The sequence below is a fragment of the Vibrio sp. YYF0003 genome (assembly GCF_036350715.1).
GTDB lineage: Bacteria > Pseudomonadota > Gammaproteobacteria > Enterobacterales > Vibrionaceae > Vibrio > Vibrio natriegens.
Map to the genome: position 1 here is coordinate 375232 of NZ_JAZDWA010000003.1, position 115343 is coordinate 490574.

The window sequence follows — 115343 nt, forward strand, 5'->3', positions numbered from 1 at the left end:
ATTTGTAAAGAAGGAAGTCACCTTGTCCAAGCCAACTTTAGCCGTTGCCTTAATCGTAAAAAATGAAGAGAAGCATTTAAAAGCTTGTCTAGACACAGTAAAAGATTGGGTCGATGAGATTGTCATCCTAGATTCTGGTAGTACTGATAGTACTGAATCCATCGCAAGGCATTACACAAATAAGTTTTATACCAACTTAGATTGGCCAGGGTTTGGACAACAGCGCCAACTTGCACAAACTTATATCGAGTCCGATTTCGTTCTTTGGTTAGATGCCGATGAACGCGTGACTGACGAACTGCGCCAAGACATTCTGAATGCTATTAGTCAGCACAACGACGAAAATGTCTACCAAGTGAATCGCCTAACCACCGCTTTTGCCAAAGAGATTCGTCACTCGGGCTGGTCTCCTGACTGGGTAGTCCGTTTGTATAAAACTTCACAAACTCAATACAACGATGCATTGGTGCACGAAAGCGTGGTGATTCCAGATGGATTTAACATCGTGTCATTAAACGGACGCCTCAAGCACTTTACCTATGAAAGATTGGGTGAATACACACGAAAAACTCAACTGTATATGCAGTCTTGGGCTGACCAGCGAGAAGGAAAGAAATCCGCTTCTCTATCGAGTGCGTTTACACACGGTTTTTTCCGATTCTTTAAGATGTATATCATCAAGCGTGGTTTCTTAGATGGACGACACGGCTTTTTGTTAGCAGTGTTAAGCGCAAACACCACTTTTACCCGTTATGCCGATCTTTGGCTGCGTGACTACGTGAAAAAACACAACAAAGAGCAATAATATGAATATTTGCCATGTGAATTTGGCTTCTGGCTACCATGGAGGAGAAAACCAAACCCTTCAACTCATCCAGCAACAAGTCAAATTGGGTTATAACCTTACGGTAGTCGCTAACCCTAAAAGCCCTTTTGCCGATGCCATCCGTAAACTGAACGTTAAGCTAGTGCTGGCGACTCACTTTACCAAGGCACACTCTAAAGCTGTAACTCAAAATTGTTCACTCATTCATGTTCATGAAGGACGCGCAATTTATTGGGCTCTCATTCAGCACATGCTTTATGGTAAGCCTTATATCGTCACGCGCCGTATAGATAACCCTCTAAAGAAAAAGTGGCTGGCAAATTTAGCCTACACGAAAGCGAGTGCTGTAGTTGGCTTGAGCACAGCCATTGTTCAGAGAGTCAAAGACGCTTACCCAACGTCTACCACTTACAAAATACCAAGCTCCCCAGTGGTATACTCTGTAGATAAACAAGCAGTTAAAGCCCTAAGAGAGCGCTTTGCGGGTAAGTTTTTGGTGATTCATGCCGCAAACATGCTCAAACATAAAGGCTTCAATGTCACTATCGAAGCGGCACGGCTACTAAAAGACATTGCGCCCTCTGTTCACATCTGTTTATTGGGCGATGGTCCAGAGCGACAAACGCTTGAAGCACAAGCAGAAGGTCTAACTAACATTAGCTTTGAAGGTAAACAGAACAACATGGGTGATTGGTTTGCAGCGGCAGACTTACAAGTACACCCATCGTATACCGAAGGGCTTGGCTCTGTCATTTTGGAAGGTATGGGCTCTGGTTTACCTGTTATTGGTACCAACGCAGGAGGCATTCCTGACATCATCGACCACAACTCAAATGGATTACTGGTTGAGCCAGGTAATTCACAAGAACTGGCAGATGCAATAGTGAAGGTTTCCCAAGATGATGAATTGAAGCAACACTTCATCGCTCAGGGGCAAGAGAAATTGAAATTGTTTGATATCAACTACACTGCTAATCAATACGTCGACATTTACGAGACAGTTTTACGATGAAAAAAGTCATATACCCAGGTACTTTCGATCCAATCACAAATGGTCACCTTGATATCATTACTCGTGCTGCAGACATGTTTGACCAAATTATCATCGGAGTCGCGGCAAGCCCTTCTAAAAATACACTTTTTAGCTTAGAAGAACGCGTAAAACTGGTTGAGGAATCAACGGCACATTTAAGTAATGTATCAACGGCAGGTTTTAGTGGGCTACTGGTTGATTTTGCCAGAGAGCAAGAAGCGAATGTGTTGGTGCGCGGCCTTAGAACAACGGTCGACTTTGAATACGAGTTCGGCCTTACCAGCATGTACCGCAAGCTGCTACCTGGAATGGAAAGCGTGTTCCTTACCCCAGCCGATGAATATGCTTTTCTCTCTTCCACCATTGTTCGTGAGGTTGCCATTCATGGCGGAGACGTAAAACAGTTTGTACCTGAATGTGTTTATACCGCTATCAATAAAAAGGTAGCACAATGAGTTTCAGGAAATTTAAGTATTACGCTGCAAATGGTCTGCAAGTCTTAGTTCCTAGCGCCATTAGAAGTAAATCGGCTCGTCATCTTATCGATAAATACCCGATGGATTCCTATATCCAAGAACGAGTTGATTACTACAACAAGGTTAACGAGTCATTTGAACTTCCTGAAAACGAGTCGACACGTGTTGGCGAATACAAAAAGACAGGTGGAACAACATACTACTTCGACCTACACAAAGTGGTTAAGTCATTCCCAGCTCAATACTTTTTCCAGTTTTTGAACGGTGATATTCGTTATGTCCCAGAATATCCATGCTTTCTTAAAAGCCGACCGATTGGTGAGGGGAATGAAAACTCGGTATTACTAAAGCTGAATGAGATTCGCCATTTCTATTTTATAGACGACAAGCTCTCTTTTAGACAAAAAAAAGATATCGCTGTATGGAGAGGCTTGGGGGAAAAACCGCATCGTAAAGTAGTGATTGAGCAATTTTATGATCATCCTAAATGTGATATCGGTCGCACGGCTCCCATCGAAGGGCATCCGAGCGAGAAAGGTTTTCTTTCAATCCAAGAGCAGTTGAAATGTAAGTTTGTTCTGGCTATTGAAGGCAATGACGTTGCAACCAACCTCAAATGGGCGATGTCATCAAACTCGCTGGTGATCATGTCTAAGCCTAGATATGAAACTTGGTTCATGGAGGGTCGCTTGCAAGCAGGTATTCACTATGTAGAGGTGAAAGCTGATTACTCTGACTTGATAGAGAAAATGGAGTACTATATCGATCATCCTGAAGAGGCAGAGACCATCATACAAAACGCACACGAATGGGTGGAACAGTTTAAAAACCCTCAACGAGAAAAATTAATCTCTCTGTTAGTAGCAAAGAAGTACTTTGAAAAATCAGGGCAAATATAATTTGCCCTGATCCATATTTCACTTCTGACACTCATTACAGAAGAAAGTATTGCGCTGACCAATCTTTTGCTCTTGAAGTGGCTTTCCGCATTCAGGGCAAGGTTCACCCGCTTTACCATAAACCAACAGTTCCTGGGCAAAATATCCAGGTTTACCGTCTGCCTGCGCAAAATCCTTGAGCGTAGTACCACCTTGATTTATTGCGATTTCCAGTGTGCCTTTGATGTTGGCAACCAGTAACGCCCATTCTTGCGATGTGACTTTGCCAGCGGGTCTGGTTGGATGGATCCGAGATTTAAACAGGGATTCATTCGCGTAGATATTACCAACGCCGACCACGACTTTGTTGTCCATAATGAACTGCTTTACAGCAACACGCTTGCCTTGCGCTTTTTCTGCCACATATTCAGCATTGAACTCGTCAGTTAACGGCTCTGGCCCCATATGATCAAGTACGGAGTGAGACTCACCTGGCGCGCACCATAACCACGCTCCAAATCGACGCGGGTCGTTATAGCGCAGTACTTTGCCATTAGTCAGCTTCAGATCCACATGATCATGTTTAGCCGGAGGAAAGTCTGCATCCAGCACACGTAGCGAGCCTGACATACCCAGATGAACAATCGCGGTTCCCCTATCCGTCTCAATCAACAGGTACTTGGCACGGCGCCGGATTGCACGAATCACTTGCCCTTCAAGCTGCTTCAGTTCCTGAGGGATATCCCAGCGTAGTTTGGGGGTACGAAACACAAACGCCTGGATCGTTTGATCAAGCATATGCGGCGTGATTCCCATACGGCTGACTTCGACTTCAGGTAATTCAGGCATTGTTGGCTCCGTTCAATTGTCTATTCTTATTAATCAGCTCGGCTAGCATAATCGAAAACACGTGGATAAATACAGGGATGATTCAAGCAGTCATATTACTCAGGAAGGAGATAACCATCATCCACTGAAATCGCAATCCATTTATCTTGCCAGTTCTTGAACAGCCAAAAATCACTTAAACGGTAGAAGGTGATACGCTGTGGTTCATCAAGATCCTGATACCATACTTCGATCGACTCTGGCGCCTTAAGTTGATGTTTCAACGTCTCATATTGCTGCTCAGTAAGCTCCGTGCCCTCTAAAGACTGCCAGCGAGCCACAAGCTCTTCAGAAGGAATACTCACTTTAATATTGGCCTGCCACTCGCCATTCTTAAGTTCTAATTCCCAACCGCTATAGTAAATCGCACTCACCTGATGATCAGATCGTAGTAAATTAGGATATGGATCCACTTCTTCTGATAATAAGTAGGTTTTGATCCACATCGGCGCATTTGAGATCACGATAAAAGCGATAACACCTAGGATAAGGATATTGTTCCATCGGCGACGACGAGCCGGACTAATGCGCATAATCACTCCTAATTTCTGTAAGTCACAGTAAATTAGCAAAGCAGATAAATATTGACTAGAAGATCTGTAAACAGATGTAGAAAGCAGTGAGGAAGAGTAATGGGGATGGGTGCTAGGAACTGGAGGTAATAAAAAACCCAACTCGAAAGTTGGGTTTTTCAATTCGTAAAAGAGTCAGAAACCAATTACTTGATTTTTGCTTCTTTGTACATAACGTGCTGGCGTACAACTGGATCAAATTTCTTGATCTCAAATTTGCCTGGCATGTTACGCTTGTTCTTATCAGTTGTGTAGAAGTGGCCAGTACCTGCAGAAGATACTAGACGGATTTTCTCACGAACGCCTTTCTTTGCCATTGCTTATTTCCTCTTAAACGTTTTCGCCACGTGCACGCATATCAGCAAGAACAGTATCGATACCTTTCTTGTCGATGATGCGCATACCTTTAGCAGATAGACGTAGTTTAACAAAACGTTTTTCGCTCTCTACCCAGAAACGATGAGTTTGTAGGTTCGGCAGAAAACGACGCTTAGTAGCATTTCGTGCGTGTGAACGGTTGTTACCCGTTACTGGACGCTTACCAGTTACTTGGCATACTCGTGACATGAATGTCTTCTCCAAAATCGTTTCAGCTCGATATCAACCTTGGTGGCCGAACCTCTCTATCTCTCAAAAAGAAGTTAGAGGTTAAGAACCGCTATGGAAAATCCATACAAGGCTATCAAAGGTCGCGCATTATACTAACTTGACATGCATTGCTCAAGACCCGAACAGATCCTTTTTACAGGTTTTCGTGATCTTTTTTTAGACAGCAGGTTTTTTCTAGCAGTCCAAGCTGAATTCAGTTTAAAATTTAGTGGCGTGGATGATAGCAGATTTTTTGCAACTAACAACCTAAAAAACGCACAGTTATATCCATCCTCTTTCAGCAAAAGAGACACTTTCTCCATCACCGATGACGAAATGGTCCAAAATGCGAATATCTACCAGTGCTAAAGCGTCGATTAATCGGCGAGTAATTCTTCTGTCAGACTGGCTCGGCTCCGCCACACCAGATGGATGATTATGAGCAAGAATCAAGGCTGCCGCGTTATGATGCAAGGCTCGCTTCACCACTTCTCGCGGATAAACCGACGCCGCATCCAACGTTCCTTCGAATAAGATTTCATCTTTTATAACGCGGTGCTGATTATCGAGAAAAAGAATATAAAAGGCCTCTCTTTGTCGATCTCTCAAAATCGATGAGAGGTACAACTTTGTCTGTTCCGGGCTGGTCAAGGCATCACCACGCTTTAAAGTTTCCGCTAAATAACGCTGAGTCATCTCAAGCACGGCTTGTAGTTGAACATATTTAGCTTGTCCTAGTCCTTTATGTTGGCAAAATTCTTTCTCTGACGCCGAAAACAGCTGCCTGAGCGAGCCAAAATCCTGAATTAGGAAATCCGCCAACTCAATCACATTCATGCCTTGCGTGCCCGTACGCAGAAATATAGCGAGTAATTCAGCATCGGTTAGCGCTTGTGGTCCTCTCTGGAGCAACTTCTCCCGAGGCATCGACTCATTCGGTAAGGATTTGAGTATCATCGACTGTCTCTTTATAGGTAAGAGCCCCTATTCCACAAAACAAAAAGCGAAAGTCGAGCATGACTTTCGCTTTTTTAGTTCCGTTCTGATTTTCTGTGTAATTTAGTGGTTCATCAAAGTTTAAAATTACCAACCAGATCGTTAATCTCAGTTCCGGATTGCGACAGCTTAGTACTGATCGTCTCCGCGTGTTGCAGGGTGTCAGTAATGCTATTTACGATTTGTTGAATCGCGACCAAGTTATGATTGATGTCTTCAGAGACCGCGCTCTGTTCTTCGGCTGCCGACGCAGTCTGAATTCCCATATCCCTGATGGTGCCAATGGATTGATGAACACTCGACAGAGACTGCTGGATAAGCGCTGATTCTTCTGCCGTTTTCACTCCGCGTTCTTGGCTTGCAGACATGGTGGTCACAGCACGTGAAACGCCGCTTCTCAACTGTTTCAACATGTCTCCAATTTCATGGGTGCTGTTTTGCGTACGGCTGGCAAGCGAGCGAACTTCATCGGCCACCACAGCGAAACCTCTCCCTTGCTCTCCCGCTCGCGCTGCTTCTATCGCTGCGTTCAACGCCAGTAAGTTTGTTTGCTCAGCAATCTCTCCGATCACATCCAATACTTTAGTGATTTGATCCGTCTGTTGGCTCAGCGCCAAAATAGCATCCGATGTGCTGTTAATTTCCTCAACTAAATCAGTGATGCCATCAATCGCCTGCTCTACTTCACGCTGAGCTTCTGTCACTTGGCTGTTTGCATCCTCTATTGCCTCTGCCGTTGCACTGGTATTACTGGCGACTTCTTTTGCGGTCATACTCATTTGTGTTACCGCTGTCACCACCTTATCGGTTTCCAGACAATGGCTTTGCATCTGGTCACTCGCTGTGATGGTTTTGTCATTCAGCTCTTTAGAAACACTCTGTACAGTCGATGCAGAACGGTGAATGTCTGTCATTAACGGATGCAGCTTATCCATGAATTCGTTAAATGCTGCAGCCAATTCTCCTACTTCATCTTTGCTTTCTACTTTTAACCGAGCGGTTAAATCACCACCGCCAGCAGCCACATCTTTCAGAGAGTTGACCACATGCTGCAAAGGCTTGATGCCTTTAGAAACCACGATGCTAGTTAAGATACTGGTAAAAATGAGGCCAATGACCGAGATCATCACGGCAAATAAAGTGTTTTGATTCAGCTCCTGGATGCGTAGCTCACGCTGCTTGGCAACCTGATGGTCAATATCATCAATGTAAATGCCAGTACCGAGAACCCAATCCCATTTCGACAAATACTCTGCGTAACCTAACTTGGGTGCTTGTGCGTCGATGGTTGGTTTATGCCAAGAGAAAGACAAAAAACCATCGCCTCTTTTTGAAGAGTCAATTAAGCCAGCAATCACTGCAACGCCATTTTCATCTTTAAGGTTATATAAGTTTTTGCCTTCTAGTGATGGCTTGATGGCATGCAACGTATTCACGCCTTTGGAATCGTAAGCAAAGAAGTAACCATCACTTTCAAAGCGCATCGCCCTTAAAATTTCTTTCGCGGCCTCTTTATTGCTGCCGTTTACGTCAGCGTCATAAAGCGGCTTAATCGCGGTTACCGCCATCATCATGTGAGCAGCCAGCTCTTTCTTGCGAGTCTCGAACAACTCATGCCTATCGCGACCCAACTCATCTTCTAGACTGTTACTACTATTGATGTAATACACCACCGATATCAATGTAGTGATCAACAGTAAGGGAATTAAAGTGATCAGCAACAATTTATTTCGACTTTTTAATATCATGAACTATGACCTTATTTTTCTTTTCAATCATTCAAACTAGGTTCAAATTTGCCGGGAAGTATGCGGAATTTTTATGGCTGCTCAACCGAATACTATTCCGAGTTTGATTTCGATTAGTTTCTGGTGAGAAATACCCCAAAATGACTTCAAATTAAGAGTTCAGAGCGTGGTAACTGAGCGCTATTGCCAAGTAATTCGATATAGGAATGGTGGTTGCGACGGTGTTTTCAGCACGAGCTAAAACCGCTTCTTAAGGTTATTTGGGGTTATACGGGGTGGCAGCAGTTTGAGTTGTGCTAAACTCGTCGCCAGAAAAATTGGAGATCTCACATGCAAACACTAGCAGGAAAGAAAATTCTACTCGGCATCAGTGGCGGTATTGCCGCGTATAAATGTGCGGAGCTAACTCGTCGTTTAATAGAGAGAGGCGCACAAGTGCGCGTCGTGATGACCAAGGCGGCTCAGGAGTTTATTACTCCACTCACCATGCAAGCGGTCTCTGGCCACCCAGTCTCTGACAGCCTATTTGATCCCGCCGCTGAAGCGTCGATGGGGCACATTGAATTAGCAAAATGGGCCGATTTAGTCTTGCTCGCGCCAGCAACGGCTGATTTGATTGCTCGACTGTCGGCAGGGATGGGAAATGACCTCCTGACAACTCTAGTGTTAGCCACTGATTCACCAGTTGCGGTATCTCCGGCAATGAACCAACAGATGTATAGTAATGTGGCAACACAAGAGAACATCGCAACCTTGGCTCGTCGTGGCATGCACATTTGGGGGCCAGGCGCTGGCGAACAAGCATGTGGTGATGTCGGCCCTGGCCGTATGTTAGAGCCAATGCAACTGGTGCATCTGTGTGAGCAGTTTTTTCAGCCTAAAGTGCTCGAAGGAAAATCAGTACTGATCACCGCCGGTCCAACTCGCGAAGCGATCGATCCTGTTCGCTACATCAGCAACCACAGCTCAGGAAAAATGGGCTTTGCACTGGCGAATGCAGCAGCGCAACTTGGTGCTAAGGTTACTCTAATAAGTGGTCCTGTAAGTTTAAGTACCCCAGCGGGCGTGGAACGCATTAACGTCGCAAGCGCTCAGGAAATGTATGATGCTGTAATGTCGCACGCCACCAACCATGACGCGTTTATCAGTTGCGCCGCAGTAGCCGATTACCGACCAGAAGACATCGCGTCTCAAAAATTGAAAAAGACCGCAGACAACGATCAAATGGTCATCAAAATGGTGAAAAACCCTGATATTGTTGCGTCGGTTGCAGCCATGACAGACAAGCGCCCATTCACTGTCGGCTTCGCCGCTGAAACTAACGATGTCGAAACTTATGCTCGTGGTAAGTTAGTGAAGAAAAACCTCAATATGATATGTGCAAATGACGTATCGGTTGAAGGACAAGGCTTCAACAGCAACGACAATGCGATTACTCTTTTCTGGCCAGAAGGTGAACTCGCTCTCGCTTTAGAATCTAAAGAGGCACTGAGTTTTAAAATCCTCGAAAAAATGCACGCATTAATGTAATTAGTGCTCATTTTTGATAAGAAACTGGCGAAAATTTATTACAAACATGACAATTGAGGGTGTTGTAACTCCCAATCCACCCTCAGTAGTCTAGTTTGATCCGACTTAGCGTCTTATAATCCCCTCCGCTCAACTTTGTATTTTGAAAGGAAATAACTAATGGCCGGCAGTAAAAAATCCAATCGTCGTGAAGAGATCTTGCAAGCGTTAGCACAGATGCTTGAATCTACAGAAGGCGCTTCACGTATTACTACGGCAAAACTGGCGAAACAAGTTGGCGTTTCAGAAGCGGCGCTCTACCGCCATTTCCCAAGTAAAGCGCGTATGTTCGAAGGTTTGATCGAATTCATTGAAGAAGCATTAATGACTCGTATTAACCGTATTCTTGACGACGAAAAAGATACCTTGGAGCGTATCCGTATGGTGATGCATCTGATTCTGGTCTTTTCGGAGCGTAACCCTGGTCTGACACGCATTCTGTCAGGTCATGCTCTAATGTTTGAGAATGAACGCCTGCGTGAAAGAATCAATCAGCTATTCGAACGAATTGAAACACAGCTGCGTCAGATCCTACGAGAACGTAAACTTCGTGAAGGGAAATCTTTCCCTGTAGAAGAACGCATTCTTGCGGCACAGATCCTGGGCCAAGTAGAGGGCAGTCTAAACCGCTTTGTTCGTAGTGACTTCAAATATCAACCTACTGCCAACTTTGATGAATATTGGGCATTGCTCAGCGCACAAATTAAGTAGAGATTATGAGTAAAGACAAACAAATGCAGCCAGAGTTTTCTCTTTCCCTTCTCCATCCACGTAACTGGGGGGTATGGATAGGGTTTGGTCTACTGGCGATCATCGTTAATATTCTTCCTTACCGCTTGCTTCTGTCGTTGGGCCAATCGGTGGGTAAGCTCGGCATGCGTTATGGTAAAAAACGAGTACACGTCGCAAAGCGTAACCTTGCGTTGGCTTTTCCGGACAAGTCTCAAGAAGACATCGATCGTATCGTTACCGAAAACTTCAAAAACACCGGCATGGCACTGATCGAAACCGGCATTACCTGGTTCTGGCCAACTTGGCGCTTTAAAACGCTGCTAGTGGAAAAAGATGTTGGTGCTCTGAAAGAAAAGGCGCAAGAAGGAAAAGGCGTCCTACTCTGCTGTGTGCATGCATTGAACCTTGAAATCACCGCACGTGCTTTTGCAGTCATGGGACTGGCTGGTTACGGTGCGTTTCGTCCACACGATAATCCAGCTTATAACTTTATCCAGTACTGGGGCCGCACCCATAACGGCAACAAACTGATTGACCGTAAAGACGTGAAAAAGATGATTCGCGTCTTGCGTAGTGGTGAACGTCTGTTCTACCTACCTGACCACGATTACGGACGCAACAAATCGGTGTATGTACCATTCTTCGCAGTAGAAGATGCGTGTACCACCACAGGTACAAGCATTCTGGCTTATACGTCGAAGTGTGCCATTGTTCCGGGTTCGGGCTTCCGCAATGAGCAGGGCAAGTATGAAATCATTGCAGATAAATGCATTGAAGCCGATTTCCCGCAAAAAGACGAAGTTGCCGCAGCAGCGTACATGAACAAATACGTAGAAGAAGTCATCTTACGCGCTCCTGAACAATGGATGTGGCTGCATAAGCGCTACAAAACCATGCAGGATGAAAACGTGCCAAAAGGCATTCGCTACAGATAAGTGGTAACAAAATAAAAAGGGGCTGATGGATATCCACCAGCCCCTTTTTTTTACGTTTTAAAGCTTCAGAATAGATTAAATGCCGTATTCCGCGCGGTATGCTTTTACAGCATCTAGGTGCTCTGCAGCGTTGCCTTTCTCTTCAAGGTAAGTCACTAGGTCACCCAAACTCACGATAGAGATAACCGCACAGCCGAAGTCGCGCTCAACTTCCTGAATCGCAGACAGCTCACCCTTGCCTTTTTCTTGACGGTCAATAGCAACCAACACGCCAGCTAAGTCAGCACCGTTCGCCTTGATGATTTCCATCGATTCACGAATTGCGGTACCTGCTGTGATCACATCATCAACCAGCATAATGCGACCTTCAAGAGCCGAACCGACCAGGTTGCCACCTTCACCGTGGTCTTTCGCTTCTTTACGGTTAAAGCAGTAAGGCGTGTCGATATCATGGTGGTCCGCAAGTGCTACTGCTGTTGTCGTCGCGATAGGGATACCTTTGTACGCAGGGCCAAATAACACATCGAACTCGATACCTGAGTCTGCCAATGCGGCTGCGTAGAAACGACCAAGACGAGCAAGGTCGCGACCTGTATTGAAAAGACCAGCGTTAAAGAAGTAAGGGCTCTTACGGCCTGATTTCAAAGTAAACTCACCAAACTTAAGAACTTCTTTCTCAAGTGCAAACTCAATAAATTCACGCTGGTATGCTTTCATGGATTTCTCTCAATTTTCAGTGTGTGGATATCAGTATTAAAGTTCTAGGACAAAAGCCCTATAAATACGCAAAAAAATAGCTTCCTTTGCGGGGAAGCTACTTTTAAAAATTAATTTTCTAACGCCGCCTTCTGCGCCGTGACAATTTCGCTAATGCCGATTTTCGCCGACTCCAGCAGTGCCATCAGCTGCTCGTGACTAAACGGTTCGCCTTCTGCAGTACCCTGGATTTCAATCATCTTGCCTTCTTCAGTCATAACAACGTTCATGTCGGTATCCGCGGCTGAATCTTCAACATATTCAAGGTCACACAGTACTTCATCACCTAGCAAACCAACAGAAACCGCCGCTACGTGGCCTTTCATTGGGTTTGCTTTTAGCTTGCCGCTCTCAATTAGGTGCTGGAACGCATCTGCCATCGCAACACTTGCACCACTGATTGAAGCAGTTCTTGTGCCGCCATCCGCTTGAATTACGTCACAGTCAACGGTGATCATGAACTCACCCATCGCTTTTAAATCGACAACAGCACGTAGACTGCGAGCGATAAGGCGTTGGATTTCCATCGTGCGGCCACCCTGCTTACCGTTTGCCGCTTCGCGACGAGTACGAGAGTGTGTTGCACGTGGCAGCATGCCGTATTCTGCAGTTACCCAGCCTTTACCTTGGCCTTTTAGCCAACGCGGTACAGATTCTTCGACGGTCGCATTACACAACACTTTTGTATTACCGAACTCCACTAATACTGAGCCTTCAGCATAAGCGGTGTAGTTACGAGTAATTTTGATTGGGCGAACTTGGTCCGCCTTGCGATCGTTTGGACGCATGGGCATCTACCTTAATATGAGGAGAAGACGATTTGGTTGGGCGAAGATTATAGCGGAATCGATTCCGGATTCCTAGGTCACAAGTAATGCAATCGATGCACATTTCCCTAGTACATCTCGCTACATCCCGCGCACCTATTCTCACTCCGTGATACACTCTCTAGGTAATTTTCAAAAAATTGAAGACAGGAAAATTCGATGATTTACAGTATGACAGCGTATGCGCGCAAAGAAGTGAAAGGCGATTGGGGTTCGGCGGTATGGGAAATTCGCAGTGTAAACCAGCGCTACCTGGAAACTTACTTCCGCATGCCAGAACAATTCCGAGCACTAGAACCCTTGCTACGCGAGCGTTTTCGTAAACGCCTAGCTCGCGGTAAAGTTGAGTGTAACCTTCGTTTTGAAGCGAACCCAGCAGCGAAAGGAGAACTTAGCATCAATGAAACTCTGGCAAACCAAGTGATTAAAGCGGCAGAGCAAGTGATGCATATGACGGGCGAGCTAAGCCGCATCAACCCATTCCAAGTCATGCAATGGCCAGGTGTGATGGAAACGCCAGAGCAAGACATGGATGAAGTAAACAAGGTTTTACTGAGTGCTTTTGATGAAGCTTTAGGTGAGTTTATTGATGCTCGTGGCCGTGAAGGCGACAACATGAAAGCGCTTATCGAACAACGCCTAGATGCTATAACGGCAGAAGTGGTAAAAGTTCGTGCGCGCATGCCAGAAATCCTGGAGTGGCAACGTGAGCGTCTGTTCTCTAAGTTTGAAGATGCCAAAGTGGAACTGGATGCTTCTCGCGTGGAGCAAGAGCTTATCCTTTTGGCGCAAAAATCTGACGTCGCAGAAGAGCTGGATCGTCTCGACTCTCACGTAAAAGAAACGACTAACATTCTGAAAAAAGGGGGCGCTGTCGGTCGTCGTCTGGATTTCATGATGCAAGAATTCAATCGAGAATCGAACACACTAGCGTCCAAATCAATCAGCACGGACATCACGGCATCTGGCGTTGAGCTAAAAGTTCTGATTGAACAGATGCGTGAACAGATCCAGAACATCGAATAATATTTTCTAGGGTATTTATCACTCTCACATATCTAACCCTCTAAAGAAAAAAGGGCGGTACCTAAATTAGGTAACCGCCCTTACATATTACTTTTATTCTACTTACAGTTCTTGCTCTAACAAACGAATGTACGCATTTCTCATACGCTGTTGGTTGGTATTAAAATACGCTGGTGTTAGCCTCGAACGGTTAAGATACTCACGCTCCAGACTGTGTTGCAGTTCAATAGACTGACCAAGGCCAGTACTGAGGTTATTGTGGGACTCGTTGATTCGCGTTTGCACGATTAGCTCATATTCGTCGATACCTCTAACCTGTAAATATCCCGGCTTCATGTCTCGCCAAGGTGTCAACGGTAAAGAGACCCCAAGAGTCAGGAATTCTTCATCTTCACTGTTTAAGTATTTCGCAAAGAATTTAGCATCACCCAACCAGTGCGTGGTCGTGATATCAAAGCCTTTGTCGCCAAACCAATACTCCCCACCTCGTAAACTTAACTGCCAGTTCCAGTCTGGTTTTGAATAGGTATAATTGGCTAAGCGGGTCGCTTTGTCTTCGATTTGACGGCCACGTGAGTCTACATCATCCTTGTAGGTGAATTCGCTAATTTGGAAGCTAACGCCATGGTTCCCTTCAGGTGAATTCCATTGCGTTTCATTCATCCCGCCAAGGTAACCACCATAGATATAACCAGCAGAAAACTGAGTCATGATATCAATAGGTAGACGGAAAGCTTGGTGAATAAGAACACGGTTGATCTCATTATCTAAACTTTGGTTTTCCCACAGACCACCGCTGTCGTAATCATCGCTATCATCAAGTGGCAATACATGTCGGATATCAAACGCAGCGCCTTGCCACAGGGGTGTATACAGATTGGAACTAAGACCGACTGAATAATCAAAAACACCGTATTCCGTGGCAACGTTGTAATTCATAATCGGTGCAAAAATAAGTTGTGAACGACCGATTCCTTCGTTGATACTCTGGTGGATCCATTGAGTCTGTTTTCGGTATTCATTAAGGTGCTTTGAGGAAAACGAGGTCTGCTCGCATAACTCACCTGTCGCCAAAAAGCCCTGATAACAGTCAAGTGTCGTGGAAACTCGCATTACTGGAATATTGTTATTCAGCAACAGCACATTGATCACTGGCGCATCACTGCTACCTACCATATCAGCGAGTGTATTATGACTTAAGTTTGTTGCGATTAAGCCCAAGGCCACACCGACCCCGTCAACTTCATTGTGGTTATAACGTCGGTTTTCTAGGGCAACAACAAATTGGTTAAGGTGAGTGCCCGTTTGAATATTGATAAAGCCTTCATTTTTGAGGGCTTGCTGCAAAGATGTCAGGCTGGTTGATTTACTTTCAGCCAACTCAGAGGCCAGACGCTGCTCAGTCGATTCTTGTTCAGCCAGTTTCAATCGCTTACGGCTATTAATGCTATTGCTGCTATAACCTAATAATGGAATGGCAGTATTAACGCCCCATAACGTCTGATCACTTTTCTCATGGCCGGTGTAAAGTTCAACATGAGCAGAGGTTTGAATGCCATAGGGCAAAAAGCCCTCGGGAGTGAAAACCTTTGCTGTGACATTGAATTCGCTGGCATCGTATTCGCCAACAAGTTGAGTAAAGGACAGAGGCTGCCACTCTACCCCACCAAAAGGCCCGTCCATTATCCCAAGACTAAGGTCGGATTTTCCATAACCAGTACTAAAACGTAACCCATAGTTTTCGAAAGTCTTATCTGCAACGACATACGCCGATCTAAAGTTGCTGGCAGCACCACCAACATCTTGAGCTCCCACGGCTAATCGAATACCGGTGAAGTCATAGATATACGGTACTTGAGCCTTAAATGATGCAGACAAGTCTCGAATTCCACAATCTTCGCGGAGATATTTATTACAATCATAAGTTTGAGTCACGATTCTCCCCCCGGCTTCGACACCAGAAAAAATGCCGGCACCAAAAAACCAGTCATCAAGTTGAGCAATAGCCCCCTGATAAGGTACGCCTTGGCTGAAAGAAACATGAAAATCCCCAGTATCAATCACCTGAGCATTTGGGGTAAATCCCAAGCCGGTGAAACTCTGATATGAAGAGAGGTTTTCGGGTGAAGCAAAACTGGTACAGGGGCCTAAGAGCAAAACAGCTGTTATGCAGCTTTGCAAGGAAAAATTTGGTTTGAACATGCGATACATCCATTGATAAAAAGTCACCCAAAGCGAGCGCTATGGGTGACTAATCTTTTAACGATGATAAGGAAAGTGAAAGTGATTAAGCGCCGCCGCCGCCTTCACTACCACTACCACCTGTACCACCTGTACCACCTGTTGGTGGGCGAGGCGGGATAATCGCAGGTCTAGCTGATTCTATATCATCAGTAATTTTATCAAAGATTGGATCAGTCGAGTCGATATCTTCGTCTTGTTCAGCATCAGCAATTTCGCTGAATACTGCGTCATCTTCCAATGCTTCGGAAAGATCAACATAGATTTCGTCACCATTGTCATTCTCTGGATAGTTTGGATGTTCACTCAGAACAGCCTGACTTACCCTTCTAGCAACATTAGCAAGTTGATCAACAGTTACATCTGCTTTGTCACCTTGAGCAACAAGTGTGTCAGACAGTACAACTGTCGTTACCATGATTTCTGAGTAAACGTCTGGATTAGCTACCTTGATAGCATTTAGTGCTGTTTCTGGGTCAGTGAGTAGCTCAAGAACATCAATTTGTACGCCATCATTGTTCAGTTGGTCAACATCGATACCCAGTTTTATCAAAGTTTCTTTAGCAACTTCTTCAGAATACACGTCATCACCAAGCACTTTGGCAATAATTGTCGTCAATGGCGTTGCCGCTGCTTCTTGACCTGCTTGGAGCAAACCTTTTGGCACACTGTAGCTTACGTTTGACATGTCTTTACCGTTAGATGTATCCACGGCACCGTCAGTTTTAGTGAAGGTTAAAGAACAAGTTTCAGGGCTAGTTGCAAACGTTTCATCTTCAATAGTGCTAAAACCATCGTAGTCAGTCGCACTGATAGTGCCGTTTGAGCCGTCGTCACAATCATACTGACCAGTCATACCTTGAACAGCACCATCGAATGCACGTACATCCTTAGAAAACGATACAGTATCAGTGCTACTATCATTACAGCCGACTAAAATTATGGAGCCAACCGCGATTGCCAATAGTGAAAGTTTCACTTGAATCTCCTTTTTTATGCAAGTGAGGGTATACCAATAAAGAGCCGCAATAATAGTTCTCTATTATCTTTAACCTTGATTAATATATGAATTTTAGAATTTTGGCCATCATATAAGAAATCAATATGAATGTAAAAAACTGTTTGCACAATTTCGACAGATAAATTGCCTAAAATTGACATATCATTCCCACCAATTGGGTAATGACAATTCTAAAAATTAGACTCTGACAAACAATCCCATCAATCACTCGTTTTCTTCCAGCATAGACATTAAACGGTCATCTTAATCTGTTAATTGGAGAGGGACGAGGCAACTATAAGGCAGTAGAAATGTAACACCTGGTAAACAAGAAGATAGTTAGATTATCCAGTGGCATGATTATCGCAACAGCACCGGTGATAAGCTTAATGAGAACAGACCCTTTATTTAACATACATTTAACAAAATCACTTAGGCTTAAAGAATTCGAAAATTAAATAGCCTTAAATAACAAGTCTAAATATTAATAATCTGGTAACACCGGAAGTAACACAAATTAAAAAACATCAAATAACACTGAAATAAGTAACAACTTTAAAAATAAAGTCCAATATTGATTTAAAAAACCGTTTAGACTCTCAGCCAATATATATGGAATATTTCCTCAAAGTCCGAATTTACAAAAAACTTAATTATTTGTGCACTTCATTCTCAAGCGTATATTTCGAGTCAGATCTCAAAATAAGGTTCAAAGGGACAAGATAACTGTAGATCCGACAAGGCAGGGGCTCATTTAAACACTAAAAAAACCAGATAGAAATATCTTAATTAACACCTAAAACGGGCGGACTTAATCTTCAAATCGCGCTTTTTAAGTAAATGGGCATACCCAAACTCATTTAACAGCGCTCTTTCACCTTTACTCTTACTATGAATAAGCACACTTACGCAAACCTATAAACTATAATTATTTATCACAAACCACATACATTGCCGTTAGCAAAGAGAGCCAGCTATAAAACGAGGCCATATTATGATCAATAAATCTCTTGTTTATAGCAGCATACTATTTACTCTGCTTTTTTCTCCGCTTGGCAAAGCAGAGCAAGAACCGGAAGTCGACTTAGAACGCGCAGAAGCGTTGCTGCACTGCTCAATCATGGCCAAACAACTAAAGTGGACTGGCTACTTACCGATGTCATTTGCCTTTGAGGCTTATAAACCGTGTAAACCCCTTAAAGAAATTACCCAGCGTAACCAATGTTCAGCCCCGATACGTTCCCTCGCCCATAAGGCCAAAAGAGAGCAACGCTTTACACAAGCCGACATGGATTATTGTCTTAGCTTGCTCGGGAATGAACAGGAAACCGCAAAAATCAGAGAAGAACTCAATGAGCAGCAGCGGCTTTACTATGAAAAAATGGCTGAATAACAATAGTTCAGCCACTGATTGATTTCACCATTTGGGATAAAGCCTGCTTTACTCGTCTTTTTCCGCCGTGCGGTTATCTACGTACGGCCAGTAATGATGACCGATACGAATTAACAATGTCGCCGCCGCAAGTATCAACGCCGCTAGAGATAGCCAAACAACAGGAACTGCATCCAGCTCTTTCATACCAAGTGTGATGTAACGAGCAATCGCCATCATTGCTATATAGATAGGGTAACGAACCGGAATTTTCCCATTCATCACAAACTGCCGCACCATCGCTAACACTTCGAGATAGATAAACATCAACAAGATGTCTGTTAGCAGTACTCGTTTTTCAATAAAAACATGGATGAACTCTTCTACCATGGCATACAAGGTCGCCAAGGTAATAGCGACCAACAATATCGCCTCAAAGATATGGAAGATTTTTAAGAACGGTCGGCTGAATGATTTAGGTAACTCTGACGCCATAGTCAATTATCCAAATGAAACCAAAGAGATAAAGCTGAGTTTAGCATGCTAGCTGTAAAATCATACATAACAAAAACGCTCCGACTATTTGGCGGAGCGTTTATTGTTTAACCTAGAAGTGGCACAGCTTACGCCACTCGCTGCTTTTTTTCAGCCAAACGCTTTTTCTTCCTGTATTTAGGGTGCGTAATCGGAATAGCAGATAGCAACTTTTTGGTGTATTCGTTCTGAGGATTGGCGTAGATCTCTTTCGCGTTACCCGCTTCTACCACCTTACCAAAGTACATCACTGCGACCTTATCTGAGACATGTTTAACCACCGATAAGTCATGCGAGATAAAGATGATCGCCAGGTTCATTTCTTGCTGTAATTGTAACAGCAGGTTCAGAATCTGAGCCTGAACGGAAACGTCCAGAGCCGAAACAGACTCGTCACAAATCAAGAGTTTTGGTTTTAACGCAATCGCTCGAGCAATACCAATACGTTGACGTTGACCACCAGAAAATTCATGTGGATAACGGTTTACTGCCGTTTCTGGCAAGCCCACTTTAACCAATAACTCTTTCACCCACTGTTTGCGCTCAGCTGGCGTACCAATTTTATGAATAACAAAGGGTTCTTCCAGAATCATGCCGATGGTGTGGCGCTGGTTAAGCGACTCCATCGGGTCCTGAAATACAATCTGCATATCTTTACGCAGAGAGCGCATCTCTTTTACCGACAACTTGGTGATATCTTTGCCTTCGAAAAAGATTTTGCCTTCCGTTGGTTCGTAAAGCTTTAATATAGTTCGACCTAAGGTACTTTTACCACAGCCTGATTCTCCTACCAGACCCAGAGTTTCCCCTTCACCGACAGACAGAGACACACCGTCTACGGCCTTAATCGTGTAGCCTTTCTTAAACAGTCCTTTACCAGATACAAAGTGCTGCTTAAGATTTTCAATTCTTAATACTTCTTTTGCCATAACATCCTCTTTTATGACTCGTTCACTTTGTACTAGTGAGCAAACATACTTGCATCTATTGGTTTGATGTCGATCATCTGCTTAGGTTCATTATCTAAGCTTGGCATCAATCCCATCAAACGCTCGGTGTATGGGTGCTGCGGGTTATCAAACAGTTCAAAAATCTCTGCTTTTTCAACAATGCGCCCGCCATACATCACAGCCACGTCGTCGCACACTTCTGCCACCACACCAAGGTCGTGCGTAATGAAGATCATCGCCATCCCCGTCTCTTCCTGAAGATCATTCATTAGTTCAAGGATAGACGCCTGTACGGTTACATCCAGTGCAGTTGTTGGTTCGTCACAGATCAAAATGTCCGGTTTGCAAGCTAGTGCCATTGCGATCATGACACGCTGACGCATACCGCCAGACAAGTTGTGCGGATACTCGTTAAGACGCTTTTCTGGCATTGGAATTTTTACTTTATCCAACATTTCAATCGCATAGGACTCGCGTGACTTCTTATCCAGTTCTGGACGGTGTAGTTCGAGTACTTCACAAATCTGACGGCCGATGGTGTGAACAGGGTTCAGTGCCGTCATTGGATCCTGGAAGATAATAGAAATGCGGTTACCACGCATGGCATACATTTCATTTGCAGGCAAATCCACCAGATTGGTTCCGCGGTAGTTCACTTCACCCTTAACAATATTGCCGTATGGCTTCGGCAGCAGTCCCATAATAGACATCGAGGTCACACTCTTACCACTGCCCGACTCACCCACTAAGCCAAGCGTGCGTCCGGCTCGAACATCAAAGTTCACACCATGGAGTACTTTTACCGGCCCATCGTCGGTCGTAAATTCTACTTCGAGGTCTTTAACACTTAAAATTACATCGTTTTCCATAACACCTCCTTACAGCTTATAGGTGTCGTCGATTTCAACCACAGGCTCGAATGTCTTACCCGATTTCATCGCTTTTTGAGTTTCTTTTTTCACATCACTGTCGATCCAGTATGTGCCGTCACCAATAACACCATCACTGTAAAGTGCTTCTGTCATACGGTTCATCGGTTTTTCTGGTAGCTTCAGCCAGCGCCAGTGGCCGTAGCGAACGTAAGGCACCATGTAGCCCGAGATGATCACGTGCGCGTCGATAATGTTGCGCTGTATTTCGTGTCCGAGTTTGATTTTCTTATCCATATCTAAACCGAAACGATACTCCATGATTTTTTCATCCAGCTCTGGTGTGCTGTAATTGGTGAAGTTGTTCGTTTGCGGCTTATTGGCATTGACCGAATGGAAGTATTCCCAATAGGTTGGAATTTCAGAAGTACTCATGGTCAGGAAAGCGAGATCGTGCTTTTTCTCACGCACATATTTGAACATCGAAGAACCATCCACCAGTTTCAGTTCAATGTCCAAACCAGCCAACTTAGCCTGCTCTTTTAGATAAGCGATACGCGGAGTGTGGACAGGCGTTCCATAGGTCAACTCGAAACTCAGTCGCTGACCTTCAGAGTTAACGCGAATGCCGTCAGCCCCAATTTGGTCAAAGCCTGCGGCTTCAAATGCTGCAATAGCTTTATCGACATCAAAGGCGGGTGCTTTTACATCCGGCAGCGAGTATTTGCCATGCCCAAAACCGGTTGGATTAGGCTTACGAGAGTAGTCACCGCGCAAGACATTTTCGATCATGCCATCGAAATCCGTCGCGTAGGTGACACCTTTGCGCACATTAAGATCATTCAATAGCGGTTGCGCCGTGTTGATCCAAAGGCCACCAGCCCCTACAGGATATTGGTTGTAGCCCCAGAACTTCTCGATGTAGCCCTTTTGATACGGTTCCGTGTTCGATTTATCATGCCACAAACTTGGTAGTATTAAGCCAAAGGCGTCGAGATTGCCTTTCTCAAAGTGCTTCATCGCAATGTCATTATCACGAATGACAGTGATACGAATCTTGTCGACGTTGTAGCGGTTTTGGTAGTACTTATTGCTATAGCCCCACCAGTCTTTACCAACGTGTTTAAACGTTACGCTTTTGCCTTTCTTGATATCATCCAGGTAATAAGCGCTTGTGGTTGGTTCACTTTTAAAGTTGTAGTAACGAACAAAATCATCATGGATGCCATCGCCGTTTTCATCTTTGCCAGGGTTAGCATAGAAATGCGCTGGGCGTGGGCGTAACGCGCCCATTCTCAACATCAGTTCTTCTTGGTTGAACTCTTTAGCTGCTACAACTGAAAACGTGTGATCATCGAATTTAACGACGTCTGCGACCGTTTTGTTGTAGTAGTCGTTATACCAAGGCTCAAGAATATCTGCGGAACGGTAGAACTTGAGCATGAAGACAAAATCGTCTGCAGTCACTGGCTTGCCATCCGACCATTTCGCTTTCGGGTTTAGTCGGAAGTAAACCGTCTTATTATCACCAGCCAACGCCCATTCATTTGCCAGCTCAGGAATGAATTCCAAAGTATCCGGATGGCGCACCACCAACCCCGGAGTGTCATCTAACAAGAAAGCACGCAGTCCTGCGTTCGCGTCTGGCCCTACGCTACGTAATGTCTGCGGAAAACTCGACATATAAGTGCGATAAGTGCCACCACGCTTAGCTTCTGGAGAGCCATATTGCGGCTCATCCCAGTTTGTTTTCCATTCTAAGTCAGTCGGGAGCGTCGCGGACATCGCACCGAAACTCAGGGCGGTCAACGTAGACGCTAAAAGTAATCTATTCATAAAACTTCCCTTTTTTATGTTTTGTTCACTCGCTTAATTAAACATAGCGTGTGAATTTTTTCGGGTCGAAAGCCGCTCGGATCGCTTCACCAATGAAGGTCACCATCACCAATACCAATACAATTGAAGTCACTACTGAAGACACAATCCATGGCGAGTCTAAATTCGACTTACCTTGTTGCAGTAGCTCACCCCAGCTCGGTGTTGGTGGCATTAGGCCAAGGCCTAAGTAATCTAACGCTGTTAGTGCAGTAATGTTAGCCGCAATAGTAAATGGAGCCAGTGTTACAATCATAACCATCGTATTAGGAAGTATATGATTAAATAGAATACGTCCCGTTGATGCACCCAAAGCACGCGCTGCCATCACGTATTCACGAGCCGACTCTTTATAGGTCATGGTCCTCATGTACCACGTCATCCCCATCCAGGAGAAGAGCACGTTGATGGCGACGAAGAGCGCAAAGGTGGGCTGAACGATTGAAACCAGAATCATAATCACGTACAGGAATGGCACCATCGACCAAATTTCGATCAATCGCTGAACGAACAAATCGAATTTTCCGCCCCAGAAACCCATCGTACAGCCGACTGCGGTACCAATCGCGTACGAGACGATCATGGTTAGCAAAGCAAATCCCATCGCGGTTCTAAAGCCATAAACCAGACGAGCTAAGATATCTCGACCGATAACGTCAGTACCTAAATAGTGCTTGTTCTCAGCGCTCGGTGCTGTTGGTGGGAAATCACCGCTGAAATCCTGCTCATACGGGTTCCAAGGAACGATCGGCAAAATGACAAAATTATCTCCACCTTGCTCTTCAAACACCTTCTGCAGTACACGGTAATCTGCTTCACTTGCGGAGTTTTGGCCGAAATCACTTCCTAAGCGTACATCACTGACCACAGGAAAGTAGAAACTGCCGTCATACTTCACGACGAGAGCTTTACTGTTGATCAACAGCTCTGCAAACAGAGAGAGGATCAGCATGATTGATAACACCACGAATGACCAGTAACCACGTTTGATCTCTTTAAAGTGGCGAATTTTCTTTTGAGTTAATGGACTGACTGTAAACATCTTACGCTCCAAACTTCACACGAGGGTCGACTAAAGCAACACAGACATCTGAAATGATGTTACCGATCAACAACAAGATCGCGTTGATGGCAACAATGCCCATTACTACAGGATAATCACGCTCCATGATGGACTCGTAGCCCAGCAGGCCAATACCATCGATGTTAAAGATAACCTCGATCAGGAATGCACCCGTCATAAAGAAAAGTAAAGAGTTACCGAAATGGCTCGCAATCGGAATTAAACTGTTACGCAAAGCATGTCGGCGAACAGCTTTCTTGAAAGGCAAACCTTTTGCGATTGCAGTACGAATGTAATCTGATGACAGGTTTTCCATCAGGTTGTTTTTCATCGTCATTGTCAGCGTGGCAAAGTCACCAATCAGATAACAAATCAATGGCAACACGGCATGCCACATGATGTCCTTGGCTCGCTCAAAGAAGGTTTCATAGTCATCGAAGTCATCGCCAACAAAGCCTCCCATAGGGAACCACTCGAGGTGATAACTGAACAAGGTAATGAGAAGCACACCCACCACATACCCAGGTAAGGCATAGCCAACAAATATCAATATCGAGGAAGAGGAATCAAACACGGAGCCATGCTTGAGCGCCTTGTAATAACCGAGAGGAATGGAGATGAAGTAACTGATAAAGAACGTCATCCCCCCGTAAAACAGAGAAACAGGCAGTCGTTCTGCAATCATCTCTGATACTGGCTCGTAGTAACGGGTTGATTCACCAAGATCTAAAGTAACCAATCGACTTAACCACTCGACGTACGCTTCCATCACTGGCTTGTCCAAACCATAGAAAGCATTTAACTCTGCGATTTGATCGTCAGAAAGCGCGGTGTTACCACCCGCAGACGTCATAGAGGCGGCGCCATCTCCCTGTGATTGCATTTGAGACAACATACGCTCAACAGGTCCACCCGGTACAAAACGAGTAATGGCGAAAATAAGAATGGTAATTCCGAGAAACGTCGGAATCACTAACGCTAAACGGCGTAAAAAGTACGACAGCATATACAACTTGCTCCTTGTCTACTGTCCAATTTAGACCGGCGTAACAGAAAAAATACCGGCCCCAAATGGTGCATATCTATCTTGCAGAAATTCAAATCACTGAAGCACGTTCCATGTGGGTCAATAACTTGTTTTTTATCACTGCAATAATGTCAGCGTCATATTTAGCTTGAATCCACATTGGCTTCAAGTGTTTAAAAACAAAACATGACGCACTTCGTCCACTATCAAAAAAAACGCAATATTTTGGTAAAAAATGATAAAAAACCACAAAAATAATTCATACAGAATATCAATCTGACTAAATTAGAGCCAAAACCCTACATAAAAATGCAGAAATTAAGAATAATAAGACAATTCCCAACCAAGCATATTGACTCGAAATCACGAGTGAGCCCTTTGGTAGCAACGGGTATCATATTTTGATACCACCCTACGTGCTAGAGCTAACTTGATTAGCTTTACATATAAAACCCATGTCAGAATTATTCACTGGAAAAATACTTTTTTTCAGATTCAATTACCCGCTTAAAAACCATACACAACATAACCCATTAAAGTTTACAAGAAAGACAAAACACGGTGTTTTATCGAGGTTTAATGTCATTTTTTTATAATTGCTTGGTTAATTATTCTGCAATTCACAATCTCTTCAGATTTTTACATCTTTTTTACATTTGACCATCCTAGTTTACTACTGGTTTGACTTCCTTTTTTGACCTCGGTTATACATTGGCCGCACGTTAACGAAACATTAACGTCACATTTGGTCGTTTACGACCAGACACAGGAAATAATAATAAATTGGAGCAACAAGGATGTATAAAAACACAACAGCTTTATCTGTTGCGATCAGCCTTGCTTTGGGTACGGCGACGGCTTTCGCACCTGTAGCAGCTCAGGCAGAAGAGCAGCAAGTTGAAAAACTTCAAAAAATGAAAGTTACTGGTTCGCGCCTTACGCGCGCATCAATGGAAGGAAGCACTCCGATAGCAGTGATCGGTCGTGCGGAGATCGAACGTGCTGGTGACGTATCGATTGCAGACGTTCTACGTAAATCTTCATTCAACTCATTTGGTTCTTACAGTGAAAGCTCTGGTAGCTCATGGCAAAGCCAGGCAACCATGTCTCTGCGTGGTTTAGGCGCTTCACGTACTTTGGTTCTTGTTAACGGTAAACGTCTTCCTGGTTCTGCAACCATGGGTGGCGGCGCAGCAAACATCAACGCTATCCCATCAGCGATTGTTGAGCGTGTTGAAGTAATGGCCGACGGTGGCTCAGCGGTATACGGTTCTGATGCGGTTGCTGGTGTAGTTAACATCATCCTGAAAGAAGAGTTTGATGGCATTAACGTAACGGTTGGTTCAGGCATCCCTAGCCAGGAAGGCGGTGATGAAGGAAACGTTGCGCTTGTGATGGGTACCAGCGGCGAGAAAGGTAACATCATGTTCTCGTTTGAGCATGACAGCAAAGATGAAATCTACCAACGCGATCGCGATTACCTAAGCTCAACGAATACTGACGCAGCGAACTACTTCGATATGTCTGGCGTAAGTATTTACGGACGTAACGTGTACCATGACGGCGAGTTGAAAGCGCTTAACGGTTACAACACTGATGCATCTTGTACATCAAAAGGGTTTGTTGGCCTAACAAACTACCCGGGCCTGGGTGACATCTGTGGTTACGACTACACTGGCGAAGCGGCTCAAACTGCCTCTCTAGAGCGTAACACTGTATTTGTTAACGGTAATATCTTCCTGACTGACGACACTACGTTTAACTCACAGCTACTGTTGAACCGTAACGAAAGTTTTGGCCGTTTTGCACCTGCTGCAGGCTACTTTACCGTTGATCCTACTACTAGTGGCGGTGCTGATTTCTTCACTGAAAATGGTCTTGATCCAACGAAAGGTCCAGCAGCCGTCTACTACCGTTTCAACAACGTTGGTACACGTGATAATACCGTTAAAGACTTCCAGGCTGACTTCAAAGCAGGTTTAGATGGCACGCTTTACACTGACACATTCGGTGACGTGATTTGGGAAGCTGGCTACCATATGAACTACTCCAACGGTAGCGAAACAGGTACTGGTTATGTCTTCGGTTCAGCAGCATCACAACTGGCTGAGTCAGGCCAATTTGTAAACGGTGAGTTCAGCGCAGACGCGACAGATCAGCTTTCTGCAGGTACTGGCCGTGAAACAGAAATGGAAATGCACCAATTCTCTGGCGGTCTTCAGTTTGACCTTGCGCAAGTGGGTGACGTAACGATTCCACTGTACCTTGGTGCCGAGTTCACAACTTACGATTACTCAGACATCTACGATCCACAAAGTGAAGCGGGTAACATCATCGGTAGTGCGGGTAACTCTGCTGCAGGTGATCGCGAAACTTACGCATTCTACGCGGAATCTTTGATCGCATTCACTGATGAGCTAGAAATGAACATCGCGGCTCGTTACGACCACTACAGTGACTTCGGTGATGAAATCTCGCCAAAAGTATCATTCCGTTACCAGCCTCTTGATAACCTGATGTTCCGCGCTGGCGCTGGCATGGGTTTCCGTGCTCCAACACTATCTGACCTTTACGCGGCTGACAGCTACTCGTCAGACTTCGCAAAAGACTACAGCTACTGTTCAGCGAATGGCATTGCATATGCAGACTGTCCAGAAACTCAATACGATGTGACTCGTACTGCCAACGAAGATCTGGAAGCAGAAACATCAGTATCGTTTAACTTTGGTGTGAGCTACTCACCAATCGAAGATCTAGACGTAACAGTGGATTACTACAACATCAGCATTGATGACATGATCACACTGAATACTCTGCAAAGCATGATCGACGAAGAGCGTAGCTCTGGCGTTTCTAACCCGAACATCATCCGTGATGCAAATGGTCGTATCGTAGAAGCAACAGCGGGCCTTCAGAACCTAGGTACACTAGACACTTCTGGTATCGACCTGAAACTGGGCTACCGTTACGACTTCGATTACGCAACCGTTCGTTACGACTTTATGGGTAGCTACGTACTTGACTACAGCACACCTGAATACGTTGGCGGTCCAACAAACAACCAAGTAGGCCGCAACGGCTTGCCTGAGTACCGCTTCAACTCTGGTGTTGGTGTGAGCTTCCTTGAAGATCACGACATCTACCTATCTGCAGATCACATCGCAGACCAGGCGCAAGATGTTGATGACAACTACAAGAAAATTGGCCACATCTCTTCACAAACAACGTGGAACGTGGCGTACAACTACCTGGCTCCATGGGATGCAAAATTCACAGCAGGTGTACGTAACCTGACTGACGAAGATCCAGCATTTGAAGCTGATGGCGTGACTTATGAGTCAGACCTATACAGCATTCAAGGCCGCGTTTACTTCTTGAAATACTCTCAAAACTTTTAATTAAGACCTTTGGCGCAGGAGGATTTCCTGCGCCCTATTCGACTGACTTTATACACTAACAAGGATGCTACTATGACGTTAAAGGAATTTGGCGTAAGTGCGTTGACTGCCGCGATCCTGTCGGTAAGTGGTGCAGCAATGGCTGCTGACTCAGGAACCGTAGTCTCTAATCAAGCACAAACCACTAAGTCTTCACAGGCTTCACAACAAAAAATCGACAACTATGCTGAAAGCACTGAAGGCATGTTGGCTGAATACAAAGGCTTACTTCGTCAAATCGACAGCATGAAAGTCTACAATGAGCAAATAAACCGTATGGTTCAATCTCAACAAGGTGAGTTGGATTCATTAAACAATCAGATTGCTCAAATCGATCAAACGGCAACCGAAGTTGTCCCTCTAACACTAAAAATGATCGATGCACTAGACGAATTCGTGACGCTCGACTTGCCGTTCCAAAAAGAAGAACGTAATAAACGCGTTCAAGAATTACGTCGCCTGATGGATCGTGCAGACGTAACGACTTCAGAGAAATTCCGTAAAGTAATGGAAGCTTACCAAATCGAAGAAGGTTTCTCGCGCTCAATCGAATCTTACAAAGCTAGCCTTGACCGTGGCGGCGAAGTTGTGACTTACGACTTCTTGCGTATTGGTCGTACGGCACTTCTATTCCAATCTCCAGACGGCGGTGAAACGGGTATGTGGAACCAACAAACTCGTCAATGGGAAACATTACCTGAAAGCTACCGTATTGCTGTACAGCAAGGTCTGCGCATCGCTAAGAAGCAAGCGCCACCATCGCTGATCAAACTGCCTGTATTTGCTGGGGAGGAATAAGAGATGAAAGGATTCAAAACTCTAGCCGCTGGTCTATTAGCTAGCTTATTTATGGTTTCTGGCGTTCAAGCAGAAACCCCACAAACTCTTTCCGAACTACTGAAAAACGTAAAATCAGAAAGTATTGTTGAATCGAAAGAAAACAAAGAACGCGAAGCAATCTTCAAGCGCGATCGTGATCAACAAGCCGTGTTGCTACAACAAGCGCGCGATGAGCTTGCCTCACAACAAGCACTGGGTGATCAGCTAAAAGCAACATTCGACGAAAACGACAAACAACTGACTGAACTAACCGAAACACTGCGCGTTCGTTCAGGTACCTTGGGTGAAATGTTTGGTGTAGTTCGTCAATACGCAGGCGAATTTAAAGGTCTGTTTGCCGCTTCGCAAAATGCCGTTCAGTTCCCAGAGCGTGATGCACTGCTGACGAAACTGGCAGAAAGTAAAGAACTACCATCAACTCAAGAGCTGGAAGCATTCTGGCACACTATTCTTCAACAAGTTGTCGTATCTGGTGATACATCAACAACACAAGCAACCGTTGTTTACGGTGAAGGTAAAGAAGCCGTTCGCGACGTAACGCTAGTAGGTGAGTTCAACGCAATTGCAGATGGCAAATACGTTATTTACGTACCTCAAACTGGCAAGTTTGAAGAACTATCACGTCAGCCAAGCAAAAACATCACAAGCCAAGTGGCTGGTTTCGAATCAGCAGAAGGCACATATGAGCCGCTGTTCCTTGACCCGTCTCGTGGCGTAATCCTATCGCTATTGGTACAGAGCCCGACCGTTCAGGAACGTATTGACCAAGGTGGTATCGTTGGTTACGTCATCCTAGCAATGGGTGCTGTCGGTGTCATCATTGCACTGTTCTGCTTCCTACGCCTTCAAGTTATCGGTGGCAAAATGCGTAAACAGGCGAAATCTGACACGGTTATCCCTGGCAACCCACTGGGTGAAGTTATCCAAGCTTACCAAGAGCACAAAGGCGACAACCTTGAAGATCTGGAAGCGAAACTGGACGAAATCATCCTACGCAATGCGCCAAGCATCGAACGCTTTGTTAGCTCAATCAAACTGTTTGCCTCTGTTGCACCGCTACTAGGTCTATTGGGTACAGTAATGGGCATGATCGGTACCTTCCAGGCAATCACGCTATTTGGTACAGGCGATCCGAAACTAATGGCTGGCGGTATTTCTGAAGCATTGGTAACCACCATGCTAGGTCTGGTTGTCGCAATTCCTCTACTGTTCCTTTACACCATCGTACACAGTAAAGGTCGTCGTTTGGTTCAAACTCTTGAAGAACAGAGTGCAGGTTTCATCGCTCGCTATCAGGAAAAACTACATAAAGCCGAAAGCTAAGGAGGCGTTATGTGGTGGTTAGTTGGAGAACTTGAATCAATTAGGCGCTTCTTGGGAATGGGTGGCGATGTACTCGTCGCCATCTTCATCCTCAGCTTCATGTTGTGGGCAGTGCTGCTAGAACGCTGGTTCTACTTTGCCGCCGTCGCTCCGAGAGCCGCGAAAAAAGCCGTGACTCTTTGGAGTGAGCGTTCAGAACATCAAAGCTGGAACGCAAAGATGATCCGACAAGAAATCGTTTCTCGTCAGGATATTGAGAATAAAAAGGGTCTGCCAATCGTGAAAGTATTGATTGCGCTTTGTCCCCTACTCGGTCTGCTCGGCACGGTTGTCGGCATGATCCAGGTATTCGACATCTTAGCGGTAACAGGAACAGGAAGCCCTCGAGCAATGGCCTCGGGGATCTCAAAGGCAACAATCCCAACGTTAGCCGGGATGGTGGCTTCTCTGTCAGGACTGTTCTTTAGTTCACGTCTTGATCATTTAGCCAAAGTCACAACGCAAAAGCTGGAAGATAAGCTTAAGCATATTGCCTGAGTAAATGGAATTAGAGGTATAGGTCATGAAAAGACGCTATAGCAGTGATAGCAGTGATGAAACCGCTATCGATATGACACCGATGCTCGACATCGTATTCATCATGTTGATCTTCTTTATCGTAACAACATCGTTCGTTAAAGAAGCTGGTATTGAAGTAAACCGCCCAACGGCAAGCTCAGCGCAAACCGTGAAGAAAGGTAACATCATGGTTGCCGTTGGTGCAGCTGGTGACGTTTGGGTTGATAAACGACGCATTGAAGTCGACGCCGTTCGCGCCAACATCGAGCGTCTTCGCGCAGAAAGCCCTGATGGTGCAGTTGTTATCCAGGCGGATACAGAAGCCAACGCAGGCGTAGTCGTGAAGGTTATGGACCAGATCAAGATGGCAGGTGTAGAAAGCATCTCCATTGCCGCAACCGGTAAGGATTAAGCTTATGCGGTATCTGGCCTCAATTGCACTGGCGCTCATTGTCTCCCTCGGATTGTTCTGGGGGATGGACAAGCTGGTAAACAAAGAGCGCCACGAGCTAGTGTCGAATGATGATCAGCGTATGGTCGATTTCATTCGCATTAAACCAGACGAAAAAGTACAGGAGAAAAAACGCGAACTCCCGAAACCACCACCACCTAAGCGTCCGCCGCCACCACCAGAAATGAAGGTGACGTCGACCGTGAAACCGGTGATGGATCAAGTTCCAATGAACATGCCTAATCTAGACCTTCCAGTTAACGTAACGGGTGGTTCAGTACTGGGTCACTACACACAAGGTGGTGGTGCTCAGGTCATTGGCGGCGGAGGCCCGGTTCCTCTGGCCACGTTCCAACCGCAGATGCCTCGTAAAGCGGCACGCTCGGGACTTGAGAAAGGTATCGTACTTGTAGAGTTTACCGTTAACGAACGCGGTGGCGTCGAAGATGTAAAAGTCTTAAAAGAAACACCACGTAAGTTAGGCTTGGGTAAAGCAGCGAAAACAACCGTAGCTAAATGGACCTTCAAACCTAAGATGGTCGATGGTAAAGCCGTGAGTTCTCGCCTTTCTCAAGAAATCGAGTTCTCTACCAACTAAGGAGTCGCAATCATGAAATCATACACAAAATTGTTGGCTTCTCTGGTGTTCATTGCAGGCGCGTACGGCGCGCCTGCTTTTTCCAGCACTCCTGAGTTGTCTGACAGAACATTCAGAACCGTCAATAAAGTTCAGGAACTGATCGCAACGGAAAAGTATTCGGAAGCGATTTCGAAACTGAACTCAGCGTTAAGTAGCAGCAAACGTGAATACGACCGCGCCGTGTTATTGCAACAAATGGGCTTCTTGTACTCGTTGCAAGATAACTATCCCAAAGCGGTCAAATACTTTGCTGATGCTTTGAGTTTGAACGCGCTGCCTGTCCCTGTTGCTCAACAGGTTCGCTACAGCGTGGCTCAGCTTTATCTTGCTGAAGGTCAGTTTAAAAAGTCCGTCTCTACTATGAAAGAGTGGTTCAAAATTGCCGAGACAACGGAAGAAAAACCGCAAGCTCATGCCTACATCACGCTGGCGAGTGCTTATATTCAGCTAGAAGATTACAAAAACGCGATTCCACCGACTAAACAGGCCATCGCAATGAGTAAAGACCCTAGCGAATCCTGGTACCAGCTGCTGATGTCTGCGCATTATGAACTCAAACAGTTCAAGAGCGTGGCCGGTGTTCTGAAGATTTTAACCACCAAGTACCCGAAAAATAAGCGTTACTGGACGCAATTGTCTGGTATCTACATGGAGTTAAACCAAGAGCGTAATGCCCTTTCTACTCTGGAGATGGCCTATAAACTAGGTCTTCTGGAAGATGAAAAAGAGTACCTGCGCTTAGTGAACTTCCAGGCTTATCAAGGCGTACCATTCCGAGCAGCAAAAACACTTCAAACGGCCTTTGACGAAGGTCATGTAGAGCGTAACGCGGAGAATCTAGAAAAGCAGGGGGCATTCTGGCAGCAAGCACAGGAGCTTGGACGTGCAATCGACGTCTACCAACAAGCTTATAACTTGGCTCCAAAGGCGAAAACTCAAATCAAAATCGCTCGTCTGATGATTTTAGACAAGCAATATTCAGAAGCGACGAAGTTTACTCAAAACGCCGCTCCTGATGCCAAGCGCGATCAAAAAGGCGAATTAGCCTACATTCGTGGCATGGCATATTTTGAGCTGAACCAGCCAGACAGTGCTCTTAAAGCAATGCAAAGTGCCGCTCAGTCTCCTGACTTGAAAGCCGTTGCGAACCCTTGGATCACTTTCTTAGAAAGCCAGGGCTAAGCTCAGACAAGTCAATAAACTTAAAAAATTAAGTGTGAGTCAGTCGCACGCCTGGGGAAGTGAAAGCTTCCCCTTTTTTCCGTCTATTTAGAAACCGAGTCCGAATAAGTCACATCAGCATAAATTGCTCTTTTATTGGGAGTGAGTACAGATAGAAAGATCAACTGGCAACAATATAGAGATCATGATACTCTTCGCCTCCATTTTTCTGGCGGGATTATCACCAATATCCATCCCTTTGGTGGTTAATTCAACAACGCCAGTGCTATCGTTATAAGACTGTCGCGACTTTCCGTCGGCACTCAATCAATCCAATCAATAGTGGAACAGTACAATGGGCAAAGGTACTCTCTATATCGTATCTGCACCTAGCGGCGCAGGTAAATCTAGCTTGATCTCAGCAATGTTGGAGCGCAATCCGACATACGCAATGAAAGTGTCTGTGTCTCACACCACTCGCGACATGCGCCCTGGTGAAGAAAACGGTATCCACTACCACTTCGTCGCAAAAGAAGAGTTTGAAGCTCTTATTGCGAAAGGTGACTTTTTGGAATACGCCGAAGTATTCGGTAACTACTATGGCACTTCCCGCGTCTGGATTGAAGAAACGCTAAACAAAGGTATCGACGTATTTTTGGATATCGACTGGCAGGGTGCACGACAAATTCGTGAGCAAATGCCTGAAGCAAAAAGCATCTTCATTCTGCCACCATCCAATGGTGAGCTAGAGCGTCGCCTGAACACTCGCGGCCAAGACAGCGATGAAGTCATTGCCAAGCGCATGGCAGAAGCCAAGTCAGAAATCTCGCATTACAACGAGTACGATTACGTGATTGTAAACGACGATTTCGATACAGCGCTGATGGACTTTAAAGCGATTCTTCGAGCTGAAAGATTGAAGGAAGAAAAGCAAGCTGCTAAATATAAAGGTATGCTTGACGCGTTGTTAGCAGAGTAACTTCAATATAAAGTCACGCTGTAAAACATAAAGAATTCTTGCTTCTTTGCTCTTAATTTTCCGTAGCAAAGAGCAGACAATAAAACACCGGAGAAAGCCCGCTTACAGTGGCACGTCTAATTGCTAGTAAATAAAGCAGTTAGACTGTATACTTTCTCGTCATTCTAATATTTTAGTTAACTATTTGGAGTCCTCATGGCACGCGTAACTGTTCAAGACGCTGTTGAAAAAGTTGGCAACCGTTTCGACCTAGTACTGATTGCGGCTCGCCGCGCTCGTCAAATGCAAACTGGCGGTAAAGATGCACTAGTGCCAGAAGAGAACGATAAGCCAACGGTTATCGCACTTCGCGAAATCGAAGAAGGTTTAATCACGAAAGAAGTTCTGGACGCTCGTGAACGTCAAGAACAACAAGAGCAAGAAGCGGCAGAGCTAGCGGCAGTAAGCAGCATCGCTCACAACCGTTAATTCTGACTCGAGAATTCAACAACCTCCCGGGCCTATAATTTGTATCTATTCGATAGCCTCAAAGACGTTGCCCAAGAATACCTAACAGAGCCTCAGATTGAGGCTCTGCGTCAATCTTATGTGGTAGCGCGAGATGCCCATGAAGGGCAAACCCGTTCTAGCGGTGAACCATACATCATCCACCCTGTCGCTGTGTCTCGAATCCTGGCAGAAATGCGTCTGGATATCGAAACCCTCCAAGCTGCTCTATTGCATGACGTCATTGAAGATTGTGATGTCAGTAAAGAAGATCTCGAAGAGCAATTCGGTAATACTGTAGCTGAGCTGGTTGATGGTGTATCTAAACTGGACAAACTCAAATTCCGTGACAGGAAAGAGGCTCAGGCTGAGAACTTTCGTAAGATGGTTCTGGCTATGGTGCAAGACATCCGCGTAATTCTGATCAAACTGGCTGACCGAACGCACAACATGCGCACGCTTGGAGCACTTCGACCAGACAAAAAACGCCGTATCGCTCGTGAAACTCTAGAGATTTATGCGCCACTCGCCCACCGTCTTGGTATTCACAATATCAAAACCGAGCTGGAAGAGTTGGGCTTTGAAGCGCTTTACCCAAACCGTTATCGCGTTCTAAAAGAAGTCGTGAAAACGGCACGTGGTAATCGTAAAGAGATGATCCAACGTATCCACAGCGAGATCGAAGGCCGCCTGCAAGATGTCGGTCTGAGTTCACGCGTTGTTGGACGTGAGAAGAACCTGTTCTCTATCTATAACAAGATGAAAACCAAAGAACAGCGCTTTCACACCATCATGGACATCTACGCTTTCCGAGTGGTTGTTGATACTGCAGATACGTGTTATCGCGTTCTGGGCCAGGTGCACAGCTTATACAAGCCACGCCCAGGCCGCATGAAAGATTACATCGCGGTTCCAAAAGCCAACGGCTACCAATCGCTGCATACTTCGATGGTCGGCCCTCATGGTGTTCCGGTAGAAGTACAGATCCGTACTGAAGATATGGATCAAATGGCGGATAAAGGTGTTGCTGCGCATTGGTCTTACAAAGACAAAGGCGATACCTCTGGCACGACAGCGCAAGTGAAAGCTCAACGCTGGATGCAAAGCCTGCTTGAACTGCAGCAAAGCGCGGGTAACTCGTTCGAATTCATTGAAAACGTAAAATCGGATCTGTTCCCAGACGAAATTTACGTCTTCACACCAAAAGGTCGTATCGTCGAATTGCCACTTGGCGCGACAGCGGTTGACTTCGCCTACGCGGTGCATACTGATGTCGGCAACTCTTGTGTTGGTGCTCGTGTTGATCGTAACCCTTACCCACTGAGTAAGGCACTGAAAAACGGTCAAACGGTCGAGATCATCAGCGCACCTGGTGCACGTCCAAACGCAGCATGGCTGAACTATGTCGTGACTTCACGTGCACGTACCAAGATTCGTCAGGTTCTGAAAACCATGCGTCGTGAAGAGTCAATCACACTTGGTCGCCGCTTGCTGAATCACGCACTTGGTCGCCACTCTATTGACTCTATTTACCCAGATAACGTCCAGGAAGTCCTGACTGACCTTCGTTTGGAAAGTACCGATGACCTGTTGGCTGCAATTGGTTTGGGTGAGTTAATGAGTATCGTCATTGCGCGTCGTCTGCTAGGTGATACCGAAGAGCTGACCACAACCAGTTCGATTCCTGGTGATTCGAAGAAGAAGCTGCCAATTCGTGGCGCGGAAGGTTTATTGCTGACGTTTGCAAACTGTTGTCACCCAATTCCGGATGACCACATTATTGCGCACGTATCACCGGGCCGTGGATTAGTTGTTCACCGCGAAACCTGTCCAAACGTACGTGGTTACCAGAAAGAACCGGATCGCTACATGGCGGTTGCCTGGTCTGACGATTACGATAAAGAGTTCATCGCTGAACTCAAAGTCGACATGCTCAACCATCAGGGTGCGCTCGCTGAGCTAACCAACGTAATTTCGAAGACAGGCTCGAACATCCATGGCTTGTCAACGGAAGAACGTGATGGTCGCCTGTATACCGTCACCGTTCTGCTGACCACCAAAGATCGTGTTCACCTTGCTGGCATCATGAGAAAAATCAAAGCGATGCCACACGCGACTCGAGTCCGACGCAGAAGAAGATAATAACAATTATCGCCACCTACTCCGCTAGGTGGCGATTTTTTATATCCCTATTTATTTACTATGAACCTAGAACGCTACCACCGTATCCACCAAGTCCTGAAAGCACGCCAGACCGACCTAACGTTATGCCTTGAAGAAGTTCACAAGCCGAATAACGTCTCAGCGGTTATCCGCACAGCCGATGCAACTGGCTTACACAAAGTCCACGCCATTTGGCCAAATAAAATGCGTACCCTGAGCCACACATCAGCAGGCGCACGCAACTGGGTAGAAGTGGACACTCACGACTCTATCGAAGACGCCGTGACCGAATTAAAAGCGCAAGGCATGCAGGTGCTGGTGACTAACCTATCGGAAACGGCCGTCGACTTTCGAGACATCGACTACACCAAACCAACCGCCATCATTTTAGGCAGTGAGAAAACAGGCGCTTCAGAACAAGCCAAACAGCTCGCTGACCAAGACATCATCATCCCGATGATTGGCATGGTGCAATCGCTCAATGTTTCTGTTGCAAGTGCGGTGATTTTGTATGAAGCCCAGCGTCAGCGTGAAGCCGCCGGTATGTACGAGCGTGAAGAAAGCGCCCTGCCAGAAGAGACCATTAACCGAATTCTGTTTGAACGCGGCCATCCGGTTCTGGCTAAAGTTGCGAAACGTAAAGGTCTCGCTTATCCGCCACTCGACGATGAGGGTCAAATCATCGCCGACGAGGCGTGGTGGAAAGAGATGCAACAGAAATAATAGCGAGACTAGGATCCTAGTTCCTGATCGCTCCTCTTATTTTTTCCTGTACAAAAACACAGCTCCATGGTTAACATATTGCAATGTTAACCATTTTTTTGAGCCTTCTATGTCTGCCCAACTGCTATCTGCTGTTCCATTAACTTCCCTTTCAGGGGTTGGCGCGAAAGTCGCAGAAAAACTAGCCAAAGTTGGCTTGCATTCGGTTCAGGATTTACTGTTTCACCTGCCACTTCGTTACGAAGATCGTACCCGTATTTATCCTATTGCTAAGCTCCATGCAGGGCTGTGGGCCGCAGTACAAGGCAAGGTGATGGCCGTGGATACTATTTTCGGTAAACGCAAAATGCTCACGGTAAAAATCAGTGATGGTAACGGCACTATTACGCTGCGTTTTTTCAATTTTACCGCGGCGATGAAGAACAACTTTTCTCAAGGTAAGTTAGTACACGCTTACGGGGAAATAAAACGTGGTGGAATGGGTTTGGAAATCGTCCATCCAGATTACAAGTTCTATATCAGCGAACAAAAGCCAGATGTAGAACAAAGCCTGACGCCCGTTTATCCAACCACAGATGGCCTAAGACAGATCACCCTGCGTAACCTGACCGAGCAGGCGTTAGCGTTATTGGATAAAGCCGCCGTACAAGAATTACTGCCAGCGGGTTTATACGATCACCAAATCACCATGTCTCAGGCGCTGCATACCATCCACCGACCGCCCCCAACGATCAACTTAGATGAGTTTGATGAAGGTAAGCATCCGGCACAAATCCGCCTGATCATGGAAGAACTGTTGGCTCAGAACCTCTCTATGTTGGCAGTGCGCAGTAAAGGACAGCAAGATATTGCTTTGCCACTTGCTCCCTGTGAAAAACTGAAGAACCAACTTCTGGCACAACTGCCGTTCTCACCAACAAACGCTCAGGCACGAGTGGTAAAAGAGATTGAAGCCGATCTGGAGAAGCCTCACCCGATGATGCGCCTTGTTCAGGGCGATGTAGGCTCAGGGAAAACCCTCGTCGCGGCACTGGCTGCGGTTCGATCTATCGAGCACGGTTATCAGGTTGCACTAATGGCACCGACTGAGCTGCTAGCCGAACAGCATGCCATCAACTTTGCCAACTGGTTTGAATCTATGGGAATCCAAGTAGGCTGGCTGGCAGGTAAGTTAAAGGGTAAAGCTAAAGAAGCAGAACTCGCACGCATTGCCAGCGGTGAAGCACAAATGGTAGTGGGTACTCACGCCTTGTTTCAGGAACATGTTGAATTCCATCATCTGGCGCTGGTTATTATTGATGAACAGCACCGCTTTGGCGTCCACCAGCGATTAGAGTTACGTGAAAAAGGGGCCAAGCAAGGCGCTTACCCACATCAGCTCATCATGACCGCTACCCCTATCCCACGTACCTTAGCGATGACTGCTTACGCCGATTTGGAAACCTCAGTAATTGACGAATTACCACCGGGCCGAACTCCGATTCAAACCGTCGCGATTCCCGATACAAAACGCGACGACATCGTGGAACGAGTTCGCCATGCCTGTCTCAACGAAGGTAAGCAAGCCTACTGGGTGTGTACACTGATTGATGAATCTGAGGTATTGGAGGCACAAGCTGCCGCTGATACTGCAGAGGACCTGCAGCGCAAGCTGCCTGATGTGAAAATTGGCTTAGTTCATGGCCGCATGAAGCCGGCGGAAAAACAAGCCGTGATGCAGGATTTTAAAGACAACAAGCTGCATCTGCTCGTCGCCACAACCGTGATAGAAGTCGGCGTAGACGTACCAAATTCAAGCCTGATGATCATCGAAAACCCGGAGCGACTCGGTTTAGCGCAGTTACACCAGCTAAGAGGCCGTGTAGGGCGAGGCTCAGTCGCCAGTCACTGTGTTCTACTTTATCACTCACCACTATCAAAAACCGCACAAAAGCGCCTCGGCGTTCTGCGTGAAAGCAACGACGGCTTTGTCATTGCGCAGAAAGATTTGGAGATCCGTGGCCCTGGTGAGTTATTAGGTACCAAGCAAACCGGTCTGGCAGATTTTAAAATTGCGGACTTGGTTCGTGATCAGCGCTTAATACCCGAAGTTCAACGCATAGCACGCCATATTCACGACAATTATCCTACTAATGCCACTGCGATTATCGATCGTTGGTTAGGCGAACGGGATATTTACTCCAAAGCTTAAGATTAAAATAATCCGAATAACTGATTATCAACACCTCATGGCAATCGTTTGCTTTTTAAATAAATCGCTCTATAATCGCGCACAAAATTAGGGTATTTACCCCAACCAATCTGAGTTGACACTGATTAACAGCAATCACAGATCAAAACGTCAGCTCCTCCCAGAGCTCCCATTCAGCGAGCCCTGGGTAATAAATATTGCGACAAGCGAGACAAACCATGACAACTTCAAACCGATCCTCGGAACTGGTCTATCAATTAAATGATCGCCCACCACTGCCACAAACAATTTTCGCCGCCATTCAGCACTTGTTAGCGATGTTCGTTGCGGTTATTACCCCTTCGTTGATCATTTGCCAATCTTTGGGCGTACCAGCCGATCAAACAAACACGATTATCAGCATGTCTCTATTTGCTTCTGGTGTGTCGTCATTTATTCAAATTCGTACCTTTGGCCCGATAGGCTCTGGCCTGTTATCCGTGCAAGGCACCAGCTTTAACTTTTTAGGCCCAATCATTGGTGCTGGCTTGTCATTGAAAGCTGGCGGTGCAGACATCAGCACAATGATGGCAGCTATTTTCGGCACGATTTTGGTCGCTTCCTTCGCGGAAATTCTACTGTCTCGAGTACTTGAGCACGCTCGCCGCATCATCACTCCGCTGGTTTCAGGTATTGTGGTGACTCTGATAGGTCTGACATTGATTCAAGTTGGATTAGTTTCGATGGGTGGTGGCTATGCTGCGATGGGTGACGGCACGTTCGGTAGCCTGGACAAGTTGGCACTGGCTGGCACCGTACTGGGTCTGATCGTTATTTTGAACCGCTCAAACAACCCGTACATTCGCGTTGCTTCGATTGTCATTGCGATGCTAGTTGGCTATATCATGGCCTACTTTATGGGTATGGTTGACACTTCACAGCTAAGTGAGACCAACCTAGTTGCGCTGCCAATTCCGATGCAATACGGCTTAGCGTTTGACTGGTCGCTATTTATTCCGCTAGTACTGATTTTCTTTATTACTGCGCTAGAAGCCATCGGCGATATTACCGCAACTTCTGAAGTGTCCGGTGAGCCAGTAAAAGGTCCGGTTTACATGAAGCGCATCAAAGGTGGCGTGTTGGCTGACGGTTTAAACTCGGCTATCGCTGCAGTCTTTAACAGCTTCCCGAACTCTACTTTCAGCCAAAACAACGGCATTATCATGCTGACTGGTGTCGCAAGCCGTTACGTAGGTTACTTCATCTCCGCTATGCTGGTTTTACTTGGTTTATTCCCTGGTGTGGCGAGCTTTGTTCAGCTGATTCCTGAGCCTGTGCTTGGCGGCGCAACCATCGTGATGTTTGGTACGATTGCCGCGGCAGGTGTGCGTATTATCTCTCGTGTTGATCTCGACCGTCGTGCGATTCTGATCATGGCGCTGTCGTTCTCTATGGGCCTTGGTATTGCTCAGAAGCCTGAAATTCTGCAATTCATGCCAGAGTTTATTAAGAGCATCTTCTCGACGGGTGTTGCTGCGGGCGGTATTACTGCAATCATCTTGAACCTGTTATTGCCAGAGAAACTGGAAGACGAAGAACCAGAAGTTCAAGAGGTCAAAGAATCCTAAACTGATCAATAGGATAATAAAAAAGCCCAACTTAGGCTCTAAGCTGGGCTTTTATTTTGCTCATCGATGACGCTTTAGCTGTTGGGTTACTTAGTCGGGAAGCTGATTTGGGCGATTAAGCCACCTTCACTACGATTACGCATCACAACCGAGCCTGAATGCTGGCTTACAATGCGCTTGACGATCGCCAGACCAAGTCCGGTACCTTCACTGCCTCGCGCCGTATCTCCACGCGTAAACGGTTCAAACAACTTACCGACCTGATCAGGTTCAATGCCGGGGCCGTTATCTTCCACCGTGACCCAAACCAGTTGGTTATCTGCGGTCATACCCGTCGACACTTTGACCCAGCCATTGCCATAGCGAACCGCATTGACCACTAAGTTCGTCACGGCACGTTTTATCGCAATCGAATTACCCAGAGCGGGTTTGATGGACGCTTCAATTTTGGTCTCAATTTCCCGTTCATCACTGCCTTCTGAGCTCGCGACATCGCATACTATGTCGTTCAGAGACACCGCCTCAAACGTCTGGTTATTCACCGGCTTAAGGTAATCCATAAACTGGCTGATGATTTCATTACACTCTTCCGTATCGCTGATGATGCCTTCAGCGAGATAGCTTTCCTCTGGTGACATCATTTCTGTCGCGAGACGAATTCGGGTTAACGGTGTTCGTAAATCGTGGCTGATCCCCGCCATCAATAAGGCGCGGTCTTCTTCCAGCTCCTGAATACCTTTCGACATCTGATTAAAAGCACGGGTCACCGCTCGAATTTCTAACGCGCCTTTCTCTGGTATCGGTGGCGGTATCTCACCACGACCAACCCCCTTGGCTGCTTTTTCTAACGCCAGTAACGGGCGGTTTTGAAAACGAATAAAGAGCCAGCCACCAGCGATAATCAGCAGTGCCATGATCAGGCTGTTACGAAATAGCGGCGCAAAATCCTCTTCTTGCAGCTCTGAAAGCGGGATACGGATAAGCGAGTTGGGTAGCTTGTCGATGTGCATCCATAAGATGTAACTCTCCTCGCCCAACATCAAACGTACTTCAGTCGGAGAATCCAGTTCTTGAGTCATTTCTTCCGACATCAATTCAATCGACATCGCGTGATTAAACTCGTCCGCTCTTTCACTATCAATACTGTGAACCGTTACGCCCAGCCTTTCTAATAACTGACGCCTGATTGGTGCCTCATACTGAAGCTCTCCGTCGGCATCAAGCACCAGATTGAGCTCATGAGCGAGAATTTTATTGAACTGCTGCAGGCTCGGCATCAACGCATAGTTGAAAACGGCGTAATAAGAGAAGACTTGGCTAGCGAGAAGCAAAGAAATGAACAGCAGAATAGATTGAGTGAGAGAGCTTCGGATTCGCATGGACAGTTCCTGGTGATCCTAACAGAGTATTGCTAAAAGAATGTGCCTAATCGCGATTTTCCGCCCCCATACAGGAGATGCAAGAGGACGGAATGTACAGACAACTATCGGAGTGCAGTTACGCGAATTATACTTCTTTGCCGTCTGGGACAAATACGTAGCCCAAGCCCCATACCGTCTGAATGTAACGTGGTTTGCTCGGGTCATCTTCCAACATGCGACGAAGACGAGAAATTTGGACGTCAATAGAACGTTCCATTGCCGAATATTCACGGCCACGGGCCATATTCATCAGTTTGTCTCGCGACATTGGTTCACGCGCGTTGGTGACTAAGGCTTTTAATACGGCAAACTCACCGGATGTTAGCGGCATCGATTCTTCGCCACGGAACATTTCACGCGTTCCGAGGTTTAAACGGAACTCGCCAAATTCCACCACTTTTTCTTCCGTGCTTGGTGCTCCCGGCAGTTCGATGGTTTGACGGCGCAATACCGCTTTAATGCGAGCCAACAACTCACGCGGGTTAAACGGTTTTGGCAGGTAATCGTCTGCCCCGACTTCTAAGCCAACAATACGATCAACTTCGTCCCCTTTTGCGGTCAGCATCAGGATAGGTAACATGTTGTTCGCGTTACGTAAGCGGCGACAGATAGATAAACCGTCTTCACCTGGCAACATCAAATCGAGCACCATTAAGTGAAAGTTTTCACGCGTCAGTAAGCGATCCATTTGTTCGCCATTGGCAACGCTACGAACCTGAAAACCTTGCTCAGAAAGGTAACGCTCCAATAGAGCACGTAAACGAGCATCGTCATCAACCACTAAAATTTTATGATTTTCCTGCATTGAAACATCCTTTCAGAAGCATGTATTGTCGAAAATGTATCACTGTTTTTTCAAACGTGCTTGTGCAAATTGTTACTCTTTTTATCTTAGCCGCTCTTTTGACACATTATTTCGAAGATACAGCGCTAATATTGAGCGAAGTGATGACTCAGATTAGCAAAAATATCGCCTATCAAACGGAGGTTACTGGCTCAGTTCCCACTCTGTTTCACTGCTGGCTTGCAACTTTTCCTTTTGAGTACTTTTTTCAATTTCTGCATGTAATTTCTGGCGTTGCTCCTCTCGAATACACTCACTTTGTACCGAAGCTAACGCACGTTCGAGTCCTTCAATATGCTGCTCTTTACCTTGCACTTTGGCATATTCAAGCTGCTGCTCGACAGCAAACTCCTTTGCATCACACCCTTTTAGTTCTTCTTGGGAAAACGCAGAAAATGAACATCCTACGGTTAATACGGTGCCACTAATCACTGCTCTCATCATTTATGTGCTCCTATAAAAGCGCTCAATGCCTTTTCTTCTCAGGATGAAGAGGATGTCGGTTAAACATGGTCGGAACATTCGCTCACCGACCAGTCACCCTAGCTAAGGTTTGTCGCATCTGGGCTGGATAGGTTGTACTCAATCGAGTTAATGAACCATTCTTTATCGCCATCGGGCGTCCTAACCGTAAACTCTTCATCGACTTGTTTTTTTAGCATCGCGCGTGCCATGGGTGAGTCGATAGAGATATAGCCTTTAGCATCGCCATAGATCTCTTCCGGCCCGACAATACGAAACTTCTTCACGTCACCCGCTTCATTTTCGATCTCGACCCAAGCTCCGAAGAAGACCTTGCCTTCTTGCTGAGGTGAGTAATCCACGATGGTCACTTCAGGTAAAAACTTTCTGAGAAAACGAACGCGACGATCGATTTGACGCAATAATCGTTTATTGAAGGTGTAATCTGCATTTTCAGAGCGATCTCCCAAACTGGCGGCCCAGGTGACTATCTTGGTGATCTCAGGTCGCTTTTCGTTCCAGAGGTAATCGTGCTCTTGTTTGAGTTTGTTATAGCCTTCACGCGTAATCAGCTTAGTTTTCAATTTTTCTCCTTGGGAGACGGGTGATTTTCGTTTGGTTTATGCCCCGGCTCTAATTCTGAGATTATACCAATCACAGTACGTAAAACACGGGGCGAAGTTGGCGTTCAGCCTACAAATTGACTGAGTTTTTACTTTTTGACATCCGATTTTTTCGTCACGATGTAATTGGTGTCACTCGACACCACCACACCATGCTTCAAAAAGTTTTTACCCAAAATCATGCTGTACTTAAAACGTTCTCTGTCCTGAAGGTTGACCTCTATTTTCTTCTCCAGATCGCCCAGTTTCACGTGCATTTTAACCACCGGCCTGACGTTGGTTTTCTCGCCCTTCTTCGCGGTAATGTGCATCACATTGACCACTTCACGAGTCAGCTGTTTTTTCACGCCATAATCGTTTTCATAAGTGAAGCTCACCATGTCTTTGCCGTCTTTCTGAAATTGCTTAATATCAGTAGCGCTGATTGAGCTGACGTCAGCCCCCGTATCCAGTTTCACCGGGAACAACATGCCTTCCACTTCAGCCACTTCAATATGACCAGCCCGGAATAACGGTTTGGCATCCAAGAGGTGATCCGCACGCGTATTCAGCAGCACACCACCTTTTGCCATATCATGGCCAAACACGAAAAACGGTTGAGTTTCTTCGTTCTCCAACACATCAATGGCAAATTCGATGGTCTTCTCTGTGTTCCCAAACACAAAATCCCCTTCAACCACAGGGCGCACCATATCGCCCACTCTTAGCTTTTTCACAACGGGTTTGGTGATTTTTTCCTCTTTGCCCTGTTCATTGGTTAAGTAATAGGTCGCCACTTCATCTTTGCCTTTTTCGCTGAGCTCAAAGCCATGCACGCGAAGAAGCGGAGTTTTGACGGTAAACGTTGGGTAGGCTGGTACTGAGTAGCCATCAATATTGAGAGTCTCCTCAGGAGAAATCACCAGAGGTTTGGTTTTCAGAGCACTCTTAAAGGTCTTTTCAACACCACCAAGCAGGTTTTCTTTATCGGTATCGACCACAAAGTGCTGGCTAACCACATCATTGCCTAAGCGCAGCTGTGAGCTAAAATTGCTGCGATCACGCAAATACACCAACCAGTGCTGAGTTTCGCTTTCCGACACTTTCACAGGTAAATATACCAGTGGTCGCTCACCTTTCGTCGTTTTAAGCATACGAATCAGCGGCAGTGTCATCGGGTGTCGCTTACCGTTTTCGCCCTCTAAGGTGAAGGACACTTGCTTGGCCTTCTTATCTACTTTGATGTCCAGAGCATGCGCATTGGTGTAGCGACTGCTGGTCGAAATACTCACCTTGTAAGGAACGCCTTCTACAGAGACAAGCTCTTGCTTACCAATCATTTTGGCCTTGGGCTGCTGCTGCAGGTAGTCATATCCGGCAAACACCCACGCGTTATCTTTCAGATAGGTTTTTCCAATCAGAATTGGTGCAGAAAACTGCTTACGTGCGGTTAAGTTCACAACGGTATCAACGGTATGACCCGCTATCGTCATCGGCATTTTTACGTTTGGACGCAATATCGGTTTTGTACTGGTACGGCTACGAATCGCACTGATACGTTCCAGATCATCGGTGACTGTGATCTGTTTGCCCGTGTAAGGGTGCTGAATGGTAAAGCTCACTTTGACTTGATACGGCTCGAAAGTCCCATCATCCCACTTGGCTTTGGTTCCACCCAGATCATCGATGATCGCCCAAAGTAACTCGTTATCTTTCAGGTTAGAGAACTCTGGGTTCGAGCTGGTGACGTGAATATTCTCGGCATGCATCGAGGTGGTATCGGCACCCGTATCAATCTTACCCATGAACGGCACGTCACTTAGCTCTGGAATCTCGCTGTAATAGACATTTTCAACCCGGCCTAACACCAGTTTGTCATCGAGTTGGTAAATTGGATCTTGAGTGGTTGCGGAAAGAGATTGCGCCCAGCTAAATGGCGCAACAAGTAAGGCACTGGTAAGCGCCAAAGCCAAAGACATTTTTTTCATCATGATTATCCCTATGAGCTAAGGTATGTACTTTAGTTGATAATCGAGGATATAAGTTCTCAATTTAATTAAAGTTTTGACACAAACCTGACTGATGTCCACCAGCGCCCGGTAAATTTTTGCACTGCTCGCGGAAAACATTGCAAATTCATCGAATGACCCCAATGTTTATACCTAACGAAACTCAACTGAATAAAAAGAGAATACACGGATGAGCCAAGCTATCTGTCGCATGATTGCTCAAGAGCTGAATGTTCGCCCAGAGCAAGTCAACGCTGCTGTCACCCTGATTGATGACGGTAACACCGTTCCTTTTATCGCACGTTACCGTAAAGAGGTGACGGGTGGCCTTGATGACACCCAACTGCGTACGCTGGACAGTCGCCTGTCTTACCTTCGTGAACTGGACGACCGTCGTCAAACCATTCTGAAGTCTATTCAGGATCAAGGTAAGCTGACGCCTGAACTGGAAACAGAAATCACTCAGGCAGACAGTAAAACTCGTCTGGAAGATCTTTACCTGCCATACAAACCAAAGCGTCGTACTAAAGGCCAAATCGCAATTGAAGCAGGTTTAGAGCCACTCGCTGACGCCCTGTGGAATCATCCGCAAACTGAGCCAGAAAGCGAAGCAAGTAAGTACCTTGACGCAGACAAAGGTATCGCGGATACCAAAGCGGCACTGGATGGCGCGCGTGCCATCATCATGGAGCGCATCGCCGAAGACGCCAACCTGTTAGAAAAGATTCGTACGCATATGAACCGTAATGCAGAGCTCGTTGCCCGTGTTGTCGAAGGCAAAGAGAACGAAGGCGAGAAATTTAAAGATTACTTCAGCCACAATGAGCCACTCAGCAAAGTGCCATCTCACCGTGCCCTTGCGATGCTCCGTGGCCGTAACGAGGGTTTCCTAACCTTGGCGATGAATGCCGACCCAGAACAGGAAGAAGGCGTTCGTCAGTCTTACTGTGAAACCATCATTGCAGACCATTATGGCGTGACACTTAGCAATGCACCCGCAGATACGTGGCGTAAACAGGTAATCAGCTGGGCATGGCGCATCAAAGTGTCAATGCACATGGAAACCGAGCTAATGGGAGCGATGAAAGAGCGCGCAGAAATCGAAGCTATTGATGTGTTCGCCACCAACCTGAAAGATCTGTTGATGGCGGCTCCAGCTGGCCCTCGTGCCACGCTGGGCCTCGATCCGGGCCTGCGTACTGGTTCAAAAATCGCAGTCGTCGACTCCACTGGTAAAGTACTGACGACCGAGACCATCTACCCTCATCCACCACAAAAACAATACGATAAATCGGCTCAGATTGTGGACCAACTGGTACGCAAGTTTAACGTTGACTTGATCGCCATTGGTAACGGTACGGCTTCTCGCGAGACAGACAGTTTTGTTGCTGACGTCATCAAACGCGGCAACCTTAAAGTACAAAAAATCATGGTCAGTGAAGCCGGTGCTTCGGTTTACTCAGCTTCTGAACTGGCTGCGAAAGAGTTCCCGAATATGGACGTATCGCTGCGTGGCGCTGTTTCTATTGCCCGTCGTTTGCAAGATCCTCTGGCGGAGCTGGTGAAAATCGATCCTAAATCGATCGGTGTGGGTCAATACCAGCATGATGTCAGCCAATCGATGCTGGCAAAACGTCTCGACGCTGTAGTAGAAGACTGTGTAAACGCCGTAGGTGTGGACGTTAACACTGCATCTGCCGCACTGCTGACTCGCGTGGCTGGCCTCTCCAGTACCATCGCGCAAAACATCGTTGATTTCCGTGATGAAAACGGCCGCTTTGATGCGCGTACGACACTGAAAAAAGTGCCTCGCTTAGGGCCAAAAGCCTTTGAACAGTGTGCCGGTTTCCTGCGTATCATGGATGGAAAAAACCCGCTGGATGCCTCTTCGGTTCACCCAGAAGCCTACCCAGTGGTCAAAAGTATCGCAGCGAAAAACAGCAAAGACGTTAAAGCACTTATCGGCGATACCACTTTCCTGAAAAGCTTGCATGCTGTGGATTACACTGACGACAACTTTGGTGTTCCAACGGTGACAGATATCATCAAAGAACTGGATAAGCCGGGCCGTGACCCTCGCCCTGAGTTTAAAACAGCGACCTTTGCTGATGATGTTAACACCGTGGCAGACTTGGAACCCGGCATGATTCTGGAAGGTGTGGTATCGAACGTCGCAAACTTTGGTGCATTCGTTGATATCGGTGTCCATCAAGACGGATTGGTACACATCTCAGCACTGACGGATCGCTTTGTCTCTGACCCGCGTGAAGTGGTTAAAGCGGGTGACATCGTCAAAGTAAAAGTGATGGAAGTCGATGTTCAGCGTAAACGTATTGCTCTGTCGATGCGTCTTAACGATGAACCGGGCCAAGACAATCGCAGCCAGCGTTCTGATGCGCCGCGTCGTAATGATCAGCAACGTCGTCAACCACGTCGTGATAATTCCTCATCAAATAATGCATTAGGAAATAACGCAATGGGTGGCGCTTTTGCAGCGGCTTTTGCCAAGGCGAAAAAGTAAATTCCGTTAAAAAAGAAACGCTCCAGTCAGTTCGCTCTGACTGGAGCGTTTTTATTTGAGTAGAGTGTTGAGTTATTACAATACTGCTATCACGTCTGACGGCGTATGAGGCGCGACCGAATGACCATAATGAAACTTGATCACTTTCCTGCGCCTTTCCATCAATCCTTGATAGATCGCAGCATCCAGAATGCGCTTAGGTAAGCGAAAGCGTATCGTATAGCCTTTGCCCTGTTCTTCACTGTACGACTTGAGTGCGAGTAATCCGAAAAGCCGTTCTAACGTATCGGCTGGTTCTTCAGAATAACGAGCGTCAACTTCAGGCTCCCTTTCATAACTGGGATGCTCAGAAGGATCCCAAGCAGACTGGCGTCGCCGCTTGTCGTCTCCTTTTACTTTGCGCTCTGCACTAGTTTTAACCAATGCGGTCGTTGGCGTCACAGGCTCCCGGACTTTGTTGTCACGAGCCGCTTGCTCCGTTTGCACATTCACGGACGGGGCGATCAATGGCACACTTACGTTGGTCGGTGACACAATCATTGCGAACCCTCCTCGGAGTCGCCACTCGTCTATGCCGCTAGCAAATACAGCCTAGCTCAAACCTTTATCGACCACTTTTTAAACAACTTGAGTTTTTTGCACCGCGAACCGTTAGCGAACCGCAAATTCTCGAACTTGCGCACAAAACGCGTCATGTTCAGTCATAAACGGCGCATGGGAAGACTGGCTAAAGATGCCATGCTCAGTGTGTGGCAGCTGCTCATTGAGATCGCTGGCGACCTTAATCGGTACCAGTCCGTCTAGTCGTCCATACAAACGTAACATCGGCATGGTCAGCGACGTAAGTGCATCGCGCAGATCAACGTCCGCTAAGATATTTAAACCCACCAGCAGTGAGTCTGGATTCGGCTGAGGGCGAGAGAGCACCGCTTGCTTAAGCAGTTTTACGTCTTTACGCGCTGATGGGCTGCCCATTGCTTGCAGCGCCATAAAACGCTCGATTGTGAGTGAAAAATCTTCCAGCAACTGCTCAGTAAAAGCACTCAGAACCTTAGGCTGAATGCCACGCCATGTTTTCTCTGCCGCAAATTTAGGAGAGCTCGCCACAGTGATGAGTTTATTCACTCGCTCTGGTGCGTTAAGCGCAATATGAGTCGCCACCAAACCGCCTAATGACCAGCCCAGCCAAACCGCTTTTTCTGGCGCGCCTTTCAGCACCATCTGAGCAATCTGAGCTAAATCTTCGCCATGATGTTCAGCGCTGTGGCCGTATCCTGGAAGGTCAACCACGTGCACTCGAAAACTGGACTGAAAGGACTCGATGGTTTGTTGCCAAACCGCGCCATTCATACCCCAGCCATGCAGCAACACTAAATCTGGTCCCTGACCAAACGACTGCCAGTGTAAATTCGTGCTCATGCTCTCAATCTCTCCAACTTAACTTATTCCTTACGCTTACATCCCGGCGTTAGTCTGTGCAAAACCTCTACCTGAATAAGTTGTATGTTATCTCATCACTGGCAAAACATCATGCATCGCGTGCTCGGTAGTCAATGTGGTCTGTGCAGACTGCCACTGAAAAAAGCACAACAGCCTAACGCTCTTCGTTGGTGTAGCCATTGTTTTCAGTATCTTAATCCGATTAGAAGGTGCCAACATTGCGGTTTGGCTATGCAGGAAACAGAAAGGAGCGATACGGTGTGTGGCGAGTGCTTGGCCGAACCACCGCCCTGGCAACGACTCATCACTCTCGGTGACTATGCGTTTCCTCTATCACGCGAGGTTCAACGCTTTAAGGATCATGGCGAGAGTTGGCACATCGACGCGCTGACTCAGTTGCTTGCCACTCATATTGCAGCCCCTGCTCCAATTATCACCAGCGTTCCACTACACTGGCGACGCTATTTATCGCGTGGATTCAATCAAAGTGATGTACTTGCCAGACACTTGGCAGCCCATCTGCATCGCCATTTTGACCCTAAAGTATTTCGTCGTATCCAATACGCAGACTCTCAGAGAGGCCATACTAAAACCCAACGAGAGCAAAACTTGCAAGGTGCATTTATCCTCAATAAAAAGCCGATGTATAAACACGTGGCGATTGTCGATGATGTCGTCACAACGGGCAGTACGGTACGACAATTATGCCAATTACTACTTGAAGTTGGTGTAGAAAGCATCGATATTTACTGCATCTGCAGAACACCTGCTCCTACTTCGCTCTAGACCGATTCACTATGCCTTATCAGCAAAAAAGCTAGACCCATACGTCAACAAGAGTAGAATAGCAGCAGTAACCTACAAATTTACTCGGGTATTGTCGTGTCAAATATTACTATTACAGAAACTGCGCAAACGCATTTCGCTAATCTTCTCGGTCAACAGCCAGAAGGGACTAACATTCGTATTTTCGTTGTAAACCCAGGTACACAAAACGCTGAATGTGGTGTGTCTTACTGCCCACCTGAAGCGGTGGAAGGAACTGACACAGTGCTCCCATACAGCGGCTTTTCAGCATACGTTGATGAGTTGAGCCTGCCATTCCTTGAAGACGCTGAAATCGACTTCGTTACAGACAAAATGGGTTCTCAACTAACGCTAAAAGCGCCAAACGCTAAAATGCGTAAAGTGTCGGATGATGCACCGCTTGTTGAGCGTGTTGAATACGCTATCCAAACTCAGGTGAACCCACAGCTTGCTGGCCACGGTGGTCACGTAAGTCTGGTTGAAATCACTGATGAAGGTGTTGCTATCGTTGCATTTGGTGGCGGCTGTAACGGCTGCTCAATGGTCGACGTAACACTGAAAGAAGGCATCGAAAAAGAACTACTAAACCAGTTCTCTGGTGAACTAACTGCGGTTCGCGATGCTACAGAACACGATCGTGGTGACCACTCTTACTACTAAGGTAAGTACTGTCATTGAAAATGGGAGACTCAGGTCTCCCGTTTTTGTATCTAGCATTCGCCAGAGCGATAAATTCCAGCTAGCAACTCAGGCAGACTTTTCATATATTAAGAATCTTACGCACCTCGTAAAAACCCAACGACACCAAGGAGCCAGCGCTATGTCGAAAAGGACCCCACCAGAGATTCTCTCTTGCCAGACGGTCGCAAAGTCTAAGCTGTTTGCAGTGGAAGCCCTCGACCTTCGCTTTTCTAATGGTGAACATCGCACTTACGAGCGTATGAAACCTAGTGGCCGAGATGCCGTTATGGTTGTTCCTGTTACCGAACAGGGCGATCTCCTGTTGGTACGCGAGTACGCGGCTGGTACAGAACGATATGAGTTGGGTTTTCCCAAAGGTCTAATTGATGCGGGAGAAACGCCACATGAGGCGGCAGACCGCGAGCTGAAAGAAGAAATCGGTTTTGGCTGTAATCAATTAACCGCTTTAAAACAAGTTATCCTCGCACCCTCTTACTTTTCGAGCAAAATGACCCTGTTTTTAGGTCAGGCGTTGTATCCGGAAAAACAAGAAGGCGACGAACCTGAGCCATTAGAAATTGTGCGCTGGCCACTGGCACAGGCTGAAGAGCTCATCACGCACATGGATTTCTGTGAAGCACGCAGCATCACCGCATTGATGTTAGCACTGAAACATTTACGCAATACCACTCGCAACAGTAACCAATAACAACAACAGAGCCAAATCATCGTTGTGAGTAAGGACAATCACCTATGCCAATGACAAAAGATCTATCTCACCTGCTCCCTCAAGTTATTGAGATCGCCCGCAGCGCCGGGCAATTGATCCTCGATATCTATCAAAAAAAGCAATACGAAGAATACACCAAAAGTGATGAAACACCGGTGACCAGCGCTGATATCGCTGCACACAAGTTCATCATTGAACGCCTGGGCGAACTGACTCCGGATATTCCTGTATTGTCTGAAGAAGACGCAGACATCAGCCTGTCAAAACGGGCCCAATGGCAACGCTATTGGCTGGTAGACCCTCTCGATGGTACTCAGGAATTCATTGCACGCAGTGGTGACTTCGCGACGATTATCGCCCTAGTCGACAATAACAAGCCAACACTAGGCGTTGTTTATGGCCCGGTATCCGGTGTCACTTATTATGCCTACAGCGGAAAAGGGGCATGGAAAATTCCCGACATGTCGGAGAGCGTAAGAATCCACACTCATAAGCATGAGCATCCCGGTCAAAATATTGCGATTGCCATCAGCCGTCGTCAGGACATCAACCGCATTACTAACCGCATGAGCAGCGCCTGGAATTACGAACTGATCCCACTGGGCTCTGCTGCGTTAAAAGCGTGTTTAGTTGCTGAAGGTGCGGTGGACTGTTACCTGCGCTTAGGACCAACTGGCGAGTGGGACACGGCCGCAACTCAGTGCATTGTTGAAGAGGCTGGAGGTCGTATCCTGAGCACTCAATTGGAACCTCTCTCTTACAATGAGCGCGAAACGTTGGAAAACCCTAACTTCATCGTATTAGGTGATGAATCATTACCTTGGAATGATATTCTTCAGCGAAAAGATTAACTTTCTCTCCCCCAGCAGAGCGAACTTCTATAAGGCCACGAATCTAATTCGTGGCCTTTCTTTTTATTGCTGTACAGCGATTAGGGTATTTGGCCTACTATGATCCAAAAGCTATACAAGCTACACACAAACTCAAAGATAACTTTAAAATCAATTGGTTATTTAAATTTGTTTGGATGAGGTATTTTCTCGTACAGCAATTTGATGGTTTGGCCTACCATGATCCAAAAACAAAAAGAGCTGCACATTGGCAGCTCTTTTCTTTGTCTGTTTTAGGCTTTTATTTAAAAGCGCCCTTTGTAATCAAACTCATATTGACCTTGTGCGTTTGGCTTACCGAGCCATTGCAGCTGATCTCCCATCGCAGAAGGGAATTCAGCGCCCGGTTTAAACCATGCTGTCGTCGAGTAACGCTGATTCGGCATTAACTCCGCTGAAAACGCCGCAGAGACTTGCGGGCTATTTTGTTCACCGGATGCGGTCAGCACGCTGTCTTTACAGTTCAAATTGGCGACGACCGGACCGAGATCTAAGCGCCCTAATGGACTTTGTATGCCACTCGCACTCCAAACCAGAGTGCCATCTCCTTCGCTACACCAAGGAGAAGCATACGTTGCATGCTGGATATTGAGCTCCAACTGCCCGTCGACACCAACTGGGACTGGTAGGCGCGCCTGCTCAACGACTTTTATCGCAGGTACAGAGGCAACTAAGTCTTTTGCGTAGGCATCACCAAACAAACCATAGCCCACTAGGCCACGTCCTCGCACATCCATATCGCTGCCACGACCAAAGCGCACGGCAAATTCTGCTTTACCAGTAAACAAAGCAGACCATTGGAAATCCCAGTTAACTTCACCCAGATTTTGGCGTTGCCAGCGAACATTAGACGCCTGACCTTGCCATATGGTGCCCTGAACGCCCTGAATATCGAGCCCACTTACCTTTGGACTTTGTTTAACAACCCAGGAAACCGGCAGGCCCATTAATAAACTCACAGAAAAGCAGACAATAAAGATGCCTGCATAAAGTACAACTCGCTTCAATTTATCCTCGCTTAAACTGCAGGCGATTCACCTCGATCATGCCCGCCTGTTCGGTTCGATCAATATCTAAGAACTCCACCTCGATGCCTTGCTGCTCTTTCAAATAGCGTAACCAATCTACCAACTGGTTAAAGGCTAAAGGTTTGATCCACACCTGAACACTCTCGTTGCGGGGTTGTACGCGGATCAGCTCAACCTTATAACGGCGAGCTGAAGAAGACACCAACTGATTAAGAGGCTGATTCGAGTAGGTTACACCACCGCTCTTACGCAGTGCCGTGATGTCGTCTGCTTTTTCTTGCACCCAGGCAAGAAGCTGTCTTTCACTCTGTATTCTTGACTGTGCCAATTCTGCTCGCTGACTCATCGGCTGTAATATGCCCCAGTAAACGAGACCGACAATTACGAGAACCCCACAACCCATCATCATACGCTGTTCACGTTGTGAGATGCCGCTCCACCAAGTTTGAACTTGAGAGATTAAATTCTTCATCATCACCTCACAAACGTTTCAATACAAAACTGCCCATCACAACTTTGTCGTTGCGATTAAGCTGGCCTTGCTCGACATTAAACTTTTCAGCAAGTTTTACTCGAGCTTGTTCGAAAGGCTGAAAGTCAGAGCTGCGAGCGTGAATTCTTACTTCTCCACGCTGACCATCATATTTGAAGCTGGTAATTTCCAAATCCTCAACCTGACTCAGCGCAGAAGGAAGCGCGGCCAGCCAAACCAACATCGCTTCGTCACCAGAACCACCAGACAAGCGACGCTCTTCATCGGTCATTTGGCGTTTAAGGTAACTGACGGTCGGAATGCGATTTTTACCCGGGAAAACCTGGCGGAAAATGCGTTCACTTTCTTCGCGGTACGTCTGAGCCTGAGCTTCATACTTATGTACCATTAGCAACTGTTGGGCGACCAAGACCACGAGCAAAACACCCGCAGCGATAGCGGTTTTTTGCCAAATTTTCCAGTATTTACCCCAAGACGATTTCGGCTTAAATGCTCCGGTGAGTAAGTTGGTTTTGCTTTCAGCCACACCTTTGGCTAACAACGCCATTGTCATTTCTTCTGGCTGAGGTACCCATACTTCACTGACGGCAGACTCCGGAACCGAGCTGTAACAGTCGAGTTTCCAACCTTCATGGTTTTGTAGATAAGATGAGAGATAAAGGTCTAACCATGAAACATCCACCACCGCGCCTTCGGTTTGTGAGTGACGAATCAGCCACTGATCACCCATAAGTGCTGCGCTGCTGTTCTCATTCACTGGTAATGCCAAAACATCTGGCAAAACACGTTTAATTGTCATTCCCTGGCTCAAGAAGCGCTGCAATACGGTTTCCAGCCACAGTCGCTCAACCGCACACACGTGCGCTTTCCCAGATTGCTTGCTCAATACGGTGAAGTGAAGACTGTCGACATCTTGTGCCACTTCGTCTTCCACCAAGTACGGCAGCATGGTGTCGAACTGACGTTCTGCCCCTGCGGGGATATCCACTTGAGTGAGCACGACATCGTTACTTGCCAGTAAAGCAAACACCGGACGCTGGTTAGCGTAAGACACTAACTCATCCAAATGTTCCCACCCGGCGATTTCGCCGCTGGCAATCACTTCCTGCTGCTCTGTCGACCACACCACCCAAGGAATGGTACTTTGTTGTTCGCTACTCAGCCGAACGGTCAGAAACTCGCTCACTGATCCCTCCAAAACGACGGCGTACTACCGTCACTGTGTCTCTGTTTGTACTTTGCAAAAGGCTGCGGATACGCACGCGTGAATCATCCACCAGCACTTGTGCATCTAATTCGAAGAAAGCGCTATCGACGCCTAAATAAGCTTTGGCTTCCTTCGTGATATTTTCATTTAAGCCAGCTAATTCTGACTCGGCTAAAAACGCTTCAATATTGTCCCAGCCATCGAATGGGCGCTTTTCTATCAGCTGTACCGCATCACTGTTGCTCAAACCGGGTGAGAACATCGCGACTAAAATTGGCGCTTGTTCAGCTTCGATAGTATTCACGTTCAGACGCCAGTCATCGCTTGGCAAAGCGCAGACTAACGGCGCTATTTTTTGATAGAACTCGCCACTCACCTGATAGACTGAACGTAACTCCGTTTTATCCGCCATCCAGCTGTTCGGCGGTAAATAAGCCGGGCTCATCGCTTCATAAGTACTGTCTTCGACCCCGGTCGTCGAACGAACCACAGAGTCACTGTCTACGTACTCCCAAGTCGAGTCTGCAATCACTTCAGCTTGATAAGGGTCCACTTCCGACTCCTCCAGTAAGCGTTGCAGGACCTGCACCAAGTAAGGTCTGACCGTTTGCTGGCTGGTCGACTGTACACGGCTCAACACGTTGAGGTTAAAGCACGCTTGTTTATCTACAATCCGTCCGGTCGCCTGACCGTAATCAAGTGGATAAACCTGCTCTTTTATCGCCCACGGCTGGCTCAGGTTAATGGTGTCAGTATCCTCATAGCTTTGTTCAATGCCCACTTTTGCCAGAGCTTCGACGCCTAAACTATACCAATAAGCCTGTTGGAAATTGATTTGGTTACCACCACGCTGAAACTGAGCAAATAGACGCTCAGACATGCTTGCTGCTACCGTCGTCATTATCGCCAGCAACATCAGGACAATGAGTAGAGCGACACCACGCTGACTTTTAGCCATTGTCACTCCCCTCTGACTCACCCAGTTTGCCATCTGGCGTAAGATAAGTGCGCGTGATTTTGCCATAGTCCTTCAGCGTCAGAACCACCGATACGGCTTTAGGCAATGAGTCACTGCTGTCCCAATCACTTTTCCACTGATTACCATCATAAAAGCGAATGTCTAATGCTTCGACTTGCGTCAGCAGAGGCGTCACAATCCCTTCCTGTCCAACAGGTGTATCCGGATAGCGCCACCAGATGCGCTGCAGCGTCTCGCCCTTAATTCGATAACCCACTTTCGTTACCTCACCGCGAGGAAACTGCTGTTGCGGATTGTGCCAACCCAAGCGAGCAAACATCACGCCTTTGGCATCCGAGTCCAATAAGTAGTCTGACCAAAAGATAAGCTGGCTCGCCACCTCCTCTCCATCGGTACGAGTGCGACGCAAGGCCATCTGACGAAAGTCATTGTCCATCATTACCATCGTGCGCTGCAGCTCATTCAAACGCGCCGTGCGTTCCTGAGAAAGCAGGTTGCTGCGCTGTATCTGCGACACCACCTGATAGGCTGCAACACTTAAGCTGGCAAAGATCGCAATCGACACCAACACTTCGATAAGTGTAAAACCTTTTTGCTTGTGGTGCTTAGCCACGTTGTGCCCTCTACTGCGCCACATAGCTTCGTACCGTCACAACTGGGCTTGCGTCTTTTGCTGTCGCGACGCTTACATCAAATGCTTTCAGCAATGGCTGCGTGGTAGCCACTGGCGAAACTTTCCAGTACCACGTGCGTCCAGCCAGATCCTCAGTGCCATTTTTCGCTTTGAGTTCACCGGTGTCTAACATCACATTAGCCATTTGATTATCCACAACCATTGCTGCAAACATTTTTTCTTCTAAGTAGCTGACGGTATTAATGTGTTGGCTTACTGAGCGAATCACACTAATGGCCGCTGTCGCAAAAATCGCCAGAGCAACCAGCACTTCCAACAAGGTCATGCCTCTGTTTCGGCGACCCGTTAAGCTCAGGTGAGTTCGCTTAAAATTGCGCATTCTCATCCTCTTCTGCTTCTTCACCCGGTGCTAATAACAAAATCTGACCGGACTCTTTACCTACCACACGCCAGCCATCATTCAATGCATCGCCATTTTTAGGAAAGAAAGACAACGTAAACGGCGTCAATTCAGCACTGGAAAACACAAACACTTGTGGCGGCTTGCTCTTTACCTTTTTCTCCTGCTCGGCAAACATATCTTCATCAAACAGGGAGCCAGGCTCAAACAAGCGATCATCGTCATCCCAGGCGCCACCGCCTAAGTCCAGTTGCAACGTGATGTCTTCATCCAGCGTGGTTTCACTTGGTATCTGGCGCATGTCTAATGGTTGCCAGCCCTCTTCGCCAAGGCTCAGTAATGCATAGGTCGATTTTACGTCGTCAACTCGAACACCAAAATCTTTGCCGCTCAATACGGCCTCTTCATTGAGTAGTAGTAAGCGCTGAAAAAAGCTTTGGGCGTATTGTTTTGAAAGGTCTTTCTGACTGGTAGGCAATGTCGTAACTACCGCTAAAGCGGTCAGAGATAATAAAACCAGCACCAATAGAATTTCTATTAATGTAAACGCTTGATGTTTTCGCATTTGCTTCCTTGGCGCTGGTTTAACGATCACGGTTATTGGAAATCTTGCATATTCCAGTTGCCGATATCTGCAGCTGGACCTTCACCACCTTCTTGACCATCCGCACCCAAGGTAAAGATATCAATCGTGCCATTGTCACCAGGGCTCAAGTATTGGTATTCATAACCCCAAGGGTCATTAGGAAGACGCTTAATGTAGCCACCATCACGGTAGTTACGTGGCTCAGGGTTTGACGGCTTGTTTACCAATGCATCCAAACCTTGATCGGTCGTTGGGTAAACGTTGTTATCTAATTTGTACATATCCAAAGCATTTTCTAACGCCACAATATCTGTGATCGCTTTTTGTTGGTCTGCCTTTTCTTTGTTACCAAGTAGGTTTGGTACAACAAAACTTGCCAAAATACCTAAAATTACAACCACCACCATTACTTCTAACAGTGTGAAGCCACGTTGTTTACTGCGCTTAAAGTTCATTTTTTTCTCCGAAAGTTAGATCAAAGGAACGCCCTTAGTAGACATCCCTTAACCCGAATATTATCCGCTCATTAAGTTATTCATTTCTAGCATTGGCATCAAGGTCGCCATAACTATGAACAGTACAAGGCCAGCCATTAAGGCAATCAATACCGGGGTGAAAATACCCAATGCGATATTAACGGTTGATTCAAAGTTCTGGTCTTGGTTATCTGCGGCACGAGTGAGCATGCTTTCCAGCTCGCCACTCTGCTCACCACTGGCGATCATGTGCAACATCATTGGCGGGAACAGGCGAGTCTGATCAAGAGCACGACGCAAGCTTGACCCTTCACGAACATTGTCCGCAGCCACCAGCACCTGTTGCTTCACGTAGCGGTTCGACATGACGTCCACCGCGACACGCATCCCGTCTAGAATAGGGATGGCGCTGGAAGTACAAATCGAAAGTGTACGAGCGAATCTCGCTGTGTTGATACCTTTAGAAATCTTACCTAACAGCGGCAAGTTAAGAATTTTTCTATCCCAGGCAAGGCGGAAATCCGGCTTTTGCAATGCCAGCTTTAGACCGTAGAAAAACACCACTAAGACAACAAAGATAATCAACCCCCACTCCTGAACAAACTCACTGGCTGCCAGAAGAACTTGGGTTGATTGAGGCAGTTCTTGTCCCATCTGAATAATAGGATCGATGATTTTCGGCACGACTGTCGCCAGCAAGAAAGAGACGATAGCAACCGCAAAGACGACCAAAACCACAGGGTAAATCATCGCTTGCAGCAATTTAGAACGCATTTTTTGACGATTTTCTACGTAATCTGCCAAACGCTCCAATACCGCATCCAAATGTCCCGATTTTTCTCCCGCCGCAACCATCGAGCGAAACAGTTCATCAAACACATGAGGGTAATCCGCCAGGCTATCTGCCAGAGCGTAGCCTTCAGTCACTTTAGAGCGAACTGCAGCCATCATGGTTCGAATGCGAGGTTTGTCTGCTTGCTCAGAAACGGCGCGCAAACATTCTTCAAGAGGCATGCCTGACTGAACGAGGGTGGAAAGCTGGCGTGTAATCAACGCTAATTCTGCGGTCTTAATACCACGCTTAAAACTGACTGAGCCTGAAGATTTGGCCGCTTTTGCTTTCGCTTCCATCACTTCAATTGGGATCATGCCCTGCTCTTTCAGGCGTTGGCGGACCTGACGTCCATTATCGCCTTCGATGGTGCCTTTCTTTTGTTTCCCTTTGGCATCCAGCGCTTTGTACTCAAATGCCGCCATTACGCTTCCTTCGTCACTCGCATCACTTCTTCAAGTGACGTAATACCACGACGTACTTTGCTCAGCCCATCACTGCGGATACAAGGTGTATGCGCACGAACCGATTTCTCGATTTCCAGTTCACCGGCTTCTTTATGAATCAGTTCTTGCACTTCCTCATCGACCAGTACCAACTCATGAATACCAGTACGGCCACGGTAGCCTTTTTGATTACATAGCTCGCAACCCTTAGCACGATGAAGAACTAACGATTCAGATTCACTCATCCCAAACAGCTTTTTCTGCTCACTGTCTGCTTCATAAGGCTGTTTACAATCCGGGCATAGCGTACGTACAAGGCGCTGAGCCAATACGCCTAGCAGCGAAGAAGAAATCAGAAACGGTTCAATACCCATATCACGCAGACGAGTAATGGCACCCACCGCGGTGTTGGTGTGAAGCGTCGACATCACCAAGTGACCGGTCAAAGACGCTTGCACGGCAATTTGTGCGGTCTCTAAGTCACGGATCTCACCAACCATCACCACATCCGGGTCCTGACGCAAAATTGCGCGTAGGCCGCGGGCAAAGGTCATGTCCACTTTAGTATTGACCTGTGTCTGACCAATGCCATCGATATCAAATTCGATCGGGTCTTCTACCGTCAGAATGTTACGTTCGTTGCTGTTGATTTCTTGCAAACCAGCGTACAAAGTGGTCGATTTACCAGAGCCCGTCGGACCGGTAACCAAGATAATGCCATGAGGGCGCTGGATGAGATGACGAAAATTGTCATGCACCGAGGTCGTCATACCCAAACTGTGCAGGTCAAGACGCGTGGCGTTTTTGTCCAATAGACGCATCACCACACGCTCACCATGTGATGACGGCATGGTCGAAACACGCACATCAACAGCACGACCACCGATACGTAAGGAAATACGTCCATCCTGAGGAACACGTTTTTCTGCAATATCCAGTTTGGCCATGACTTTGACACGGGAAACCAGCAAGGGTGATAGCTTGCGACTTGGCGTGAGAACTTCACGCAGTACACCGTCAACGCGGAAACGAATCGAGAGTTTCTTCTCGAACGTTTCGATGTGAATATCTGAGGCACCTTCTTTGATAGCTTCACCAAGCATCGCATTGATTAGCTTGATGATCGGTGCATCGTCTTCTGACTCTAATAAGTCTTCATCATGCGGCAACTCTTCTGCAAGAGAGAAGAAGTCATCACTGTCTGCACCGATGTCTTCCATCAGCTGACGCGCTTCAGAAGAGTCTCGCTGATACGCTTCGGTCAGCTTCTTATCGAACGTTTCCTGATCGATAGGCTGAGGCACAAAGCTCTGCTTAATCACGCGACGGACTTCAACCAGAGCCGCTGGGTTAAGCGGCTCGACGTAAAACAGAATTGGTGGGCGCTCAGGATGTTCAGTCTCCAGCACCAGTTTAAAGCGATTGGCAAAACTGAATGGCAGACGACGCATGCTTGGCGCAGTGTCTAACATATCTACCATTAGTTCATACTCATCTGATCAAGGAAGGCTTGGATCTCAGCTGGATGCTCACGGTCCTTACCAAACTCAGGCATCAGTGGGATCTTATCATCCGACATCAGCTTCAAACCTTGCTCTGCTTTGTAAAGCTGTTCAGCACGAATAAAGTTGTACTTACGCTGAGTGATGCCATCCGCCGTCATTCCATCACGGATAATCGTTGGTTTGATAAATACCATCAGATTGCGTTTTTGCGTTTCTGTAGTGGTTGATTTGAACAAGTAACCTAAAACGGGAATATCACCCAATAGAGGTACTTTGGCTTCACTTTCCAGTGCTCGCTCATCAACCAAGCCACCCAGCACTAGCATCTGACCATCTTGAACCATAACAGACGTATTTAACTGACGCTTGGCAAAGCGAACGTCCACCGCACCATTAGCACCTAAAACGTTCGATACTTCTTGTTCGATATTCAGTTGAACAGAATCACCTTCGTTAATTTGTGGCACCACTTTCAGTTTGATACCCACTTCTTTACGGTCAACAGTCTGGAATGGGTTGTCGTTGTTTGAGCCAGCAGTCGAGCCAGTAATAACCGGCACTTCTTCACCAACAATAAATGACGCTTCACCGTTATCCATCACCGTAATGCTTGGAGATGACAGGATGTTAGAGTTTGAATCCGTTGCCACTGCGTTAATCAGTGCTGTCCAGTCACCCATCACGATGCTCATAGCCGCGCCGTTTACACCACTTAATGCAGATGCCAATGTTGAGTAATCACCTTCTTCGGTGTACTCACGGGTCTGCCAGCTACTTGAATCGCTATCCCAGTAGCTTTCTGTCTGCGTAGTGTTTTTCGCTTCTTCCAGACCGACCATGACTTCGCCGATTTGCGCGCCAGAACCGTACTGAATAACCGCGCCAGTCTCTAGCGAGCCCCATTGAACGCCAAGGTTAATACCATCACCTTCCGACATTTCAACAATCAGCGCTTCAATCAATACCTGTGCTCGGCGAATATCAAGCTGGGCAATAACGTCTTGCAACGCCATCATGATATCTGGCGGCGCAGTCAATACGAGTGCATTGGTTGCAGGGTGAGCCGCAATAACTACCTCGCCACGCTGCGCGCTTGCTCTTTGGCCTTGACCCGCTTGTTTTTCTGCTTGCAGATTGTCAGAGACACCTTTCAGTACTTCGACTAAATCTTCCGCTTTGGCATTTTTAAGGTAAACCACTCGGTTATTGCCTTTCGTTGCCATCTCTACATCAAGCTGACGGATTAAGCGTTTAAGACGAGCACGTACTTTAGGGTCACCCGAGATAAGAATCGCATTGGTGCGATCATCAGCCACGATTTTAGGCTCTAAGAATTCTGGCGTGCTTTTCTGGTTGGTGCTTTTGTTTAAAGCTTCCACAATACGCACCATCTCTGCTGCAGACGCGTTGCGCAATTCTACCAGCTCAATTTCTTTGTCACCTGCCTGGTCAACACGTTTAATGATTTCTGCCAAACGATTGACCACCGCCGCACGACCTGTAATCAGAATGATGTTGGCTGGGTCATAGTGAACTACGTTACCAGCACCGGCATTGTCGATAAGCTGACGCAACAATGGAGATAATTCACGTACCGATACATTACGCACAGCAACGACTCGGGTGATAACGCTGTCGCCTTGCGCGCTACTATCACCCAAAACGGGGATTGCAGAAGTCTTCGAGTCTTTCGCTTTAATAACTTTCAGTACGCCATTGTCCATTTCTACAACTGCGTAGCCGTACACTTCAAGTACGTTGAGGAAAAAGCTGTAGTATTGCTCTTCATTCAGCACGTCATAACTACGGACGTCGATTTTTCCGCGTACCGATGGATCAACAATGATGGTCTTCTCTAAATTACGACCAACGATGTTAATGAATTCCTGAATATCAGTGCCTTTAAAGCTGGCACTAAATTCATTTGCTATCGCACCAGGGGCACAGAGTAGGCTCCCTGCCAATAACCAAGCACTTTTGCTTAACCAATGTTTCACGTATTTCTCCCTGCACTTACGCTGATAGCCTAAGTATTACAATTGGATATAGATTTCGTACTGCTGGCCTTCACGCTCAACAGTCAGATTCAGCTCTTGCGGATCGTTCATGATTCGCATCAATTCAGCTGAAGAAGAAGGATCACTCAAGTCGATCCCATTAAGTTGTACTGCAATATCACCAGACTCTAAGCCCACATCATTAAATAATGCAGCGTCCCGACCCGGAGCAACTCGGTAACCCACAATGTCATCACCATTCTTAACCGGTGAAATGCTGATGTATTTGAAAACACTTTTCGGATCTTGAGCAATTTCCTCTCGGATTTGCTCCAATTTGTCACCCGCTACGGACTCTGGTTGTGCTGCCTGCGCACGTCTTAATTGAGGCGATTCAGATAGCTTGTTGTATTCAATCCCCTGCATCATCAGGGTTTCGTCACGGCCTTGGTTTTCGATGATCACACGATCCACCAATACGGCTTTCAGTGTCGCACGTGTGCCTTCGATTTCTTCACCGATACCATACGTTGACTGTTTACCTTTATTAGCAATCACCGCTAAGCTGGTTTGCACCTGATTACTGGCCACTGCCCCCACGAGAGTTAAGTTTAGACGAGTTTTAGGTGCATCTTTGACAACTGGTTGTTCGATGATGACAGGTTTTTGTTCAGAGTATTGACCGAATAAGTGAGCATTTTGAAGGGCATTGAAATCAATCGCGTCTTTGTTATTGCCAGCAATAACGTTACCTGCTGAAGGCCGCCATGGGCTGATATCAGCCGTTTGTGGGATCGCTAACCACACTATCTTTCCGAGCAGCCACCCGGCTAGCGCGATAAATAAACAAGTAAACAGCAAACTAAGCTTGGTTTGAATCGCGTAGTTATTGGATTTCATCTGAGCCAGTAGCGGGCTACCAGATAATCCAGCACTCAGCTCTATTCGCTTCACTAAATTGATTCCTTTCTTTCGATGTAGGTCGAACTGGCTATTAAAAAAACATCGACTCTATCTTTCTAAAATGACAGTAAAATTACTAATAAACAAATAGCAGTGAACTATATCACAACAGATATGGCATACCTTTTTCTTCTTCAGTTTTTGCCAACTCCCTTGAAAAAATTAGACCTTGGCTCCATCTGTAGGTGAATAATCCATCACTCACTGCGGTTAATGGCAGTGGTTAGATAGCGTAGTGTTCTATGAGTTCCGTTAATGAAGCCGTTAGGCTAGATAAATGGCTTTGGGCCGCCAGATTTTATAAAACCCGTTCCATCGCTCGTAACATGGTCGATGGCGGTAAAGTCCACTATAATGGCCAACGAAGCAAACCGAGTAAAATCGTTGAAGTGGGCGCCGAAATTAAACTTCGTCAAGGCAATGAAGAGAAAACGGTGATCATTGAGATAATCTCCGATCAGCGTAAGGGCGCACCCATCGCACAGACTCTGTATCGCGAAACTAATGAAAGTATAGCGAAACGTGAGGAACACGCGACACAACGTAAACTTAATGCCCACAACCCAAGTCCGGAACGCCGCCCAGATAAGAAGCAGCGCCGAGACATCATTAAGTTCAAACACCAGTAAAAAGCCGGAATACCAACGAGGAAATCACTCCATGGCAAATAATGTTTTAAACCGCTACCTATTTGAAGACCTTTCAGTTCGTGGCGAGTTGGTACAATTGGACGAAGCGTACCAGCGTATTATCTCCAGCAAGGAATATCCGGCGGCAGTACAAAAACTGTTAGGCGAGCTACTCGTATCAACCACACTTTTAACCGCAACGCTTAAGTTCGAAGGCTCAATCACTATTCAGATTCAAGGCGACGGCCCGGTTTCTCTTGCTGTGATCAATGGTGACCACAAACAAAGAATTCGTGGTGTTGCGCGTTGGGAAGGCGATATTGCCGATGACGCGAGCCTTCACGATATGATGGGTAAAGGTCATATGGTGATCACCATCGAACCTAAAGTAGGCGAGCGATACCAAGGTGTTGTTGGCTTAGAAGGTGACAATCTGGCAGAAGTTCTTGAAGGCTACTTCGCTAACTCTGAGCAGCTAAAAACGCGTCTTTGGATCCGTACTGGTGAATTCGAAGGTCAACCGCATGCTGCGGGTATGCTGATTCAGGTAATGCCGGATGGTACTGGCTCTCCTGATGACTTTGAACATCTGGAGCAACTGACTGACACAGTAAAAGAGGAAGAGCTGTTCGGTTTAGAAGCCAATGAACTACTTTACCGTCTTTACAACCAGGACAAAGTGCGTCTTTACGAACCTCAACCAGTTTCATTCCAGTGCGGCTGTTCTCGTGAACGCAGTGGTGCAGCGATCGTCACTGTTGAGAAAGCGGAAATTTATGACATTTTAGCCGAGGTTGGATCAGTTTCGTTACATTGTGATTACTGTGGCACAACTTATAGCTTCGATGAAGCTGAGGTTACTGCGCTCTACGAACAAGCTTCAACAGACAAAAAAACGCTGCATTAATTTTCATAGCTTACCAAGCACGTAATTCCCCCTTCAAAAGGCCAGCTCAACGCTGGCCTTTTTGTGACCCAAGCCCCGTAAACCCTAGCTTTTACCGTAATAAAATAACCGCTTAATTTTAAGTAATTAATAATCGTTTTGCCCTAGCGTAAAGGATTGCGCCCACGATAAACTATTCCAACCAATATGTGACGGGTCACCTAAAACCCCAGCAAAATCATGGATAAATTTTGAACTACATCCCTGTTTTCTCCCAGTCCCGTTGCTAGCATGGTGAGCAGATAAAAATTAAAACATTCTTACAAAATCCCTACAAAATCCTTATAAGGAGCACCTATGACCGTTATGGAACATACAAAGGCTGCAACACTTGATCTAACCAGACATGGACTGCACAACGTAAAAGAGGTTCTGCGCAACCCAAGCTACGAAGTGCTGTTTGAAGAAGAAACGCGTGAAGAACTGACCGGTTATGAACGCGGTGTGGTTACTGAATTGGGTGCGGTTGCTGTTGACACAGGCATCTTTACTGGTCGCTCACCAAAAGATAAATACATCGTTAAAGATGCGACGACAGAAGAAAACATGTGGTGGACTTCTGACGCTGTCAAAAATGACAACAAGCCAATCAACCAAGAAGTTTGGAATGAGCTAAAAGAATTAGTGACAAACCAACTTTCTGGCAAACGCCTGTTTGTGATTGACGGTTACTGTGGTGCAAACCCTGATACACGCTTGAGCATTCGTGTTATCACCGAAGTTGCATGGCAAGCGCACTTCGTGAAAAACATGTTCATCCGCCCAACAGAAGAAGAGCTGGCAACATTTGAACCAGACTTCGTTGTGATGAACGGCGCGAAATGCACTAACCCGAAATGGGAAGAGCAAGGCCTGAACTCTGAAAACTTCACTGTATTCAACTTGACTGAACGTACTCAGCTTATCGGCGGTACTTGGTACGGTGGTGAGATGAAGAAAGGCATGTTCGCAATGATGAACTACTTCCTTCCTCTGAAAGACATCGCATCGATGCACTGTAGTGCGAACATGGGCGAAGATGGCGATGTCGCAGTATTCTTCGGCCTATCTGGTACAGGTAAAACAACACTTTCAACAGACCCTAAACGTGCGCTAATTGGTGATGATGAGCACGGCTGGGATGACGACGGCGTATTTAACTTCGAAGGTGGCTGTTACGCGAAGACCATCAAACTATCGAAAGAAGCCGAGCCTGATATCTACAACGCTATCCGCCGCGATGCGCTGCTAGAAAACGTAACGGTACGTAACGATGGTTCTATCGACTTTGATGATGGTTCTAAGACTGAGAACACTCGTGTTTCTTACCCGCTTTACCACATTGAAAACATCGTTAAGCCAGTATCGAAAGGCGGTCATGCAAATAAAGTGATCTTCCTGTCTGCTGACGCGTTTGGTGTGCTTCCTCCAGTATCGAAGCTGACACCAGAGCAAACCAAGTACCACTTCCTGTCTGGCTTTACTGCAAAACTAGCAGGTACAGAGCGCGGTATTACTGAGCCGACGCCAACTTTCTCTGCGTGTTTTGGCGCGGCGTTCCTAACGCTTCACCCAACTAAGTACGCAGAAGTACTGGTTAAACGTATGGAAGCAGCAGGTGCAGAAGCTTACCTGGTTAACACTGGCTGGAATGGTAGCGGTAAACGTATCTCAATTCAGGATACACGCGGCATCATTGATGCGATCCTAGATGGCTCAATTGAAGATGCACCAACGAAGCATATCCCAATCTTCAACCTTGAAGTTCCTACTTCACTACCAGGTGTTGATCCAAGCATTCTTGATCCACGTGATACTTACGTTGATCCACTGCAATGGGAAAGCAAGGCGAAAGATCTAGCAGAACGCTTTATCAATAACTTTGATAAATACACAGACAACGCAGAAGGTAAATCTCTGGTTGCTGCTGGTCCACAGCTTGACTAATGTTGTGCGAAAACCCGGTCGAGAGTGACTTGGTTACCAAAATATTCTACAAGCCCCTCTTTTGAGGGGCTTTTTATTGAATCCCACCCAAGATTGATACAAGCTAAAGCAGACTTCCATACTTTACGTAGGTTCTGGCAAGGATGAAAACAGCGCTTCGAATTCTAATTCTGTTACTTGTATTACTGATTGCTATCCCTGCAACCGTTATTGCGCTGCTTACCACTTCCTATGCTAACCAAACCTGGGCTTTTATTTCAGAGCACCTGAACTTGCCTATTCAGGCAGAAAAGGTGTACTACGACTTTCCTTATCACCTCACCGCGCAAGGCATTCGAACGAATAGCGAACATATATCCAGCATTGAGCAAGTCGATGTATGGCTAAACCCAGATGTGCGCCGCGATGGTAAGTGGATTGTCGATAGCTTACTTATCAACGGTGTGAGCTTAAAACAAGGACTGCCGGATTTCGCCAATCTAGAATCTGTCCAGTTCCACCAAGTTGCGATTAAAAATCTCGATTACGCGAACAAACAGTTAGTGATCAATGGGCTGAATGTTCAAATCCAATCACCAATCTGGCAGAACAACTCGTACGTGCTGCCTTATGGCGAGATTCAGTTGTCTGCTGCGCAAATCTACTGGAATGGCGAAGCTTTCGATAATGTGTTGCTTGATATGGATTATCGACCAGAAAACAGCACTCTCTATGGTACGTCGTTTAAGTGGAGAGACAGTCTGATCTCGGGTCAGGGCGAGCAATACCCTCAAGGCTGGTCTTTGGTCAATGTCACCGTCGACAAGCTGAAAATGAACAATGCCCAGCTGCAATCGCTGCTCGCTAAGCCATGGAATGCCATACCTTTCAAAATTAACCACATTAATAGTCTCGACCTGTTAAACGCTGACATTGAATGGGGCGACTGGCATTGGCAAAACCTGGAACTTTCGCTCGAGGATGCTTCACTTCCGCTATCACTGTGGCAGACACAAGCTCAGATCTCATTGCAAGCAGACAGCGTTAGCTTTCAGGAACAAACTGCAATAGAGCCACGTTTAAGCGCGGTAATGACGCCTAGTCAGATTGAACTGAAAGAGCTCTACCTGGACTGGCAACAAGGTCGTGTTCAAATTTCGGGACAGTTCCAACCAACCCAATGGCAAATAGACAATGCCTCAATTTATGGCTTGAAATGGGCAATGAAGCCTGACGAAAGTTCAGACTGGTGGCAAGCGGCAACAAAAGCGCTAAACGAAGTGACGATAAATCAGCTCGACATTGAACACAGCCAAATCATACAAATATCACAACAGCCCTATTGGCAGGTTTCAGGCCTGAATTTGGAGGGTCGTCAACTTGCCCTCAAACGCCTAGGAAATCACTGGGCAGTGTGGAATGGTAATCTGGATGTTAGCGTCGTCAACGCCAGCTATGATCAGGTGATTGCCTCTCATGCTGCGCTTTCAACTCAAAGTGACAATGGCCTTTGGCAATTGACTCGTTTATTTGCGCCATTAGAGCAAGGCTATATCGAAGGTTACGGGCAGATTGATGTCAGCACCACCAGCCAACCATGGACTCTGAACATCAATGCTGATGGCATTCCTCTGCGCCTCTTTCACTCATACTTACCTAAAGTATTAACCGTAGAAGGCTTGTCCGATCTGAATCTTGATCTCCAAGGCCTGGCAGGCGATCGTAATATGCTGGCGTACAGCTTAACCGGAGATGTCGAAGCCAACTTCCGTGACACAATGTTGCTCTCTCAAGCCGACCAGTCACTGAAGTCGATTACATTCTCTCCTGTCCGTCTGCAAGCGCGACGTGGTGAGGTTTCAATCCAACCCATCACCATTTCTGGAAGCGCGATTAAAGGCAAAATCACTGGTGCGTTTGATCTGGCTAACAACCCATTAAGTGGGCTTGAGTATCAGCTAGAAGAGCAGTGTGGCGTCATTAGCGGCGATATTTTCAGCCACGAGCCGACGAAAAATGACTGTATCAAGCCCGCAGAGAGCGAAGGACAGGAGTCAACAAAAGAGACTCAGCAACCAGAGTTAACAGAAGAAAAAGCGCAACCTACAGCTCCTATCGCGGAAATCAATATAGAGCTGCAGGAAGAAGAGTTGGTTGAAGAGATAGTGGAAGAAGATGAACCAACAATTAATGCTGCTGCCGACGAAGCGCTAACAGCTGAGTAATTGCGAATAATTAGGGATTAGCATGTAAGTCCCGACAAAATCGACGGCTGGCGTGTCGCCACTATAAATCACCACATGAATCACGATGCGCGCTTTACGGCCCGATTTCAGCCGATCCAAGTCACCACTGATGCCATCAAGTGATGTGCTGGCGACAGGATTTTGCTCAACGGGTTGTCGATAACGAATGGAACTGTCTGCGAGAACAATATCACCGTGCAAGCCACGCTCTTTAAGTAGTAACCAAGTCATTCCCCACCCAGTCAATGTCGCCAAGGTAAAAGCAGAGCCAGCAAACATGGTATTGTGAGGGTTCAGGTTAGGGTTAAGCTGGGCGCAACATTCAAATTGATAACCCGTGTATTGATTAATCTTAATCCCCATTTTGTCACTGATTGGGATTTGCTCTTCCCATCGCTTCTGGAGCTCCGTACACCACTCAGGGCGGCGAAGAACATTAGCCATCGGGTCTAAGGGCTTAACCATTTGTTGGTGACGGACCGGGCCACGCTCATCAGTCAGCTCACCACGGCGCTCAAAACCACTTTTCTCATAGAACGCAATCGCGTCTTCACGGGCATTACATACCAAACGTTTCGCACCTTCCTGGCGCGCAAGTGACTCCAGTGCCACCAACACTAATGAACCCATGCCTTTGCCACGACGATTACTTTTTACCGCCATGTAACGAATCTGACCGTCATTGTCTGGCGTAATATAAAGACGTCCTATCGCCATCGGGCGGCCACGACCATCCACAATCATCCGGTGGTGACTCATACCATCGTATTCATCACGTTCCGACCCGATCGGCATTCGCCACGGCTCACGTAACATCTGCCAGCGGAACTGATAATACTTGTTAAGCTGGTTTTCGGTTTTTGGAGTAATGAGTTTGAACATATCAATCCTTTGAAAGTACAAAACAAATAAATGTCAAAGAAACAAGGCTAAGCTATTTCCCTGCACTTGGAGTTAAAGCTTAGCCTATGAAGATTGCGTTACCAGATTAGACCTGTAACCAGAAAGTCACTGGGCCGTCATTAATTAATGACACTTTCATATCGGCAGCGAAACGGCCACGCTGAGTAGGTAGCACCTGTTCGCATAAGTCAGAAAAGTAATCATACAGGCGTTCTGCATCGGCAGGGTGAGCACCGCGCGAAAAGCCGGCGCGAGTCCCTTTTTTAGTATCGGCTGGCAGAGTGAACTGAGAAACGACTAACACCTTGCCTTCGACCTGCTTGACGTTGAGGTTCATTTTACCGTCCTCATCTTCAAACACACGGTAAGTGGTCACACGCTCCATCAAACGCTTGGCTTTAGCTTCATCGTCGTCCTTCTCTACGCCAAGCAGAACAACAAGCCCCTGATCGATTTCACCAACTACTTCACCGTCCACACGGACGGCAGCTTCACTGACCCGTTGAATTAGAGCTATCACTACGCTCGTTTCCTTTATTTGCTAACTGAGATTCTGCGACCGAGTGTATCATGTCTAGGTCTTCACTCCAGTGCTCTCGTTCACCCATCGCCGCCGTCACTTCCGCTCCTAGCAGCACAATCATCCAGCACAAGTACACCCAAACAAACAAGATAGGAATCGCGGCCAGAGCGCCATAGATAAGCTGGTACGACGGGAACTGAGTAATATACAAAGCGAAGCCTTTTTTACTCAATTCAAATAATACCGCAGCCAGAGCGGCCCCCACAGCCCCATGGCTCAGGTATACTTTTTTATTCGGCACTAAGATGTACAGGCCTAAAAAAGCAAAGAAAGACAATAACAAAGGCAACCAACGCAAAAACAGGTTAAACGCGCCCGATAAGGTTTCGTGCTCCAGGATCTGAAGTGATGTCACATAAGACGTGGCGGCAATACTGGCGCCGACCATAATTGGCCCGAGCGTTAATACCATCCAGTACATTGAGAAGGAAAACACAAAGCGACGTTTATCCTTTACTCGCCATATGTAGTTAAGATTCTTATCAATATTAGAGATCAGCATCAGTGCCGCGACAAATAAAAATCCACCGCCAACCGCACTCATTTTTCCGGTATTGGACACAAACTCTTGCAGAGCCGTATTTACCGCCTCTCCAGACGCGGGCACAAAATTCTCAATGAGATACCCTTGCAACACCTCACCAACATTCGCAAACACCGGAAATTTCGATAAGATTGACAACAATACCGTTAGCATCGGCACGATGGACAACAGGGTGATATAGGCAAGGTAGCCAGCGTTCACATTCATGCGATCGTGCGTCAAACGCTTAAGAAGATACTTAAAGAAAGCGACGCAACTTGGCAATAGATTGCTCAATCTCGCCTTGTAACTCTCTGATAACTGGTTCATAGTTCATCTCATAATTAGCATCTGGGACATAAAAAATGCCTTATTTATTAGCAATTGTACTATCAATTTTTACTTTAACAGGGTGTCAGTCTGCATATTATTCAGCAATGGAACAAGTGGGATACCATAAACGCGACATCATGGTCGATCGTGTTGAAGACGCCAAAGAATCTCAACAAGACGCTCAAGAAGAGTTCACCAGTGCGCTTGAGGCTCTATCCGCTCTGACCAACTTTGATGGTGGTGAGCTGGAAGACGTTTACAACAACATAAACGACAAATATGAAGACAGTGAGAAAGCGGCGCAAGATGTCCGCGATCGTATCGCTGCTATCGAAGATGTATCAGATGCACTCTTTGACGAATGGCAGGACGAACTCGATCTGTACACCAGTGCAAAACTGCGTCGTTCAAGTGAACAGAAATTGCGTGATACCAAAGCGTCTTACAAAACCATGCTCAGTGCGATGAAGCGAGCTGAACAAAAGATGACGCCAGTTCTTAATACATTACGCGACAACACCTTGTATTTAAAACATAACTTAAATGCGAGCGCAATTGGCTCTCTACGAGGTGAATTCTCGAATCTAGAGCAAGACATTCAATATGCCATCAAACAGATGAATGCAGCGATAGCGGAATCAGACAAGTTCCTGCAAAAGCTAAACCAAAAATAACCTACCCGAATGTAACACCTCTCTACGTGGAGAGGTGTTCTCTTTCTTCCTGACTGACTAAACCGGCCACCCTCTGAACAAACCTTACCCTCTCCTCAATCGTTCCCCATGGCACTTCAACCACCTGATAACCAAGCTCAGCGTAGGTAGAAACTAGGATTTGATGGATTGCCAGTGCCTCTTCAAAACTGTGGGGACGCACTTCATCCTGCACATAAATCGAGACTTCAGGTCGACAAGTCAGCACCTGACTATAGTACCCAGCACTTTCTGTCACAAAGTCGAAGTCTACATCACAATCGCCAACTCGCAGGTAAGCAATGATGTCTGGAATCGCGCGATCAACAAATGCCACTTCGTGACTCTGCGCCTGCTGTTTCTGCTCGCTCATGAGCTTAAGGCACAACCTGGCAAACTCAGGTAAGTTGTTCCAAGGTAAGATACCGCCTTCCAACTGGCTTTGTTGCTCTATTATGGTGCGAGAGCTTTCGGCGAAAGTCGCAAAGCCCTGCTCACCCAAAGCGTTCAATAACGTCGTTTTGCCAGCGCCTGGACCACCCGTAATCACAATCGGTTTCATCAAAGTCTTTCCTTTCCCTGAATACAAAAAGCCCCGAGCATAACTCGGGGCTTCTTATTAACTTAAAACGTTGCAGCAGATTATTTCGCTGAACGTGAAGCACGCTTACGATCGCTTTCCGTTAGGAACTTCTTACGGATACGGATGCTTTCAGGCGTTACTTCTACTAGTTCGTCATCATCGATGAATTCTAGTGCTTGCTCAAGAGTCATCTTGATTGGCGGAGTAAGAACCTGTGCGTCATCAGTACCAGAAGCACGAACGTTAGTTAGCTGCTTACCTTTCAGTGCGTTTACTGTAAGGTCATTGTCGCGGCTGTGAATACCGATAACCATACCTTCGTAAACTTCTACACCGTGACCGATGAATAGGCGACCACGCTCTTGAAGGTTAAACAGTGCGTTTGTTAGCGCTTTACCCATCGCGTTCGCGATTAGTACACCGTTCACACGTTGACCAATGTTACCGCCTTTGTGAGGGCCGTAGTGATCAAATGTATGGTAAAGAAGACCAGAACCTGAAGTCAGCGTCATGAACTCAGTTTGGAAACCGATCAGACCACGAGATGGCATAACGAAGTCCATACGTACACGGCCTTTACCATCTGGAGACATGTCTTTCAGCTCACCTTTACGTAGGCCGATGTTCTCCATGATGCCGCCTTGGTGCTCTTCCATTACGTCGATAGTTACCGTTTCGAACGGTTCCATCAACTGACCATCTTCTTCTTTGATGATTACTTCTGGACGAGATACCGCTAGCTCAAAGCCTTCACGACGCATGTTTTCGATCAGGATAGACAGGTGAAGTTCACCACGGCCTGATACGCGGAATTTATCTGGATCGTCAGTTTGCTCTACGCGTAGTGCAACGTTGTGTACCAGTTCCTTCTCTAGACGCTCAAGGATGTTACGTGAAGTTACGAACTTACCTTCTTTACCCGCGAATGGAGACGTGTTTACCTGGAACGTCATCGTTACTGTTGGTTCATCAACAGAAAGTGCAGGTAGCGCTTCTACCGCGTTTTGAGCACAGATAGTGTCAGAGATTTTTAGCTCGCCAAGACCAGTGATTGCAATGATATCACCCGCGTTAGCTTGATCAATGTCGTGACGCTCTAGGCCAAGGTAGCCCATTACTGTGCCAACTTTGCCGTTACGAGTTTTACCGTCTGCACCGATAACTGTTACTTGTTGGTTTGGCTTAACGCTACCACGAGTTACACGAGCAACACCGATAACGCCGACGTAAGAGCTGTAGTCAAGCTGAGAAACTTGCATCTGTAGTGGACCGTCTAGGTCAACATTTGGCGCGTCAACAACATCAACGATAGTTTGGAATAGTGGTTCCATGTTCTCGCCAGTTTCGCCTTCTTCTAGAGAAGCCCAACCGTTAAGTGCTGATGCGTAAACCACTTTAAAGTCTAGCTGGTCATCAGTTGCGCCTAGGTTGTCGAATAGGTCGAACACTTGGTCCATAACCCAGTCAGGACGAGCGCCAGGACGGTCGATCTTGTTGATTACAACGATTGGCTTAAGACCATGAGCAAACGCTTTTTGCGTTACGAAACGAGTTTGCGGCATTGGACCGTCAACTGCGTCAACGATAAGTAGTACAGAGTCTACCATCGACATGATACGTTCTACTTCACCACCGAAGTCCGCGTGTCCAGGAGTATCTACGATGTTGATACGGTAATCGTTCCAGTTAATTGCTGTGTTTTTAGCAAGAATGGTAATACCGCGCTCTTTCTCGATGTCGTTCGAGTCCATGACTCGCTCTTCAGCTTCACCGCGAGACTCAAGCGTGCCTGATTGTTGTAGCAGCTTGTCAACCAGCGTTGTTTTACCGTGGTCAACGTGCGCGATAATCGCGATATTTCTTAATTTATCAATCTGTGGAGTAGCCATGGATATTGATTCACTTAGATAGATGAAATGCCACCACGCTAAGAACGGGTGCTCTCTGGCGACATTTGCTGATTAAAAAAACGGCCATAATGTACCAGATTTTAGCAAAAAGCCTAGAAATATGTGATCTACTCCCGAGCATTTCTGCGATTTATACGCTTAATGCACGCTTTCGTCTTCTAAGCGGTGCCGTGAAGTGAACTTTCTTTACTTCAACGTTCAATACAAATTGACTATTGCTTAAAAAATGGGCTGAATAAGCGATGTGGCTGTCACATCGTGGTGCAATAAAAATAAATTGCACCACTAAGGTGCAGATAAGGATCATTATGGTGCAATGATTTGCACCAAACTAGTATCCGAAAACACAATCCATTGAAATTAATGGAATATTTTTTTTGGCACGGTTCTAGCTTTAGAAAAAACAGCATCGGTTAATGAAAGTTTAGTTTGATTAATCAATGCCGAATTTCACATTTAAAGAATAGTTCCTAAATCGAGCTTTTACCGCTTATTTAACACTGGAGGTTATCCAAGATGTCAGTAGAAAACGTTCTATCGCTGATCCAAGAAAACGAAGTTAAGTTTGTTGACCTACGCTTCACAGATACAAAAGGTAAAGAGCAGCACATTTCGATTCCTGCTCACCAAATCGACGCAGACTTCTTCGAAGAAGGTAAAATGTTCGATGGTTCATCAGTTGCTGGCTGGAAAGGTATCAACGAGTCAGACATGGTAATGATGCCAGACGCTGCCTCTGCAGTTCTTGACCCATTTACTGAAGATGCAACGCTAAACATTCGTTGTGACATCCTAGAGCCTGCAACTATGCAAGGTTACGACCGTGACCCACGCTCTATCGCAAAACGCGCTGAAGATTACATGCGTGCAACTGGTATCGCAGACACAGTTCTTGTTGGTCCAGAGCCAGAGTTCTTCCTATTTGACGACGTTAAATACTCTAACGACATGTCAGGTTCTTTCTTCAAGATTGACGACGTAGAAGCAGCGTGGAACACAGGTTCTGAAATCGAAGGCGGTAACAAAGGTCACCGTCCTGGCGTTAAAGGCGGTTACTTCCCAGTAGCTCCAGTTGACTCATCTCAAGACATCCGTTCTGCAATGTGTCTAATCATGGAAGAAATGGGCCTAGTTGTTGAAGCGCACCACCACGAAGTTGCAACTGCTGGTCAGAACGAAATCGCGACTCGTTTCAACACGCTAACAACTAAAGCTGACGAGATCCAAATCTACAAGTACGTTGTTCACAACGTTGCTCACGCATTTGGCAAAACAGCGACATTCATGCCTAAACCACTAGTTGGCGACAACGGTTCTGGTATGCACGTTCACCAATCTCTAGCGAAAGACGGTGTAAACCTATTCGCTGGTGACAAGTACGGCGGCCTATCTGAAACTGCACTTTACTACATCGGCGGTATCATCAAGCACGCTCGCGCAATCAACGCGTTTGCTAACCCATCAACAAACTCGTACAAGCGTCTTGTACCAGGCTTCGAAGCACCAGTTATGCTTGCTTACTCTGCACGTAACCGTTCTGCTTCTATCCGTATCCCAGTGGTACCAAGCCCGAAAGCACGTCGTATCGAAGCTCGCTTCCCAGATCCAGCAGCGAACCCATACCTAGCGTTTGCTTCTCTACTAATGGCTGGTCTTGACGGTATCAAGAACAAGATCCACCCAGGCGAAGCGATGGATAAAGACCTTTACGATCTTCCAGCAGAAGAAGCGGCTGAGATTCCAAAAGTTGCTGAGTCTCTAGAAGTAGCGCTTAATGCACTAAACGAAGATCGTGAGTTCCTAACAGCTGGCGGCGTATTCTCTGATGACTTTATCGATTCTTACATCGCACTTAAGTCAAAAGACGTTGAGCGTATCAACATGGCGACTCACCCACTTGAATTCGAACTTTACTACTCTGTATAAGGTTCAGGTTCAGACTGTGTAACATGTAAACACAGTAGCAAAATATTAGGCTCGCCTCGCAGGCGGGCCTTTTTTGTATTCGTCAGTCAAGAATCGCCGTTTAACATGAGGAAATAATTACAATACGCAGAGACTCTTATTATGTGAAGCAAGGGAGTCCGTAACCTAAACGTGAAAATATCAGTCAAAAGAAGGTGAGCCATGAAAGTTCAGCTTATTACACTCCTGTGCGCTCTCAGCAGTGCATGGAATACCCCCGTAATTGCACAAGTTGCTTATACCTGGGTAGATAAAGATGGTGTGATTCACTTCAGTGACACGCCTCGTCAGGGTGCAAAGGCCATCGCTCTACCTAACTTGGAAGCCTCACCTCCAGCGCCTGAAGTCGAAAGTACCGAATCGCTTGCACCACAAGTGAATAAAACGCCAGACGAATCACAGGACGCGCCTCAGGCTCAACCTGAAAAACCCCTACCTTTACAGCTCACCATGCTTAGCCCAACACATGATGCAACATTACGCAGCAATCGTGGACTTATTGATATTCAGCTTGAAGCAAACCGTAAGCTCGGTATTGGTGAACAGCTACAACTTCTGCTCGATGGTAACCCTTATGGGGCACCCCAAACGCACCTAAATTGGCAGTTAAGTGATATTGACCGAGGGACTCACACTCTTTCAGTTCATGCTAAGCGAAGCGGCAAGCTTATTGCATCATCTAGCCCTATAACGGTGCATTTACACAGAGCGAGTATCAAGCCGACCGTAAACGGGGCAAAGTAGAATTTTTGGTGAAAATTTAGCATCACAATGAAGCTTTTCACTTTTTCTTCTTAGTTTTATTGGCCATACTCAATGTTCTATTGCACCATTATTGTGCGTCGCACGATCTTAACGCAAACAAGGACATAATGTGGATACCAATCTTCCAAGTGCCATTCTCAACAATATGGTTACAGCAACGCTGATTCTCGATGATGGGTTGGCGATCCGTTATGCCAACCCAGCAGCGGAGCTGTTGTTTTCACAAAGTGCTAAACGCATCATCGAGCAGTCGTTGTCTCAGCTTATCCAACATGCCTCAATGGATTTGGCACTGCTCACTCAGCCTCTGCAGAGTGGCCAAAGTATCACCGACAGCGATGTCACTTTCATTGTCGACGGAAAGCCTTTGATGCTGGAAGTGACGGTGAGCCCGATAACCTGGGAAAAGCAGCTTATGCTACTGGTCGAAATGCGAAAGATCGACCAGCAACGCCGACTCACGCAGGAGCTCAACCAACACGCGCAACAACAAGCAGCCAAGCTTCTTGTGCGTGGTCTGGCGCATGAAATTAAAAATCCATTAGGTGGGTTGCGGGGGGCAGCACAGCTACTGGAAAAGATGTTGCCAGATCCATCCTTAACGGAATACACCCATATTATTATCGAACAAGCCGATCGATTGAGGGCCTTAGTCGATCGCCTGCTTGGCCCTCAAAAGCCAGGTAAAAAGACACAAGAAAATCTCCATCAGGTTCTGGAAAAAGTCCGCCAATTGGTCGAACTGGAGTCGCAAAACTCTATCACTATCGAGCGAGATTATGACCCAAGCCTGCCTGAGATTTTGATGGATGCAGACCAAATAGAGCAAGCAATGCTGAACATCGTCAGCAACGCAGCACAAATTCTGGCGTCTCAAGAGCACGGTAAGATCACCATTCGCACCAGAACAGTGCACCAAGCGAATATTCATGGTAAGCGCTGTAAATTAGCCGCGCGTATTGAGATCACCGATAACGGACCGGGCATTCAACCTGAATTACAAGATACGCTGTTTTACCCAATGGTCAGTGGCCGAGAAGGCGGTACCGGACTCGGACTGTCTATTTCACAGAATTTGATCGACCAGCACAACGGAAAAATCGATGTTGAGAGCTGGCCTGGCCACACCAATTTCACAATTTATTTGCCGATCTGACCAAGTTTAGCTTTGGGTCAGTTTTACGGTTTTGCTGCAAGGACTAGTAGATGAGTAAAGGATATGTTTGGGTCGTTGATGACGACAGTTCAATTCGCTGGGTGATGGAAAAAACCCTTTCTTCAGCCAATATTAAGTGCGAAACCTACGCTGATGGGGAAAGCGTTTTAATGGCACTAGAACGCGAAGTTCCTGACGTTCTGGTTTCAGATATACGTATGCCGGGCATCGATGGCCTTGAGCTTCTCAAACAAGTTCAGCGCGACTACCCGGACTTGCCCGTCATCATTATGACCGCTCACTCCGATCTGGACGCGGCAGTTAATGCGTATCAAAAAGGCGCATTTGAATACCTGCCAAAACCGTTTGATATCGATGAAACCCTGACTTTAGTCGAGCGCGCTATCGCTCACAGTCATGAAAATAAACGAGTGCAGATATCACCAGAAGACATCCCTGCCGAAACACCAGAAATCATCGGTGAAGCACCGGCGATGCAGGAAGTGTTTCGCGCGATTGGCCGCCTTTCCCGCTCTTCAATTTCAGTGCTGATCAATGGTGAGTCTGGTACCGGTAAGGAGCTTGTGGCTCACGCGCTGCATCGACATAGCCCTCGAGCCAGCAAACCTTTCATTGCACTTAACATGGCAGCAATCCCGAAAGACCTGATCGAATCCGAATTGTTTGGCCATGAAAAGGGCGCGTTTACCGGCGCGAACAATGTTCGCCAAGGTCGATTCGAACAAGCGAATGGCGGTACGTTATTTTTGGATGAAATCGGTGATATGCCGCTGGATATCCAGACTCGCTTGCTACGCGTTCTTGCTGATGGTCAGTTCTATCGTGTCGGTGGTCACTCGCCAATCAGTGTCGATGTCCGTATCGTTGCCGCAACTCACCAAAACCTGGAGAGACTGGTACATGAGGGCGACTTCCGTGAGGACTTGTTCCACCGCTTGAACGTTATTCGGGTACAAATTCCAGCACTTCGTGAACGTAAGCAAGACATAGAGAAACTAACTCAGCACTTCTTGCTGCGCGCTGCGGACGAGCTTGGCGTTGAAACTAAAACACTGCATCCTTCTACTGTAGAAATTCTCAACAGATTGGACTGGCCGGGCAACGTGCGTCAGTTGGAGAACATTTGTCGTTGGTTGACCGTTATGGCTAGCGGTAGTGAAGTATTACCCAATGACCTGCCTTCAGAACTGCTGCAAGAAAAGAAAACTATCTCAGACTCTACACAAGGCAGCTGGCAAGAACAATTGGCGGACTGGGCACGTCAATCATTAGCAGCAGGCGATAAAGAACTGCTTTCTTACGCATTACCAGAATTTGAACGCATTTTATTGGAAGCCGCGTTAGAACACACTAAAGGTCACAAGCAAGATGCCGCTAAAGTACTAGGCTGGGGACGTAATACGCTCACCAGAAAATTAAAGGAGTTGTACTGACACTTTGATTAATAATACAGCATAGCTGTCATCTAGTATTAATAAACGTATCAGTACAATATGGCGCACCACCCTTTTGTGATTAGACAATGTCTACTGCTACGACTCAAATTACACTACGTACCGCTGTACTCATCCCATTTGTGATGATTTTCTTATTGGCTATCAGTGTAATGGTCTAAGTCCAGAAGCAGAACTACGAAACGGTGGTGACCGATATCAGTGATAAGCAACTGTCGGTTTTGACCGAGAGTGTCCACGAGCATCTTAACTGTTTTCTAAATGAGCCTCTAGCTGCCGTGACAACACTCCCCCATAGTGTGAATCATCACAACCTCTTCCACCCTATCGATTCCCATGAGATCCAAACCTACTTACTGAGCACGTTTGAGACCCTTTCTGAATCTATCCCACAGCTGGATGTGATAGCCTTTGGCTCTGAAAGTGGCGACTTTACCGGTTTTCGTCTGGAGCCTTCTGGCAACTACACTTTAATGCTTCAAAGCCAACAAACCGGTGGTGATCTGGTAATCTACGAAACCAGTCTGGTCAGTGACGATATTCGTTCAGTCATTACTTCTTATGACCCGCGCAACCGCCCTTGGTACCAACCGGTAGCCACAAACCAAAGACCAATGTGGTCAGAAATTTATAGTAACTCCGATGAACGCCAAGAGATTACTTTGTCAGCGATGGCACCGGTGTATCTTAAACAAGAGTTAGCGGGAGTATTGGTCGCCGATGTCCGGCTGAATACCTTTAACAAGTTTCTACGCGAAGTAGCACAAAAGACAAAAGCCTCTGTATTTATCCTGGATCAGGAGCATCGCTTGGTCGCACACTCCGAATCCGGCAGTGTCATATTATGGGGCACACGCTTCTCCGATAAAGGACAGCGTTTATTGGCCTCTGAGAGCACCAATCCAATCATTCAATCCAGCGCCACTCGGGTCCGCTCATTCGATCTTTCCCACACCACGCAAACTTTTACCTTTGTCTTTGACCACAACGGACAACGTATCTTCAGCCGACTCACACCCTATGAAGACCCCAACGGGATTAAATGGTTTATCGGTACCTCTATCTCTGAGGCAGAATTGCTCGGAGTGTTGCCAGACAGTCAGGAAAAAAGCTGGCTTGTGGGCATCATTGTCAGCTTAATAGGCATTGCGATCTGCTGGGTCATTTTCAATCGCATCACAAAGCCAATTAATACCACTGCTGCTGCTGCACTCCAGTTGGCTAAGGGCGATTGGAACAGCAGCCTGCCCAAGCCGGGCTATGTGTATGAGACCACAGTGCTTGTTCAGGCATTTAATGAAATGACCGCAAATTTAAAAGCATCATTTACCGCCTTACGAGAACAGTTGGTTTATGACTCACTTACACGCTTATACAGCCGCCAAGGGTTAGTAGAAATGTGTACTCAGCAACGCTGCCAGTGCCACGGAACGCTATTTTTGCTCGGCATCAACCGATTTAGGGACATAAATGACAGTGTCGGCCACCACAATGGCGATCAACTACTGATAGACATAGCGGAAAGGCTGAAACAACAATTTCAAGATGATACTTTGCTGGCCAGGATCGGTGGAGACGAGTTCGCCATTTTTGTATCCAATGTACACAACAGCAATGACGTTCGGCTCATAGAGCGTCGTTTACAGCAGCTCTTTGCGACTCCATTCATCACGCAAGAAGAAGCCGTCATTATGAAAATCTCGCTTGGTATTGTGCAAAGCAAGCAAGGCGAAGATATGTCCTTATGGTTGCGTAATGCCAGCATTGCACTGAGTTACGCCAAACAAGATTCTCTCTCAAATGTCTGCCATTACAGTCCTGAACTCGCCAGCGCTTCTAAATTCCGTACTCAGATGCTGACTAAGATTCAAACCGGAGTGGAAAACCGAGAGTTCATTCCGCATTATCAGCCGATTATCGACTTGGCAACTGGCAATACCTGTGGTGCCGAAGCTCTGGCGCGCTGGCAGAGTGAGTCAGGCATGATTTCACCGTTGGATTTTATTCCCATCGCAGAAGAGAGCGGGATGATCAAAGCGATTGGTCAACAGATTCTGTTACAAGCCTGTCGCGATACCTACAACGCCATTGAAAATAAGCAGTGGCCATCAGACTTCCAACTGCATGTAAATATCTCGGTTAACCAAATTTCCTGTCCGGACTTTGTCGATAGTGTCACGCGCGTGCTGACAATAACTAAACTCCCAGCCAGTAACCTGACTCTGGAGATCACTGAATCACGCATCATTGATAGCGGGCCGACAACACTAGACAACATGACAAAACTCCGCGATATGGGCATAGGCATCGCGATAGATGATTTCGGTACAGGCTACTCGTCTCTGGGCTATCTGCATACCCTGCCCTTTACATGTCTGAAAATCGATCGCACGTTCGTCAACCAATTGAGCCAAGAGAATCTAGAGCGATCTGTAGTTGCAGCCGTGCTTAATATAACGGCTGGACTTAAAACCAGCGTCGTCGCTGAAGGGATAGAAAACGCCTCGCAAGCTCAACTGCTTCGTTCAATAGGCTGCCATCAGGTGCAGGGATTTTATTACAGCCGCCCTATGCCACTGGAAGAATGGCCAACACATTTAGTTAACATGGAGTAGAAAAGAGCGAGAATCGTTGAATTCCTGGTCACGCTCTACTGACAATCAACCAAACTGTTAATTATACTTAATTGCAAATCTTCCCAATGTATTGTCACAGATGATGTTTGGGCCTTGTTCCAGTTCATAACTATCCGGATCAACACAATGATAACTAAGAACCTTCCTCTTACCGATTTGCATCGCCACCTTGACGGCAACATCCGTACCCAGACCATTCTAGATCTTGGCCAAAAATTTGGGATGACTCTGCCTGCGTACGACGTTGAATCTCTCACGCCACACGTTCAGATTGTCGAAGCAGAGCCTTCTCTCGTTGCTTTCCTTTCAAAGCTTGATTGGGGCGTAGCGGTACTGGGTGATCTAGACGCGTGTCGTCGTGTTGCGTACGAAAACGTGGAAGATGCGCTGAACGCTCAAATTGATTACGCGGAATTGCGTTTCTCGCCTTACTACATGGCAATGAAGCACAACTTGCCAGTAGCCGGTGTCGTTGAAGCAGTCGTCGATGGTGTTCAGGCAGGTATGCGTGATTTCGGTGTCAAAGCTAATCTGATTGGCATCATGAGCCGTACATTCGGTATCGATGCTTGCCAACAGGAATTAGACGGTATCCTTAGTCAGAAAGACCACATTGTGGCAGTTGACCTTGCAGGTGACGAGCTAGGTCAACCAGGTGATCGTTTTGTTTCTCACTTTAAACAAGTGCGAGACGCGGGTCTTCACGTGACTGTTCACGCTGGCGAGGCTGCTGGTGCAGAAAGTATGTGGCAAGCAATCAACACGTTAGGTGCAACGCGTATCGGTCACGGTGTGAAAGCGATTGAAGATCCAAAATTGATGGATTACCTAGCAGAAAACCGCATTGGTATTGAATCTTGCCTGACATCGAACATTCAGACCAGCACCGTTGCTTCTCTTGCGAATCACCCGCTAAAACAGTTCCTTGAACATGGTGTTCTTGCATGTCTAAACACCGATGACCCAGCGGTTGAAGGTATTGAGCTGCCTTACGAATACGAAGTCGCAGCACCAGCTGCAGGCTTGAGCCAAGAACAGATTCGCCAAGCGCAAATCAATGGCCTTGAGTTGGCATTCTTGTCAGACGCTGAAAAAGCAGAGCTGAAAGAAAAAGTTAAACATCGCGTTTAATTCCGCGAAAATCATAAAAAATGCCAGCATTTGCTGGCATTTCTTGTATTCGGAATCTCTCGAATTCTAAATCACTCGAGAGAACTGCTGCTGACGAGCCTTCGCACGGAGGTACTTATCGAAACTCATACAGATGTTACGGATAAGCAGGCGACCGCGTAGAGTGACACGAATTTCGTTGTCATCCACTTCGACCAGCTCATCATTAATGAAGGTTTGTAACAGCTCTAAGTCTTCTTTGAAGTACTGATTAAACTTAACCTTAAACTCCGACTCAATGGCTCTTTTATCCAGTTTAAAGTTACAGATCAGTTGCTTAATTACTTCGCGGCGTAGTAAGTCATCCGCATCCAGCGAGACGCCTTTCCAAAGCGCATGACGCAGGTCATTCACCTGAGCGTAGTATTTCTTCAACTCTTTTTGGTTCTGCGCATAAGCGTCACCAATCATCGAGATAGCCGAAACGCCAAAGCCGACTAAGTCACACTCACCTTGTGTGGTATAACCCTGGAAGTTGCGATGCAGCACACCTTCTCGCTGAGCAACCGCAAGTTCATCATCAGGCTTAGCAAAGTGATCCATACCGATAAACTGGTAACCCGCATCGGTTAACGTTGCGATAGTATCTTGCAAAATCGCCATCTTTTCTTCGGCTTGAGGCAGGTCTTCATCTTTAATCTTACGCTGAGCGGCAAACAGCTGCGGCATGTGGGCGTAGTTAAATACCGACAGACGACCCGGTGACATTTCAAGCACTTGCTCCAGTGTCTTAGCAAAAGACTCTTTGGTCTGCTTCGGTAAGCCGTAGATTAAATCCAGGTTTGTCGAGCGGAAGCCCAAGTCTTTCGCACGTGCCACCATATCAAAAATGAACGTTTCATCTTGCTCACGATTGACCAGTTTCTGCACTTCTTTGTTAAAGTCCTGAACGCCGATACTTAAGCGGTTAAAACCTTCGCTGCGCAGGTGATCCAGCATCGTGAGTTCAATTTCTCGCGGGTCAACTTCAATGCTGATTTCGGCATCATCACTGAAGAAAAATTCCTGGCGAAGCAGGTTCATCACACGTGTGATCTGTTTTTCAGATAGGAACGTTGGTGTACCACCACCAAAATGCAGTTGCGTTACTGTTCTGCCCACCAGCAAAGACGCGCGTTGACGAATTTCGTGCTCTAGAACATCGAGGTACTCATCGGCTTTATGCGAGTGGCGAGTAATCACCTTATTACAACCACAGTAGTAACAAAGCTTGTGACAGAACGGAATATGGATGTATAACGATAACGGCCGATCAGGGTACTGAGCACATGCCATATCATAATCAGAGATAGTAAATGCTTCGTGAAACTCCAATGCTGTCGGGTACGACGTATAGCGAGGACCGGAATAGTTGTACTTATCCAATACTGCTTGATCCCAAACGATTTGTTGTTTCGATTCAGTGTGTTGATTCGACATGGTGGTACTTTCCGTTAAATGTTAGGGCAACGAAAGTCGTCACCCAATATTCAGAGCTGCTTATTTTGCCACACGACAAAGATAACCGCGGTAATACCTTTTGGCTTTTTAATTATAAAACCAAAGAAGTGCTAGCGTGATCACGATAACCCCAGCAGCCACAAGAGCATAACTGGGGTGAAATTACTGACTCAAGCAATCAAGTAACGTTCTGGTGACTAGATCATCTGAATATTAATTTGATTATTCAGTGGCTGGACGTTTTTCTTCAACAATTCGAGTTCTTTAACGATCGACTCGGTTAAGCGACTTTCCGCTTTCTGACGAGTCAGATTCTGCTGCATACGCTCTTTTTTGGCTAGTTGCTGGCGATCTTCACCGCGCGCCATATCTTTAACAATATGGTAAAGCTCAGAAATTGCAGGATACGTTTTGTCGAAATCAATGCGGTCTTCACCCTGAACATAATCCATGATGCAGTAGACACGAATACTGATTTCCGACAAATCGCACTGGCCTTGAATGCCTGCCTGACACAAGGTATGCACGTTCTCAAAAATGTTGGCGTTACGTTTATCAATCGCCAGTTTTTGATGCTTCAGCTGCAATTCCTTTTGCTTTTTCAATTGAAGCAGAAGGTAACCTGCATAAGAAGCCAGAGCGATAATGATCACCGCCCCTGCAATTGCTAATAAGGTTACGTTCATCGCTTAATTATCCTTTGTAGTCGTCAAAGTTGATATCATCAAAATCCGCAAGAAGATCATCGTCATTACGAGAACCTTTCGCAGCAGGAGCAGTAAAGTCCTCTTCTTCTTCAGGTTCTAACAGACCAAGTTGGTCCATCAACTTCTCGATGCGATCCAGCTTCTCGTCTACGTATTTTTGTAGACCAGTACCCAGATTCTCACCTGCTTCGATACGATCCAACAACACATTCAATTGTGCATCGTTTTCCAGCATCTCCAGCTCTTGTTCCGCAGACAGACGACGTTCTTGCTTGGTCATCTTCTTCGCTGGCTCAACAATCAGAGGGATCTTCTTCTTGCTGCCTAAACGTGGGTCACGATTTTGTGCAGCGGCGCGTTGCTTCTGCTCATTCGCGTCTGAATTACGGTTACCCGTTTTCAAACCTTTGCGCTTTTTCGCACGCTTACGTAAACGGCCTTCCACGTCTGATTCAGTACGGTTACGAGTGACAATAATATCAGGTGCGCCTGCGGCACCCGGCTTTCTAGATTTTTTACTACGGCTCATTACTGGGTCTTCCTCAGTAAAATTACATCATTACCAATAAATTCAAGTTCGAGCTTATCCCGCTCAGCTAGGAACTGGAACGTCTCACGGCTAAAAAACACCACATGCGTTGGGTCGTTCTTATAATGCCACGATTTGAAAGCCTCTGCGTCGATGACCATTTTTGTCATCAGGCCAATCCAGCCCCCTGGCTTAACTAAATTCAACCATTGCTTCCACACCATATCTGGGTGGTAGAGGTGTTCAATCACCTCTGTTGCTGTCATGAAGTCATACTGCTTTTCTAGCACCGATGTATCAGGGTGGTAATAAAGATCATATAACGCCATGCTGTGGCCCGTTTCTTCTAACATCAGAGAAAGTGTCGGGCCCGGACCACAACCAAAGTCGATTCCGTTCGATTGTGGAGAAATTCGCTCTGTCATTGGATCAGCTATTCGCGACAAAAAGCGTCTGTATCCCATATCTTCGGGATTGTTCTCATGCAAATCATAGTGAGCTTTTTCGGTATCTGCATCCAAACGTTGGTCTGGATTTACAAACACCAAACGGCACTGTTCACATTGAAGATACTCGCGACGCTTATCTTCAAAATAATGGTGAGTGTGCTGATTGTGGCATAAAGGACAGGTATGCATGCTGACTTCCTCAAACAGGGATGCGAAACATACCAGAAACTGAACTCAGATTGGAGTGTTGCTGAGCATTTTTTCAGCAGTTTTTACTAAAAAACTCTGATTCTGATGCGACATCGTCTCCTGAGAGAATTTCGACGTCAATTTCATTGTGAAAGAAATAAAAAAAGCGACAGTTAAACTGCCGCTTCCTAATGCCATCTTATGTGGCGAAACTGTGTTGCACGCATTGAGTGCACCAATAATCCTTTTGTTTTTCGAGCTTTCCTTGCCAAAAAGTGTTGTTTTTCATCTTCCTGATGAATTTTGGCTATCCATTAACTTCCTGTCTTCTGGGCGACTTCCTGTGCCTGATCCTTTTCACTGTCTTAACCGTCAGACGAGATGACCATCCTTATCCGGCAGGCTCCCTGCCTACCCAAGTCCTTTTGCAACAACCAAGCATCCCTAGCTTGAATCCCTGAGACCGAAACCTTGGTCTAAATTTCCCTTTGTTCACCCCCCTGTGAACAGCTTCTACTTTACGCCGATCAAACCTTGCGACAAGCCGAGCACAGAAAAAAACTACAGCATTTTTCCTGTCACAGACAAAAGATATTACTAATCATAACGTTAAGGTTAACCGAAGAGAAAAAGGCAACAACAAGTATGGCAAATGTCTTACAAGCTACCGAGCTAGATATCTATTTAGCCGCTTACCTATGGTGTGAGCTGAGTCACCAACAAAAATGCCCCGACGAATTCGCCGGGGCATTTTTGAATAACATTGCTCGAACTATGTAGGGTTATCAGTTATCAGTGCAGACCGCCAACATATTGCGACAGAACTTCAATATCTTCATCTGTCATCTTCTTCGCGATATCACGCATCATGGCATTCATATCGTTACCACGGCTACCATCACGGAATTTAGTAAGCTGAGCTTTGATGTAGTCAGCATGCTGACCAGAAATTTTAGGGAAACCTGAAAGCTCAGTACCGTTACCACGAGCACCGTGACATGCAATACATGCCGTTAGACCACGCTCAGCATCACCAGCGGTGTAGAGCACTTTGCCTTTCTCAACAACGTTTTCAGGTGTTGAGTTCTCTGACGTTGGCAGAGACGCAAAGTATGCGGATAGATCTGCGATGTCTTCATCACTTAGCGGCATTGCCATACCACTCATGACGGGATCGTAACGACCTTGCTTACCACCGCTTGTCATACCTAACTTAAGATCTTGCAACTGTTTTTCAAGATACTTAGCGTGTTGACCAGCGAGTTTAGGGTACATTGCGATTGCACTGTTGCCATCTGCACCATGACAGGCGACACAGGTTTGTGATTTTGCTTTACCAGCCTCAATACTACCTTGGGCCCATACTGAGCAGCTGGCTAAAACACTCAAAATTAGCGCTAATTTCTTCATGACATTCCATTATAATTATCAAGCTTCCAGTACCACGGAATGTGAACATACCGTGTACACTCATGGTACAATAGGCGACCTCATGCCGAGCACGGTTATTTTACACAATTTCACAAAAAAGTAATCAATCGACTACACAAAGTCGAGATGGAGTTAACAGTGAGCGTAAAAATTCATTACCAAAATACGCATTTCATCACCAGCGCACCCGATATTCGCCACTTGCCGGAGGACGAAGGTGTCGAGATTGCGTTTGCAGGACGCTCAAACGCTGGTAAATCGAGTGCACTTAACCGTCTGACTAACCAAAAAAGCTTAGCCAAGACATCAAAGACACCGGGTCGTACCCAGTTGATCAACCTTTTCAAGGTAGAAGAAGGTTGTCATATCGTCGATCTACCGGGATACGGCTTTGCTCAAGTCCCAGTTGAGATGAAGAACAAATGGCAGAAATCTTTGGGCGAATACCTTCAGAAACGCGAGTGTCTAAAAGGCTTAGTGGTTCTGATGGACATCCGTCACCCAATGAAAGATCTCGACCAGCAAATGATTTTCTGGGCTATCGACAGCCGTATTCCAGTGCAAGTGCTGCTGACCAAAGCAGACAAACTGAAAAGCGGTGCCCGTAAACAGACGCTACTGAAAATTCGTAAGCAAGTTGAAACTTTCGGTGGTGATGTAGACGTGGACGTATTTTCGTCTCTGAAAGGTTTAGGTGTTGATCAGCTGCGTGCCAAACTGGACACCTGGTTTGCGCCTGCACTGGCACATCTGATTGAAGAAGACGAATTAGAAACGCCAGAGAGCAATGAAGAATAATTAACAATTCTTGTTAAATTTTTGCGATAGCCCTGCCAACCCGTTGGTGGGGCTTTTGTTTATCTAACGAATAAGAAAGGAAATGACAGAAATAAAAATCCCCACCTTCCTGGCAGGGATAACGGGAGAGAAAACTTGGTAGTTGTTATTATGCTGTAAAGCATTACTGAACTATCAAATGATTTCAATAGCATAAAAAGCCTTCAAATTTCCCCACTATAGTCTCCCTGCCATATTCAATCACAATAAAAATGATAAAATTCAGAAACTTAAAATAAATACAACTGTGATTATTAAAGACTTAGTTTCTGTGGAGAAAAAATCAGAATGTGACTGGCGTAAATTTACAGGACGTAGAGAACGGCTAAATGCAGAAAAAAGTCAGGTTTTGTAAGGAGTTAAAGAAAGGGGGAGGTTGATGGAAAAGCCAAAAAAACAATAAGTAATTGTTCTTTAACATATTTTTCTTTGTCCCAATAAAAAACGCCCCAGTCAAAAACTGACTGGGGCGGCTGAATCAGCCTAATCCAATAACGTGAAACAAAAGGTCTGAAAGATAGAACATCTTACCTCTGTACCCTACGAGTATTAATGTACAACAATTGGTCAGAATTGCAAAGAATTTTTGTAGTTTTTTTTCATTAAAGTTTTATTAAATGACAGCAAACCTAAGACTGCCATGTCTTTTTTAATCGTAAAAAAAAGCCAGCGTTTGTGCGCTGGCTCATAATAAATTAGACAAATCGATTTAAAAATGACTAGTGAGCCTGATCCCAGTTGTCACCATGACCAGCTTCAGCAACCAGAGGCACTTTCAGCTCTGCTGCAGATTCCATCAATTTCTGTACTTTACTTTCAATTTCGGACAATGATGACTCTTCAACCTCAAATACCAGTTCATCGTGTACTTGCATCAAAAGTTTCACTCGACCGTCACCTTCAGCCTGAATCCATTGGTCAACAAGTAACATCGCTTTCTTGATGATGTCTGCCGCTGTACCTTGCATTGGCGCATTGATCGCCGCACGTTCTGCTGCTTTGCGACGCATCCCGTTACGAGATTTAATCTCTGGTAGGTGCAAACGACGACCAAAGATGGTTTCAACATAACCTTGATCGGCTGCAGCACTGCGCGTGTCTTCCATATACTGCATCACACCAGGGTAACGCTCGAAGTACTTATCCATGTAGGTTTGTGCTTCTCCACGTGGGATACCTAACTGTTTCGCTAAGCCGAACGCACTCATACCATAGATAAGACCGAAGTTAACCGCTTTCGCTCGGCGACGCTGTTCACTAGAGACTTGATCAATACCCACGCCCATGATTTCAGCGGCAGTGGCTGCGTGAATGTCTTTACCATCGCGGAATGCATCAAGCAGAGCCTGGTCGCCAGAAAGGTGAGCCATAATGCGCAGTTCGATTTGTGAATAGTCGACCGCCAGGATTTTGTAACCCGTCGGTGCAACAAATGCCTGGCGAATACGGCGTCCTTCTTCATTACGAATTGGAATGTTTTGTAGGTTTGGATCGGTTGATGACAAGCGACCAGTCGCCGTTACCGCTTGATGGTAAGAGGTATGTACGCGTCCTGTGGTTGGATTAATCATCTTCGGCAGCTTATCGGTGTAAGTCGATTTCAGCTTTGCCAGACCACGGTATTCAAGAATCAGTTTTGGTAATGGGTAGTCTAGAGCCAATTCTTGCAACACTTCTTCGTTGGTCGAAGGCGTGCCAGATGGTGTCTTTTTCACTACCGGTAAACCCATTTTCTCAAACAGGATAGCTTGTAACTGCTTTGGCGAGTTCATGTTGAACTCTTGCTCTGCAATTTCGTAAGCTTTTTTCTCAAGCTCTTCAAGGCGAGCGGCGATTTCTACCGACTGAGCGCCCAGCTTCATGTCATCAATCAATACCCCAGTGCGCTCGATACGAGAAAGCACAGGAACAAGTGGCATTTCGATATCTTCGTACACCGATTTCAGCTTTTCGTCTTGCTCAATATTGGCAAACAGACGGTTGTGCAGACGAAGCGTCACATCTGCATCTTCTGCTGCGTATGGGGACGCTTGATCGAGTTCAATTTGATTAAAAGTAAGCTGCTTTTTACCTTTACCTGCAACTTGCTCAAAGGAGATGCAGCTATGCTGAAGGAAACGTAGCGCTAAGCTGTCCATATCATGTTTGCCGCCTACGCTGTTGTATACGTAAGAAGCCAGCATGGTATCGTGCTTAATACCTTTCATCTCAATGCCGTAGCGAGCTAAAACAGATGCATCGTATTTCAGGTTCTGGCCGACTTTCGCTTGCGACTCATCTTCTAAGATAGGTTTTAACTGCTCTAACACCCAGTCGCGGTCTAGCTGCTGCGGTGCATCAAGGTAGTCATGAGCAACAGGAACATAAGCTGCGATGCCTTCGTCTACCGCAAACGAGAGACCAACCAGATTCGCTACCATGTAGTCGAGGCTGTCTGTTTCGGTATCGAAAGCGAACAATTCAGACGCTTTTAGTTTGTCTAACCAAGCATTCAAGGACGCTTCGTCTAAAATGGTTTCGTACTGACTGCGATCAATCGTCACCGCTGACGTTTCCATCTCAGCATGAGAAGACGCAGACGATGCCCGTGCAGACCCAGCCATTTCGACCGCTTCTACAGCGCCTGAGCCGCCTTCTAACAGCTCATTGAGCCAAGACTTAAACGTCAGTTGACCATATAACTTGATCAGCTCGTCTTTGCTTGGTTCTGCTTTGAGCAGTGATTCCGGCGTTTCTTCCAATTCAACATCGAGCTTAATAGTGGCGAGTTCGTACGACAGCATTGCATTTTCTTTGTTGTCGACGAGCTTCTTCGCCATGGTTTTTGAACCACGGAAACCCAGTGGAGCAATATCATCTAAGTTTTCGTAAAGCTTCGTCAGGCCACCGATACCTTGCAACAACGCAGTTGCAGTTTTATCACCCACGCCCGGTACACCCGGAATGTTGTCGACTTTATCGCCCATTAACGCCAGGTAATCGATGATCAACTCCGGTGGAATACCGAACTTTTCAATCACACCTTCACGATCCATCACAACATTGGTCATGGTGTTGATAAGGGTGATATTGTCATCCACCAACTGCGCCATGTCTTTATCACCGGTACTGATCAATACTGGCATGCCTTTTTGCGATGCCTGATAAGCCAAAGTACCAATGACGTCATCCGCTTCTACGCCAGGAACACAAATTAAAGGCAAGCCCATTGCGCGAATCACATTATGTAACGGCTCGATTTGGCAACGAAGATCATCCGGCATTGGCGGACGATTCGCTTTGTATTCTGGATACATATCGTCACGGAAGGTTTTACCCTTCGCGTCAAAAACCACTGCAATACGATCAGACGCAAACTGACGCATCATACTGCGTAGCATGTTTACTACACCGTAGACGGCATTAGTTGGTATTTCACCATTACTCATTGTGCCTGGGTAGGCGTGAAAAGCGCGATATAGATAAGAAGAACCGTCGATAAGAATCAGCGGATTTTCAGGAATACTTGCCATAATTGTCTGTATCCAAGTCAGTACTTAATAGATCTGCTTAGGATGCCATGACTACTGATCCGAATCTATCTTGTTCGCTCGATCCAGATCGCGTAAATATTTCGAGCTGATACACTAAAACTCAACCCCTCCTGTGGATAACTCTGTTTATATTATTTATCCACTGGTTATACAAGATTACAAAACAAAGAAAATAACCAAGTTAAGTTACTAATAATATTAAATAATTTTATTTTAAGATGAAAAGATCAACGATCTAAAAATGATCATCAAATGTGGAAAAGTTATGAATCGTGGCGTCAAATGAAATCGTAGAAAAGAAAAAAGCGACCCAATTGGGTCGCCTAGCAGAAGTGGTAAAGCAATTTTTTATCAAGCTGCTTAACCAAGAAGCTATAAATTACACTGGAAGCAATGTGAGCAATGTCGTGTCAAAAAGAGTTCGTGCAAGTTCTTGGAAACTGTTTCATCACCTTCTCAACACCAGTTAATCAACTTCTGTTAATCAACAACTATTAATAAGTAAATCAACGTCCTTGTGAACCATTCCTCATTCCCTAAGACAGGATTAATAATAATGATTCTCATTTAACTGTCAACAATTAAATGAGAAAAAATCTCATTTAATTTCACATTGCTTTAATGAAGTGTACTCTAGATTCGCGAAGATTAACGTTTTCATCAAACTTTTCAATGAGATAGCCATTTCGCAATAACAATCTAAGCATAGCTGGGAATTGGTTACGAGACTTCACTTTAAGGGTTTTATAACCTTGCTCAGCCACCCACTCTTCTTGGGCCTCTAACAGCATTTGTGCAACCCCTTCATTACGAGCCTGAGGAGCTACGCCACCAAACCAGCTGTAAAAAGTATCATCATCCAATTCATAACCAATTTTGAAGCCTAAAATCGAACCGTTCTTCTCAGCCACTAGAATTAAGCTGTTTTTATCGCCGAGACGCTGTGCCATAGACTCCATTGTTTCTCCATTGGCAAACTCTTTTACGTGAGTTACCACCTGAAGTGCCTCTTCCAACGTGCCTTCACGAATCAGCATTGTCATTGTTCTCTCCCCAGAAATTTAATACCCAAGCACCTTGGACTGCTGCTATGTAAATAAGCCATATTTGATCCGCCAGAGGTTACTTGGGTATATACAGACGAACAACTATTGTCGGTCTGGTTTTTCTCACTAAGCGATAATTACTCTTCTGTCGCTTCTTGAGACATATTTAGATATTGAGCCGCTTGAGCGTTTTCTTCCGCTAACCACTCCGCCACATCTTTGGCAAAGTAAGTCAGGATGCCATCAGCGCCCGCACGTTTGAAACATAGCAATGATTCCATCACCGTTTCACGCTCTTTTAACCAACCGTTTAGAATCGCCGCTTTATGCATCGAGTACTCACCCGACACTTGGTAAGCAAATGTCGGAACCTGCAACTCAGTCTTCACACGGCGTACCACATCCAGATAAGGCATCCCCGGCTTAACCATTACAGAATCGGCACCTTCATTGATATCCAGCGCGACTTCGTGAATCGCCTCATCAATATTTGCCGGATCCATTTGGTAGTTTTTCTTGTTGCCACCTTTAAGGTTAGACGAAGAACCGACCGCATCACGGAATGGCCCATAGTAGTTCGAAGCGTATTTCGCAGAGTAAGCCATGATTTGAGTATGAATATGGCCTGCTTCTTCTAGCGCTTCACGGATTTTACCAATACGTCCATCCATCATGTCTGATGGCGCAACAATATCAGCACCCGCTTCTGCGTGAGACAACGCCTGTTTAACCAATACTTCAGTCGTTTCATCATTCATTACATAGCCGTCTTCATCAATGATGCCGTCTTGGCCATGCGTGGTAAATGGATCCAGCGCAACGTCGGTAATAACACCGATTTGAGGGATATGCTCTTTAAGAGAACGCACTGCACGCTGAACTAAACCTTCTGGGTTATAGGCTTCGGTCGCACATAAGCTTTTCGCATCCTGGTTTACGACAGGGAAAAGTGCGATTGCAGGTACACCTAGATTTGCAAGGTATTGCGCTTCTTCTAGCATTAAATCAATAGACAAACGCTCTACACCCGGCATGGACTCTACGCTTTCACGACGATCTTTGCCCATCAGAATGAACATTGGGTAAATCAAATCATTAACAGAAAGTTGGTTCTCAGCCACTAGACGGCGGCTAAAGTCATGCTTACGTAAGCGACGCATACGGCGTGCAGGGAATGGACCTTGAATTGATACAGACACCATTTTCTCCTTGTCTGGACGGTTATGATGATCAAATCATCTGGTGGATAAAATCATATCACTCTTGATGCACTTTGCGGGTGACAATCTGGAAAAAGGCGCGGAAAAAAACTGAAAATGACCCCGCCCTCACACTCAAGTATACTTCTCACAAGACCTAAAAAACGAAGCACAGAGACGAACCATGATCGATACCCACGCGCACATATACGCCAGCGAATTTGATAATGACCGCGACGAAGTTGTAAAACGCGCACGAGAACAAGGCATTAATAAGATTTTGCTGCCAAACATCGATCTGGAGTCGATTGAGCCGATGCTGCAAACCGAACAGGCTTATCCTGAAGTATGCCATTCGATGATGGGCCTTCACCCATGCTATGTGGATGATAATGTTGAACAAACGCTGGAAATCATTCGCGGTTGGTTTGAGAAACACAATTTCATCGCTGTGGGAGAAATTGGTATCGATCTGTACTGGGATAAAACCTACCGAGCTGAGCAGGAAATGGCATTTATTACCCAACTTAACTGGGCAAAAGAGATGGACTTACCTGTTGTGATCCACACTCGTGATTCCATCGAAGAAACATTAACTCTGCTACGCCAGGAGCAAGATGGCCGCTTGCGTGGCGTATTTCATTGTTTTGGTGGCAGTTTAGAAGAAGCAAAAGCGATTAACGAGTTGGGCTTCCACCTCGGCTTAGGTGGCGTATCAACGTTTAAAAATGGTGGGATGGACAAAGTTATCCCTCACCTCGATATGCAGTGGGTCATACTGGAAACTGACTGCCCTTACTTAGCGCCAGTCCCACATCGCGGGAAACGCAACGAGCCAGCCTACACTTCTCTCGTTGCCCAGCGTATTGCTGAACTGAGAGACTTAACCATTGAAGAAGTAGACACAGTGACGACAGCGAATGCCGAATCTTTGTTTAATTTACCTTCAACTCAATAAGTTACTCAGCAACAAACTAAAAACTTTGCGATAGCTATTGCTACACTGATACCAAAGTTGTTCAAAAATCAGCATGACGTACAAGGAAGTACTTATGGATTTGGAGCGTATCTATTTTGTTATCAGCATTCTCGCTGGGATTGTGTTCTTATATACCCTGATAGCAAAGCGCATCGAAAATTCCGCAATATCTGGACCGATAGTTTATGTCGCTCTGGGATTGCTGCTAGGTGAATATGGCCTGGGGATAATCGGATTATCAGCAGAAGCCAATGACTTAAGACTGCTAGCCGACCTGACGCTGGCTTTAATTCTTTTCTCAGATGCCGCTCACTCCAATCTCACCGTATTAAAACAAAAAGCGGTTTATCCAGTCCGGATGCTCATGTTTGGACTGCCGGGCGCGATTATCTTGGGAACATTCGTCGCAGTTATTCTGTTTGACGTCTTATCGGTTATAGAAGCTGCCATCCTTGCGACTATGCTCGCGGCAACCGACGCGGCACTGGGCAAAGCCGTCATATCAAACCCGAAGGTACCGACTCCCGTAAGCGAAGGACTCAATGTAGAGAGCGGACTTAATGATGGTCTGTGCGTCCCAATCCTGTTGCTTCTCATCGCCGTGGAAACCAGTACTACACATGCTGACATCAGTACGCGTCATGCTTTGATGGTGTTTGCTGAAGAGCTGGGTATAGGCACACTGGTTGGATTGTCGCTCGCCTATATTGGCGCCAAGCTACTCTACTGGAGCGCGAAGAAAAAATGGCTCAGTGAAATTTGGGTTCAACTGACAGTGGGCGCTATTGCCCTGACCAGCTTCGGTTTAGCGCAAACTCTACACGGCAGTGGCTACATTGCGGCATTCACAGGTGGGCTTCTGTTTGGTCATCTTGCTTCTCGCCATACTCACAAACTGGTATTGACCACAGAGAGCCTCGCAGAGCTATTAGCCATGCTGACTTGGATTCTTTTTGGCGCGGCTGTTGTGGGGCAAGTTCTCGGGCTTTTCTCCATCAACATGATGGTATACGCCCTCATCAGTTTAACGCTGATTCGAATGATCCCTATCTATCTCTCATTTATCGGCACTGCCGTGCCTGCCCGTCACCGCTGGTTCATGGGCTGGTTTGGTCCGAGAGGTTTAGCGAGTATTGTATTTACCATCATCGTCTTAGATGCGGAGTTACCAGGGGGACGCTTTATTGCATTAACCGTAGCTTGCACCGTAATACTAAGCCTTGTTTTACATGGCATCACGGCGAGAGCTCTGTCAGAGCGCATTGGAACCGATTGATTTTGATTTAAAAACAGCCTCTTACTGAGTATTCCATAAAACAAGCAAGCCCTATTTAACAATCACCATCACACAACATCGTTTCAAACCCATTAACCCCTTAATTTTGGAACCAACTTCACATAATATATTTATTAAAAATCATAACAAAAATAGGAATATTTATGTGTCAGCATGGTATTTACTTACAACGTCAGCGCCGAACCTTCTTCCAAAAGCTCGTAGGAATCAAAGAAATATATGTATGCTCGAACTGTGGCTACGTACTAAAAATCAAGTAATGACGTTTTAGTACTCACGATCAAAAAGCGGCTCTGGAGAGCCGCTTTTTTACTGATAACTTTACGAACCAAAGACTACTCTTCGGTTTCGTCTTCCTCATCTTTACGTGTGTAGAAACGCGCAAACAGCAAACCAACTTCAAACAGCAAACACATTGGAATAGCCAGCAGAGTCTGAGAAATCATATCCGGTGGCGTCAACACCATACCAACAACAAACGCTGCAACGATGATGTATGGGCGTTTTTGTTTTAAATCTTGTGGTGTTGTTGCACCCGTCCAGCACAGTAAAATGATCGCGACCGGTACTTCAAAAGCAATGCCAAACGCCATAAACAGCGCCAGTACAAAATCCAGATAGCTGGAAATGTCAGTGGCAAACTCTACACCACCAAGCGAAATCGCGGTGAAGAAGCCAAACACGAGCGGAAATACAACAAAATACGCAAACGCTACACCGCAGTAGAACAGCAAAGAGCTGGAAAACAGCAACGGCATGATCAAACGACGTTCGTGCTTGTATAAGCCCGGAGCCACAAATGCCCATACCTGATACAAAATAAATGGCACGGCAACAAATACCGACGCAATCAGAGTCAGTTTAAGTGGCGTAAAAAATGGTGACGCAACATCAGTTGCAATCATCGTCGCACCTTCAGGCAGACGTTCTACCAAAGGCGCTGAGATAAACTCGTAAATATGGTTAGAGAAATAAACTAGCCCGACAAACACCACCAACACTGCCAATATTGAACGCAGTAGTCGGTTGCGAAGCTCCAACAAGTGACTAATTAAAGGTTGTGTCTGCTCGACGGTAGACATGGCAAACCTCTTTGTAAAAACCAGATCAAAAAGGAGCTACTTATCCTAGCAGCTCCTCCTAATGAGACTATTCGGCTTTTTTATCTGCCGCTGTAACCTTGATATCTTCCGCTTTCTCTACCGACTCAACGACAGGCTCTGCTTTCACAGGCTTAGCATCGGACTCAGTTTTTTCCGCGTAAGGGCGGTTTACAGATTGCGCAGCTTGTTTAAGTTCTTCCACAGAAGACTTCAATTCAGGGGATAAGTCTTTCATCCCCATTTGCTCAGCTTTGCGCAAGTTCTCTTGCAGCTCTTGGACTTTCAGCTCGTGAGACAATTCGTCTTTGACGCTATTTGCCATACTCTTAGCGGCACCGACAAAGCGGGACACGCTGCGAATAGCATGAGGCAAACGCTCCGGTCCAAGAACGACCAGACCAACAACAGATATTAATACCAGTTCCCAAAAACCGATATCAAACACGTTTTACGCCTGCTCTTTGTCTTTTTTCGTTTCAGGTGCAGCTTCTTTTTGTTGCTGCGTCTCTAAACTTTTTGGCTCGAAGTCTGCGTCTTTAGCATTTTTCGCAGCATCTTCGTCATCGCTCATTGCTTTTTTGAAGCCCTTAACGGCACCGCCTAGATCACCACCGATACCACGTAGCTTCTTGGTTCCGAATAGTAATACAACAATTACAGCAATGATTAGAAGTTGCCAAACACTGATACCACCCATTCTTTTTACCTCGGGTCTTTAAACAAAATGTATTTCAAGAGTTTACCGTCTATCGACGATAAGCTCGCCAACTAAACAGCCAGAATGTGACACCTGCAATCCCACAGGCGAACGATAGCTGCTCATAAGCGTTATCCACCAATATTGCCGAGCATACGACTAAAGTGGCGCCAACACCAAATAAAAACTTACCTGTCGCCTGCTGTCGCTTACTTTGACGGTAGCCCTGATAAAGCTGATCCATACGTTGGTTCATCGCCTTACCTTGTTTGAGACTATCATAAAGCAGCTCTGGCAATTCCGGTAACTTCTCCGCCCAAAATGGTGCGCGATCTTTAATGGCATTCACTAAAGCTTGCGGACCGACTTGGTTCATCATCCATTCTTCAAGGAATGGTTTTGCGGTTTCCCACAAATCAAGCTGCGGATAAAGTTGTCTGCCAAGCCCTTCCACGTACAGCAAGGTTTTTTGCAGCAATACCAGTTGAGGTTGAACCTCCATATTGAAACGACGTGCAGTATTGAACAGATTCAATAGCACGTGACCAAAGGAGATTTCACACAGTGGCTTAGCGAAAATTGGCTCACAAACAATGCGAATCGCAAACTCAAACTCGTCAACATTGGTATCTGCCGGCACCCAACCTGAGTCCACGTGCAATTCCGCCACTCGACGATAATCACGATTGAAGAACGCAAGGAAGTTTTCCGCCAGATAACGTTTGTCTTCACTATTAAGTGTACCAACGATCCCACAATCTAACCCAATCCACGTTGGGTTTTCCGGGTGATCAGGTTTAACGAACACATTACCGGGATGCATATCGGCATGAAAGAAGCTGTCTCTGAACACCTGAGTGAAGAACACACTCACGCCGCGTTCAGCCAGCAGTTTCATATTGGTGCCATTTGCTATCAAGCCTTCTATATCAGAAACTTGAAAGCCATATATTCGCTCAGAAACCATGACAGTTTCATTACTGAAGTCAGGAAAAACTTCAGGAACGTATAATTCTTCGCTATCTTCGAAATTTCGACGCAATTGAATCGCGTTAGCCGCCTCACGACGCAGGTCGAGTTCATCGAGAAGCGTTTTCTCATATTCACGAACAACTTCGACCGGTTTTAAACGACGTGCTTCAGGCATTGCCCCCGCGACTATACGTGCCATTCGGTGCATCAGTTTTAGATCGGAATCAATAACTGGGCGAATATCTGGGCGAATGACCTTTAATACCACTTCTTGGTTAGTGTCTTTTAATCGCGCTGTGTGCACCTGAGCAATAGATGCAGAGGCCAGTGGTTTAATATCAAACTCGGTAAACCAGTTTTCGAGCGGACCACCTAACGCCTTTTCCATTTGCTGTTTCGCCAGTTCACCATCAAATGGGGCAACCTGGTCTTGAAGCAACGCGAGGGGATCAGCGATATGAGGCGGGAATAAGTCACGGCGGGTCGACATCATCTGACCGAACTTGATCCAAACCGGACCCAGCTCTTGTAACGCTAAACGAAGTCGCTCACCTAATGGCTTCTCGGGGTGTTTATTTTTAATCCAGAACAGGCTTTTGCGCATCCAAAGCGGCGCTTTCGTCAGTTGATGCTCCGGCAACAACTCATCCAGCCCATATTCCAGTTGTACTTTAACGATGTGATATAAGCGCTTTATTTCTGCTGGAGTCATGGTTTCTCCAACGCAGGCTTATCCGCATCTAATTTATCAAGCAGAGCATTCAGACGAGCTTCAACTCGTGATGCCTGACTGCGTACTTCGTCCACTTGATCGCAAAAATGCGCGACTTCGAGCGGCGCTGGCGCGAATTTCCACTCTTCTGTCATCACCTGCGCTAGATGTCGCTGGTGTTTTTCTGCTTGAGAAACGAAAAAGTTACCGACGTTTTTTGAACCCTGCACGACCGTATGGGCTACAACATCTCCAGTCACTCGCGACAGCCATTCTTCAATGTCTGGTTTGCAATCCACCATCAGCTGAGAGAATTTTTGCGCCAGTTGAATATCACCTTCCAGCTCAAGCTTATCTTGCTTGATAAGACGGGTGATGTTGGCTTGATCTCGCAGTTCCGGCAACACACTCAGGTTGAGAGACAAATAACAGTCAGGATGACCTTCATAGTTACCCAAAACATCAATCTGCTGACTGAAAACAAAGGTCAGCGTCTTATTGATTTCTTTCAGGTGGACTTGAATAACCTGGCCTTTCAGACGTGCTAAACGACGACCCAGAGTGGGATCGTCTTTAATCAGTGTGTTCAGCGACGTTTCAATGACGGCAGTAATAAGAGGTTCAAATGGCATGCCGTTAACCCTTAGAATTTGTAGCCGCGGTGCAGCGCCACAATACCACCCGTTAGGTTGTAGTATTTGGTGTTTTCGAAGCCCGCTTCTTGCATCATGCCTTCCAGAGTGTCTTGATCTGGGTGCATGCGGATAGATTCTGCTAGGTAACGGTAACTTTCCGCATCGTTCGCGACCAGTTCGCCCATTTTTGGCAACAGATGGAACGAGTATGCGTCATAAATTTTCGATAATGGTTCGATGACTGGTTTTGAAAATTCCAGTACCAATAGACGGCCACCCGGCTTAAGAACGCGGAACATCGAACGCAGCGCTTTGTCTTTATCTGTTACGTTACGCAGACAGAAGCTGATAGTAATCACATCAAAATAATCATCTGGGAACGGCAGTTCTTCTGCGTTCGCCTGAACGTAATGCACATTGCCCACAATACCATTATCGCGCAGCTTATCGCGGCCGACATTCAGCATTGAATTGTTGATATCCGCCAGAATCACATGGCCCTGATCGCCGACGATTCGCGAGAATTTTGCTGTCAGGTCACCAGTACCACCGCCAAGATCCAGAATGCGCTGCCCCGGGCGAGCACCACTACAATCGATAGTGAAACGCTTCCACAGACGGTGAACGCCTCCCGACATCAGGTCATTCATGATGTCGTACTTTGCTGCCACGGAGTGAAAAACTTCGGCAACTTTAGTTACTTTTTCTTCTTTCGCCACGGTAGTGAAACCAAAGTGGGTGGTTTCGTTCTCTAATGCATTATTGGATTGCAAGCTTGTGTCCGTCATTCTAATTCCTCTTAGGCAGCACGTTTCACTGCTGGGCGGTTGCTGACAAATAGAGTCGCCCAATGTACTGCGGGCGATTAGTTTACTTTATCCTCAGCCGGATGTCTTTCTACTAACGATTCATTTTCGGAAAATGCTTCACTCTGTGCCAGTTGTGCAAGATCAGAGGAAATTGGGCGCTTAATCTCGACACCAAGTTGCTTGAAGCTTTCTGCCTGTCGAATCACATTACCGCGACCTGTAGCAAGTTTATTCATCGCGCCTTGATACGTTTGGTTGGCTTTATCCAGCGCCCCGCCCAAACCTTCCATATCATCAATAAACAAACGTAGTTTGTCGTAAAGTTTGGTTGCTCGCTCTGCAATCAGTTTAGCGTTTTCATTCTGACGTTCATTTCGCCATAAATTATCAATGGTACGCAGCGCCACCAGCAAGGTCGTCGGGCTAACCAAAATGATGTTCTGCTCCATCGCGTCTTTAACCAAACTCGGATCAGCCTGAATAGCGACCTGAAAAGCGGGTTCCACCGGAATAAACATCAGCACATAATCCAGGCTCTGAATGCCTTTGAGTTTGTGATAATCCTTCATGCTTAAGCCCTTGATGTGCGCACGCAGCGCAATAAGATGGGCATTCAACGCTTGATCTCGCTGTGCATCGGTTTCCGCGTTGAAGTAACGCTCATACGCCACCAAAGCCATTTTCGAGTCGACCACAACTTGCTTATTTTGCGGAAGGTGAACAATCACATCAGGTTGATAACGCTTACCTGCTTCATTTTGTAGATTCACCTGCGTCTCGTATTCGTGCCCTTCTCTCAGACCAGATTCTGCCAGCACGCGGGCAAGAACCACTTCGCCCCAGTTACCTTGCTGCTTGTTGTCGCCTTTCAAAGCTTGGGTCAGGTTCACCGCTTCACGCGTCATTTGCTCGTTTAAACGTTGCAGATTTTTTAGCTCATGGACCAGAGTATGACGCTCTTTGGCTTCCTGACTAAAGCTGTCATTGACTTGTTTTTTGAAGCCATCCAATTGCTCTCTTAGCGGAGAAAGCAAGCCTTCTAAGCTCTGACGGTTTTGCAGATCCACCTTCGCGGTTTTCTCTTCAAATAGCTGGTTGGCAAGGTGCTCAAATTGCTGCTTCAAACGTACTTCTGCTTGTTCCAGTATTTGCAGCTTTTCCGCATTCGACTGATTCACTTGATCATGGCGCGCTTGCTGCTCTCGCAGTTGCGTTTCCAAACGCGATTTTTGCTCACGCATTTTCCCGAGCTCATCGAAATACTGCTGACGCTCTTGTTTGACGGCTTCGAAATAACGAAGCTTTTCCATTGCTGCCATCAACTTGCCGTGTGACTGACGCACTTCAAATGCCGCTTTATCGCGCTCGTCATCCAGTTCATCCAGCTCTTGTTGCGATTCAGCCAGACGCTGACCCACTTGCTCAAGCTGTTGTTGGTGAAGCTGTTTTTCTGCAGACAGTTGCTGCTCAAGAAGCTGAGTTTGAGTGATAAAACGCTGTTTTACCCACCAACCGACCGCCGCTCCGCTGGCTGCAGCGGCACATAGAGTAGAGAGAATGAGAGATTGATGCTCAAGAATCCATTGCATAATAGCGAGTTAGCCTGTGTTTTATATCTATAACAATGGTATTTAGACACTGGATAAATGTCCAGTTTGTTGGATGAAAAATCCTCGCATACACTACCTGCTCAAAATAATATCCTTTGGCTCGCTCAAAATCTTATCGCCGAGCCTTTGAACACGATACAGAGGCATCATGAATGAGCGTCGCGCCCTAGGATTTGGGCTCTCAGCAGTATTACTTTGGTCGACAGTGGCGACCGCATTTAAACTCACATTAGCCGAGTTCACTCCGATTCAGATGCTGTGTATTGCCAGCATCGTTTCTGCTATTACTCTTGTCATCGTATGTGGTGTTCAAGGCAAGTTGAATCAGCTCAGCGATACCTTTCTGTCGAATCCTTGGTATTACCTGCTACTTGGCCTGATTAACCCATTAGCCTACTACCTGATCCTGTTTAAGGCTTATGACTTGCTCCCGGCCTCTCAGGCCCAGGCCATCAACTACAGCTGGGCCATCACGCTGACGCTCATGGCAGCGGTATTTCTCGGGCAGAAAATTCGTAGCAAAGACTGGATTGCTTGCGCGTTTAGTTACCTAGGTGTGATTGTGATTGCCACTCAGGGCAACGTGTTAGGTATGGATTTTGAGAGCCCGCTTGGCGTTGGTTTAGCTCTGCTCTCTACATTGCTATGGGCAGGATATTGGATTCTCAACACCAAAAACAAAGCGGATCCGGTCGTGGGCGTGTTACTTGGTTTTCTGGTTGCGATTCCTTTTACTGTTGCGTTAAGCATCTATGAAGGACAAAGCTGGAATACCATCTCGGCCCAAGGCTGGGCTGCGGTGACCTATGTAGGTCTTTTTGAGATGGGGATTACGTTCGTCCTTTGGCTAAGCGCGCTCAAGTCAACACAGAATACGGCTCGCATCAGTAACCTGATTTTCGCTTCCCCATTCATCTCCCTGATGTTACTGGCGACGATTATTGGTGAAGACATTCATCCCTCTACGCTGATCGGGCTGGTATTGATCATCAGTGGTCTGGTGATTCAGCAAGTCAAGTTTGGCAAAAAAGAGAAAACCGCCAATGCCTCTCACTAACAGACGTTATCAATTCGTATTTTTATGAACTGAAGCGTCTTATACCGCTTGGAATTATTTTATGGTCGGATACGATACAGCCAAAGCCCAATAGCCATCTCAGCTATATTTTTATAAACACATCGTTGGGCGATTCAGGATACCGTACTAATTATGTTTCGCTTTGATATTCCATCTTCTTCATTAGCAGACTGGCAAGATGCCCTGCAACAGTGCTGTAATGCCAACCATGCACAGGGACAAGTCTACGCCTTCAATGACAACGAACAGTGGCAACACAGTGCGTTGTCGACCGCAGAGCAGAACCATGATGCGATTGTTGCCGAGATTGAGCAGATCACCGCTCAATTTATCCCTTTTCAGTTAGAAACCATCAACATAGCTTATGAGCAGCAGATCCTCAGCATCTGTCCGGTGTGGCTACCTAACGGTAATTTGTTTGCCGCGATTACGCTGACTTACACAAACGCACAAAGCCATCACGTGCCAGCGTGGCTGAGCGCCCTTGCGGGTCGGTTTAGTTTTGATGTGAGCCGACATTACCAACAAGAACAACAACGCCATCTGCAGTATCAGCAAGATCAAAGTCAAATCCCAACATTACAAGAGTTTATCGACTGCCTTGAAGACCATATCTGGATCAAAGGCACCGATGGCCTGTATGCAATGACTAACCGAAGCGTCGAGCAAGCCTGGCAAAAAACCAATCAGGAAATCATTGGTAAAAATGATTTTGACCTTTTCAGCGAACAGCGCGCTGAGAAATTCATTCAAGCTGATATTACAGTGGTTGAAACTGGCAATCAGAATATTGTTGAAGAGTGCCGACAAATAGACTCGAACAATAATCCAACCTGGCTCGAAACCATTAAGTCACCTGTACGCAATCAAGCAGGTGAGCTGATTGGTGTTATGGGCATGACGCGAAACATCACACGTAGAAAAACCATAGAAACCCAACTAACGTTGGCGTCGAAAATCTTCAATAATTCGCAAGAAGGGATGATCATCACCGATCGTGATGCAAACATTATCGATATCAATCCTGCCTTTACGAACATCACAGGGTACAGTGCAGAAGAAGTGATTGGTCATACACCGAAAATCCTTCACTCTGGACACCACGATAGCAGCTTCTATCTAAATTTATGGTCTGAGCTACAAGTTAAAGGACAGTGGAAAGGCGAGTTCATCAACCGCAAGAAAGATGGCAGCTTTTACCCTCAACTGGCCACCATCAGCGCGGTAATGGACGACAAAGATCAGCTGATCAACTATATCTGTGTGTTTGAAGACATTTCGGTGCGCAAAGCACATGAAGAAAAGCTGCAGCGAATGGCGTTTTATGACCCGTTGACCAATCTGCCAAATCGTACTCATTTACTTGGATTGCTCGAGCAACACATCGAAACTGGTCAAAAGAGCCAGCAAAGCTTTGCGACCCTTTTCCTGGATATCGATCACTTTAAGCACATCAACGACAGTATGGGGCATTTTTGCGGAGATCAATTGCTGACCAAACTGGCAATACGTCTGCAAGACACCTTGCATCTCAATGCCCATGTCGCACGAATCAGCGGCGACGAATTTGTGATTATTCTTCCAGAAGCCCAAAGTGATGTCGCGCTGTCCGAAACGGTGGACAGCATCTTAGGTGTATTCCATCAACCGTTTAAGCTGACCAGTCACGAATCATTGCGTGTCTCAGCAAGTATCGGTATTGCCCTGTATCCAACCGATGGTCAAGACAGTGAAACACTGCTGAAAAATGCAGATACTGCCATGTACTTAGCGAAAAAAAATGGCCGTAACGGCTACGCTTTTTATTCACCGGATCTGACTCACAAGTCCATTTCCCACGTGCGAATTCAATCAGCGCTGCACGAGGCAATAGAGAAACAGCAACTGCGTTTGGAGTATCAACCCCAATACAACCTGGAGCAGAACTCTATTGTTGGCGTGGAGGCCCTGTTGCGCTGGCAGCACCCTGAATTTGGCTTAGTGTCCCCTGCTGATTTTATTCCAATTGCAGAAAAAACCGGGCTAATTCAAAGCATCGGCGATTGGGTTATCAGGCAGGCTTGTATTCAGGGCCACGCTTGGCTGGAGTCTGGAATTAATTTCGGCAAAATAGCCGTCAATGTATCCGCACTCCAACTGCAGCAATCGAACTTTATCGACCGGCTTCAGGTGATACTTCAGGAGACTGGTTTTTCTGCGCATCATTTGGATATCGAAATCACCGAAAGCTTTTTGTTGATCGACCCACAACAGGCCATTGCGTCGTTAAATCAACTGCGCGAACTCGGTATTGAAATATCTTTGGATGATTTTGGTACTGGCTATTCCTCGCTTTCTTACCTGAAAGGTCTGCCGATCAACAAATTGAAGATCGACCGTTCATTTGTGAAAGATGTACCGAGTCACAGCGACAGCAATGCCATCGTTAATGCGATCATCGCTATGGGCAAAACCTTATCGCTTAAAGTCGTCGCAGAAGGGATTGAAACTCAAGAACAAGCACAATACCTGTCAGACAAAGGATGTATTTACGGGCAGGGATTTTTATTTAGCCCATCCGTTACTCCCAACAAGCTATTTCTATAGCGGACCGCCATCAACAGCAAAAGCCGAGTAAGAAATACTCGGCTTTATAACTGTGTCAGAAATTAAAAATCCAGCGAAAAAGAATATATTTGATAGCGATAGGTAATGGATACATGGTTTTCCACATACCGATAGTCATCACCGGATAGCTCATTGGTAATGAGATCCCCATTAAACACGATGTGATGCTTTTTATATTTAGCCTCAGCATAAATACCAGTTGATAAACCCAGTTTGGAGTGATTAATTTTTCTCACCTTTCCGTAATTAGGGTGCTCTCGATTGGTGATTAAAAACTCGCCGTTATGATCCTGGTATCCCAACCCAGCCCCAACACCGACTCTATATTGCCAGCCCTCAGGTTTTTCTCGCCCAAATTGGTAGTAGATGATGGGAGTAAAATACAGAGATAAACCCTCTATTTTGGTGCCTTTGTTTTGAATAACGCGGTTATAACCGCCGCCATCTCCCACAACTTGCTTATCAAATTTAGAGGTAAAAAAGTCAGCCGAAAACGTATAAGACCAATTTCGGTCTTGCCATATATATTTAGGCTCGGTTCTGAGAGAAATACTTGGTGCGACATTCAATCCATCAGTCTGAAATTCAGCCACTTCCATAACACTTTCTCTTTCGCTGATTTCAATGGTTCGGTAACCAAGTGACGCGCCCACAAGAACTTCAAAAGAGGTACCAGAATCACGTTCATGCGCACTTAATGTTCCGCAAAAACACAATGATAGGATGAAGAACATAGACCGCATGATGATTCCGCTACTGGCTAAATCTGAACTTGGGAAACAAACTAAAGCAGGTGATTCCAAAAGACGAGGCCATGCATAGCTGATTAGCCGTCAACGAGTGACTTATCTATTTATCTGCGAGACAAATAACATCTTCCGTTTGAAAGTTAAGAAATTGGGCGGCTGGTCGGGATATAAAGACAAAGGGGTAAATGCTTCGGCGTCTTGCCAGTTAACGCTTTACGCTCGAGCTAAAATCCAAAACAAGAAGAAAATTGCTCAATGTTCATCCTTTGTCAGTAATCTATAATGCCGGATAACTCCGGCATGTTTATGTGCTTTTAGTCACTGAGGGGAGTAAGTTGACCATCTTTCATCAGCCTGCGTTCACAGTGCGGATTTAGCCCCTGTGGCTGGTGCGCGACTTCAACCACTAACTTGTCTTGCCAATCTTGGCGAAGACGCTGACGAATAACGATCTCGGTCTGTTTGTCTAACGCACTGAATGCTTCATCCAACAAATAAACGGGCGTATCGCGCAACCATGCTCTTGCCAACGCTATCCGCTGCGCTTCTCCACCGCTGAGACGAGTACCATTAAGCCCCAACTCAGTATCTAGCCCATCGGATAATGCAAAGAACATTGGCTCCAAGCAGACTAGCCGTAGTGCTTGCATCAGTTTCTCGTCACTATAGTGACCACCTAGAGATAAGTTGTAGCGTAAAGACGCGGGAAAAATCACACTCTGTTGAGGTATATAACTGATTTTCAGCCAAGCAGATTCTCGATTCAAACAGGTAATCGCTTCGCCTTTGAACCGCAACGGAGTCGTCTCGGAAAGATGAATACCAGCCAAGTAGCGCAGCAATGATGTCTTGCCACTTCCACTTTGCCCATGGATAACCAAATGCGTTCCCGCAGGCAGCGACAGCGATAAGTCTTCAAACAGCCAGTCAGCCCCAGGGCTATAACGATGGCTTAAACCTGTGACACTGAGTAGAGCCTCAGAATCAGATCTGGCGTGAGCTTTAGTATCGTCACTAAGTGCTGCTGACGGCTGCGCTTCCAATATGGTCAGAACTCGGTGACAAGCAGGAAACGTCTGAGGCAAGTCCTCAAAAGTCCTAGTCAGCGCTAGCACCGGACCGAAAGCGCCCGCATATAAACATAGCGCCGTTAACGATAGCGGATCTCCCTGCCACCAAGCCCAGACAATCATGGCAATAAAGCCACTACCAATGATTAAATCTGTCAGCGCATCCTTAACACCATTGCGGACAGCTAAGGTGTTATGTAAGCGTTGAAGCGCTTGTCCTTGTTTGGTTACTTTGCGCTGAAAAAACGCCATCGCTGACCAATTCTGTATTTCATTGAAACCAGATACCACGTCGGTCAGCAAGGTATTCAACAGACCAAATTGATCGCGAATATTCTGCCCTAGCTTCGCGCTGCGACTGAGGTGCCACGCAGGTAATACACCACCAATAACCAGCAGAAGTAAACCCAATACGATTGCCGCTGGACCAACTAAAAAATACCCGTAAGCAGTCACCAACAGCGACACCACCAGTGCAGAGAGTACTGGAACAATGGTGTGAGCATAGAAGACTTCGATGCGCTCTATGTCCGATACTACCCGTGCGGTGAGGTCACCGGTCGAAAGGTCGTGAATATTGTCCGGCGCTTGCTGTTCTAGCCGCCAATACACTTGATTGCGTAAGTCTTCTTGGATACGAAATGCAGCGTTATGCCCTGAAAGTTGCTCGATATATCGACAGATTGCTTTGCCGATACCAATCCAAAGTAACGGCCAAAGCAGTTGTGGCCAAATCGATACGGGTTGTTGGCCAATAAATAATTCTTGCGCGTATTGCCCCGCGACAACGAGGATTGCAATGGTGCCAAACTGATTTAATATCCGACAAAGCAACGACAAACCAAGCGGAGCTAAGTGCGGTTTAGCTAGATTTAATAACTGATTGATCATGCCCAGGCCTCCGAGCTTGTTACTTTAGTTACATCGCGCCAACGGCTGACATCTACGACTCGATCAGCCTGAGCAATTAGTCGTGGTGAGTGACTGATCACCAATACGCCGGCCTGCTGCTTGAGCTGATGCAGCGCATCAATCACTTTTTGTTCGGTCAATTCATCCAACTGACGGGTCGGTTCATCGATTAACATCAGCGCATGATCGGATAAAAATGCTCGAGATAAACCAAGCCGAGCCGCCTGCCCGCCAGAGATATGCTTTCCGCCTTCACCCGGATGCAATGACAGTGTGTCTGAGTGCTCTAGCCATTCATCCAGCGCACTCTGTTTTAGCGCATCACGCACCTCATCTTGTGTAGCACTGGATGCCGCCATACGACAGTTATCTTCCAGTGTCTGATGAAACACATACGGCATCTGCTGTAAGTAACCAATCGGCTGATGGGTAATCACACCTGCATCGGGCATCAACTGACCACGGATCAGTTTGAACAAGGTGGATTTGCCGCAACCGCTTGGCCCCTGCAGCACCACCAGTTCACCTTTGTATACGCTTAAATCGACACCCTGAAATAGTTTTTCTTGCTGAGGATAACCATAAGTCAAACCGCGAACATCAAGAACAACGGCATGATTTTGCTGTGTAAGATGGTGGGATTCATTTTCGTCTAAAGACAAGATGTGTTGTACGTCAGCCTGCACTTCTCGGCCCAGCGCACCGGCAAAGAAGAACGCTCCCATTAAAGACAATGGACGTATCAGCTCGACACTGGCCAAAATAATAAAAGCTGCCGATGCTGCGTCTAGAATACCCAATTGATAACGCGTAATCGCCAACAATGACGCAGCGACTATCGTGCCCAGAGAAAACAACAGGTCAACCAATAAGATCACCAGTTGATTGGTTTTGAGGAGCGACATGGTAGAGCGTCGTAATGCCTCACCATGCTGTTCAATTTCCGCTCCCCAAATTTTGGAATATTGGTACAGCTTTAGCACGGGAAGGCCGTGCAAGCTCTGAGTAAACAACTCCGTCAGCAGAGCCAAGTTGTGCTTATAGGTCGCACTGACACTGGCAAAACGTTTAAACACCAACATTAAAATGGCTGGAATTAGAGGGATCATTAACAGCAAGATAAAGCCAGAAAATGGGTCTATGAATGCAATAAATAGACACACTAGCAAAGGACCAAGCAGACCGATAAAAAACTGAGGGACAAACAGCCCCCAATATAGGTCCAGTACTTCCACGCCTTCACCAAGCAGGTAATTGAGCTTCCCACGCAGCTCTGGTGTCATTTGGGCTGGCTTTAAAGCGGCCAATTTATCAAGCAGTTGCTTACGTATTGACTGCTTCACTTGCTGCGCCGTTTTTGCCCCCAAGTAACGATGGAAAATAATCACACCAAAGCGTAACGCTAATAAAGTCACACTCGCCAATAGCACCTGTAGAACAATCGGTTCAAAGTTGTCACTGAACACTCGGCTCACCAGCCAATATTGACCGACTAAACCAAGAATAACCAACACGCCACTGCTTACAGAACCCAAAAGCCAAGGTTTTGCGGATTGAGGAATCTTACCTATCATTTATTTTCCTCAACTGGATCAACGCGCGTCTTGTAGCGCAAAATAATGTAGGTTTCGATAAGGGCAATCACCAGCAATGTAATTTGTGCAGATGGTCGTTCACCGAGCAACCAAACGACGGTCGCCAGTATCGAGCACCACACCACTATCAGTACTCGCACCTTTTCTTTTATGGTTAGGCCACGATTTTCTTTAATGTTTCTCAGCGTTGGACCGAGCAAACGGCTGGCGAGCAACCACGACTGAAAACGAGGCGAACTGACACTAAAGCAATAGAGCGCAAGTAACGCAAAAGGAACGGTAGGCAGTAACGGAATAAACACACCAACCATACCCAGCCCTGTCGCACTGACCCCTATAGTTAAAAAGGCATATCTTTTAATCATGTTCCAATTCATTCTGTAGATTATCTGTAGTAATGAAGGGCTGAATTTCACTGCGCTTTGGCCAGTACGGCTTTACGCTATTGTTATCGAAAAAATGCGAGGTTGCCCTCGCAATAGTTAAGCGGGTTGTAGCTGCTTCTCTTCCTCGGTATGGCCTTCCGTCTGATGCACTGCGTGTTGAAGGTTCTCATCCAGACGAAACGCCTGACCAAATCCTTTTACGTAGTTACCTGAGCGTGGTGCAAAACGGTAGAAGCTAAAATCTTTCATGCCACACAACTGCTCGACGATCTCGCCGTACTTTTGCTGCATTTGTTGCTTAAGCGGTGAGGCTGCCTCGCTGTGCTTATCAATACAAACGACATCGCAGTCTATGACCAGTCGCTCACGAGCAAACAAGTGACGCGCCTTATCTTCTGATTCAACTAACATCAGCGACGCTCTCGGCGTTTGTTGCAGATTACGAGCATGCTTCGAGACGGTACTCAATAACATGACGAAGTCGTTGCCTTGACGAACAAACGGAGCGTAACTCGCCAATGGTATGCCTTGTGAATCTACGGTTCCCAGCTGGGCGGTTGAGAATTGCTGAATAAACCCCTGAATTTTTTCAGGTAAACGTTCTAGCTGCTCTTTTCGGTACGACATACAGTTCCTTTCATAATGGTAGTTATTCCACCAATTCAATTTTGTTCAGTGTGGTGGCCACTTGTTGTAATACATTGCGAATAGTGCGGTTGGTCGCTTGATAATAAGCACCCGGGCTGGCACAGGATTTCATCGACGGTGAGCGATTGTTGAAATCCACCGCGATGATTTCTATTCCTTTTCGCTTCATCTCTCGACATAACATCACTTGTTTTCGATCGCGTACTTCTCGATCAATCAAGTGGTCACCATCAGTAAACAGCACCATGACTTTCTTATTACTTTTCAAACCGTAATCTCGTGGCAGTTCACCCTTGGTTTTATCCCACTCACCACGCCATTCTGGAGACAGTAATCGCCATGCCCACATCACACCTTCAGCGTTATTTGTGTTCATTTCCGGATACAGCGTTTCTAAACCATGCACAAACT

The 115343-nt window shown here is 46.3% G+C and carries 105 protein-coding genes and 1 pseudogene (1 of these 106 running past the window's edge); 44 read left to right on the forward strand and 62 right to left on the reverse strand.

Annotated features, from left to right (window positions below; all coding sequences use genetic code 11):
• Positions 1-22 precede the first annotated feature (22 nt).
• The 4 genes from V1U08_RS12030 to V1U08_RS12045 are packed head-to-tail and all read left to right on the forward strand — an operon-like array spanning position 23 to position 3234.
• Positions 23-805 (forward strand): glycosyltransferase family 2 protein, encoded by a 783-nt coding sequence (locus V1U08_RS12030; protein ID WP_330470677.1) that lies wholly within the window; start codon positions 23-25, stop codon positions 803-805.
• A gap of 1 nt (position 806) precedes the next feature.
• Positions 807-1838: a glycosyltransferase family 4 protein gene (locus V1U08_RS12035; protein WP_330470678.1), complete on the forward strand. Its 1032-nt coding sequence runs from the start codon at positions 807-809 to the stop codon at positions 1836-1838.
• Positions 1835-2314 (forward strand): pantetheine-phosphate adenylyltransferase, encoded by a 480-nt coding sequence (gene coaD, locus V1U08_RS12040; RefSeq protein WP_129830453.1) that lies wholly within the window; start codon positions 1835-1837, stop codon positions 2312-2314. Before V1U08_RS12035 ends, coaD begins: the two co-directional genes overlap by 4 nt.
• Positions 2311-3234 (forward strand): glycosyl transferase family 90, encoded by a 924-nt coding sequence (locus V1U08_RS12045; protein WP_330470679.1) that lies wholly within the window; start codon positions 2311-2313, stop codon positions 3232-3234. The genes coaD and V1U08_RS12045 overlap by 4 nt, the downstream gene beginning before the upstream one ends.
• Positions 3235-3252: 18 nt before the next feature.
• Here the strand turns inward: V1U08_RS12045 and mutM are convergent, their stop codons facing one another.
• From mutM to V1U08_RS12075, 6 genes are all read right to left on the reverse strand, one after another.
• Entirely contained in the window at positions 3253-4062 is an 810-nt protein-coding gene (gene mutM, locus V1U08_RS12050) for a bifunctional DNA-formamidopyrimidine glycosylase/DNA-(apurinic or apyrimidinic site) lyase (protein ID WP_330470680.1), read from the reverse strand.
• A gap of 95 nt (positions 4063-4157) precedes the next feature.
• Complete coding sequence (locus V1U08_RS12055; RefSeq protein WP_330470681.1) at positions 4158-4634, reverse strand: hypothetical protein; 477 nt, start codon at positions 4632-4634, stop codon at positions 4158-4160.
• A 185-nt stretch (positions 4635-4819) separates the two neighbouring features.
• Complete coding sequence (gene rpmG, locus V1U08_RS12060; RefSeq protein WP_004410866.1) at positions 4820-4990, reverse strand: 50S ribosomal protein L33; 171 nt, start codon at positions 4988-4990, stop codon at positions 4820-4822.
• A gap of 13 nt (positions 4991-5003) precedes the next feature.
• Positions 5004-5240 carry a 50S ribosomal protein L28 gene (gene rpmB, locus V1U08_RS12065; RefSeq protein WP_005384783.1) on the reverse strand — a complete coding sequence of 79 codons (237 nt, stop codon included), beginning with the start codon at positions 5238-5240 and terminating at the stop codon, positions 5004-5006.
• 303 nt (positions 5241-5543) lie between these two features.
• Positions 5544-6218 (reverse strand): RadC family protein, encoded by a 675-nt coding sequence (radC, locus tag V1U08_RS12070; RefSeq protein WP_065296212.1) that lies wholly within the window; start codon positions 6216-6218, stop codon positions 5544-5546.
• Positions 6219-6331: 113 nt separating this feature from the next.
• Complete coding sequence (locus V1U08_RS12075) at positions 6332-8005, reverse strand: methyl-accepting chemotaxis protein (protein ID WP_330470682.1); 1674 nt, start codon at positions 8003-8005, stop codon at positions 6332-6334.
• A 330-nt stretch (positions 8006-8335) separates the two neighbouring features.
• Between V1U08_RS12075 and coaBC the strand changes: the two genes are divergently transcribed.
• The 3 genes from coaBC (at position 8336) to V1U08_RS12090 (ending at position 11241) form a co-directional block, all read left to right on the forward strand.
• The gene (gene coaBC, locus V1U08_RS12080; protein WP_330470683.1) at positions 8336-9535 is read left to right on the forward strand and encodes a bifunctional phosphopantothenoylcysteine decarboxylase/phosphopantothenate--cysteine ligase CoaBC; all 1200 of its coding nucleotides are present in this window, start codon (positions 8336-8338) and stop codon (positions 9533-9535) included.
• A 159-nt stretch (positions 9536-9694) separates the two neighbouring features.
• On the forward strand, positions 9695-10285 hold the full coding sequence (gene slmA / locus V1U08_RS12085) for a nucleoid occlusion factor SlmA (protein ID WP_014230582.1): 591 nt from the start codon (positions 9695-9697) through the stop codon (positions 10283-10285).
• 5 nt (positions 10286-10290) lie between these two features.
• Positions 10291-11241 carry a Kdo(2)-lipid IV(A) acyltransferase gene (locus V1U08_RS12090; RefSeq protein WP_330470684.1) on the forward strand — a complete coding sequence of 317 codons (951 nt, stop codon included), beginning with the start codon at positions 10291-10293 and terminating at the stop codon, positions 11239-11241.
• 75 nt (positions 11242-11316) lie between these two features.
• On the opposite strand, the gene pyrE is transcribed toward V1U08_RS12090, so the two are convergent.
• A complete protein-coding gene (gene pyrE, locus V1U08_RS12095) occupies positions 11317-11958 on the reverse strand; it encodes an orotate phosphoribosyltransferase (RefSeq protein WP_014230580.1) in 642 nt (213 codons plus the stop codon).
• A gap of 110 nt (positions 11959-12068) precedes the next feature.
• Positions 12069-12785 carry a ribonuclease PH gene (gene rph / locus V1U08_RS12100; RefSeq protein ID WP_025533765.1) on the reverse strand — a complete coding sequence of 239 codons (717 nt, stop codon included), beginning with the start codon at positions 12783-12785 and terminating at the stop codon, positions 12069-12071.
• A 198-nt stretch (positions 12786-12983) separates the two neighbouring features.
• Between rph and V1U08_RS12105 the strand changes: the two genes are divergently transcribed.
• Positions 12984-13850, forward strand: a complete 867-nt coding sequence (locus V1U08_RS12105; protein ID WP_014230578.1) for a YicC/YloC family endoribonuclease — start codon at positions 12984-12986, stop codon at positions 13848-13850.
• A 102-nt stretch (positions 13851-13952) separates the two neighbouring features.
• On the opposite strand, the gene V1U08_RS12110 is transcribed toward V1U08_RS12105, so the two are convergent.
• Together V1U08_RS12110 and V1U08_RS12115 are read right to left on the reverse strand one after the other, a co-directional pair.
• Positions 13953-16052 carry a YjbH domain-containing protein gene (locus V1U08_RS12110; RefSeq protein ID WP_330470685.1) on the reverse strand — a complete coding sequence of 700 codons (2100 nt, stop codon included), beginning with the start codon at positions 16050-16052 and terminating at the stop codon, positions 13953-13955.
• Between the two features lie 85 nt (positions 16053-16137).
• Positions 16138-17070, reverse strand: coding sequence for an excinuclease ATPase subunit (locus V1U08_RS12115; protein WP_330470686.1), 933 nt, complete (start codon positions 17068-17070; stop codon positions 16138-16140).
• Between the two features lie 1015 nt (positions 17071-18085).
• Between V1U08_RS12115 and V1U08_RS12120 the strand changes: the two genes are divergently transcribed.
• Positions 18086-18484 carry a hypothetical protein gene (locus V1U08_RS12120; protein WP_330470687.1) on the forward strand — a complete coding sequence of 133 codons (399 nt, stop codon included), beginning with the start codon at positions 18086-18088 and terminating at the stop codon, positions 18482-18484.
• A gap of 48 nt (positions 18485-18532) precedes the next feature.
• Here V1U08_RS12120 and V1U08_RS12125 read toward each other — a convergent pair whose 3' ends face one another.
• The 6 genes from V1U08_RS12125 to V1U08_RS12150 all read right to left on the reverse strand — a co-directional run bounded on the left by V1U08_RS12125 (position 18533) and on the right by V1U08_RS12150 (position 24760).
• Entirely contained in the window at positions 18533-18958 is a 426-nt protein-coding gene (locus V1U08_RS12125) for a phosphate-starvation-inducible protein PsiE (protein ID WP_014230574.1), read from the reverse strand.
• A 128-nt stretch (positions 18959-19086) separates the two neighbouring features.
• Entirely contained in the window at positions 19087-19926 is an 840-nt protein-coding gene (locus V1U08_RS12130) for an ABC transporter ATP-binding protein (protein WP_014230573.1), read from the reverse strand.
• A gap of 32 nt (positions 19927-19958) precedes the next feature.
• On the reverse strand, positions 19959-20816 hold the full coding sequence (locus V1U08_RS12135; RefSeq protein WP_014230572.1) for an ABC transporter ATP-binding protein: 858 nt from the start codon (positions 20814-20816) through the stop codon (positions 19959-19961).
• A gap of 9 nt (positions 20817-20825) precedes the next feature.
• Positions 20826-22652, reverse strand: a complete 1827-nt coding sequence (locus tag V1U08_RS12140; protein ID WP_330470688.1) for an extracellular solute-binding protein — start codon at positions 22650-22652, stop codon at positions 20826-20828.
• Positions 22653-22689: 37 nt separating this feature from the next.
• On the reverse strand, positions 22690-23733 hold the full coding sequence (locus V1U08_RS12145) for an ABC transporter permease (protein ID WP_330470689.1): 1044 nt from the start codon (positions 23731-23733) through the stop codon (positions 22690-22692).
• Between the two features lies 1 nt (position 23734).
• Positions 23735-24760, reverse strand: coding sequence for an ABC transporter permease subunit (locus V1U08_RS12150; protein ID WP_014230569.1), 1026 nt, complete (start codon positions 24758-24760; stop codon positions 23735-23737).
• An 818-nt stretch (positions 24761-25578) separates the two neighbouring features.
• Here V1U08_RS12150 and V1U08_RS12155 point away from each other — a divergent pair.
• The 13 genes from V1U08_RS12155 (at position 25579) to V1U08_RS12215 (ending at position 41340) form a co-directional block, all read left to right on the forward strand.
• Entirely contained in the window at positions 25579-28179 is a 2601-nt protein-coding gene (locus V1U08_RS12155) for a TonB-dependent receptor plug domain-containing protein (protein ID WP_118117439.1), read from the forward strand.
• Between the two features lie 72 nt (positions 28180-28251).
• On the forward strand, positions 28252-29016 hold the full coding sequence (locus V1U08_RS12160; RefSeq protein WP_176290599.1) for a DUF3450 domain-containing protein: 765 nt from the start codon (positions 28252-28254) through the stop codon (positions 29014-29016).
• Between the two features lie 3 nt (positions 29017-29019).
• Positions 29020-30381 carry a MotA/TolQ/ExbB proton channel family protein gene (locus tag V1U08_RS12165; RefSeq protein ID WP_020335707.1) on the forward strand — a complete coding sequence of 454 codons (1362 nt, stop codon included), beginning with the start codon at positions 29020-29022 and terminating at the stop codon, positions 30379-30381.
• Positions 30382-30390: 9 nt separating this feature from the next.
• Positions 30391-30918: a MotA/TolQ/ExbB proton channel family protein gene (locus V1U08_RS12170; RefSeq protein ID WP_005458945.1), complete on the forward strand. Its 528-nt coding sequence runs from the start codon at positions 30391-30393 to the stop codon at positions 30916-30918.
• Positions 30919-30943: 25 nt separating this feature from the next.
• On the forward strand, positions 30944-31351 hold the full coding sequence (locus tag V1U08_RS12175; protein ID WP_014230564.1) for an ExbD/TolR family protein: 408 nt from the start codon (positions 30944-30946) through the stop codon (positions 31349-31351).
• 4 nt (positions 31352-31355) lie between these two features.
• Complete coding sequence (locus V1U08_RS12180) at positions 31356-31988, forward strand: energy transducer TonB (protein WP_014230563.1); 633 nt, start codon at positions 31356-31358, stop codon at positions 31986-31988.
• 12 nt (positions 31989-32000) lie between these two features.
• A complete protein-coding gene (locus V1U08_RS12185; protein WP_014230562.1) occupies positions 32001-33212 on the forward strand; it encodes a tetratricopeptide repeat protein in 1212 nt (403 codons plus the stop codon).
• A gap of 334 nt (positions 33213-33546) precedes the next feature.
• Positions 33547-34170 carry a guanylate kinase gene (gmk, locus tag V1U08_RS12190; protein WP_014230561.1) on the forward strand — a complete coding sequence of 208 codons (624 nt, stop codon included), beginning with the start codon at positions 33547-33549 and terminating at the stop codon, positions 34168-34170.
• A 195-nt stretch (positions 34171-34365) separates the two neighbouring features.
• On the forward strand, positions 34366-34638 hold the full coding sequence (rpoZ, locus tag V1U08_RS12195) for a DNA-directed RNA polymerase subunit omega (RefSeq protein WP_005379346.1): 273 nt from the start codon (positions 34366-34368) through the stop codon (positions 34636-34638).
• Between the two features lie 39 nt (positions 34639-34677).
• The gene (gene spoT, locus V1U08_RS12200; protein WP_014230559.1) at positions 34678-36798 is read left to right on the forward strand and encodes a bifunctional GTP diphosphokinase/guanosine-3',5'-bis pyrophosphate 3'-pyrophosphohydrolase; all 2121 of its coding nucleotides are present in this window, start codon (positions 34678-34680) and stop codon (positions 36796-36798) included.
• A gap of 60 nt (positions 36799-36858) precedes the next feature.
• Positions 36859-37542, forward strand: a complete 684-nt coding sequence (gene trmH, locus V1U08_RS12205) for a tRNA (guanosine(18)-2'-O)-methyltransferase TrmH (protein WP_330470690.1) — start codon at positions 36859-36861, stop codon at positions 37540-37542.
• A gap of 109 nt (positions 37543-37651) precedes the next feature.
• A complete protein-coding gene (gene recG, locus V1U08_RS12210) occupies positions 37652-39733 on the forward strand; it encodes an ATP-dependent DNA helicase RecG (protein ID WP_330470691.1) in 2082 nt (693 codons plus the stop codon).
• Between the two features lie 218 nt (positions 39734-39951).
• Entirely contained in the window at positions 39952-41340 is a 1389-nt protein-coding gene (locus V1U08_RS12215; protein WP_065296134.1) for a uracil-xanthine permease family protein, read from the forward strand.
• Positions 41341-41426: 86 nt separating this feature from the next.
• On the opposite strand, the gene envZ is transcribed toward V1U08_RS12215, so the two are convergent.
• The 5 genes from envZ to V1U08_RS12240 all read right to left on the reverse strand — a co-directional run bounded on the left by envZ (position 41427) and on the right by V1U08_RS12240 (position 46660).
• On the reverse strand, positions 41427-42719 hold the full coding sequence (gene envZ / locus V1U08_RS12220) for a two-component system sensor histidine kinase EnvZ (RefSeq protein ID WP_014230555.1): 1293 nt from the start codon (positions 42717-42719) through the stop codon (positions 41427-41429).
• Positions 42720-42846: 127 nt separating this feature from the next.
• Positions 42847-43566 (reverse strand): osmolarity response regulator transcription factor OmpR, encoded by a 720-nt coding sequence (gene ompR / locus V1U08_RS12225; protein ID WP_014230554.1) that lies wholly within the window; start codon positions 43564-43566, stop codon positions 42847-42849.
• Between the two features lie 183 nt (positions 43567-43749).
• Entirely contained in the window at positions 43750-44049 is a 300-nt protein-coding gene (locus V1U08_RS12230) for a DUF1090 family protein (protein ID WP_014230553.1), read from the reverse strand.
• Between the two features lie 98 nt (positions 44050-44147).
• Complete coding sequence (greB, locus tag V1U08_RS12235; RefSeq protein WP_330470692.1) at positions 44148-44651, reverse strand: transcription elongation factor GreB; 504 nt, start codon at positions 44649-44651, stop codon at positions 44148-44150.
• A gap of 128 nt (positions 44652-44779) precedes the next feature.
• Positions 44780-46660, reverse strand: coding sequence for a putative ATP-dependent zinc protease (locus V1U08_RS12240; protein WP_118117428.1), 1881 nt, complete (start codon positions 46658-46660; stop codon positions 44780-44782).
• Positions 46661-46868: 208 nt separating this feature from the next.
• On the opposite strand from V1U08_RS12240, the gene V1U08_RS12245 reads away from it, so the two are divergent.
• Positions 46869-49199: a Tex family protein gene (locus tag V1U08_RS12245; RefSeq protein ID WP_330470693.1), complete on the forward strand. Its 2331-nt coding sequence runs from the start codon at positions 46869-46871 to the stop codon at positions 49197-49199.
• 75 nt (positions 49200-49274) lie between these two features.
• Here V1U08_RS12245 and V1U08_RS12250 read toward each other — a convergent pair whose 3' ends face one another.
• Positions 49275-49739, reverse strand: coding sequence for a hypothetical protein (locus V1U08_RS12250; RefSeq protein ID WP_020335700.1), 465 nt, complete (start codon positions 49737-49739; stop codon positions 49275-49277).
• 111 nt (positions 49740-49850) lie between these two features.
• Positions 49851-50618, reverse strand: coding sequence for a pimeloyl-ACP methyl ester esterase BioH (bioH, locus tag V1U08_RS12255; RefSeq protein ID WP_330470694.1), 768 nt, complete (start codon positions 50616-50618; stop codon positions 49851-49853).
• 84 nt (positions 50619-50702) lie between these two features.
• Between bioH and V1U08_RS12260 the strand changes: the two genes are divergently transcribed.
• The 4 genes from V1U08_RS12260 (at position 50703) to cysQ (ending at position 53708) form a co-directional block, all read left to right on the forward strand.
• A complete protein-coding gene (locus V1U08_RS12260; protein ID WP_330470695.1) occupies positions 50703-51425 on the forward strand; it encodes a ComF family protein in 723 nt (240 codons plus the stop codon).
• A 96-nt stretch (positions 51426-51521) separates the two neighbouring features.
• Positions 51522-52106: a Fe-S biogenesis protein NfuA gene (gene nfuA, locus V1U08_RS12265; RefSeq protein WP_014230546.1), complete on the forward strand. Its 585-nt coding sequence runs from the start codon at positions 51522-51524 to the stop codon at positions 52104-52106.
• A gap of 160 nt (positions 52107-52266) precedes the next feature.
• Entirely contained in the window at positions 52267-52836 is a 570-nt protein-coding gene (gene nudE, locus V1U08_RS12270) for an ADP compounds hydrolase NudE (protein WP_020335697.1), read from the forward strand.
• Between the two features lie 44 nt (positions 52837-52880).
• Positions 52881-53708: a 3'(2'),5'-bisphosphate nucleotidase CysQ gene (cysQ, locus tag V1U08_RS12275; protein ID WP_330470696.1), complete on the forward strand. Its 828-nt coding sequence runs from the start codon at positions 52881-52883 to the stop codon at positions 53706-53708.
• 284 nt (positions 53709-53992) lie between these two features.
• Here cysQ and V1U08_RS12280 read toward each other — a convergent pair whose 3' ends face one another.
• The 12 genes from V1U08_RS12280 to gspC are packed head-to-tail and all read right to left on the reverse strand — an operon-like array spanning position 53993 to position 65284.
• Positions 53993-54754: a type II secretion system protein N gene (locus V1U08_RS12280; protein WP_330470697.1), complete on the reverse strand. Its 762-nt coding sequence runs from the start codon at positions 54752-54754 to the stop codon at positions 53993-53995.
• Between the two features lies 1 nt (position 54755).
• Positions 54756-55247: a type II secretion system protein M gene (locus V1U08_RS12285; protein WP_020335694.1), complete on the reverse strand. Its 492-nt coding sequence runs from the start codon at positions 55245-55247 to the stop codon at positions 54756-54758.
• A 7-nt stretch (positions 55248-55254) separates the two neighbouring features.
• The gene (gene gspL, locus V1U08_RS12290) at positions 55255-56454 is read right to left on the reverse strand and encodes a type II secretion system protein GspL (protein ID WP_014230541.1); all 1200 of its coding nucleotides are present in this window, start codon (positions 56452-56454) and stop codon (positions 55255-55257) included.
• On the reverse strand, positions 56423-57433 hold the full coding sequence (gene gspK / locus V1U08_RS12295) for a type II secretion system minor pseudopilin GspK (RefSeq protein ID WP_330470698.1): 1011 nt from the start codon (positions 57431-57433) through the stop codon (positions 56423-56425). The genes gspL and gspK overlap by 32 nt, the downstream gene beginning before the upstream one ends.
• Complete coding sequence (gene gspJ, locus V1U08_RS12300; RefSeq protein WP_330470699.1) at positions 57426-58091, reverse strand: type II secretion system minor pseudopilin GspJ; 666 nt, start codon at positions 58089-58091, stop codon at positions 57426-57428. The genes gspK and gspJ overlap by 8 nt, the downstream gene beginning before the upstream one ends.
• On the reverse strand, positions 58078-58467 hold the full coding sequence (gene gspI, locus V1U08_RS12305) for a type II secretion system minor pseudopilin GspI (protein WP_330470700.1): 390 nt from the start codon (positions 58465-58467) through the stop codon (positions 58078-58080). Before gspI ends, gspJ begins: the two co-directional genes overlap by 14 nt.
• Entirely contained in the window at positions 58454-59053 is a 600-nt protein-coding gene (locus tag V1U08_RS12310; RefSeq protein WP_014230537.1) for a prepilin-type N-terminal cleavage/methylation domain-containing protein, read from the reverse strand. Before V1U08_RS12310 ends, gspI begins: the two co-directional genes overlap by 14 nt.
• Positions 59054-59085: 32 nt before the next feature.
• Positions 59086-59529: a type II secretion system major pseudopilin GspG gene (gspG, locus tag V1U08_RS12315; RefSeq protein ID WP_014230536.1), complete on the reverse strand. Its 444-nt coding sequence runs from the start codon at positions 59527-59529 to the stop codon at positions 59086-59088.
• Between the two features lie 60 nt (positions 59530-59589).
• Positions 59590-60807: a type II secretion system inner membrane protein GspF gene (gene gspF / locus V1U08_RS12320; RefSeq protein WP_020335686.1), complete on the reverse strand. Its 1218-nt coding sequence runs from the start codon at positions 60805-60807 to the stop codon at positions 59590-59592.
• Positions 60807-62309, reverse strand: coding sequence for a type II secretion system ATPase GspE (gene gspE, locus V1U08_RS12325; RefSeq protein WP_014230534.1), 1503 nt, complete (start codon positions 62307-62309; stop codon positions 60807-60809). Before gspE ends, gspF begins: the two co-directional genes overlap by 1 nt.
• Positions 62309-64330 carry a type II secretion system secretin GspD gene (gspD, locus tag V1U08_RS12330; protein ID WP_014230533.1) on the reverse strand — a complete coding sequence of 674 codons (2022 nt, stop codon included), beginning with the start codon at positions 64328-64330 and terminating at the stop codon, positions 62309-62311. The genes gspE and gspD overlap by 1 nt, the downstream gene beginning before the upstream one ends.
• Before the next feature lie 36 nt (positions 64331-64366).
• Positions 64367-65284 carry a type II secretion system protein GspC gene (gspC, locus tag V1U08_RS12335; RefSeq protein ID WP_014230532.1) on the reverse strand — a complete coding sequence of 306 codons (918 nt, stop codon included), beginning with the start codon at positions 65282-65284 and terminating at the stop codon, positions 64367-64369.
• A gap of 251 nt (positions 65285-65535) precedes the next feature.
• Here gspC and hslR point away from each other — a divergent pair, with 251 nt between their 5' ends.
• The 4 genes from hslR (at position 65536) to V1U08_RS12355 (ending at position 70998) form a co-directional block, all read left to right on the forward strand.
• The gene (gene hslR, locus V1U08_RS12340; protein ID WP_014230531.1) at positions 65536-65922 is read left to right on the forward strand and encodes a ribosome-associated heat shock protein Hsp15; all 387 of its coding nucleotides are present in this window, start codon (positions 65536-65538) and stop codon (positions 65920-65922) included.
• A gap of 31 nt (positions 65923-65953) precedes the next feature.
• Positions 65954-66829 (forward strand): Hsp33 family molecular chaperone HslO, encoded by an 876-nt coding sequence (gene hslO, locus V1U08_RS12345; RefSeq protein WP_014230530.1) that lies wholly within the window; start codon positions 65954-65956, stop codon positions 66827-66829.
• Positions 66830-67165: 336 nt separating this feature from the next.
• Entirely contained in the window at positions 67166-68794 is a 1629-nt protein-coding gene (gene pckA / locus V1U08_RS12350) for a phosphoenolpyruvate carboxykinase (ATP) (RefSeq protein WP_014230529.1), read from the forward strand.
• A gap of 143 nt (positions 68795-68937) precedes the next feature.
• Positions 68938-70998 (forward strand): AsmA family protein, encoded by a 2061-nt coding sequence (locus V1U08_RS12355; protein WP_330470701.1) that lies wholly within the window; start codon positions 68938-68940, stop codon positions 70996-70998.
• Here the strand turns inward: V1U08_RS12355 and V1U08_RS12360 are convergent.
• From V1U08_RS12360 to V1U08_RS12370, 3 genes are all read right to left on the reverse strand, one after another.
• Positions 70984-71901 (reverse strand): bifunctional GNAT family N-acetyltransferase/hotdog fold thioesterase, encoded by a 918-nt coding sequence (locus V1U08_RS12360; protein WP_014230527.1) that lies wholly within the window; start codon positions 71899-71901, stop codon positions 70984-70986. The two genes, V1U08_RS12355 and V1U08_RS12360, sit on opposite strands and share 15 nt — an antisense overlap.
• A 106-nt stretch (positions 71902-72007) precedes the next feature.
• The gene (dtd, locus tag V1U08_RS12365; RefSeq protein WP_330470702.1) at positions 72008-72442 is read right to left on the reverse strand and encodes a D-aminoacyl-tRNA deacylase; all 435 of its coding nucleotides are present in this window, start codon (positions 72440-72442) and stop codon (positions 72008-72010) included.
• On the reverse strand, positions 72414-73358 hold the full coding sequence (locus V1U08_RS12370) for a virulence factor BrkB family protein (protein WP_020336299.1): 945 nt from the start codon (positions 73356-73358) through the stop codon (positions 72414-72416). The genes dtd and V1U08_RS12370 overlap by 29 nt, the downstream gene beginning before the upstream one ends.
• 35 nt (positions 73359-73393) lie before the next feature.
• On the opposite strand from V1U08_RS12370, the gene V1U08_RS12375 reads away from it, so the two are divergent.
• Positions 73394-74035, forward strand: a complete 642-nt coding sequence (locus V1U08_RS12375; protein ID WP_020336297.1) for a DUF2959 domain-containing protein — start codon at positions 73394-73396, stop codon at positions 74033-74035.
• A 22-nt stretch (positions 74036-74057) separates the two neighbouring features.
• Here the strand turns inward: V1U08_RS12375 and V1U08_RS12380 are convergent, their stop codons facing one another.
• Positions 74058-74615, reverse strand: a complete 558-nt coding sequence (locus V1U08_RS12380) for an AAA family ATPase (RefSeq protein WP_330470703.1) — start codon at positions 74613-74615, stop codon at positions 74058-74060.
• Between the two features lie 80 nt (positions 74616-74695).
• Positions 74696-76525: a translational GTPase TypA gene (typA, locus tag V1U08_RS12385; protein ID WP_014230522.1), complete on the reverse strand. Its 1830-nt coding sequence runs from the start codon at positions 76523-76525 to the stop codon at positions 74696-74698.
• A 537-nt stretch (positions 76526-77062) separates the two neighbouring features.
• Between typA and glnA the strand changes: the two genes are divergently transcribed.
• The 6 genes and pseudogenes from glnA (at position 77063) to add (ending at position 85674) form a co-directional block, all read left to right on the forward strand.
• The gene (glnA, locus tag V1U08_RS12390; protein WP_014230521.1) at positions 77063-78472 is read left to right on the forward strand and encodes a glutamate--ammonia ligase; all 1410 of its coding nucleotides are present in this window, start codon (positions 77063-77065) and stop codon (positions 78470-78472) included.
• A gap of 201 nt (positions 78473-78673) precedes the next feature.
• Positions 78674-79255 (forward strand): DUF4124 domain-containing protein, encoded by a 582-nt coding sequence (locus tag V1U08_RS12395; protein ID WP_330470704.1) that lies wholly within the window; start codon positions 78674-78676, stop codon positions 79253-79255.
• Positions 79256-79385: 130 nt separating this feature from the next.
• Positions 79386-80432: a nitrogen regulation protein NR(II) gene (glnL, locus tag V1U08_RS12400; RefSeq protein WP_014230519.1), complete on the forward strand. Its 1047-nt coding sequence runs from the start codon at positions 79386-79388 to the stop codon at positions 80430-80432.
• A gap of 50 nt (positions 80433-80482) precedes the next feature.
• On the forward strand, positions 80483-81886 hold the full coding sequence (gene glnG / locus V1U08_RS12405) for a nitrogen regulation protein NR(I) (RefSeq protein WP_014230518.1): 1404 nt from the start codon (positions 80483-80485) through the stop codon (positions 81884-81886).
• An 89-nt stretch (positions 81887-81975) separates the two neighbouring features.
• Positions 81976-84522, forward strand: a pseudogene (locus tag V1U08_RS12410) (EAL domain-containing protein).
• A 147-nt stretch (positions 84523-84669) separates the two neighbouring features.
• Positions 84670-85674: an adenosine deaminase gene (add, locus tag V1U08_RS12415; RefSeq protein WP_014230516.1), complete on the forward strand. Its 1005-nt coding sequence runs from the start codon at positions 84670-84672 to the stop codon at positions 85672-85674.
• A 66-nt stretch (positions 85675-85740) separates the two neighbouring features.
• Here the strand turns inward: add and hemN are convergent, their stop codons facing one another.
• The 4 genes from hemN to V1U08_RS12435 all read right to left on the reverse strand — a co-directional run bounded on the left by hemN (position 85741) and on the right by V1U08_RS12435 (position 89027).
• Positions 85741-87132, reverse strand: coding sequence for an oxygen-independent coproporphyrinogen III oxidase (hemN, locus tag V1U08_RS12420; RefSeq protein ID WP_014230515.1), 1392 nt, complete (start codon positions 87130-87132; stop codon positions 85741-85743).
• Between the two features lie 218 nt (positions 87133-87350).
• Positions 87351-87839 (reverse strand): DUF2489 domain-containing protein, encoded by a 489-nt coding sequence (locus V1U08_RS12425; RefSeq protein WP_014230514.1) that lies wholly within the window; start codon positions 87837-87839, stop codon positions 87351-87353.
• Between the two features lie 7 nt (positions 87840-87846).
• Positions 87847-88389 (reverse strand): Der GTPase-activating protein YihI, encoded by a 543-nt coding sequence (gene yihI, locus V1U08_RS12430; RefSeq protein ID WP_014230513.1) that lies wholly within the window; start codon positions 88387-88389, stop codon positions 87847-87849.
• Positions 88389-89027, reverse strand: a complete 639-nt coding sequence (locus V1U08_RS12435; protein ID WP_014230512.1) for a class I SAM-dependent methyltransferase — start codon at positions 89025-89027, stop codon at positions 88389-88391. The genes yihI and V1U08_RS12435 overlap by 1 nt, the downstream gene beginning before the upstream one ends.
• 645 nt (positions 89028-89672) lie before the next feature.
• On the opposite strand from V1U08_RS12435, the gene V1U08_RS12440 reads away from it, so the two are divergent.
• Entirely contained in the window at positions 89673-89807 is a 135-nt protein-coding gene (locus V1U08_RS12440; RefSeq protein ID WP_257739801.1) for a hypothetical protein, read from the forward strand.
• 12 nt (positions 89808-89819) lie between these two features.
• Here the strand turns inward: V1U08_RS12440 and V1U08_RS12445 are convergent, their stop codons facing one another.
• Positions 89820-90437, reverse strand: a complete 618-nt coding sequence (locus tag V1U08_RS12445) for a c-type cytochrome (RefSeq protein ID WP_014230511.1) — start codon at positions 90435-90437, stop codon at positions 89820-89822.
• Between the two features lie 159 nt (positions 90438-90596).
• Between V1U08_RS12445 and yihA the strand changes: the two genes are divergently transcribed.
• Positions 90597-91256, forward strand: coding sequence for a ribosome biogenesis GTP-binding protein YihA/YsxC (gene yihA, locus V1U08_RS12450; protein ID WP_014230510.1), 660 nt, complete (start codon positions 90597-90599; stop codon positions 91254-91256).
• 517 nt (positions 91257-91773) lie between these two features.
• Here the strand turns inward: yihA and V1U08_RS22910 are convergent.
• From V1U08_RS22910 to hemB, 4 genes are all read right to left on the reverse strand, one after another.
• On the reverse strand, positions 91774-91821 hold the full coding sequence (locus V1U08_RS22910; RefSeq protein ID WP_438356636.1) for a hypothetical protein: 48 nt from the start codon (positions 91819-91821) through the stop codon (positions 91774-91776).
• Positions 91822-92014: 193 nt separating this feature from the next.
• Positions 92015-94807 (reverse strand): DNA polymerase I, encoded by a 2793-nt coding sequence (gene polA, locus V1U08_RS12455; RefSeq protein ID WP_330470706.1) that lies wholly within the window; start codon positions 94805-94807, stop codon positions 92015-92017.
• Between the two features lie 629 nt (positions 94808-95436).
• Positions 95437-95871, reverse strand: a complete 435-nt coding sequence (locus V1U08_RS12460) for a GNAT family N-acetyltransferase (protein WP_065296111.1) — start codon at positions 95869-95871, stop codon at positions 95437-95439.
• Positions 95872-96011: 140 nt separating this feature from the next.
• Positions 96012-97073, reverse strand: a complete 1062-nt coding sequence (hemB, locus tag V1U08_RS12465) for a porphobilinogen synthase (protein ID WP_031779279.1) — start codon at positions 97071-97073, stop codon at positions 96012-96014.
• A 184-nt stretch (positions 97074-97257) separates the two neighbouring features.
• Between hemB and V1U08_RS12470 the strand changes: the two genes are divergently transcribed.
• Both V1U08_RS12470 and V1U08_RS12475 read left to right on the forward strand, forming a co-directional pair.
• Positions 97258-98031: a TatD family hydrolase gene (locus V1U08_RS12470; protein ID WP_065299002.1), complete on the forward strand. Its 774-nt coding sequence runs from the start codon at positions 97258-97260 to the stop codon at positions 98029-98031.
• A 94-nt stretch (positions 98032-98125) separates the two neighbouring features.
• The gene (locus V1U08_RS12475; protein ID WP_330470707.1) at positions 98126-99328 is read left to right on the forward strand and encodes a cation:proton antiporter; all 1203 of its coding nucleotides are present in this window, start codon (positions 98126-98128) and stop codon (positions 99326-99328) included.
• A 356-nt stretch (positions 99329-99684) separates the two neighbouring features.
• Here V1U08_RS12475 and tatC read toward each other — a convergent pair whose 3' ends face one another.
• The 7 genes from tatC to rmuC form a co-directional block, all read right to left on the reverse strand.
• Positions 99685-100431, reverse strand: a complete 747-nt coding sequence (gene tatC, locus V1U08_RS12480) for a twin-arginine translocase subunit TatC (RefSeq protein WP_014230503.1) — start codon at positions 100429-100431, stop codon at positions 99685-99687.
• A 67-nt stretch (positions 100432-100498) separates the two neighbouring features.
• Entirely contained in the window at positions 100499-100897 is a 399-nt protein-coding gene (tatB, locus tag V1U08_RS12485; protein WP_176290552.1) for a Sec-independent protein translocase protein TatB, read from the reverse strand.
• Between the two features lie 3 nt (positions 100898-100900).
• Positions 100901-101149 (reverse strand): Sec-independent protein translocase subunit TatA, encoded by a 249-nt coding sequence (tatA, locus tag V1U08_RS12490; RefSeq protein ID WP_330470708.1) that lies wholly within the window; start codon positions 101147-101149, stop codon positions 100901-100903.
• 49 nt (positions 101150-101198) lie between these two features.
• Positions 101199-102833, reverse strand: a complete 1635-nt coding sequence (ubiB, locus tag V1U08_RS12495; protein ID WP_065296106.1) for a ubiquinone biosynthesis regulatory protein kinase UbiB — start codon at positions 102831-102833, stop codon at positions 101199-101201.
• Positions 102830-103465, reverse strand: a complete 636-nt coding sequence (locus V1U08_RS12500; protein WP_330470709.1) for a ubiquinone biosynthesis accessory factor UbiJ — start codon at positions 103463-103465, stop codon at positions 102830-102832. The genes ubiB and V1U08_RS12500 overlap by 4 nt, the downstream gene beginning before the upstream one ends.
• An 11-nt stretch (positions 103466-103476) precedes the next feature.
• Positions 103477-104256, reverse strand: a complete 780-nt coding sequence (gene ubiE, locus V1U08_RS12505) for a bifunctional demethylmenaquinone methyltransferase/2-methoxy-6-polyprenyl-1,4-benzoquinol methylase UbiE (protein WP_014230498.1) — start codon at positions 104254-104256, stop codon at positions 103477-103479.
• A 77-nt stretch (positions 104257-104333) separates the two neighbouring features.
• Positions 104334-105866: a DNA recombination protein RmuC gene (gene rmuC / locus V1U08_RS12510; protein WP_330470710.1), complete on the reverse strand. Its 1533-nt coding sequence runs from the start codon at positions 105864-105866 to the stop codon at positions 104334-104336.
• Between the two features lie 169 nt (positions 105867-106035).
• Here rmuC and V1U08_RS12515 point away from each other — a divergent pair, with 169 nt between their 5' ends.
• Together V1U08_RS12515 and V1U08_RS12520 are read left to right on the forward strand one after the other, a co-directional pair.
• Positions 106036-106944, forward strand: coding sequence for a DMT family transporter (locus V1U08_RS12515; protein WP_330470711.1), 909 nt, complete (start codon positions 106036-106038; stop codon positions 106942-106944).
• Positions 106945-107097: 153 nt separating this feature from the next.
• Positions 107098-109551: a putative bifunctional diguanylate cyclase/phosphodiesterase gene (locus V1U08_RS12520; protein ID WP_239949257.1), complete on the forward strand. Its 2454-nt coding sequence runs from the start codon at positions 107098-107100 to the stop codon at positions 109549-109551.
• A gap of 62 nt (positions 109552-109613) precedes the next feature.
• Here V1U08_RS12520 and V1U08_RS12525 read toward each other — a convergent pair whose 3' ends face one another.
• The 6 genes from V1U08_RS12525 to V1U08_RS12550 form a co-directional block, all read right to left on the reverse strand.
• Positions 109614-110315, reverse strand: coding sequence for a hypothetical protein (locus V1U08_RS12525; RefSeq protein ID WP_330470712.1), 702 nt, complete (start codon positions 110313-110315; stop codon positions 109614-109616).
• Between the two features lie 320 nt (positions 110316-110635).
• On the reverse strand, positions 110636-112282 hold the full coding sequence (locus tag V1U08_RS12530; RefSeq protein ID WP_330470713.1) for an amino acid ABC transporter ATP-binding/permease protein: 1647 nt from the start codon (positions 112280-112282) through the stop codon (positions 110636-110638).
• Entirely contained in the window at positions 112279-113877 is a 1599-nt protein-coding gene (locus V1U08_RS12535; protein WP_020336271.1) for an ABC transporter ATP-binding protein/permease, read from the reverse strand. The genes V1U08_RS12530 and V1U08_RS12535 overlap by 4 nt, the downstream gene beginning before the upstream one ends.
• Positions 113874-114263, reverse strand: a complete 390-nt coding sequence (locus V1U08_RS12540; RefSeq protein WP_081280032.1) for a YbaN family protein — start codon at positions 114261-114263, stop codon at positions 113874-113876. Before V1U08_RS12540 ends, V1U08_RS12535 begins: the two co-directional genes overlap by 4 nt.
• A 117-nt stretch (positions 114264-114380) precedes the next feature.
• Complete coding sequence (locus V1U08_RS12545; protein ID WP_065301817.1) at positions 114381-114911, reverse strand: HugZ family pyridoxamine 5'-phosphate oxidase; 531 nt, start codon at positions 114909-114911, stop codon at positions 114381-114383.
• Between the two features lie 22 nt (positions 114912-114933).
• Positions 114934-115343 carry the 3' end of a VWA domain-containing protein gene (locus V1U08_RS12550; protein ID WP_330470714.1) on the reverse strand. It continues 994 nt past the right edge of the window, so 410 of the gene's 1404 nt are visible here — the last part of the coding sequence; its start codon lies off the right edge, out of view; the stop codon is at positions 114934-114936.

What these genes read in the sequence shown, in the direction of transcription:
- gspG (WP_014230536.1), bottom strand. Translation starts at nt 59,529, where the DNA reads ATGAACTTTAAGCGCAGTAAACAACGTGGCTTCACACTGTTAGAAGTA.
- V1U08_RS12245 (WP_330470693.1), top strand. Translation starts at nt 46,869, where the DNA reads ATGAGCCAAGCTATCTGTCGCATGATTGCTCAAGAGCTGAATGTTCGC.
- V1U08_RS12395 (WP_330470704.1), top strand. Translation starts at nt 78,674, where the DNA reads ATGAAAGTTCAGCTTATTACACTCCTGTGCGCTCTCAGCAGTGCATGG.
- pckA (WP_014230529.1), top strand. Translation starts at nt 67,166, where the DNA reads ATGACCGTTATGGAACATACAAAGGCTGCAACACTTGATCTAACCAGA.
- tatC (WP_014230503.1), bottom strand. Translation starts at nt 100,431, where the DNA reads ATGTCTACCGTCGAGCAGACACAACCTTTAATTAGTCACTTGTTGGAG.
- V1U08_RS12145 (WP_330470689.1), bottom strand. Translation starts at nt 23,733, where the DNA reads ATGTTTACAGTCAGTCCATTAACTCAAAAGAAAATTCGCCACTTTAAA.
- V1U08_RS12120 (WP_330470687.1), top strand. Translation starts at nt 18,086, where the DNA reads ATGATCAATAAATCTCTTGTTTATAGCAGCATACTATTTACTCTGCTT.
- V1U08_RS12150 (WP_014230569.1), bottom strand. Translation starts at nt 24,760, where the DNA reads ATGCTGTCGTACTTTTTACGCCGTTTAGCGTTAGTGATTCCGACGTTT.
- hslO (WP_014230530.1), top strand. Translation starts at nt 65,954, where the DNA reads ATGGCAAATAATGTTTTAAACCGCTACCTATTTGAAGACCTTTCAGTT.
- V1U08_RS12525 (WP_330470712.1), bottom strand. Translation starts at nt 110,315, where the DNA reads ATGCGGTCTATGTTCTTCATCCTATCATTGTGTTTTTGCGGAACATTA.
- V1U08_RS12240 (WP_118117428.1), bottom strand. Translation starts at nt 46,660, where the DNA reads ATGATGAAAAAAATGTCTTTGGCTTTGGCGCTTACCAGTGCCTTACTT.
- bioH (WP_330470694.1), bottom strand. Translation starts at nt 50,618, where the DNA reads ATGAGCACGAATTTACACTGGCAGTCGTTTGGTCAGGGACCAGATTTA.
- envZ (WP_014230555.1), bottom strand. Translation starts at nt 42,719, where the DNA reads ATGCGAATCCGAAGCTCTCTCACTCAATCTATTCTGCTGTTCATTTCT.
- V1U08_RS12035 (WP_330470678.1), top strand. Translation starts at nt 807, where the DNA reads ATGAATATTTGCCATGTGAATTTGGCTTCTGGCTACCATGGAGGAGAA.
- glnA (WP_014230521.1), top strand. Translation starts at nt 77,063, where the DNA reads ATGTCAGTAGAAAACGTTCTATCGCTGATCCAAGAAAACGAAGTTAAG.
- rmuC (WP_330470710.1), bottom strand. Translation starts at nt 105,866, where the DNA reads ATGCAATGGATTCTTGAGCATCAATCTCTCATTCTCTCTACTCTATGT.
- rpoZ (WP_005379346.1), top strand. Translation starts at nt 34,366, where the DNA reads ATGGCACGCGTAACTGTTCAAGACGCTGTTGAAAAAGTTGGCAACCGT.
- V1U08_RS12545 (WP_065301817.1), bottom strand. Translation starts at nt 114,911, where the DNA reads ATGTCGTACCGAAAAGAGCAGCTAGAACGTTTACCTGAAAAAATTCAG.
- V1U08_RS12515 (WP_330470711.1), top strand. Translation starts at nt 106,036, where the DNA reads ATGAATGAGCGTCGCGCCCTAGGATTTGGGCTCTCAGCAGTATTACTT.
- hslR (WP_014230531.1), top strand. Translation starts at nt 65,536, where the DNA reads ATGAGTTCCGTTAATGAAGCCGTTAGGCTAGATAAATGGCTTTGGGCC.
- mutM (WP_330470680.1), bottom strand. Translation starts at nt 4,062, where the DNA reads ATGCCTGAATTACCTGAAGTCGAAGTCAGCCGTATGGGAATCACGCCG.
- nudE (WP_020335697.1), top strand. Translation starts at nt 52,267, where the DNA reads ATGTCGAAAAGGACCCCACCAGAGATTCTCTCTTGCCAGACGGTCGCA.
- cysQ (WP_330470696.1), top strand. Translation starts at nt 52,881, where the DNA reads ATGCCAATGACAAAAGATCTATCTCACCTGCTCCCTCAAGTTATTGAG.
- V1U08_RS12360 (WP_014230527.1), bottom strand. Translation starts at nt 71,901, where the DNA reads ATGTTCAAACTCATTACTCCAAAAACCGAAAACCAGCTTAACAAGTAT.
- ompR (WP_014230554.1), bottom strand. Translation starts at nt 43,566, where the DNA reads ATGCAGGAAAATCATAAAATTTTAGTGGTTGATGACGATGCTCGTTTA.
- V1U08_RS12105 (WP_014230578.1), top strand. Translation starts at nt 12,984, where the DNA reads ATGATTTACAGTATGACAGCGTATGCGCGCAAAGAAGTGAAAGGCGAT.
- V1U08_RS12230 (WP_014230553.1), bottom strand. Translation starts at nt 44,049, where the DNA reads ATGATGAGAGCAGTGATTAGTGGCACCGTATTAACCGTAGGATGTTCA.
- V1U08_RS12440 (WP_257739801.1), top strand. Translation starts at nt 89,673, where the DNA reads ATGGCAAATGTCTTACAAGCTACCGAGCTAGATATCTATTTAGCCGCT.
- V1U08_RS12435 (WP_014230512.1), bottom strand. Translation starts at nt 89,027, where the DNA reads ATGCATACCTGTCCTTTATGCCACAATCAGCACACTCACCATTATTTT.
- V1U08_RS12355 (WP_330470701.1), top strand. Translation starts at nt 68,938, where the DNA reads ATGAAAACAGCGCTTCGAATTCTAATTCTGTTACTTGTATTACTGATT.
- V1U08_RS12470 (WP_065299002.1), top strand. Translation starts at nt 97,258, where the DNA reads ATGATCGATACCCACGCGCACATATACGCCAGCGAATTTGATAATGAC.
- V1U08_RS12260 (WP_330470695.1), top strand. Translation starts at nt 50,703, where the DNA reads ATGTTATCTCATCACTGGCAAAACATCATGCATCGCGTGCTCGGTAGT.
- V1U08_RS12310 (WP_014230537.1), bottom strand. Translation starts at nt 59,053, where the DNA reads ATGCGAAAACATCAAGCGTTTACATTAATAGAAATTCTATTGGTGCTG.
- polA (WP_330470706.1), bottom strand. Translation starts at nt 94,807, where the DNA reads ATGGCAAGTATTCCTGAAAATCCGCTGATTCTTATCGACGGTTCTTCT.
- rph (WP_025533765.1), bottom strand. Translation starts at nt 12,785, where the DNA reads ATGCGTCCAAACGATCGCAAGGCGGACCAAGTTCGCCCAATCAAAATT.
- gspK (WP_330470698.1), bottom strand. Translation starts at nt 57,433, where the DNA reads ATGGCTAAAAGTCAGCGTGGTGTCGCTCTACTCATTGTCCTGATGTTG.
- glnG (WP_014230518.1), top strand. Translation starts at nt 80,483, where the DNA reads ATGAGTAAAGGATATGTTTGGGTCGTTGATGACGACAGTTCAATTCGC.
- V1U08_RS12075 (WP_330470682.1), bottom strand. Translation starts at nt 8,005, where the DNA reads ATGATATTAAAAAGTCGAAATAAATTGTTGCTGATCACTTTAATTCCC.
- V1U08_RS12540 (WP_081280032.1), bottom strand. Translation starts at nt 114,263, where the DNA reads ATGATTAAAAGATATGCCTTTTTAACTATAGGGGTCAGTGCGACAGGG.
- pyrE (WP_014230580.1), bottom strand. Translation starts at nt 11,958, where the DNA reads ATGAAAGCATACCAGCGTGAATTTATTGAGTTTGCACTTGAGAAAGAA.
- V1U08_RS12175 (WP_014230564.1), top strand. Translation starts at nt 30,944, where the DNA reads ATGAAAAGACGCTATAGCAGTGATAGCAGTGATGAAACCGCTATCGAT.
- tatA (WP_330470708.1), bottom strand. Translation starts at nt 101,149, where the DNA reads ATGGGTGGTATCAGTGTTTGGCAACTTCTAATCATTGCTGTAATTGTT.
- yihI (WP_014230513.1), bottom strand. Translation starts at nt 88,389, where the DNA reads ATGAGCCGTAGTAAAAAATCTAGAAAGCCGGGTGCCGCAGGCGCACCT.
- gspF (WP_020335686.1), bottom strand. Translation starts at nt 60,807, where the DNA reads ATGGCGGCATTTGAGTACAAAGCGCTGGATGCCAAAGGGAAACAAAAG.
- V1U08_RS12185 (WP_014230562.1), top strand. Translation starts at nt 32,001, where the DNA reads ATGAAATCATACACAAAATTGTTGGCTTCTCTGGTGTTCATTGCAGGC.
- hemN (WP_014230515.1), bottom strand. Translation starts at nt 87,132, where the DNA reads ATGTCGAATCAACACACTGAATCGAAACAACAAATCGTTTGGGATCAA.
- gspJ (WP_330470699.1), bottom strand. Translation starts at nt 58,091, where the DNA reads ATGTGGCGCAGTAGAGGGCACAACGTGGCTAAGCACCACAAGCAAAAA.
- trmH (WP_330470690.1), top strand. Translation starts at nt 36,859, where the DNA reads ATGAACCTAGAACGCTACCACCGTATCCACCAAGTCCTGAAAGCACGC.
- V1U08_RS12045 (WP_330470679.1), top strand. Translation starts at nt 2,311, where the DNA reads ATGAGTTTCAGGAAATTTAAGTATTACGCTGCAAATGGTCTGCAAGTC.
- V1U08_RS12520 (WP_239949257.1), top strand. Translation starts at nt 107,098, where the DNA reads ATGTTTCGCTTTGATATTCCATCTTCTTCATTAGCAGACTGGCAAGAT.
- V1U08_RS12160 (WP_176290599.1), top strand. Translation starts at nt 28,252, where the DNA reads ATGACGTTAAAGGAATTTGGCGTAAGTGCGTTGACTGCCGCGATCCTG.
- V1U08_RS12380 (WP_330470703.1), bottom strand. Translation starts at nt 74,615, where the DNA reads ATGAAACCGATTGTGATTACGGGTGGTCCAGGCGCTGGCAAAACGACG.
- V1U08_RS12055 (WP_330470681.1), bottom strand. Translation starts at nt 4,634, where the DNA reads ATGCGCATTAGTCCGGCTCGTCGTCGCCGATGGAACAATATCCTTATC.
- V1U08_RS12425 (WP_014230514.1), bottom strand. Translation starts at nt 87,839, where the DNA reads ATGAACGTAACCTTATTAGCAATTGCAGGGGCGGTGATCATTATCGCT.
- ubiE (WP_014230498.1), bottom strand. Translation starts at nt 104,256, where the DNA reads ATGACGGACACAAGCTTGCAATCCAATAATGCATTAGAGAACGAAACC.
- coaBC (WP_330470683.1), top strand. Translation starts at nt 8,336, where the DNA reads ATGCAAACACTAGCAGGAAAGAAAATTCTACTCGGCATCAGTGGCGGT.
- V1U08_RS12165 (WP_020335707.1), top strand. Translation starts at nt 29,020, where the DNA reads ATGAAAGGATTCAAAACTCTAGCCGCTGGTCTATTAGCTAGCTTATTT.
- typA (WP_014230522.1), bottom strand. Translation starts at nt 76,525, where the DNA reads ATGGCTACTCCACAGATTGATAAATTAAGAAATATCGCGATTATCGCG.
- V1U08_RS12170 (WP_005458945.1), top strand. Translation starts at nt 30,391, where the DNA reads ATGTGGTGGTTAGTTGGAGAACTTGAATCAATTAGGCGCTTCTTGGGA.
- V1U08_RS12285 (WP_020335694.1), bottom strand. Translation starts at nt 55,247, where the DNA reads ATGAAGAATTTAATCTCTCAAGTTCAAACTTGGTGGAGCGGCATCTCA.
- V1U08_RS12110 (WP_330470685.1), bottom strand. Translation starts at nt 16,052, where the DNA reads ATGTTCAAACCAAATTTTTCCTTGCAAAGCTGCATAACAGCTGTTTTG.
- V1U08_RS12460 (WP_065296111.1), bottom strand. Translation starts at nt 95,871, where the DNA reads ATGACAATGCTGATTCGTGAAGGCACGTTGGAAGAGGCACTTCAGGTG.
- V1U08_RS12090 (WP_330470684.1), top strand. Translation starts at nt 10,291, where the DNA reads ATGAGTAAAGACAAACAAATGCAGCCAGAGTTTTCTCTTTCCCTTCTC.
- coaD (WP_129830453.1), top strand. Translation starts at nt 1,835, where the DNA reads ATGAAAAAAGTCATATACCCAGGTACTTTCGATCCAATCACAAATGGT.
- gmk (WP_014230561.1), top strand. Translation starts at nt 33,547, where the DNA reads ATGGGCAAAGGTACTCTCTATATCGTATCTGCACCTAGCGGCGCAGGT.
- V1U08_RS12445 (WP_014230511.1), bottom strand. Translation starts at nt 90,437, where the DNA reads ATGAAGAAATTAGCGCTAATTTTGAGTGTTTTAGCCAGCTGCTCAGTA.
- gspI (WP_330470700.1), bottom strand. Translation starts at nt 58,467, where the DNA reads ATGCGCAATTTTAAGCGAACTCACCTGAGCTTAACGGGTCGCCGAAAC.
- add (WP_014230516.1), top strand. Translation starts at nt 84,670, where the DNA reads ATGATAACTAAGAACCTTCCTCTTACCGATTTGCATCGCCACCTTGAC.
- gspE (WP_014230534.1), bottom strand. Translation starts at nt 62,309, where the DNA reads ATGGTAGATATGTTAGACACTGCGCCAAGCATGCGTCGTCTGCCATTC.
- rpmB (WP_005384783.1), bottom strand. Translation starts at nt 5,240, where the DNA reads ATGTCACGAGTATGCCAAGTAACTGGTAAGCGTCCAGTAACGGGTAAC.
- V1U08_RS12250 (WP_020335700.1), bottom strand. Translation starts at nt 49,739, where the DNA reads ATGATTGTGTCACCGACCAACGTAAGTGTGCCATTGATCGCCCCGTCC.
- V1U08_RS12155 (WP_118117439.1), top strand. Translation starts at nt 25,579, where the DNA reads ATGTATAAAAACACAACAGCTTTATCTGTTGCGATCAGCCTTGCTTTG.
- V1U08_RS12215 (WP_065296134.1), top strand. Translation starts at nt 39,952, where the DNA reads ATGACAACTTCAAACCGATCCTCGGAACTGGTCTATCAATTAAATGAT.
- recG (WP_330470691.1), top strand. Translation starts at nt 37,652, where the DNA reads ATGTCTGCCCAACTGCTATCTGCTGTTCCATTAACTTCCCTTTCAGGG.
- rpmG (WP_004410866.1), bottom strand. Translation starts at nt 4,990, where the DNA reads ATGGCAAAGAAAGGCGTTCGTGAGAAAATCCGTCTAGTATCTTCTGCA.
- V1U08_RS12475 (WP_330470707.1), top strand. Translation starts at nt 98,126, where the DNA reads ATGGATTTGGAGCGTATCTATTTTGTTATCAGCATTCTCGCTGGGATT.
- ubiB (WP_065296106.1), bottom strand. Translation starts at nt 102,833, where the DNA reads ATGACTCCAGCAGAAATAAAGCGCTTATATCACATCGTTAAAGTACAA.
- V1U08_RS12135 (WP_014230572.1), bottom strand. Translation starts at nt 20,816, where the DNA reads ATGGAAAACGATGTAATTTTAAGTGTTAAAGACCTCGAAGTAGAATTT.
- V1U08_RS12535 (WP_020336271.1), bottom strand. Translation starts at nt 113,877, where the DNA reads ATGATAGGTAAGATTCCTCAATCCGCAAAACCTTGGCTTTTGGGTTCT.
- V1U08_RS12375 (WP_020336297.1), top strand. Translation starts at nt 73,394, where the DNA reads ATGCCTTATTTATTAGCAATTGTACTATCAATTTTTACTTTAACAGGG.
- V1U08_RS12500 (WP_330470709.1), bottom strand. Translation starts at nt 103,465, where the DNA reads ATGCCATTTGAACCTCTTATTACTGCCGTCATTGAAACGTCGCTGAAC.
- V1U08_RS12130 (WP_014230573.1), bottom strand. Translation starts at nt 19,926, where the DNA reads ATGGCAAAAGAAGTATTAAGAATTGAAAATCTTAAGCAGCACTTTGTA.
- V1U08_RS12140 (WP_330470688.1), bottom strand. Translation starts at nt 22,652, where the DNA reads ATGAATAGATTACTTTTAGCGTCTACGTTGACCGCCCTGAGTTTCGGT.
- V1U08_RS12125 (WP_014230574.1), bottom strand. Translation starts at nt 18,958, where the DNA reads ATGGCGTCAGAGTTACCTAAATCATTCAGCCGACCGTTCTTAAAAATC.
- slmA (WP_014230582.1), top strand. Translation starts at nt 9,695, where the DNA reads ATGGCCGGCAGTAAAAAATCCAATCGTCGTGAAGAGATCTTGCAAGCG.
- V1U08_RS12180 (WP_014230563.1), top strand. Translation starts at nt 31,356, where the DNA reads ATGCGGTATCTGGCCTCAATTGCACTGGCGCTCATTGTCTCCCTCGGA.
- radC (WP_065296212.1), bottom strand. Translation starts at nt 6,218, where the DNA reads ATGATACTCAAATCCTTACCGAATGAGTCGATGCCTCGGGAGAAGTTG.
- V1U08_RS12370 (WP_020336299.1), bottom strand. Translation starts at nt 73,358, where the DNA reads ATGAACCAGTTATCAGAGAGTTACAAGGCGAGATTGAGCAATCTATTG.
- V1U08_RS12530 (WP_330470713.1), bottom strand. Translation starts at nt 112,282, where the DNA reads ATGATCAATCAGTTATTAAATCTAGCTAAACCGCACTTAGCTCCGCTT.